General features: G+C 64.2%; 115 protein-coding genes, 3 tRNA genes, 1 other RNA gene and 1 pseudogene (2 of these 120 only partly in view). 55 read left to right on the top strand and 65 right to left on the bottom strand.

Annotation, left to right across the window (positions count from 1 at the left end; translation table 11 throughout):
* The 9 genes from E8Q40_RS04435 to E8Q40_RS04395 all read right to left on the bottom strand — a co-directional run.
* Positions 1 to 42, bottom strand: the 5' end (the start) of a protein-coding gene (locus tag E8Q40_RS04435) for an ABC transporter substrate-binding protein (RefSeq protein WP_137043246.1). It extends 1,089 nt beyond the left edge of the window; the window shows 42 of its 1,131 coding nt (coding positions 1-42); its start codon is at positions 40 to 42; the stop codon falls past the left edge of the window.
* Positions 43 to 114: 72 nt separating this feature from the next.
* Positions 115 to 966, bottom strand: coding sequence for a shikimate dehydrogenase (locus tag E8Q40_RS04430; RefSeq protein ID WP_137043245.1), 852 nt, complete (start codon positions 964 to 966; stop codon positions 115 to 117).
* A gap of 121 nt (positions 967 to 1,087) precedes the next feature.
* Entirely contained in the window at positions 1,088 to 2,029 is a 942-nt protein-coding gene (locus E8Q40_RS04425; RefSeq protein WP_137043244.1) for a LysR family transcriptional regulator, read from the bottom strand.
* A gap of 72 nt (positions 2,030 to 2,101) precedes the next feature.
* Positions 2,102 to 3,334: an iron-containing alcohol dehydrogenase gene (locus E8Q40_RS04420; RefSeq protein WP_137043243.1), complete on the bottom strand. Its 1,233-nt coding sequence runs from the start codon at positions 3,332 to 3,334 to the stop codon at positions 2,102 to 2,104.
* Between the two features lie 19 nt (positions 3,335 to 3,353).
* A complete protein-coding gene (locus E8Q40_RS04415) occupies positions 3,354 to 4,859 on the bottom strand; it encodes a tripartite tricarboxylate transporter permease (protein WP_137043242.1) in 1,506 nt (501 codons plus the stop codon).
* Entirely contained in the window at positions 4,852 to 5,496 is a 645-nt protein-coding gene (locus E8Q40_RS04410; RefSeq protein WP_137043241.1) for a tripartite tricarboxylate transporter TctB family protein, read from the bottom strand. The genes E8Q40_RS04415 and E8Q40_RS04410 overlap by 8 nt, the downstream gene beginning before the upstream one ends.
* A 39-nt stretch (positions 5,497 to 5,535) precedes the next feature.
* Positions 5,536 to 6,522: a tripartite tricarboxylate transporter substrate binding protein gene (locus E8Q40_RS04405; RefSeq protein WP_137043240.1), complete on the bottom strand. Its 987-nt coding sequence runs from the start codon at positions 6,520 to 6,522 to the stop codon at positions 5,536 to 5,538.
* Positions 6,523 to 6,688: 166 nt separating this feature from the next.
* Positions 6,689 to 7,441 (bottom strand): SDR family oxidoreductase, encoded by a 753-nt coding sequence (locus tag E8Q40_RS04400; protein WP_137043239.1) that lies wholly within the window; start codon positions 7,439 to 7,441, stop codon positions 6,689 to 6,691.
* A gap of 59 nt (positions 7,442 to 7,500) precedes the next feature.
* A complete protein-coding gene (locus E8Q40_RS04395; RefSeq protein WP_137043238.1) occupies positions 7,501 to 8,430 on the bottom strand; it encodes a hypothetical protein in 930 nt (309 codons plus the stop codon).
* A 285-nt stretch (positions 8,431 to 8,715) separates the two neighbouring features.
* On the opposite strand from E8Q40_RS04395, the gene E8Q40_RS04390 reads away from it, so the two are divergent.
* Positions 8,716 to 9,657: an IclR family transcriptional regulator C-terminal domain-containing protein gene (locus tag E8Q40_RS04390; RefSeq protein ID WP_137043237.1), complete on the top strand. Its 942-nt coding sequence runs from the start codon at positions 8,716 to 8,718 to the stop codon at positions 9,655 to 9,657.
* Positions 9,658 to 9,745: 88 nt separating this feature from the next.
* Here E8Q40_RS04390 and E8Q40_RS04385 read toward each other — a convergent pair whose 3' ends face one another.
* The 19 genes and pseudogenes from E8Q40_RS04385 to E8Q40_RS04295 all read right to left on the bottom strand — a co-directional run bounded on the left by E8Q40_RS04385 (position 9,746) and on the right by E8Q40_RS04295 (position 27,147).
* Entirely contained in the window at positions 9,746 to 10,201 is a 456-nt protein-coding gene (locus tag E8Q40_RS04385) for a nuclear transport factor 2 family protein (RefSeq protein ID WP_137043236.1), read from the bottom strand.
* Positions 10,202 to 10,343: 142 nt separating this feature from the next.
* Positions 10,344 to 11,033 (bottom strand): response regulator, encoded by a 690-nt coding sequence (locus E8Q40_RS04380; RefSeq protein WP_137043235.1) that lies wholly within the window; start codon positions 11,031 to 11,033, stop codon positions 10,344 to 10,346.
* Positions 11,030 to 13,704, bottom strand: a pseudogene (locus E8Q40_RS04375) (DUF4118 domain-containing protein). The gene E8Q40_RS04380 and the pseudogene E8Q40_RS04375 overlap by 4 nt, the downstream one beginning before the upstream one ends.
* Positions 13,705 to 13,723: 19 nt before the next feature.
* Positions 13,724 to 14,326, bottom strand: coding sequence for a K(+)-transporting ATPase subunit C (locus E8Q40_RS04370; RefSeq protein ID WP_137043234.1), 603 nt, complete (start codon positions 14,324 to 14,326; stop codon positions 13,724 to 13,726).
* Positions 14,327 to 14,338: 12 nt separating this feature from the next.
* Positions 14,339 to 16,411, bottom strand: coding sequence for a potassium-transporting ATPase subunit KdpB (gene kdpB / locus E8Q40_RS04365; RefSeq protein ID WP_137043233.1), 2,073 nt, complete (start codon positions 16,409 to 16,411; stop codon positions 14,339 to 14,341).
* A 17-nt stretch (positions 16,412 to 16,428) separates the two neighbouring features.
* Complete coding sequence (gene kdpA / locus E8Q40_RS04360; RefSeq protein ID WP_137043232.1) at positions 16,429 to 18,132, bottom strand: potassium-transporting ATPase subunit KdpA; 1,704 nt, start codon at positions 18,130 to 18,132, stop codon at positions 16,429 to 16,431.
* Positions 18,133 to 18,141: 9 nt separating this feature from the next.
* Entirely contained in the window at positions 18,142 to 18,231 is a 90-nt protein-coding gene (locus E8Q40_RS04355; protein WP_137043231.1) for a K(+)-transporting ATPase subunit F, read from the bottom strand.
* Positions 18,232 to 18,470: 239 nt separating this feature from the next.
* Positions 18,471 to 18,546, bottom strand: a tRNA-Phe gene (locus E8Q40_RS04350).
* Positions 18,547 to 18,652: 106 nt separating this feature from the next.
* Positions 18,653 to 19,213, bottom strand: a complete 561-nt coding sequence (locus tag E8Q40_RS04345; RefSeq protein ID WP_137046585.1) for a thiamine pyrophosphate-dependent enzyme — start codon at positions 19,211 to 19,213, stop codon at positions 18,653 to 18,655.
* Between the two features lie 50 nt (positions 19,214 to 19,263).
* Positions 19,264 to 19,794, bottom strand: coding sequence for a thiamine pyrophosphate-binding protein (locus E8Q40_RS04340; protein ID WP_137043230.1), 531 nt, complete (start codon positions 19,792 to 19,794; stop codon positions 19,264 to 19,266).
* Positions 19,795 to 19,806: 12 nt separating this feature from the next.
* Complete coding sequence (gene yacG / locus E8Q40_RS04335) at positions 19,807 to 20,016, bottom strand: DNA gyrase inhibitor YacG (RefSeq protein ID WP_205995678.1); 210 nt, start codon at positions 20,014 to 20,016, stop codon at positions 19,807 to 19,809.
* Between the two features lie 13 nt (positions 20,017 to 20,029).
* Positions 20,030 to 21,538: an AMP-binding protein gene (locus E8Q40_RS04330; RefSeq protein ID WP_137043229.1), complete on the bottom strand. Its 1,509-nt coding sequence runs from the start codon at positions 21,536 to 21,538 to the stop codon at positions 20,030 to 20,032.
* Positions 21,539 to 21,691: 153 nt separating this feature from the next.
* Entirely contained in the window at positions 21,692 to 22,321 is a 630-nt protein-coding gene (locus E8Q40_RS04325) for a Maf-like protein (protein ID WP_137043228.1), read from the bottom strand.
* 273 nt (positions 22,322 to 22,594) lie between these two features.
* On the bottom strand, positions 22,595 to 23,050 hold the full coding sequence (locus E8Q40_RS04320) for an arsenate reductase ArsC (protein WP_137043227.1): 456 nt from the start codon (positions 23,048 to 23,050) through the stop codon (positions 22,595 to 22,597).
* A 40-nt stretch (positions 23,051 to 23,090) separates the two neighbouring features.
* Entirely contained in the window at positions 23,091 to 23,582 is a 492-nt protein-coding gene (locus E8Q40_RS04315) for a UPF0262 family protein (protein WP_137043226.1), read from the bottom strand.
* A gap of 1 nt (position 23,583) precedes the next feature.
* Positions 23,584 to 24,885, bottom strand: a complete 1,302-nt coding sequence (gene hisD / locus E8Q40_RS04310) for a histidinol dehydrogenase (RefSeq protein ID WP_137043225.1) — start codon at positions 24,883 to 24,885, stop codon at positions 23,584 to 23,586.
* A gap of 95 nt (positions 24,886 to 24,980) precedes the next feature.
* On the bottom strand, positions 24,981 to 25,436 hold the full coding sequence (locus tag E8Q40_RS04305) for a DUF2948 family protein (protein ID WP_137043224.1): 456 nt from the start codon (positions 25,434 to 25,436) through the stop codon (positions 24,981 to 24,983).
* Positions 25,437 to 25,495: 59 nt separating this feature from the next.
* Positions 25,496 to 26,785, bottom strand: a complete 1,290-nt coding sequence (gene murA / locus E8Q40_RS04300) for a UDP-N-acetylglucosamine 1-carboxyvinyltransferase (RefSeq protein ID WP_137043223.1) — start codon at positions 26,783 to 26,785, stop codon at positions 25,496 to 25,498.
* 182 nt (positions 26,786 to 26,967) lie between these two features.
* Positions 26,968 to 27,147: a hypothetical protein gene (locus E8Q40_RS04295; RefSeq protein ID WP_137043222.1), complete on the bottom strand. Its 180-nt coding sequence runs from the start codon at positions 27,145 to 27,147 to the stop codon at positions 26,968 to 26,970.
* A 146-nt stretch (positions 27,148 to 27,293) separates the two neighbouring features.
* Here E8Q40_RS04295 and E8Q40_RS04290 point away from each other — a divergent pair.
* Positions 27,294 to 27,368, top strand: a tRNA-Thr gene (locus E8Q40_RS04290).
* Positions 27,369 to 27,387: 19 nt separating this feature from the next.
* Here E8Q40_RS04290 and E8Q40_RS04285 read toward each other — a convergent pair.
* A complete protein-coding gene (locus tag E8Q40_RS04285; protein WP_137043221.1) occupies positions 27,388 to 29,523 on the bottom strand; it encodes a hypothetical protein in 2,136 nt (711 codons plus the stop codon).
* 116 nt (positions 29,524 to 29,639) lie between these two features.
* Between E8Q40_RS04285 and E8Q40_RS04280 the strand changes: the two genes are divergently transcribed.
* From E8Q40_RS04280 to hemA, 6 genes are all read left to right on the top strand, one after another.
* Positions 29,640 to 30,389 (top strand): class I SAM-dependent methyltransferase, encoded by a 750-nt coding sequence (locus tag E8Q40_RS04280; protein ID WP_137043220.1) that lies wholly within the window; start codon positions 29,640 to 29,642, stop codon positions 30,387 to 30,389.
* Positions 30,386 to 31,453, top strand: coding sequence for a Gfo/Idh/MocA family protein (locus E8Q40_RS04275; RefSeq protein ID WP_137043219.1), 1,068 nt, complete (start codon positions 30,386 to 30,388; stop codon positions 31,451 to 31,453). The genes E8Q40_RS04280 and E8Q40_RS04275 overlap by 4 nt, the downstream gene beginning before the upstream one ends.
* Positions 31,454 to 31,644: 191 nt before the next feature.
* Positions 31,645 to 32,628 (top strand): NAD(P)-dependent oxidoreductase, encoded by a 984-nt coding sequence (locus tag E8Q40_RS04270; RefSeq protein WP_137043218.1) that lies wholly within the window; start codon positions 31,645 to 31,647, stop codon positions 32,626 to 32,628.
* Positions 32,629 to 32,638: 10 nt separating this feature from the next.
* Positions 32,639 to 33,910, top strand: coding sequence for a class I SAM-dependent methyltransferase (locus tag E8Q40_RS04265; protein ID WP_205995676.1), 1,272 nt, complete (start codon positions 32,639 to 32,641; stop codon positions 33,908 to 33,910).
* A gap of 66 nt (positions 33,911 to 33,976) precedes the next feature.
* The gene (locus E8Q40_RS04260; RefSeq protein WP_137043216.1) at positions 33,977 to 34,534 is read left to right on the top strand and encodes an NUDIX hydrolase; all 558 of its coding nucleotides are present in this window, start codon (positions 33,977 to 33,979) and stop codon (positions 34,532 to 34,534) included.
* Positions 34,535 to 34,664: 130 nt separating this feature from the next.
* Positions 34,665 to 35,894, top strand: coding sequence for a 5-aminolevulinate synthase (gene hemA / locus E8Q40_RS04255; protein ID WP_137043215.1), 1,230 nt, complete (start codon positions 34,665 to 34,667; stop codon positions 35,892 to 35,894).
* Positions 35,895 to 35,897: 3 nt separating this feature from the next.
* Here hemA and E8Q40_RS04250 read toward each other — a convergent pair whose 3' ends face one another.
* On the bottom strand, positions 35,898 to 37,004 hold the full coding sequence (locus E8Q40_RS04250; RefSeq protein WP_137043214.1) for an AbrB family transcriptional regulator: 1,107 nt from the start codon (positions 37,002 to 37,004) through the stop codon (positions 35,898 to 35,900).
* 78 nt (positions 37,005 to 37,082) lie between these two features.
* Positions 37,083 to 39,203 carry a DUF294 nucleotidyltransferase-like domain-containing protein gene (locus E8Q40_RS04245; protein ID WP_137043213.1) on the bottom strand — a complete coding sequence of 707 codons (2,121 nt, stop codon included), beginning with the start codon at positions 39,201 to 39,203 and terminating at the stop codon, positions 37,083 to 37,085.
* A gap of 190 nt (positions 39,204 to 39,393) precedes the next feature.
* Between E8Q40_RS04245 and E8Q40_RS04240 the strand changes: the two genes are divergently transcribed.
* Positions 39,394 to 42,966 carry a PAS domain-containing hybrid sensor histidine kinase/response regulator gene (locus E8Q40_RS04240; protein WP_137043212.1) on the top strand — a complete coding sequence of 1,191 codons (3,573 nt, stop codon included), beginning with the start codon at positions 39,394 to 39,396 and terminating at the stop codon, positions 42,964 to 42,966.
* Between the two features lie 5 nt (positions 42,967 to 42,971).
* Here the strand turns inward: E8Q40_RS04240 and E8Q40_RS04235 are convergent, their stop codons facing one another.
* Together E8Q40_RS04235 and E8Q40_RS04230 are read right to left on the bottom strand one after the other, a co-directional pair.
* Positions 42,972 to 43,649, bottom strand: a complete 678-nt coding sequence (locus E8Q40_RS04235) for a response regulator (protein WP_370455228.1) — start codon at positions 43,647 to 43,649, stop codon at positions 42,972 to 42,974.
* A gap of 244 nt (positions 43,650 to 43,893) precedes the next feature.
* Positions 43,894 to 44,502 carry a hypothetical protein gene (locus E8Q40_RS04230; protein WP_137043210.1) on the bottom strand — a complete coding sequence of 203 codons (609 nt, stop codon included), beginning with the start codon at positions 44,500 to 44,502 and terminating at the stop codon, positions 43,894 to 43,896.
* Between the two features lie 297 nt (positions 44,503 to 44,799).
* Here E8Q40_RS04230 and E8Q40_RS04225 point away from each other — a divergent pair, with 297 nt between their 5' ends.
* The 6 genes from E8Q40_RS04225 to E8Q40_RS04200 all read left to right on the top strand — a co-directional run bounded on the left by E8Q40_RS04225 (position 44,800) and on the right by E8Q40_RS04200 (position 48,828).
* Complete coding sequence (locus tag E8Q40_RS04225; RefSeq protein WP_137043209.1) at positions 44,800 to 45,084, top strand: DUF4212 domain-containing protein; 285 nt, start codon at positions 44,800 to 44,802, stop codon at positions 45,082 to 45,084.
* 61 nt (positions 45,085 to 45,145) lie between these two features.
* Positions 45,146 to 47,068: a sodium:solute symporter family protein gene (locus E8Q40_RS04220; RefSeq protein ID WP_246662996.1), complete on the top strand. Its 1,923-nt coding sequence runs from the start codon at positions 45,146 to 45,148 to the stop codon at positions 47,066 to 47,068.
* Positions 47,069 to 47,181: 113 nt separating this feature from the next.
* The gene (locus E8Q40_RS04215; protein ID WP_137043207.1) at positions 47,182 to 47,493 is read left to right on the top strand and encodes a YggT family protein; all 312 of its coding nucleotides are present in this window, start codon (positions 47,182 to 47,184) and stop codon (positions 47,491 to 47,493) included.
* Positions 47,490 to 47,816 (top strand): hypothetical protein, encoded by a 327-nt coding sequence (locus E8Q40_RS04210; protein WP_137043206.1) that lies wholly within the window; start codon positions 47,490 to 47,492, stop codon positions 47,814 to 47,816. The genes E8Q40_RS04215 and E8Q40_RS04210 overlap by 4 nt, the downstream gene beginning before the upstream one ends.
* 173 nt (positions 47,817 to 47,989) lie before the next feature.
* Positions 47,990 to 48,370, top strand: a complete 381-nt coding sequence (locus tag E8Q40_RS04205; protein ID WP_137043205.1) for a hypothetical protein — start codon at positions 47,990 to 47,992, stop codon at positions 48,368 to 48,370.
* A gap of 98 nt (positions 48,371 to 48,468) precedes the next feature.
* On the top strand, positions 48,469 to 48,828 hold the full coding sequence (locus E8Q40_RS04200) for a hypothetical protein (protein ID WP_137043204.1): 360 nt from the start codon (positions 48,469 to 48,471) through the stop codon (positions 48,826 to 48,828).
* Positions 48,829 to 48,838: 10 nt separating this feature from the next.
* On the opposite strand, the gene E8Q40_RS04195 is transcribed toward E8Q40_RS04200, so the two are convergent.
* Both E8Q40_RS04195 and E8Q40_RS04190 read right to left on the bottom strand, forming a co-directional pair.
* On the bottom strand, positions 48,839 to 49,300 hold the full coding sequence (locus tag E8Q40_RS04195) for a secondary thiamine-phosphate synthase enzyme YjbQ (protein ID WP_137043203.1): 462 nt from the start codon (positions 49,298 to 49,300) through the stop codon (positions 48,839 to 48,841).
* Positions 49,301 to 49,311: 11 nt separating this feature from the next.
* Entirely contained in the window at positions 49,312 to 49,779 is a 468-nt protein-coding gene (locus tag E8Q40_RS04190) for a hypothetical protein (protein WP_137043202.1), read from the bottom strand.
* A gap of 281 nt (positions 49,780 to 50,060) precedes the next feature.
* Between E8Q40_RS04190 and E8Q40_RS04185 the strand changes: the two genes are divergently transcribed.
* The 6 genes from E8Q40_RS04185 to E8Q40_RS04160 all read left to right on the top strand — a co-directional run bounded on the left by E8Q40_RS04185 (position 50,061) and on the right by E8Q40_RS04160 (position 53,447).
* Positions 50,061 to 50,411, top strand: a complete 351-nt coding sequence (locus tag E8Q40_RS04185) for an AtpZ/AtpI family protein (RefSeq protein WP_137043201.1) — start codon at positions 50,061 to 50,063, stop codon at positions 50,409 to 50,411.
* Between the two features lie 9 nt (positions 50,412 to 50,420).
* Positions 50,421 to 51,170 carry a F0F1 ATP synthase subunit A gene (locus E8Q40_RS04180; protein WP_137043200.1) on the top strand — a complete coding sequence of 250 codons (750 nt, stop codon included), beginning with the start codon at positions 50,421 to 50,423 and terminating at the stop codon, positions 51,168 to 51,170.
* 30 nt (positions 51,171 to 51,200) lie between these two features.
* Complete coding sequence (locus tag E8Q40_RS04175; RefSeq protein ID WP_115515662.1) at positions 51,201 to 51,428, top strand: F0F1 ATP synthase subunit C; 228 nt, start codon at positions 51,201 to 51,203, stop codon at positions 51,426 to 51,428.
* Positions 51,429 to 51,475: 47 nt separating this feature from the next.
* The gene (locus E8Q40_RS04170) at positions 51,476 to 52,012 is read left to right on the top strand and encodes a F0F1 ATP synthase subunit B (protein ID WP_137043199.1); all 537 of its coding nucleotides are present in this window, start codon (positions 51,476 to 51,478) and stop codon (positions 52,010 to 52,012) included.
* A 12-nt stretch (positions 52,013 to 52,024) separates the two neighbouring features.
* Positions 52,025 to 52,516: an ATP F0F1 synthase subunit B gene (locus E8Q40_RS04165; RefSeq protein ID WP_137043198.1), complete on the top strand. Its 492-nt coding sequence runs from the start codon at positions 52,025 to 52,027 to the stop codon at positions 52,514 to 52,516.
* Between the two features lie 274 nt (positions 52,517 to 52,790).
* Positions 52,791 to 53,447: an HAD family phosphatase gene (locus E8Q40_RS04160; protein ID WP_137043197.1), complete on the top strand. Its 657-nt coding sequence runs from the start codon at positions 52,791 to 52,793 to the stop codon at positions 53,445 to 53,447.
* 114 nt (positions 53,448 to 53,561) lie between these two features.
* Here the strand turns inward: E8Q40_RS04160 and E8Q40_RS04155 are convergent, their stop codons facing one another.
* The 6 genes from E8Q40_RS04155 to E8Q40_RS04130 all read right to left on the bottom strand — a co-directional run bounded on the left by E8Q40_RS04155 (position 53,562) and on the right by E8Q40_RS04130 (position 59,554).
* On the bottom strand, positions 53,562 to 54,179 hold the full coding sequence (locus E8Q40_RS04155; protein WP_137043196.1) for a hypothetical protein: 618 nt from the start codon (positions 54,177 to 54,179) through the stop codon (positions 53,562 to 53,564).
* Positions 54,180 to 54,369: 190 nt separating this feature from the next.
* Positions 54,370 to 54,951 (bottom strand): GNAT family N-acetyltransferase, encoded by a 582-nt coding sequence (locus E8Q40_RS04150; protein WP_137043195.1) that lies wholly within the window; start codon positions 54,949 to 54,951, stop codon positions 54,370 to 54,372.
* A 31-nt stretch (positions 54,952 to 54,982) separates the two neighbouring features.
* Complete coding sequence (locus tag E8Q40_RS04145) at positions 54,983 to 56,254, bottom strand: pitrilysin family protein (protein WP_137043194.1); 1,272 nt, start codon at positions 56,252 to 56,254, stop codon at positions 54,983 to 54,985.
* Positions 56,251 to 57,666: a threonine synthase gene (gene thrC, locus E8Q40_RS04140; RefSeq protein WP_137043193.1), complete on the bottom strand. Its 1,416-nt coding sequence runs from the start codon at positions 57,664 to 57,666 to the stop codon at positions 56,251 to 56,253. The genes E8Q40_RS04145 and thrC overlap by 4 nt, the downstream gene beginning before the upstream one ends.
* Positions 57,667 to 57,808: 142 nt before the next feature.
* Positions 57,809 to 57,885: transfer RNA gene (locus E8Q40_RS04135), tRNA-Arg, on the bottom strand.
* A 151-nt stretch (positions 57,886 to 58,036) separates the two neighbouring features.
* Positions 58,037 to 59,554: a HAMP domain-containing sensor histidine kinase gene (locus tag E8Q40_RS04130; protein WP_137043192.1), complete on the bottom strand. Its 1,518-nt coding sequence runs from the start codon at positions 59,552 to 59,554 to the stop codon at positions 58,037 to 58,039.
* 325 nt (positions 59,555 to 59,879) lie between these two features.
* Between E8Q40_RS04130 and rpmH the strand changes: the two genes are divergently transcribed.
* The 12 genes from rpmH (at position 59,880) to E8Q40_RS04075 (ending at position 69,054) form a co-directional block, all read left to right on the top strand.
* On the top strand, positions 59,880 to 60,014 hold the full coding sequence (rpmH, locus tag E8Q40_RS04125) for a 50S ribosomal protein L34 (protein WP_137043191.1): 135 nt from the start codon (positions 59,880 to 59,882) through the stop codon (positions 60,012 to 60,014).
* Between the two features lie 34 nt (positions 60,015 to 60,048).
* Positions 60,049 to 60,468 (top strand): ribonuclease P protein component, encoded by a 420-nt coding sequence (gene rnpA / locus E8Q40_RS04120; RefSeq protein WP_137043190.1) that lies wholly within the window; start codon positions 60,049 to 60,051, stop codon positions 60,466 to 60,468.
* Positions 60,465 to 62,318, top strand: coding sequence for a membrane protein insertase YidC (gene yidC, locus E8Q40_RS04115; RefSeq protein ID WP_137043189.1), 1,854 nt, complete (start codon positions 60,465 to 60,467; stop codon positions 62,316 to 62,318). The genes rnpA and yidC overlap by 4 nt, the downstream gene beginning before the upstream one ends.
* Before the next feature lie 237 nt (positions 62,319 to 62,555).
* Positions 62,556 to 62,759 carry a hypothetical protein gene (locus E8Q40_RS04110; protein ID WP_137043188.1) on the top strand — a complete coding sequence of 68 codons (204 nt, stop codon included), beginning with the start codon at positions 62,556 to 62,558 and terminating at the stop codon, positions 62,757 to 62,759.
* Positions 62,760 to 62,762: 3 nt separating this feature from the next.
* On the top strand, positions 62,763 to 62,900 hold the full coding sequence (locus tag E8Q40_RS21885) for a hypothetical protein (protein ID WP_168197734.1): 138 nt from the start codon (positions 62,763 to 62,765) through the stop codon (positions 62,898 to 62,900).
* 39 nt (positions 62,901 to 62,939) lie between these two features.
* Positions 62,940 to 63,089 (top strand): type II toxin-antitoxin system RelE/ParE family toxin, encoded by a 150-nt coding sequence (locus E8Q40_RS04105; protein ID WP_137046583.1) that lies wholly within the window; start codon positions 62,940 to 62,942, stop codon positions 63,087 to 63,089.
* Between the two features lie 414 nt (positions 63,090 to 63,503).
* Positions 63,504 to 64,154, top strand: coding sequence for a ribosome biogenesis GTP-binding protein YihA/YsxC (yihA, locus tag E8Q40_RS04100; RefSeq protein ID WP_137043187.1), 651 nt, complete (start codon positions 63,504 to 63,506; stop codon positions 64,152 to 64,154).
* Positions 64,155 to 64,269: 115 nt separating this feature from the next.
* Positions 64,270 to 64,632, top strand: a complete 363-nt coding sequence (locus E8Q40_RS04095; protein WP_137043186.1) for a DUF423 domain-containing protein — start codon at positions 64,270 to 64,272, stop codon at positions 64,630 to 64,632.
* Positions 64,633 to 64,665: 33 nt separating this feature from the next.
* Entirely contained in the window at positions 64,666 to 65,559 is an 894-nt protein-coding gene (gene argB, locus E8Q40_RS04090; RefSeq protein WP_137043185.1) for an acetylglutamate kinase, read from the top strand.
* Between the two features lie 36 nt (positions 65,560 to 65,595).
* Complete coding sequence (locus tag E8Q40_RS04085; protein WP_137043184.1) at positions 65,596 to 66,591, top strand: DUF1036 domain-containing protein; 996 nt, start codon at positions 65,596 to 65,598, stop codon at positions 66,589 to 66,591.
* A gap of 130 nt (positions 66,592 to 66,721) precedes the next feature.
* A complete protein-coding gene (locus E8Q40_RS04080) occupies positions 66,722 to 68,353 on the top strand; it encodes a B12-binding domain-containing radical SAM protein (protein WP_137043183.1) in 1,632 nt (543 codons plus the stop codon).
* On the top strand, positions 68,353 to 69,054 hold the full coding sequence (locus tag E8Q40_RS04075) for a pyrimidine 5'-nucleotidase (protein WP_137043182.1): 702 nt from the start codon (positions 68,353 to 68,355) through the stop codon (positions 69,052 to 69,054). The genes E8Q40_RS04080 and E8Q40_RS04075 overlap by 1 nt, the downstream gene beginning before the upstream one ends.
* Before the next feature lie 101 nt (positions 69,055 to 69,155).
* On the opposite strand, the gene E8Q40_RS04070 is transcribed toward E8Q40_RS04075, so the two are convergent.
* From E8Q40_RS04070 to E8Q40_RS04055, 4 genes are all read right to left on the bottom strand, one after another.
* Positions 69,156 to 69,884, bottom strand: a complete 729-nt coding sequence (locus E8Q40_RS04070; RefSeq protein ID WP_137043181.1) for an amino acid ABC transporter ATP-binding protein — start codon at positions 69,882 to 69,884, stop codon at positions 69,156 to 69,158.
* A complete protein-coding gene (locus E8Q40_RS04065; RefSeq protein ID WP_137043180.1) occupies positions 69,871 to 70,521 on the bottom strand; it encodes an amino acid ABC transporter permease in 651 nt (216 codons plus the stop codon). Before E8Q40_RS04065 ends, E8Q40_RS04070 begins: the two co-directional genes overlap by 14 nt.
* Before the next feature lie 2 nt (positions 70,522 to 70,523).
* Positions 70,524 to 71,186, bottom strand: coding sequence for an amino acid ABC transporter permease (locus tag E8Q40_RS04060; protein WP_137043179.1), 663 nt, complete (start codon positions 71,184 to 71,186; stop codon positions 70,524 to 70,526).
* A gap of 155 nt (positions 71,187 to 71,341) precedes the next feature.
* Positions 71,342 to 72,136, bottom strand: coding sequence for a transporter substrate-binding domain-containing protein (locus tag E8Q40_RS04055; protein WP_137043178.1), 795 nt, complete (start codon positions 72,134 to 72,136; stop codon positions 71,342 to 71,344).
* 131 nt (positions 72,137 to 72,267) lie between these two features.
* On the opposite strand from E8Q40_RS04055, the gene E8Q40_RS04050 reads away from it, so the two are divergent.
* The gene (locus E8Q40_RS04050; protein ID WP_137043177.1) at positions 72,268 to 73,236 is read left to right on the top strand and encodes a LysR substrate-binding domain-containing protein; all 969 of its coding nucleotides are present in this window, start codon (positions 72,268 to 72,270) and stop codon (positions 73,234 to 73,236) included.
* Here the strand turns inward: E8Q40_RS04050 and E8Q40_RS04045 are convergent.
* Positions 73,178 to 73,831 (bottom strand): DUF1989 domain-containing protein, encoded by a 654-nt coding sequence (locus E8Q40_RS04045; protein ID WP_137043176.1) that lies wholly within the window; start codon positions 73,829 to 73,831, stop codon positions 73,178 to 73,180. The genes E8Q40_RS04050 and E8Q40_RS04045 overlap by 59 nt on opposite strands.
* Positions 73,832 to 73,835: 4 nt before the next feature.
* On the bottom strand, positions 73,836 to 74,459 hold the full coding sequence (locus E8Q40_RS04040) for a HupE/UreJ family protein (protein WP_246662995.1): 624 nt from the start codon (positions 74,457 to 74,459) through the stop codon (positions 73,836 to 73,838).
* Between the two features lie 111 nt (positions 74,460 to 74,570).
* Between E8Q40_RS04040 and dapD the strand changes: the two genes are divergently transcribed.
* Positions 74,571 to 75,428, top strand: coding sequence for a 2,3,4,5-tetrahydropyridine-2,6-dicarboxylate N-succinyltransferase (gene dapD, locus E8Q40_RS04035; protein ID WP_137043175.1), 858 nt, complete (start codon positions 74,571 to 74,573; stop codon positions 75,426 to 75,428).
* A 7-nt stretch (positions 75,429 to 75,435) separates the two neighbouring features.
* Positions 75,436 to 76,596, top strand: coding sequence for a succinyl-diaminopimelate desuccinylase (gene dapE, locus E8Q40_RS04030; RefSeq protein WP_137043174.1), 1,161 nt, complete (start codon positions 75,436 to 75,438; stop codon positions 76,594 to 76,596).
* Between the two features lie 105 nt (positions 76,597 to 76,701).
* Here the strand turns inward: dapE and truA are convergent, their stop codons facing one another.
* Positions 76,702 to 77,448, bottom strand: coding sequence for a tRNA pseudouridine(38-40) synthase TruA (gene truA / locus E8Q40_RS04025; protein ID WP_137043173.1), 747 nt, complete (start codon positions 77,446 to 77,448; stop codon positions 76,702 to 76,704).
* A gap of 207 nt (positions 77,449 to 77,655) precedes the next feature.
* Here truA and E8Q40_RS04020 point away from each other — a divergent pair, with 207 nt between their 5' ends.
* Positions 77,656 to 77,928 (top strand): hypothetical protein, encoded by a 273-nt coding sequence (locus E8Q40_RS04020; RefSeq protein WP_137043172.1) that lies wholly within the window; start codon positions 77,656 to 77,658, stop codon positions 77,926 to 77,928.
* A gap of 176 nt (positions 77,929 to 78,104) precedes the next feature.
* Here the strand turns inward: E8Q40_RS04020 and E8Q40_RS04015 are convergent, their stop codons facing one another.
* From E8Q40_RS04015 to def, 3 genes are read right to left on the bottom strand one after another with little or no spacing between them, the layout of a single operon-like run.
* A complete protein-coding gene (locus E8Q40_RS04015; protein ID WP_205995674.1) occupies positions 78,105 to 78,608 on the bottom strand; it encodes a GNAT family N-acetyltransferase in 504 nt (167 codons plus the stop codon).
* Complete coding sequence (gene fmt / locus E8Q40_RS04010; protein WP_137043171.1) at positions 78,605 to 79,528, bottom strand: methionyl-tRNA formyltransferase; 924 nt, start codon at positions 79,526 to 79,528, stop codon at positions 78,605 to 78,607. Before fmt ends, E8Q40_RS04015 begins: the two co-directional genes overlap by 4 nt.
* A gap of 17 nt (positions 79,529 to 79,545) precedes the next feature.
* A complete protein-coding gene (gene def, locus E8Q40_RS04005) occupies positions 79,546 to 80,103 on the bottom strand; it encodes a peptide deformylase (protein WP_137046580.1) in 558 nt (185 codons plus the stop codon).
* A 128-nt stretch (positions 80,104 to 80,231) separates the two neighbouring features.
* Between def and E8Q40_RS04000 the strand changes: the two genes are divergently transcribed.
* Positions 80,232 to 81,371 (top strand): DNA recombination protein RmuC, encoded by a 1,140-nt coding sequence (locus E8Q40_RS04000; protein ID WP_137043170.1) that lies wholly within the window; start codon positions 80,232 to 80,234, stop codon positions 81,369 to 81,371.
* Positions 81,372 to 81,589: 218 nt separating this feature from the next.
* The gene (locus E8Q40_RS03995) at positions 81,590 to 82,954 is read left to right on the top strand and encodes an MFS transporter (RefSeq protein WP_137043169.1); all 1,365 of its coding nucleotides are present in this window, start codon (positions 81,590 to 81,592) and stop codon (positions 82,952 to 82,954) included.
* Here E8Q40_RS03995 and pobA read toward each other — a convergent pair.
* On the bottom strand, positions 82,951 to 84,123 hold the full coding sequence (pobA, locus tag E8Q40_RS03990; protein ID WP_137043168.1) for a 4-hydroxybenzoate 3-monooxygenase: 1,173 nt from the start codon (positions 84,121 to 84,123) through the stop codon (positions 82,951 to 82,953). The genes E8Q40_RS03995 and pobA overlap by 4 nt on opposite strands.
* Positions 84,124 to 84,187: 64 nt before the next feature.
* Here pobA and E8Q40_RS03985 point away from each other — a divergent pair, with 64 nt between their 5' ends.
* Positions 84,188 to 85,105, top strand: a complete 918-nt coding sequence (locus E8Q40_RS03985; RefSeq protein ID WP_137043167.1) for a helix-turn-helix domain-containing protein — start codon at positions 84,188 to 84,190, stop codon at positions 85,103 to 85,105.
* A gap of 140 nt (positions 85,106 to 85,245) precedes the next feature.
* Here E8Q40_RS03985 and recR read toward each other — a convergent pair whose 3' ends face one another.
* From recR to ffs, 4 genes are all read right to left on the bottom strand, one after another.
* Positions 85,246 to 85,851: a recombination mediator RecR gene (recR, locus tag E8Q40_RS03980; RefSeq protein ID WP_137043166.1), complete on the bottom strand. Its 606-nt coding sequence runs from the start codon at positions 85,849 to 85,851 to the stop codon at positions 85,246 to 85,248.
* Positions 85,852 to 85,969: 118 nt separating this feature from the next.
* The gene (locus E8Q40_RS03975) at positions 85,970 to 86,287 is read right to left on the bottom strand and encodes a YbaB/EbfC family nucleoid-associated protein (RefSeq protein WP_137043165.1); all 318 of its coding nucleotides are present in this window, start codon (positions 86,285 to 86,287) and stop codon (positions 85,970 to 85,972) included.
* A gap of 62 nt (positions 86,288 to 86,349) precedes the next feature.
* Positions 86,350 to 88,161 (bottom strand): DNA polymerase III subunit gamma/tau, encoded by a 1,812-nt coding sequence (locus tag E8Q40_RS03970; RefSeq protein ID WP_137043164.1) that lies wholly within the window; start codon positions 88,159 to 88,161, stop codon positions 86,350 to 86,352.
* Between the two features lie 119 nt (positions 88,162 to 88,280).
* Positions 88,281 to 88,376: signal recognition particle sRNA small type (gene ffs / locus E8Q40_RS03965), an RNA gene on the bottom strand.
* Positions 88,377 to 88,427: 51 nt separating this feature from the next.
* Here ffs and E8Q40_RS03960 point away from each other — a divergent pair.
* From E8Q40_RS03960 to E8Q40_RS03950, 3 genes are all read left to right on the top strand, one after another.
* Entirely contained in the window at positions 88,428 to 88,850 is a 423-nt protein-coding gene (locus E8Q40_RS03960; RefSeq protein WP_137043163.1) for an HIT domain-containing protein, read from the top strand.
* A 47-nt stretch (positions 88,851 to 88,897) separates the two neighbouring features.
* Complete coding sequence (gene nudC / locus E8Q40_RS03955) at positions 88,898 to 89,854, top strand: NAD(+) diphosphatase (RefSeq protein WP_205995673.1); 957 nt, start codon at positions 88,898 to 88,900, stop codon at positions 89,852 to 89,854.
* A 71-nt stretch (positions 89,855 to 89,925) separates the two neighbouring features.
* Positions 89,926 to 90,858 carry a PfkB family carbohydrate kinase gene (locus tag E8Q40_RS03950; protein WP_137043161.1) on the top strand — a complete coding sequence of 311 codons (933 nt, stop codon included), beginning with the start codon at positions 89,926 to 89,928 and terminating at the stop codon, positions 90,856 to 90,858.
* Positions 90,859 to 90,864: 6 nt separating this feature from the next.
* Here the strand turns inward: E8Q40_RS03950 and E8Q40_RS21880 are convergent, their stop codons facing one another.
* The 3 genes from E8Q40_RS21880 to E8Q40_RS03940 all read right to left on the bottom strand — a co-directional run bounded on the left by E8Q40_RS21880 (position 90,865) and on the right by E8Q40_RS03940 (position 93,219).
* Positions 90,865 to 91,017: a hypothetical protein gene (locus tag E8Q40_RS21880; RefSeq protein WP_168197733.1), complete on the bottom strand. Its 153-nt coding sequence runs from the start codon at positions 91,015 to 91,017 to the stop codon at positions 90,865 to 90,867.
* Positions 91,018 to 91,022: 5 nt separating this feature from the next.
* Positions 91,023 to 92,168, bottom strand: a complete 1,146-nt coding sequence (locus E8Q40_RS03945; protein WP_168197732.1) for a YeeE/YedE family protein — start codon at positions 92,166 to 92,168, stop codon at positions 91,023 to 91,025.
* A 76-nt stretch (positions 92,169 to 92,244) separates the two neighbouring features.
* A complete protein-coding gene (locus E8Q40_RS03940; RefSeq protein ID WP_137043159.1) occupies positions 92,245 to 93,219 on the bottom strand; it encodes a sulfurtransferase in 975 nt (324 codons plus the stop codon).
* A 164-nt stretch (positions 93,220 to 93,383) separates the two neighbouring features.
* Between E8Q40_RS03940 and E8Q40_RS03935 the strand changes: the two genes are divergently transcribed.
* Positions 93,384 to 93,857, top strand: coding sequence for an Lrp/AsnC family transcriptional regulator (locus tag E8Q40_RS03935; RefSeq protein ID WP_137043158.1), 474 nt, complete (start codon positions 93,384 to 93,386; stop codon positions 93,855 to 93,857).
* Positions 93,858 to 93,860: 3 nt separating this feature from the next.
* Here the strand turns inward: E8Q40_RS03935 and E8Q40_RS03930 are convergent, their stop codons facing one another.
* The 3 genes from E8Q40_RS03930 to E8Q40_RS03920 form a co-directional block, all read right to left on the bottom strand.
* Entirely contained in the window at positions 93,861 to 94,418 is a 558-nt protein-coding gene (locus E8Q40_RS03930; RefSeq protein WP_137043157.1) for a TadE/TadG family type IV pilus assembly protein, read from the bottom strand.
* Positions 94,412 to 94,996, bottom strand: coding sequence for a TadE/TadG family type IV pilus assembly protein (locus E8Q40_RS03925; protein WP_137043156.1), 585 nt, complete (start codon positions 94,994 to 94,996; stop codon positions 94,412 to 94,414). Before E8Q40_RS03925 ends, E8Q40_RS03930 begins: the two co-directional genes overlap by 7 nt.
* A gap of 141 nt (positions 94,997 to 95,137) precedes the next feature.
* On the bottom strand, positions 95,138 to 95,623 hold the full coding sequence (locus tag E8Q40_RS03920) for a pilus assembly protein N-terminal domain-containing protein (protein ID WP_137043155.1): 486 nt from the start codon (positions 95,621 to 95,623) through the stop codon (positions 95,138 to 95,140).
* Between the two features lie 654 nt (positions 95,624 to 96,277).
* On the opposite strand from E8Q40_RS03920, the gene E8Q40_RS03915 reads away from it, so the two are divergent.
* The 9 genes from E8Q40_RS03915 to E8Q40_RS03875 all read left to right on the top strand — a co-directional run bounded on the left by E8Q40_RS03915 (position 96,278) and on the right by E8Q40_RS03875 (position 105,212).
* A complete protein-coding gene (locus E8Q40_RS03915) occupies positions 96,278 to 96,442 on the top strand; it encodes a Flp family type IVb pilin (protein ID WP_137043154.1) in 165 nt (54 codons plus the stop codon).
* Between the two features lie 184 nt (positions 96,443 to 96,626).
* The gene (locus E8Q40_RS03910; RefSeq protein ID WP_137043153.1) at positions 96,627 to 97,136 is read left to right on the top strand and encodes a prepilin peptidase; all 510 of its coding nucleotides are present in this window, start codon (positions 96,627 to 96,629) and stop codon (positions 97,134 to 97,136) included.
* Positions 97,137 to 97,356: 220 nt separating this feature from the next.
* Positions 97,357 to 98,145, top strand: a complete 789-nt coding sequence (gene cpaB, locus E8Q40_RS03905; protein ID WP_137043152.1) for a Flp pilus assembly protein CpaB — start codon at positions 97,357 to 97,359, stop codon at positions 98,143 to 98,145.
* A gap of 35 nt (positions 98,146 to 98,180) precedes the next feature.
* Positions 98,181 to 99,626 (top strand): type II and III secretion system protein family protein, encoded by a 1,446-nt coding sequence (locus tag E8Q40_RS03900; protein ID WP_246662994.1) that lies wholly within the window; start codon positions 98,181 to 98,183, stop codon positions 99,624 to 99,626.
* A gap of 17 nt (positions 99,627 to 99,643) precedes the next feature.
* Positions 99,644 to 100,390: a CpaD family pilus assembly protein gene (locus tag E8Q40_RS03895; protein WP_205995671.1), complete on the top strand. Its 747-nt coding sequence runs from the start codon at positions 99,644 to 99,646 to the stop codon at positions 100,388 to 100,390.
* Positions 100,387 to 101,664, top strand: coding sequence for an AAA family ATPase (locus E8Q40_RS03890; protein ID WP_137043151.1), 1,278 nt, complete (start codon positions 100,387 to 100,389; stop codon positions 101,662 to 101,664). Before E8Q40_RS03895 ends, E8Q40_RS03890 begins: the two co-directional genes overlap by 4 nt.
* Positions 101,665 to 101,714: 50 nt before the next feature.
* Complete coding sequence (locus tag E8Q40_RS03885; RefSeq protein ID WP_137043150.1) at positions 101,715 to 103,247, top strand: CpaF family protein; 1,533 nt, start codon at positions 101,715 to 101,717, stop codon at positions 103,245 to 103,247.
* Positions 103,248 to 103,249: 2 nt separating this feature from the next.
* Positions 103,250 to 104,227 carry a type II secretion system F family protein gene (locus E8Q40_RS03880; RefSeq protein ID WP_137043149.1) on the top strand — a complete coding sequence of 326 codons (978 nt, stop codon included), beginning with the start codon at positions 103,250 to 103,252 and terminating at the stop codon, positions 104,225 to 104,227.
* 10 nt (positions 104,228 to 104,237) lie between these two features.
* On the top strand, positions 104,238 to 105,212 hold the full coding sequence (locus tag E8Q40_RS03875) for a type II secretion system F family protein (RefSeq protein WP_137043148.1): 975 nt from the start codon (positions 104,238 to 104,240) through the stop codon (positions 105,210 to 105,212).
* 22 nt (positions 105,213 to 105,234) lie between these two features.
* Here E8Q40_RS03875 and E8Q40_RS03870 read toward each other — a convergent pair whose 3' ends face one another.
* The gene (locus E8Q40_RS03870; RefSeq protein WP_246662993.1) at positions 105,235 to 106,002 is read right to left on the bottom strand and encodes a tetratricopeptide repeat protein; all 768 of its coding nucleotides are present in this window, start codon (positions 106,000 to 106,002) and stop codon (positions 105,235 to 105,237) included.
* A 190-nt stretch (positions 106,003 to 106,192) separates the two neighbouring features.
* Between E8Q40_RS03870 and E8Q40_RS03865 the strand changes: the two genes are divergently transcribed.
* Positions 106,193 to 107,563, top strand: a complete 1,371-nt coding sequence (locus E8Q40_RS03865; protein ID WP_137043146.1) for a M17 family metallopeptidase — start codon at positions 106,193 to 106,195, stop codon at positions 107,561 to 107,563.
* A 107-nt stretch (positions 107,564 to 107,670) separates the two neighbouring features.
* The gene (locus tag E8Q40_RS03860; protein WP_137043145.1) at positions 107,671 to 108,504 is read left to right on the top strand and encodes a C40 family peptidase; all 834 of its coding nucleotides are present in this window, start codon (positions 107,671 to 107,673) and stop codon (positions 108,502 to 108,504) included.
* A gap of 1 nt (position 108,505) precedes the next feature.
* On the opposite strand, the gene E8Q40_RS03855 is transcribed toward E8Q40_RS03860, so the two are convergent.
* Positions 108,506 to 109,228 (bottom strand): thioredoxin domain-containing protein, encoded by a 723-nt coding sequence (locus tag E8Q40_RS03855; RefSeq protein WP_137043144.1) that lies wholly within the window; start codon positions 109,226 to 109,228, stop codon positions 108,506 to 108,508.
* A gap of 46 nt (positions 109,229 to 109,274) precedes the next feature.
* Positions 109,275 to 110,892, bottom strand: partial view of an ABC transporter ATP-binding protein gene (locus E8Q40_RS03850; protein WP_137043143.1) — the 3' portion only. 11 nt of this gene lie beyond the right edge of the window; 1,618 of the gene's 1,629 nt are visible here — the last part of the coding sequence; its start codon lies beyond the right edge, outside the window; its stop codon occupies positions 109,275 to 109,277.

Genomic DNA, 110,892 nt, shown 5'->3' with positions numbered 1-110,892 from the left:
CACGAGCAGCGCGGCCGTGACCGCTATGAGACTCTTCTTCATTCGAAACCTCCCTCGATTTTTTGTCAGGCGTTTAAGGCACCGTCTCCGCTGTGCCACCCGATCATGCAAGTATCAGGAGACAAGGTTTTCGGCCAACCCTTCCTCGTTGGCAGAACGCCGTATCGGCGGCGCGGCCGCCAGCAAGAAGTCGGCAAGCTTTTCGGCCTGCGCATCGAACATCTCGGAGCCAGTCATCGTCCGGCAGCCGAGCCGGCGCGCAACCTCTATCAGAGGTGGAATCTCCGGTTTGGTGACGACGCAGGCGACGAATTGCTCCGGACGCAGAGCCGAGGACTCGATCGGCATCGGGTCCCCCGCTTTCATACCCATTGGCGTGGCATTGGCAACCAGATCGAAGCCGGTGGGGTCCGCCCCGCCCGCCGTCACCCGCCCGGAGAAACGTTGTGCGAGCTTGCCGACGACGGCATCGCGCCGCGCAATGTCGAGGTCGTGAATGGCAAGATGGGCCGCGCCACGGTTGAGAATTTCCAGCGCGATGGCCGCGCCGGCGCCGCCGCAACCGGCAAGCAGCGCACGCTTGCCGGCGACATCGAAACCATGACGGGCGATGCCATCCAGGTAACCAACGCCGTCGGTATTATCCCCAGTCCATCCTTTGTCGTTGCGCCGCAGGACATTGACGGCGCCGACGAACTGCGCACGGTCCGTCCACGTCTCACAGCATAGAAATGCCGCTCGCTTGTGCGGCACGGTGACCAATATGCCACCGACATTTTTCACGGCATGGAGTGAGGCCATCAGGCCAGCTAGATCAGCAGGCGACACCTGCATCGGAATGCAGACGGCATTTTCACCACGCGCGGCAAAGATAGCGGTGATGGCCGCCGGCGATTTCACCTGTTCGACCGGATCGCCGACAATCGGAAATATCGCGGTCGCGCCTGTCGGAAAGCCTGCGTCCATTCTGCGTTTCCGGCCGAGACAACCATTCCTCGGCCACTCCCGATTGGATTTTCGGGCCAGAAAGTACCAAATCGGCCTACGTACCGCGATTACTATTTTTTATCGCTTCCGTAACATCATGTTATCGCCGCCTGCGCACGATCTTGCGGGGTCGGCGCGATTTCTGGCGCAGCGAACTGACCGCCATCATCTCGGCCCGGAGGATGCCGATGAATTCTTCGGCGAATGCCGACAGCGGCAGATCGTTACGGTAGGCAGCATAAGTGTGGAATTCGCTGGGCGCGTCGATTTCGAGCGCCTTGAGTCCGGGCACGGCGTTATGCGCCACCGTAAACTCATCAATGATGGCGATGCCGAGACCCGCCGCCACCAGACTGCACACCGTGGTGCCGAAGCGCGCTTTCACGTTCATCCGGTAATCGATCCCCGCATCGACGAACATCGCCGCCATGATGGCGCCGTAAGGATCTTTGGGATTGATACCGATAAGAGGATGCTCCGACATCTGAGCCGGCGTGATTTTCCTGCGCGAGGCAAGCGAACTGTTCTCCGGCACAATGCACAGCAGTCGACCGCTTGCCAGCGGCTCGAACTTGATCAGCGGATGCTCGAAGCGCGATGAGATCGCCACCACCTCGCCCCGGCCGAGCAGAAGAAAGTCGATTGCCTCCTCGATTTTCACGATATTGACGTCGAGCCCGAGATCCGGAAAGCGTCGTCTCAGTCCCGCGATGGCGCGCGGCAGCATCACGTTGGCAATGCTGGGAACCGAAGCAAGGCAGAACTCCTGCGACCGGCCGCGACCAAGATTGTCGACCGCCAGTTGCAGCTCCTCCAGCTTTCGATGGACGGTGTCCAAGAGATCGAAGATGTTGCGCGCCTGCGCCGTAGGCACATATCGCCCGGCGCGGCGATCGAACAGCCGGACGCCGAGCGAGTCCTCCGAGTACTTCATCAAACGGCTGATGCCGGGCGCCGCCACGTTCAGCAGCCGCGCAGCACCGGCGATGCTGCCGGTCACCATGATGGCGCGGATGACTTCGATTTGCCGGAGCGTAAGCATGGAAAGCCATGCTATCCGTTCCCTACGAGGCCATCAACAAACGGCCAAGCGGGCTACAACCCGATTAATCCCTTAGGCACCCGAACGAAGGCTCGCCCGATCGCCTGAGAAGGCTGCCTCCACCAAAGTGGCCATAGTTGCGAGTTCAATCGGACGCGGATTGTTCTTGATGAGCCGCGCGCTGCCCATCGCCTGTTCGGCGACCGTCGGCAGTTGCGCCCTCACCAAGCCGAGATCGGCGATGGTCTTCGGAATGCCGATGGAAGCGAACAGGCTTTCGACCGCGTCGATGGTGGCGCCGGCCGCTTCCCCCACCGTGCGCGCGCCAAGATCGAGGCCCATCGCGCGGCCGATCTCGGCCAGTTCCGGCTCGCAATGGCCGCGATTGAATTCCATCACGTAAGGCATCATCACGGCGACGCCGGAGCCATGTGGCGTGTGCGTCATGGCGCCGACCGGATACTGCACGGCATGCGCCGCCGCGGTACCGGCGGTGCCGAAGGCTAGCCCGGCCATGGTCGCGCCGAGCATCAGGCGCTCGCGTGCCTCCTTGTCGGCGCCATTGTCGACCGCACGCTTGAGACTTCCCGCGATATACGAGATCGCCGTCAGCGCGTAGTTGTCGCTGAGCACGTTCTTGCCGAGGAAGACGTGCTCGTGAACGATGGAGCCAGTCGGCTCGCGGCGCATAGTCGTGAAGGCCTCGATGGCATGCGTAAGCGCATCGGCGCCGGACACGGCAGTGAGGCCCGGTGGGCAGGAGTATGTGAATTCGGGATCGCAGATCGCGGTATTGCTGATGATGTGCGGCGAGGCGATCCCCACCTTCACCGCACGATCGGGATCGGTGACGACCGCGACCGGAGTCACTTCCGAGCCGGTGCCCGATGTCGTCGGCAGCGAGATGAGCGGCAGCACCGGACCCGGCACCTTGAACTCACCGTAGTAGTCGGAAATCCGGCCGCCATGCGCCAGCAGCACTGCGGCGACTTTCGCCGCGTCGATGCAACTGCCACCGCCGATGCCGATAACAAGATCGGCGCCAAGCGCCTTGCCGGCGTCGACGGCGCGCGCGATGCATTCGACCGGCAGCTCAGCGATGGTGCCGTCGAAGACGCGAACCTGCAGGCCAGCCTGTTTCAGCGAACCGATCATCTGAAGAAAGTCGGCGTCGCCGCTCAGGCGCTGGTCGGTGACGACCAGCGCGCGGCTGCCCAGAGCCTTGCCATAGCCGGCGAGCGCCCGACGCTGGCCGGCGCCGAAGACGAGATTGCGCGGTGTGCGCAGTGTTCCGAACAATGACAATTCCAACTCCTGTACCGCTTTAATCTTCGTCGACCAGCAATTCGCGGCCCTTACTGAACGACGGCACCAGCGCCGAGCCCAGCGCGAGAAACGCTGCGGTGAGCAGCGCCAGCGTCAGCGGCTCGCTCAGGAAGGTCCACACATTGCCGTTGCTGAGAATGAGGCCGCGCCGCAGGTTGTCTTCCAGCATTGAACCAAGCACGAGGCCAAGCAGAAGCGGTGCCAGCTCGAACCGGAGCTTGTAGAACAGATAACCGAGCGCGCCGAAGGCAGCGACCTCCAGCACGTCCGACGGCCGCGAGTTCACCGAGTAAATGCCGATGCAGCAGAATAGCACGATGGTCGGGAACAAGAGGTGATACGGCACCTTGAGGAATTTCACCCAGATTCCGATCAGCGGCAGATTGATGACGACCAGCATCAGGTTGCCAACCCACATCGACGACACCACGCCCCAGAACAGGTCAGGATGCTTGGTGATGACCTGCGGGCCGGGCACGACGCCGTGCAATGTCATGGCGCCGCCGACCAGCGCCATCACCGCTGTTGACGGCAGGCCGAGTGTCAGCAACGGAATGAACGTTGTCTGCGCGGCAGCGTTGTTGGCCGACTCTGGCCCGGCGACGCCCTCTATGGCGCCTTTGCCGAAGCGTTCCGGCCGCTTGGAGAGCGCCTTCTCCAACGCATAGGACACGAAAGACGACAAGGTTGCGCCATTGCCGGGAATGATGCCGATGATGGAGCCGAGCACCGAACCGCGCGCGATGGCGCCGGCGGACTGCTTGATATCCTCACGGTCAGGCAGCAAGCCGCCGGTCACTGCGCCGACGAACGGCTTCTGTTCCGGAAATTCGAGATTGCGCAGGATCTCGGCAATGCCGAACAGTCCCATCGACACGATGGCGATGTCGAAGCCGTCGTAAAGGATCTGCAGGCCGAAGGTGAGACGCGGCTCCGCTGTGATCTGGTCGGCACCGATCAGCGCCATGACGATGCCGATGATCAGCGTACAGACAGCCTTGACCACCGAACCGCCGGCCAGAACGATGGCGAGGGCAAGGCCCAGCACCATCAGCGCGAAATAGTTGCCGGCCGTGAAGCTCAGCGCCAGCTTCGACAGCGGGATCGCGGTGCCGGCAATGACGAAGGTGGCAAAGGTGCCGGCGATGAAGGAGCCGATGGCGGCGATGCCCAGCGCCTTGCCGGCCCGGCCTTGCTTCGCCATGGCATGACCGTCGAAGGTCGTCACCAGCGACGAAGTTTCGCCCGGCATGTTGACGAGGATCGCCGTCGTCGAGCCGCCATATTGCGAGCCGTAATAGATGCCGGCGAGCATGATCAGCGAACCGATCGGCTCGGCATTGTAGGTCAGTGGCATCAGGATGGCGATGGTCGCCAGCGGGCCGATGCCGGGGAGAACGCCGATCAGCGTGCCGAGTAGACAGCCGACGAAGCACAGAAAGACGTTCTGCACCGACATGATGGCCGCGAAGCCGACATAGAGATTGTTGAACAGATCAGCCACGCCGCATCTCCGGCAGACCGAAGAAGAAGACGTACAGCACCGCCGCGATCGCCGCATAGGCGACGTAGGCAATCCGCACCAGCGCGTCGATACCGATCGCGAAGGTCAGCGGGTCCTGGATGAACTTCGGAAACACCGGGATGGTGACGCTGAGCAGGTCCATGAAGATCAGCAGCATCGCGGCGGTCAGGCCGAAGGACAACACGATCAGGCTCTTCAAATCCATTTCCGGCGTCGCACTGCCGGCGATGAACACCGTCAGCGGACCGACGATTATCAGACCGAGCTGCGGCGTCGAGAACAGGCCGAAATTGCCGCCACGAATGAAAAGGCCGAACAGCACGATGGCGGCGAGCACGATCGCCGACGGACGAACCGCCAGATAGACGCGCTCGGCCCGGTCGTTGCCCTGCAGCAAGCCCTGAACGAGAACGGCGGCACCGGCCACGAACAGAAGAACGGCCAGGCCCCGCGGCAGTGCGCCGGAACCGATCCGGACCAGCGTGCCGCCGTCGAGGGCGCTCGCGCCGAACCAGATCAAGGCGGCGATGAAGACCATCAGCGCGCCTCCGATCACGTCGACCCGCTCAAAACGCGGGACGACTGTCTGCTGCGGCTTGGTGTGATGCGATGTCACGCTTAAACCCCGATTGCGGACGGCGCCCCGCCGCGCCGCTTACTTCTTGGCGTTGACCTGCTCGATGAGAGTCTTCCAGCTCTTGGTCTGGCGCTCCATGAAGGCCTGCGTTTCGTCGGCACTGTAGTCGAGATACTCGATCGCGACTTCTGCGTAGCGGTCCTGCACGGCCTTGGTCTTGAGCGCCTCGCGCGATCTGGCGTTGAGATACTCGACGATGGCCTTCGGCGTCTTCTTCGGCACGAACATCGCGACCCAGGAATCGATGATGTAGTCGTTGACGCCGAGCTTGTCGATTGTCGGCACGTTCGGCAGCGACGACGACTTTTGCGGCGTGGTGATCGCGATCGGCGTCACGGCACCCGACTTGATGAACGGCATGATCGACCCTGAGTCGGCGATGGTGGCCGAAGCGCGTCCCGCGACGACGTCGTTGATGGCGTCCACCGAACCCTTGTACGGCACGAGCGTCATGGCGAGACCCGAGCGCAGCTCGAGGCCGCGACGCGCAAGATCGCCGACACTGGTCCAGCTCGCATAAGTCAGCTTGCCGGGGTTTTCCTTGCCGTACTTCATCAGCTCCGGAAAGGACTTGATGTTGAGATTGTTCGCCACCACGAGGACGTAGGGCGTGTAGCCGATCATGGCGACGGCCTGAAGATCTTCGAGCGGCTTGTAGTCGGCCGCCTTGTTGCTGAAGGGATTGATGGCGATGGTCGAGGCGACGCCCATCAGCACCGTATAGCCGTCCGGCTCGGCAGCGATGCCCTGCTTGGTGCCGGGGATGCCGGCGGCGGCACCATTGTTCTCGACGATGATACGGTGGCCGATGATCGGCGCGATCGCCGCGCCCCAGATGCGCGTTTGCGTGTCGGCGCCGCCACCGGCAGCAAACGGCACGATCGCGGTGATGTTCTTGGCGGGATATTGCTGGGCCGAGGCGGTGCCACCCGCAACGGTCGCAACGGCGATTACGGCGGCAACGGCCAGGCTCCGCAGCGGACGGGTTTCCGAAGTTCGATTCATCGTCGTCTCTCCCTTTGGGTCTTTCGCACGATCGCGGACTTGTCGTCGCCCGCGTTGGGACTTGCCGAATGCCGGGATGCTAGAGAAATTTCGGTCTCGGCCCACCGGACAGACGCCCAGTTTCGGACAATGAAACAGGGGGCCGGGAGAGCCCGCCCGTCGCCCCTTAGCGCTGGGCACCCATCACATCGAGCACGGCGCCCGTCACGAGCGAGGCCTTGTCCGACAGCAACCAGATGACGGCTTCGGCCACTTCCTCCGGCCGGCCAGCGCGACCGAGCGGGTTCTTGGCGGCGAATTCCGCAACCCGGTCCGCCTGCCCGGCCTTGGCGTGAATCGGCGTGTCAATCATGCCCGGACGGATTGAATTAATGCGGACGCCATCTCGCGCCACCTCGACAGCCAGACCCTTGGTCATGGTGTCGACCGCGGCCTTGGAGCCGGCGTAATGGGTGAAGCGTCCCGGCGAACCGGTGAGCGCGCCGATGGAGGAGATGTTGACGATCGCGCCGCCCTTGCCGCCGAATTTGGTGGACATGCGCTTGATGCCCTCGCGACAGCAGATCAGCACGCCGACCGCGTTGACGGCGAAGATATCCATCGCCTCCTTGAAATCGTAGGTGTCGGCAGTGCGATGCTGCGGGCCGTTGACCCCGGCATTGTTAACGAGGCCGGTCAGCCGCCCGAACGCCTTGTCCGTTTCCTCGAACATCCGGACGATATCGGCCTCAACGCCCATATTGGCCTTGACGGCGATACCCTTGCCGCCGGCCTTGACGATGTCGCCGACGACGCCGTCGGCCAGTTCCTTCGAGCTGTTGTAATTGACGACGACATGGGCGCCGGCGGCGCCCAGCATGCGCGCGGTGGCGGCGCCAATGCCGCTGCTCGCGCCGGTAACGATGACAACCTGCTGCATGAGACCTCTGTCTTTCGAATTCCAATATGGGTGCGCGGCCGTGGGGCCCGATTTCGGGATCAGCCCGGCTTCTGCCAGCTCAGCAGTGTGCCGCCGGTCTTGACCTTCTGCTCGCCCTCGACGACGGGCAGCGGGTATTCGTCTTCGTTGATCACGAAGCCTTTCTTCGACGCGAAGTCCATGCGCGGCGGGCAGAAGATGTCATAGAGCGAACTCGAAGGACCGTCCTTGCCGATGCAGCGGCTGGTGTGGATGGCGAAGGCCGGAATGACCACCAGCGAAGGCGTTGCCATCTCCGCATGATCATCCGGCACCCAGGTGCTCATATCCGCACCCCAGTTGTAACGCAGGTGGTGCACCCAGGTGCCCTCAAAGCAGAGCGAGCCCTGCTCGAAGTCGTCGTGCCAGTGCGGGCTGAGCGAATTGGTCGGCCGGCGCGTGAAGAACTGGCCGAACAAATTGACCATCATATTGGTCGAGCGGAAACAGCGCGGCTGGATACGGTCGCCTTTCGGGTCGAGATATTGCGCCAGCGGATAATGGCGCAGCTTGAAGCCGCCGACCGGCGCCGGCCACAGGTCGGGCTTTGCCAGTTCCGGCGCGCCGTCGGCATAGGTGTCCTTGTTGACGGCGAGCGCCATGATGTCGGCCGAAGCCTTCGAGAAAATCCGCGCCACCTTGCCGGCGCTGCGCGCCACCACCCGGCTCGCGCCGGGCGGAACAATGGTCAGGGACTCCGGTTCCGCCTCCACCTTCTCACCGCCCGCGTCGATGGTGATCGACGCGCCGCCCGGCGGCAGGATGACCATGTACTCTTCCGGATTGTCGTCCCGCGCCAGCACCGCGCCCGGCTTCACCTCCGAGACGCAGACGGCGAAGTTGCCGCCACGGGTGATCCAGGTTCTGGCAAGGCCATCCTTGCCGGTTTCCTGCGGTTCCTGCTCGGAGAACACCGACTTGGAGGCCAATCGCCTCGACAATCCGCTCATCGTCCTTGTCCTTTGATGCGCATGAATGAGCGCCGACGGAGGGCGCGGCCATAGACGGCCCGGCGCGCATGGCTGCGCCGCGCGTGTGCCTGACTATGCGGCAGCGGCCCCCGATCCGGCAGCGCAATCCCGTCGAATTTCGGGTAATGAAATGGGGTCCGCCTCGGACCGATCTGCCGGCGGGCAGGCCTATGTTGCACGGATGGTCCAGGTATAATTCGTCAAAATCCGCCGCAATTCCGCCTGTCGGAACAGTCGCGACACCGCCGATCGAGGGAGCCCAAGGTGAATAAGATCGTTCGCAGCCTCACGGAGGTCGAGCCGGTCGGCAAGGCCATGCCCGCCCTGGTGCCGTCCACCATCCACTGCCGCACCAATTCGCGCCGCGGCCACACCAATCCGCTCGACCGCTCCTATCCGCCGGTCAACGCCGTGTGCCGCGCCCTCAATGTGCTGAAGGTGGCGAACGAGAAGTCGATCGTCACGGTCAATTCGATTTATGCCGCGACCAAAATCCCGCGTCCTACCATCGTGCGCATTCTCGAGACCTTGATGCACGAAGGCTACGTCGTCCGCGACAACATGTGCGGCGGCTATCGCGTCACCCAGAAGGTGCTCGAACTGTCGGCCGGCTATGGCGGCGTTCCGCGCGTCATCGAAATCGCGCGGCCACTGTCGATCGGCCTGACGCGGCAGATCAAATGGCCGATCGGCCTCGGCGTCATCGACGGCGACGCCATCGAGATCGTGTACTGGACCGGCACCATCAGCCCGGTCGTTCACACCAACACGGTGCTCGGCAAGCGACCCGACCTGTTCCGCTTCGCGATGGGCCGCGCCTATATGGCGTTCTGCGGCGACGACGAGCGCGAGCGCCACATCGCACGCCTGCGCAAGCAAATTCCGTGCGAATTCGGCGCCAAGGAAGAAGCCGCGTTCCGCCAGCACCTCAAGCGCGCGCGCAGTGCCGGTTATGCCATGCGCGATCCACGCACCGAGCCAGCGCGCATGACGACCTTCGCCGTGCCGCTGATGGAGAAGGACAAGGTCGCCGCCGTGATGTCGGTGAGCTTCTTCACCTCATCGGTGCCGCAGAAGGACGTCAAAAAGACGATCCTGAAGCCGCTGATCGAGACGCGACTCAATATCGAGCACGCGCTCGCCTTCATCAGCGACCGCCCGCATCTCGACGCCACCGCGCGCCGGGAATACGACGTCAATATTTGAGCGATTTTTGTTTGAGCATGATCTTTTCCGAAAACCTGCTGCCCCCATCAGGTTGGGGAGCAGGCTTTTTCGGGATCATGCTGCCGGATTACTTGAGCACCGGATTGGTCGGCGGCGTGCCGCCTTCGAACAGCGGATCGAACTTGCGGTAGGTCACCTTCCAGCCGTCCGCCGTCTTGATCAGGTGGTCGGTCATGTAGGCGATCTGGATCGGCGGATGCGTCGGCAGCACCGGCTTGCCGTCGGCCGCGTAGAGCATCATGAACCAGTGGCAGGTTGCCTTGTCAGGACCGCCGTCGAAGAACGCCTGAAAATTGATCACGGAGTGCACGACCGTGCGGTCGCCGCGATCCTCGCGCCACTTGTAGAAGGCGCGGATCTTTTCGCGGCCCTCATAGCTGGTGAGAGAGCCGACGAATCTGGCGTCTTCCGTATAGTAGTCCGGCGCGTTGCGGCCCCAGTTGGTATCGACGTCATGCCAGTAGTCGATCAGCAGCGCGTGAAGCAGATGGGTGAGCTTCAGCCGTTCTTCGTCGAAATGCATCGTCGGTCCTTCACGCTGTCTTGCACGCTGCTTTGCACGCGGCTTTGGGCTTACCTGCCTTGGTAGCAAAGCGGCGCCATCGGCCGTGACGTTTCATGTTCTTTTTCGATGCGCGAAACAGCCTTGGCGGCGGCGCTGGGGATCACCCTTCCGCCACACGATACCCAATCCCTGGCTCCGTAAGTATAATGCGCGGATCGTTGGGTTGCGCCTCGACCTTCTGCCGCAACTGGCCGACATAGACACGCAGGTACTGCGTATCTTCCGTATGCGCCGGACCCCATACCGCCGATAAAATCTGTTTGTGCGTGAGCACCCGCCCGGCGTGCCGCGCCAGGAATGACAGGAGCTCGAACTCCTTCGGCGTCAGCTTGAGTTCCGCGCCGGCGCGCGTCACACGATGGCGCACGGCATCGACCTCCAGATCGCCGACGCGCAACACCGGCACTTCCGCCTGGCGCTGCATGCGATGGCGCAGCGCCGCGCGCATGCGCGCCATCAACTCGCCGACGGTGAACGGCTTGTTGACGTAATCGTCGGCGCCGAGATCGAGCGAATCGATCTTCTCCGCCTCACGCTCGCGCGCCGACAAAACGATGATCGGCACGTCCGACCATTCGCGGACCCGGCGGATCACGTCCTTGCCGTCGCCGTCCGGCAGGCCGAGATCGAGCAACACGATGTCCGGCGGCCGCCCGGCGATGCGCTTGACCGCCTCGGCGACCGTCCCGGCGCTGTCCATGTCGTAGTCGTTGGCCTCGAGCGCCGGCTTGAGGAAACGCAGGATCGCCGCCTCGTCATCGACCACCAGTACCGACGTTTTGGCGCTCATGCCGCCTCGCTCTCGCGCGGAAATGTCAAAGTGAAACGCGCGCCGCCGCCTGGCGAATTCTCGGCCGCGATCGAACCGCCATGCGCCTCCATGATGCCTTTGGCAATAGCGAGGCCGAGGCCGGTGCTCTGCCGGCCGTCACCATGCGCCATGCCGTGCTCATCGCCAATCACGAATTTGTCGAAGATGTGCACGAGCGCTTCAGGCGCGATTCCCGGACCGTTGTCGGTGACACGCAACGTCACCGCATCGCCGGTGCCGGCGCCGTCGATCGCGACGTGCGTACCGACAGGCGTATGCACAGTGGCATTGGCAATGACATTGCCGATCGCCTGCTCCACCAGGGTGGCGTCGGCGCGCACCAGCGGCAGGTCAGCCGGGAGGTCGGCAGCTATGGCTTGCGCGGCACCGCGCCGGCGCGCAGCCCCGACGACGCGTTCGACGATCTCGCGCAGGTCGATCCAGTCACGCCGCAATTCCAGCGCGCCCGCATCGATCCGCGTAATAGCGAGCAGGTTGCGCACCATTTCGTCGAGTCCCTCGGCCTCCTGCCTGATGCCCCCAAGCAAATCCTTCTTCGCCGCGTCATCGAGCCTGTCGCCATAGTCAATGAGACTGGTGGCCGAACCGAGTATCGACGACAACGGCGTACGGAAATCGTGCGAGATCGATGCCAGCAGCGTGTTGCGCACCCGTTCGGTTTCGGTCGCCGTCTTCGCACTCACCATCTCGCGTGCCAGCGCGGCACGATCGAGCGCCGCCGCCGTTTGCTCCGACAATGTATTGAGCAATGCTTTCGCCTCGGAGTCCAAAGCCGCCGCGCCCGTCTCCCGCGCCACGCCAATGACGCCCAACTTCCGCTCGCCGATGTGCAGCGGCACGAAGTACCACGGCACGGTCGGCAGCGTCCCGGTGTCGGCGCCAGCCGGCTCGACATGGTTGAACGCCCAGCGCGCCGCCGTCATCGCCGCCGCATCGAGTTCGTCCTCCGGCGGCCACGCCGCGGTCAGCACTAGATCATCATCTTGTGCGAACAACACCACCACCGCCCGCCCGAGCCCGGCGTGGATTTCGCTCGCAGCACCCTCAGCGAGCGCATCCTGCGTCGCCAGACCCGACATCCGCCGGGTGAACTCATAGAGCCGGCGCATGGCCCGCATGCGCGTGGCGGCAATGCGCGCCTGCTCGCGCAATCGCCCGGCCATGGCGGAGGACACCACGGCAACGACCAGGAAGATGACCAGCGCCAGAAGCTCGTAAGGCTCGGCGATGGTGAAAGTGTAGCGCGGCTCGATGAAGAAGAAATTGTAAAAGCCGAAAGACAGCAGCGACGCGAAGATGGCCGGCAGTATGCCGAAATTGATGGCAGAAAACAGAACCGCCAGCATGAAGATCATCGACAGGTTGGGCAGTGGCGTGATTTGCGTGATGATCTTGCCCGCACCGAGCGCCACCATGACGGCCAGCGCGGCATATACGAAATGCAGAGGACGAGGTGGCAGCCAGCGCCAGACACGCTTCGCCCTTACCGGCGCCTCACCCTCTCGCGTCACAAGATGGATGGCTATATCCTGCGCCCGGCGCAGCAGCTCGTGCGGCAGCGACCGACGCAGCAACTCTCCGAGAAAACCGCCATGAGAACGGCCGACGACGATCTGCGTGACGTTCTCGAACTTGGCGAAGCGCAACAACTCGGCCGGCAGATCGGCGCCGGTCAGCGTCTGCGTCTCAGCGCCCAGGCTCTGCGCCAGCGTCATCGCCTCATCAAGGCGCGCCCGCGCCGCATTGTCGAGCACCGATCCCGGCCGTTCCACGGTCACCGCGATCCACGGCGCATCCATGAGGTCGGCGAGGCGCTTGGCCGCACGCACCACAGTCGGCGAATTGGGGTCTGGTCCGATGCAGACCAGAATGCGCTCGCCCGCCGCCCAAGGCCCCTCGATCGCCTGGGCTTGCATGCGCTCGACGAGTGCCGCATCGACGCGCTCGGCGGCGCGCCGCAGCGCCAGTTCGCGTAGTGCCGTCAGGTTTTGCGGCTTGAAGAAGTTCTCGACTGCACGCGCAGCGGTCTCCTGCACATAGACCTTGCCTTCGGCGAGGCGCTTGAGCAGTTCGTCCGGCGGAAAATCGACCAGCACGACTTCGTCGGCCTTGTCGAACACGGTATCCGGCACCGTCTCGCGCACACGGACCTTGCTGATCTTCTGAACGACGTCGTTGAGGCTTTCGAGATGCTGAATGTTCAGCGTCGTCCAGACATCGATGCCGGCATTCAACAGCTCATCGATATCCTGCCAGCGTTTGGGGTGGCGGCTGCCCGGCACATTGGTATGGGCATATTCGTCGACCAGCAGCAAACCCGGCCGTCGTGCCAGCGCCGCATCGAGGTCGAACTCGCGCATCATCTGATTGCGGTAGACGATGGATTTGCGCGGCAGCACGTCGAGGCCTGTGACCAGTTGCTCGGTCTCGCGCCGCCCGTGCGTCTCGACCAGACCGGCGACGACGTCGCGCCCCCCGCCCGCTCGCTGTGCGCGGCGGTGAGCATGGCGAAAGTCTTGCCGACCCCGGGAGCAGCGCCCAGAAATATCTTCAGCCGGCCCCGGCCCTCTTTCTGGGCGAGGGCCAGCAACGCATCGGGTGAAGCTCGTTGTGTCTCGTCGCTCGACATCAGTTCCTCTGAGCCGATCTTAGGACTTCATGGCATCCAGTGCGAGATTGAGCCTGAGCACATTCACACGCGGTTCGCCCAGCACACCCAGTGTTCGTCCCTCGATATAGGATTCGACGACGCCCCGCACGCTGGCTTCCGGCACCCCCCGCGCTTTCGCCACGCGGGGCACCTGGAACAGCGCAGCCTCGGGCGAAATATCCGGATCCAGCCCGCTGGGCGACGTGGTCACCAGATCGACCGGCACGGCCGCGCCGGGGTTTTCCTTCTTCAGCGTCTCGACATCGGCGCCGATTCGCTCGGCAAGCGCCTTGCTGGTCGGACCCAGATTGGAGCCGCCGGAATTGGCCGCATTGTAAGGCACCGACACGCTCTTCGTCGCATCCTTAGGGTCGGGTCCGCTCGTCGCCGAAGGACGACCGTGGAAATACTTGTCCGAGGTGAACGATTGGCCGATCAGCGTCGAGCCAATGACCTTACCGTCTTTCTCGATCAGACTCCCATGCGCCTGGGTCGGGAAAATGGCGCCGGCAATGCCAGTCATAACCAGCGGATAAATGAGGCCCGTGATGATCGTCAGGGAGACCACAAGCACGATAGCCGGGCGAATTTCCTTGAGCATGATTGTGCTTCCTTACGCGAGGTGTAGAGCCGCGACGAGGACATCGATCGCCTTGATACCGATGAACGGCAGGATGATGCCGCCGGCGCCGTAGATCAGCAGGTTCCGGCGCAGCAGCGCCGCGGCGCCGACCGGACGGTAGGTCACGCCCTTCAGCGCCAGCGGGATGAGCGCGATGATGATGAGCGCATTGAAGATGATGGCTGACAGGATCGCGCTCTGCGGCGTCGATAGGCCCATGATGTTGAGCACGCCGAGCTGCGGATAGAAGGCCGCGAACATCGCCGGGATAATGGCGAAATACTTGGCGACATCGTTGGCGATCGAGAACGTCGTCAGCGCACCGCGCGTCATGAGCAGTTGCTTGCCGATCTCGACCACCTCGATGAGCTTGGTCGGGTCGCTGTCGAGATCGACCATGTTGCCGGCTTCGCGCGCAGCCTGTGTACCGCTCTGCATGGCGACGCCGACATCGGCCTGGGCCAGCGCCGGCGCGTCATTGGTGCCGTCGCCGCACATGGCAATCAAGCGGCCATTGGCCTGCTCGCCGCGGATGTAGCGTAGTTTGTCTTCGGGGGTGGCCTGCGCGATGAAATCATCGACGCCGGCTTCGGATGCGATCGAGGCCGCGGTAACCGGATTGTCGCCGGTGATCATCACCGTCTTGATGCCCATGCGGCGCAGCGCGGCAAAGCGATCCTTCACATCCGGCTTCACAACGTCCTTGAGATGGATGACGCCGAGGATACGGCCTCCATCGACAAGGCCGAGCGGCGTGCCGCCGGCCCGCGCGATCCTGTCCACGGCGGCGCGGAAGGCCGGGGGCTCGGCGATGTCGCGACCCGCGTGCTCCCGGGCGAATTTGAGCACCGAGTCGACCGCGCCTTTGCGTAGCTTGCGGTCTCCGATGTCGACGCCCGACAGACGCGTCGTCGCCGAGAACTCAATGAAGCGGGCGTCCGCTGCCCGCGCCCCGCGCTGCACGCCATAGCGCTCCTGCGCCAAAGTCACGATCGACCGGCCTTCCGCGGTTTCATCCGCGTCACTGGCCAGCAGCGCAAGCTCCGCCGCTTCGCGCTCGGAGACTCCCGGCACCGGAATGATTTCGGTCGCCAGGCGGTTGCCGAAGGTGATGGTGCCGGTCTTGTCGAGCAACAGCGTATCGACGTCGCCCGCGGCTTCGACCGCCCGGCCGGACATGGCCAGCACGTTGAAGCGAACCAGGCGGTCCATGCCGGCGATGCCGATGGCCGACAGCAAGGCGCCGATGGTGGTCGGAATCAGCGTTACGAACAGCGCCACCAGAACCAGGACCGAGATCGCGCCGCCGGCATAGGCAGCGTAGCTCGGAATTGTAGCGGTCGCGAAGACGAAGATAATGGTGAGGCCGATCAGCAGGATATTGAGTGCGATCTCGTTCGGCGTCTTCTGCCGCTCGGCGCCTTCGACCAACTTGATCATGCGATCGAGGAACGACGAGCCCGGCGACGACGTGATGCGCACAACGATGCGGTCGGAGATGACGGTGGTGCCGCCGGTCACGGCCGAACGATCGCCGCCGGATTCGCGGATCACCGGCGCGGATTCGCCGGTCACGGCCGCTTCATTGACCGAGGCAATACCTTCAATCACCTCGCCGTCGCCGGGGATGATGTCGCCCGCTTCACACACCACGAGATCGCCGGCTTCCAATTTTTCGGCCGGCACACCCTGATAGACCTCGTAATTGTCGGGCATCAGAATGCGCTTGGCCTGCGTTTCCGAACGCGTCTTGCGCAATGTATCGGCCTGCGCCTTGCCGCGCCCTTCCGCCACCGCCTCGGCAAAGTTGGCGAACAACACCGTGAACCACAGCCAGATGACGATCTGGATTTCGAAGCCGATGCCCTGCGCGCCAGCCATGATGTCGCGGACAAGAAGCACCGTCGTCAGCGCGGTGACAACCTCGAGTACGAACATGACCGGGTTCTTGGCGAGCGTGCGCGGATCGAGCTTGACGAAGGCTTGCCCGATGGCCGGCAGCACGATGGCCGGATCGAGCAGAGACGACGACACCACGCGCTTGCGGACTTTGGAGGTTTCCATGATCGTGAACTCCGGAATTAGAAGAGCTGGCCGGCCTGCATCGCGAGATGCTCGACGATGGGGCCAAGCGCGAGCGCCGGGAAGAATGTGAGACCGCCGACAATGAGGATGACGCCGACCAGCAGGCCGACGAACAGGCCGCCGGTGGTCGGGAAGGTGCCGGCGGACGCCGCGACCATCTTCTTCTGCGCGAGCGAACCGGCAATCGCCATGGCCGGCACGATCATCCAGAAACGGCCGATGAACATCGCAACCGCGCCCGACAGATTGTAGAAGAAGGTGTTGCCGGTGAGCCCCGCGAAGGCCGAGCCGTTATTGCCGGTCTGCGACGAATAGGCGTACAGCACCTCGGTGAAGCCGTGCGGCCCCGCATTGGCCATCGACGCGACCGCCAGCGGATAGACCACGGCAATCGCGGTCCAGCCGAGGATCATCAGCGGCAGGATCAGGATGGCGAGCATCGCCATCTTCACTTCGCGCGCCTCGATCTTCTTGCCGACATATTCGGGCGTGCGACCCACCATCAATCCGGCGACGAACACCGTGAGGATGACGAACAGCAGCATGCCGTAGAGACCGGCGCCGACGCCGCCGATGACGATCTCGCCGAGCTGGATATTGATCAGCGGGATCATGCCGCCGAGCGCGGTGAAGCTATCGTGCATGGCGTTGACCGCGCCGCACGAGGCCGCGGTGGTGATGACGGCGAACAAGGCGGAGCCGACGATGCCGAAGCGGACTTCCTTACCTTCCATATTGCCGCCCGTGATGCCGAGCGCGTTCAACGTGTGCGTGCCATAGGCTTCGGCCCAGTAGCAGAACGCGACACCGGCGATGAACAGAACGCCCATCGCGGCGAGGATCGCCCAGCCCTGCTTCTGGTTGCCGACCATGCGGCCGAACACATTAGTGAGCGCCGCGCCGAGGACGAAGATCGACAGCATCTGCACGAAGTTCGACAGCGCCGTCGGGTTCTCGAAGGGATGCGAAGCATTGGCGTTGAAGAAGCCGCCGCCATTGGTGCCCAGCATCTTGATGGCGACCTGCGAGGCGACCGGGCCGACGGCGATGGTCTGCTTGGCGCCTTCGAGCGTTGTGGCTTCGATATAGGGGCCAAGCGTCTGCGGCATGCCCTGCCAGACCAGGAACAAAGTGAAGACAATGCAGGCCGGCATCAGGATGTAGAGCGTGCAGCGGGTGATGTCAGCCCAGAAATTACCGACCGTTTTCGCCGAGGCCCGGGCAAAGCCGCGGATCAACGCCACCGCGAGAACGATGCCGGTCGCCGCCGACAGGAAATTCTGCGGCGTGAGGCCCAGCATCTGCGTCAGATAGGACAGCGTGCTTTCGCCGCCGTAGTTCTGCCAGTTGGTGTTGGTGATGAACGAAGTCGCCGTGTTGAGGGCGAGGTCGGGCGGCACCGCGCCCTGCCCGGCCGGATTGAACGGGAGCACGTCCTGCAGGCGCAGGATCGCGTAGAGTATGGCGAAGCCACCGACATGGAACAGCAGCATGGCGACCGTGTAGGTCAGCCAGTGCTGCTCGCGGGTCTCGTCGACGCCGCCGAGGCGGTAGATCAGCCCTTCAACAGGCCGCAGCAGCGGCGACAGGAAAGTGCGCTCGCCGGCGAAGACTCGAGTCATATAACCGCCGACTATGGGCGTGAGAGCGACGATGATGGCGCAATACAGCGCGATCTGAATCCAGCCGATAAGTGTCATGACACGGCCTCAGAACCGTTCGGGGCGTATGAGCGCGTAGGTGAGATAGATGAGCACGCCCACGGTCACGAGGGCGGCGAGGCTATAGTCGATGGACATGACGCACCTTCAGAGTCGATCGCAGGCGAAGGCGTAACCGAGCGTCAAAGCAAAAAGGCCGGCCGCCGAAGCGAGCAGAAGCAGATCGAGCATGATGGCTCCCTCCAATTGCTGTGGAGCGAGACTGCAGATACGCCGGCGGGAATAAGGAAACGATGCGGATTGCGATTGCCGCACATCAAGAAGTCATAAATGACGGCAGGGGCCCGGCACGACTGGCGCGCTTAAACAGGGACAAATGGTGCCCAGGGGCGGGATCGAACCACCGACACTGCGATTTTCAATCGCATGCTCTACCAACTGAGCTACCTGGGCCCAAGGACAGAAGGAATGTCCGGCCGTTGGCCGCCGAACCCTGTCGAGCGCCGCGTTATAGAGGGACTGCCAGCCCCTGTCCAGAACCGCGGGTGCGAAAATTCCCCTACGCTTTCAGGCCGATAGCCGCCCGGAAACGGTTCTTGAGGATGACGCCGTCGCGCTCGGGCAGCACCCGGGGCGCCTCGGCCGCGGAAATCGCCAGTCGGGCGAACAGCGGCCCCTCGCCGCGCAGCGTCTTGATCCGTCCGGCCAGCGCCGCCAGCCCGGCCTTGTCGCGCACATCCATGGCCGTCTCGATGCCACAGCCTTTTGCCACCGCCACCAGATCGACGCCGCCGCCATGGGTGTGGCTTGGCTGCATCCCCGTCTCGCCGTAGTGCCCGTTGTCGAACACCACAACGGCGAGATTGGCCGGCTTCTTGATGCCGATGGTGGCGAGCGAACCCATGCCCATCAGCATTTCGCCGTCGCCGGTGACGACCAGCACGCGCCGCTCCGGCTGCGCCAGCGCGAGGCCGAGGCCCACCATCGCTGCGCCGCCCATGGCGCCCCAGAGATAGAAGTTGCGATCGTTGTCGCCGGCCGCGGCGAGATCCCAGCAGGTCGAGCCGAGGCCGGGAATGGCGACGAGATCCTCGCCGCGATCGGCGAGCAAGGCCTTCATGGCGGCGCGGCGGTCGAGCTTGCCGTCCTGGCCGACTGTCAATTGCGCCGTCACTTGGTCCAGACCTTCTTGCCGATCAGTTGCTGCGACAGGATCAGCGCCGCGATGCGCTCGTCGCCGAACACATGCTGCACGGCGCGCTCGGCGAGGCCCTCGACCTCTTCCGGCCTCAATGCGCGATAAATCTCGGCCTCGTTGAGCTTCATCACCGGCTCGACGATGGAGCCCATCGGCTGCTGCCATGGATTGAACTCTTCCCACTCGCCGCGCATGGTGATCATCATCAGCAGCGGAAAGCGGCAGGTGCGCGCCAGCGACAGCATGTTGACGCAATTGCCGACGCCGCTCGACTGCATCAGCAGCACGGCGCGCTGGCCGCCGAGCCAGGCGCCGGCGGCGAGCGCGATGCCCTCCTCCTCGGTCGACAGCACGACGTCGTGAATATCGGGATCGGCGCGGACGCGGTCGATCAGCCGCGCATGCCCGGCGTCCGGCACGTAGCCGACCTGGCGGATATCGGCGCGCTTGAGGGTGGCGTAAAGCTGATCCGGCCAGTCGACGGAGAGGACGGGTGCATTCATTCTTTTCGTTCCTCAGTCCTTCTGCTCTTCAATGCCGTCGGCCGGCCGCATGCCGTCCTCGTCTTCCTCTTCCTTCACCGGAACGGCGTAGACCCCGGTGAGCCAGCGGTTCAGGTCGATATCGGCGCAGCGCTTGGAGCAGAACGGCTTGAAGGCGACATCGGTCGCCTCGCCACAGATCGGGCAGCGCATGATGGCGGTCTTTCGGATCGGTTTGTTCATGAGCCCAATATAGTCACTGCCGCCGCGCGTCGCGCGCGCGCAATTCGGTTTTCAGGATCTTGCCATAATTGTTCTTCGGCAGGGCGTCGACGAAAACATAATCCTTCGGCCGCTTGAAGCGGGCGATATGCGCGAGGCACAGGGCGTCGAGTTCGCCCTTTGGGGCATCGCCGACCACATAGGCCACCACCGCCTCGCCCCAATCGGCGTCGGGGCGGCCGATCACCGAGACCTCGCGCACGGCCGGGTGCGTGAGCAGCACCTCCTCGACCTCGCGTGGATAGATGTTGGAGCCGCCGGAGATGATGAGGTCCTTGGAGCGGTCCTTCAGTGTCAGGTAGCCCTCGGCATCGAAGGCGCCGACATCGCCGGTATGCAGAAAACCGCCGCGCAGCGAGGCCGCGGTGGCTTCCGCGTTGCGCCAATAGCCAGCCATGACGACATCGCCCCCGACCAGAATCTCGCCGGTTTCGCCCGGCGGCAATGGATTGCCGTTGTCGTCCGCGACAATCACATCGACACAGGCATAGGGCTTGCCGGCCGAGGCAAGCCGCTCGCGCCAGCGCGGATGGTCGCGGTTCGCGATATCCTGCTTCGACAACGTGGTGATGGTCATGGGCGACTCGCCCTGCCCGTAGATCTGCGCCAGCTTTGGCCCGAAGCGGTCGAGCGCCTTGAGACAATCCTCGACATACATCGGCGCCCCGCCCCAGATCAAAGTGCGGATGTTGTTGGGGTTGCAGTCGGCGGCGCTGTCGACAAGACGCTTGATCATGGTCGGCGCGGCGAACATCGACACATTCGGCCAACGCTCGAACAGTTTGAAAATCTCGTCCGGCTCGAAGGCGCCCGACTCCGGCACGACCTGAACGCCGAGCCGCGCGACGTGCTGCATGATGTAGAGGCCGGAGCCATGGCTCATCGGCGCGGCGTGCAGGATGGCGTCGCCGGGCGTGACCGGATCGACCTCAGCGCCATAGGCATGGCTCGCCCAGGCGATGTTGCGATGGGTCAGCATCGCGCCCTTCGGCTTGCCGGTCGTGCCCGAGGTGTAGAACAGCCAGGCGAGATCGTCGCCCGCGCAAGGCGCGACAGCGATGGCGTCGGCGTCGAACAGCGCGTTGTACTCAGCGCTGCCGATGGTGATGAGACGTTCCAGCGTCTTCGGCGCATGCGGCGCGATTTCCGCGTCGATGCCTTGCGAGGCGATGCAGACGCGCGCGCCGGAATGGTCGAGGATGTAACCGAGTTCGGCGCCATGCAGCTTGGCATTGGCCGGCACCGCGGCGAGGCCGGCGTGCCAGATGCCGTATAGCAGCGCCAGATAATCGGACGAATTCTTCGCCGCGATGGCGACGCGGTCGCCGGGCTCAAGCTTGAGCTTGTTGCGCAACGCGCCGGCCAGCTTCGCGGCGCGCAAGGCAAGATCGCCATGGGTCATCACCACGCGGGGCCCAAGTGCCGCCGCGGGCATATGAGGATGCGACAGACCAGAGCGGGAGAGCCAGTGTGCGAGGTTCATGAGATATCAGTGGCTGCGGCAACCTGCTCCCCTCCCCCTTGTGGGGAGGGGGTGGGGGTCCGTGATTCAGTGCACGCTCGCAATCACCCCCCTCCCTAACCCTCCCCCACAAGGGGGGAGGGAACAAGAGAGAATGTCGTTCGCTCCTGCGCTCTACGCCACCACCGTGTTCAGCCAGCCGAAGCGGATCGGATAGCCTTCGCCGCCGAGCAAATTCATCGTCTCGTAGAGCGGCAGGCCGACAACGTTGGAATAGGAACCGACCAGCTTGACGATGAACGTGCCGGCAATGCCTTGCGCCGCGTAGCCGCCGGCCTTGCCGCGCCATTCGCCGCAGGCGAGATACGATTCAATGTCTTCCGAAGTCAGGCGCTTGAAGCGCACACGCGTCTCGACCAGACGCTGACGGAACGACTCTTTCGGCGTCACCAGACAGATCGAGGTATAGACGCGGTGGTTGCGGCCCGAGAGCAGACGCAAGCACTGCTGCGCCTCGTCGAGCAACTCCGCCTTGGGCAGAATACGGCGGCCGACGGCGACAACGGTGTCGGCGGCGAGGATGTAGGCGCCGCGCAGTTCGTCGTCGAGGCGCACGTTGTCGAGCGCGACCTGCGCCTTCTCCTTGGCCAGCCGGTTGGCATAGGCGCGCGGAATTTCGCCGCGCTTCGGCGTCTCATCGACGTCGGAGGGCTTGAGCGCATCGGGCTCGATGCCGGCCTGGTTGATGAGCGCCAGGCGGCGCGGCGAGCCGGAGGCGAGAACGAATTTCGGACGGCCGATCATGAGGTTAGAGATACCGTCTGGGGAATGAACAAAGCGTTCGAATGGCCGCGGAAACTAGCGGATGGAGGGTGGGAGTGCAAACGAGGCTACGAGAGCGCGGCCTTCCCTCTTATCTTCCCCTCTCCCCTTGGGGGAGAGGGTGCCCGAGCGAAGCGAGGGCGGGAGAGGGGTATGCTTCGTTTGTCGTAAGTTACCCCTCTCCCGGCTCAGCCCTTCGGGCTTCGCCACCCTCTCCCCCAAGGGGAGAGGGGAAAGCGCGACTACCGCAGTGCCTCACTCATTCCCCTGCCCCGCCGCGCCGAAGCGCTTCCTGATCTGCGCCATCAACTGGTCGCGCACCGCGCGATAGGCGTCGAGCTTCTGCTCGCGCGAGCCTTCAATGCCGGTCGGATCGACCGTCGGCCAGTATTCGACATTGACGGCCGCGGTGCGCGTGAGGTCGAGCGCCTTGTGGTGCGCCGGCGGCGACAGCGTGACGATGAGATCGAAGTTCAGCCCTTCGAGGTCTTCCAGCTCCTCGAAGTCGATGGGCTTGTGCCGCGAAATGTCGATGCCGATTTCGTCCATCACCGCGACGGCGAACGGATCGAGTTCGCCCTTCTGCACGCCGGCCGACTGCACATAGACCGTCTTGCCGTAAAGCTGCTTGAACAGACCCTCGGCCATCGGCGAGCGCACGGCGTTATAGCCGCACGAGAACAGCACGGCCTGCGGCCGCGAGGACGCCATCAGTCGTCATTCCGGCGAACGGAGGCGCAACGCATCAGCGTCACCCCTTCCAGTGCAAGACGCAGATCAGCGTGAACAGGCGGCGCGCGGTGTCCATGTCCACCGTCACCTTGTCCTTGAGCCGCTCGATCAGGATACGCGAACCCTCGTTGTGAATGCCGCGCCGGCCCATATCGATGGCCTCGATCTTGTCCGGCGTCGCGGTGCGGATGGCCTGATAATAGCTGTCGCAGATCATGTAGTAGTCCTTCACGATCCGGCGCAAAGGCGATAGCGAGAACAGATGCGCGACCACCGGCGTGCCGTCCTCGCTGCGAATGTCGAAGACCAGGCGGTTATCGTTGATGCTCAGGTGCAACGTATAGGGCCCGCCGTCATGGCCGACCGGCGCGAACTGGTTGAGCTCAAGCAGATCGTAGATGGCGACCGCCCGCTCATGCTCGACGTCCGGATTGGAGCGGCCAATCGAAGCCTCATCCAAAGTGACGCCGACCAGGCGCTGCTTCATCACGGGCTTCTTCTTGTCGGTCATGTCAGGCCCCGGGCAAGTTCAGTCTGATCGCCACCGAACGCGCATGTGCGTCCAGCCCTTCCGCCTTGCCGAGCGCGATGGCGGCGGGGCCGAGCGCGCGGAGCTGCTCGGGCCCGCATTTCAGGAGCGACGTGCGCTTCATGAAATCAAGGACGCCGAGACCCGACGAAAAGCGCGCCGAACGCGCCGTCGGCAGGACATGGTTGGAGCCGGCGACATAATCGCCAATGGCTTCCGGCGTATGCGCGCCGATGAAGATGGCGCCGGCATTGCGAATGCGCGCGACGAAGCGCTCGGGGTCTTCCGCGGCGATCTCGAGATGCTCGGGCGCAAGCCGGTCGACGAGCGAAATGGAGTCGTCGAGCCTGCCGACCATAATGATGGCGCCGAAGTCGCGCCACGACTGGCTGGCGGTTGCGGCACGCGGCAACGTCTTGAGCTGCGACTCGACCGATTTCTCCACCGCGGCGGCGAGCGAGGCATCGTCAGTGATCAGGATCGACTGCGCGCTGACATCGTGCTCGGCCTGCGCCAAGAGATCGGCGGCGATCCAATCCGGGTTGCCGGTCTTGTCGGCGATGATCAGGACTTCGGACGGGCCGGCAATCATGTCGATGCCGACTTGCCCGAACACGACGCGCTTGGCCGCCGCCACATAGGCATTGCCGGGCCCGACGATCTTCGACACCGGCTTGATGGTGTCGGTACCGTAGGCGAGCGCGGCCACGGCCTGCGCGCCGCCAATGCGATAGATCTCATCAACGCCGGCGATCTTCGCCGCCGCGAGCACCAGAGGCGACAATTTGCCGTCCGGCGCCGGCACCACCATGACGAGGCGCTCGCAGCCGGCGACCTTGGCCGGCACAGCGTTCATCAACACCGACGAGGGATAGGCGGCCGTCCCGCCAGGCACATAGAGACCGGCGGCCTCGATCGCGGTCCAGCGCGTGCCGAGTTCGACCCCCAGCGCGTCGGTGAAGCGGTCGTCCTTCGGCTTCTGCCGCAGGTGATAGGCCTCGATGCGATCGCGCGCGAGCTTTAGCGCGTCGAGGGCCTCGCGATCGCAGGCGGCCAGTGCGGCGTCGATCTCGGCCGCGGAGACGCGGAGGCCGGTTTTCGACAGATCGACTCGATCGAATTTCTTCGTGAGATCAATCAACGCCTCATCGCCGCGCGTCTGCACGTCGGCGATGATGGCGCGCACGGCGACCTCGACATCGGCCGCAGCCTCGCGCTTGGCGCCGAGAAAGGCGCGGAAACGCTCGTTGAAATCGGCATCGCGGGCGTCGAGGCGCAGGGGCATGGGTCAATCCGGCCGGAAGGCGAGGCTTTCAGTGAAGGCCCATGGTCAATGGCGCGCAGCCGCCGATCCGTCAACCGGGCCAGGCGCCGGGGCCGTCAGTCCTTGGCCTCGACGGCATGGACCGGGCGGCCAGTGCAGTTCCAGACCGGGCCGAGATCGACCAGTTCGGCCTCCAGGCATTCGACCTCGAGCCGCATGGCGGCATCACCGGAGAAGATGAGGGTCACGGCGCCGGACGGCGCCTCGGTTTCCTTGAATTCGACGGCCAGCAGGTTGAGGACACCGTCCTTGCCGGCCGGATCGACGCCGCGACATTTAAAGGACTGCACCCGCTCGAAGCGCAGGGCGGCGCGGCGGCGGCAGTTCTGCGGTTTGTCGGCGACCGCCTGCTCCCAGTCGAAGCGGTTGACCCCGAGCACCAGGCGCTTGGCCTGCGGCTGCCAGATGACATCGGCGACCTTGATCACCGCGTCCTGCAGGTGGGTCGAGACGACTTCGAGGTCCTCCTCGTCGAGGACGGTAAATTTCAGAGGTTCGGCTACCCGGTCCATGGCGGCGCTCCCTTGCCGACAAGCTAGGCAGCGCCCGGGCGGGCCGCAAGGGACGTGACCTACCCGCTGATGCGCTCGATCTTGGCGCCGCAGCGCCCTAACTTTTCCTCGAGCTTCTCGAAGCCGCGATCGAGGTGGTAGACGCGGTTGACGATGGTCTCGCCTTCGGCGGCGAGCGCAGCGATGACCAGCGACACCGAGGCGCGCAGATCGGTCGCCATCACCGGCGCGCCCTTGAGGCGCTTGACGCCTTCGATGGTGGCCCGCATGCCGTCGAGCTGGATGCGGGCGCCGAGTCGCGCCAGCTCCTGCACATGCATGAAGCGGTTCTCGAAGATGGTCTCGGTGATGTGCGAGGTGCCCTCGGCGCGCGTCATCAGCGCCATCAGCTGCGCCTGCAGATCGGTCGGGAAGCCGGGGAACGGCGCGGTCGTCACATCGACCGGCTTGATGCCGGCGCCATTGCGGGTGATGCGGATGCCTTCGTTGGTCGTGGTCACGGTGGCGCCGGCCTGAGCGATGACATCGAGCGCCGCCTGCAGCAGTTCGGGCCGCGCGTTCTGCAGCATCACGTCGCCGCCGGTCATGGCGACGGCCATGGCGTAGGTGCCGGTCTCGATACGGTCCGGGAGCACCTGGTGCCGCGCGCCGTTGAGTTTGGCGACTCCCTCGACGACCAGACGCGAGGTGCCGATGCCCGATACCTTGGCACCCATCTTGTTGAGGCAATCGGCGACATCGCCGATTTCCGGCTCGCGCGCGGCATTGTCGATCACCGTGGTGCCGCGGGCGAGCACGGCCGCCATCAGCGCCGTATGCGTGCCGCTCACCGTCACTTTGGGGAAATTGATTTCGCCGCCGCGCAGGCCGTTCGGCGCGCGGGCGATCACATAGCCGCCCTCGATCTCGATCTCGGCGCCCAGCTTCTCCAGCGCCATGATCAAGAGATCGACCGGCCGCGTGCCAATGGCGCAGCCGCCCGGCATCGACACCTTGGCGATGCCCATGCGCGCCACCAGCGGCGCGATGACCCAGAAGCTCGCGCGCATCGTCGAGACCAGCTCATAGGGCGCGGTCGTGTCGGCGATGGTCGCGGCGGAGAGTTCGATGGTGCGGCCGGCATTAGCATCGGCGCCGGCGCGCTTGCCCGCGATCATGACGTCGACGCCGTGATTGCCGAGGATGCGCTGGAGCTGGATGACGTCGGCGAGCCGCGGCACGTTCTCGAGGATGAGCTTGTCCGCGGTCAGGAGGCTCGCGATCATCAGCGGCAAGGTGGCGTTCTTGGCGCCGGAAATCGGAATGGTGCCGTTCAGCTTCTCGCCGCCGACAATACGAATTCGGTCCATCGTCCGTCCCCCGGCCCGCAGGCCCCCGGTTTACGTCAAAAACAATGTGCGGCTGGATATAGGGGCGGTCTAGACCGCCCGCCCGACCCCCGCAAAGCCAAATTTGGCCGAGGGTTACCGCCCCCGCGCCGGCCTTGATCGCCCGGCATTAAGGCGAAAGTCCGATTCGGGTTCCGCCCGCCCTAGCCCTTATCGTCCGATTCGGGTGTCCCGCCGCTGGCTTGCGTCCGCGTCCGCTCCTTGTCGCGGATTTGCGCCTTGCGGCGCTTGAGATTTTCCCGCAAGGCGGCCGCCAGACGCGCCTCACGGGCGGCGTTCTGGGCATTCTTGCGGGATTTCGGCGGGTCGTCTGGACCGGTCATGACGGGTATCTATCGGGCCCGGCTCGACTTTCGCAAGTTCACGTTATCTTCAGGCCTTGCGGCCAAGTTGCCTTGCGTTTAAAGGGGCGCCTGTGGCAGTTTCCGCCGCGTTCGCGAACCGGGCCTTCGGCCCTCGCGTCCCTTCAGCTGCCGTAGCTCAGTGGTAGAGCACGTCATTGGTAATGACGAGGTCGAGTGTTCAATCCACTCCGGCAGCACCATCCTCTTCCCGCCTGACCGTCAGCGCCCTTCCAGCCAAGCCAGCGCCGCCGCCAGCCGCGGCGGCCAAACGACGCGCATGATCCGCGCCATGAGCGCTGGGTAGCAGCGCGCCAGCCAGGGAAAACCGGCCCGCTGCATGAAGGCGGCGGCGACCAGCAGCGTCAGGAACCATGTGAGGAAGTGGTAGCGCGGCGTCGCGATGTAGAACATCGCCACCAGATGCTGCGCCAGCGCCGCCGCACCGATGAGCCGCAGCCACGGATCGAACATGCGCCCGCGCAGGACGACGTAAACGAGCACGGCAACGCCGGCGGCGTTCAGCGGCACTGTCCAATACGACTCGGCCGGACCTGAGAGCCAGTTCGGCACCTGCATCAGCGCACGATGCGCGAGGCCGCCGGCAAAATCGAACGTCGCGACTTCGCGCAGCGCGCCGGCCCAGGCCGACGGCGGCATCACCAGCAGATTGCTGTCCTGGGCGTTCGAACTGAAGAGCACCAAGCGGCCACCGAACGCCCAGTTGTGCCAGGCCATCGAGAAGGTCGGCAGGAAGCCGATGCACATACCGGCGAGCCGGAGCCATTGCCGTCCATAGAGCGCGGCAAGACCGGCGCCGCCGAGAAACATCGCGGCCGCCGGCGCCACCAGCGGCTTCATGCCGATGCCGAGCGCAATCAGCAAGGCGCCGAAGAAAGCCGGCACGAAACGGTCGGCCGGACCGGAGCGCGCCGGCGCAACGAGAACCACGAGCCCGGCCATGAACAGGATGTAGCAGGCCGGATCGGCGAAACCGCGCGCCGCCCATTTCGCGTAATGCACGAACGTCGTGCCGAAGATCTCGCCGAGCGGCACGGCCACGAACAGCAGCGCCAGAATCATAGGCCAAGGCCGGTCGAGGAAACGCCGGAACAGCGCGAGGACAATCAACGGCAGCATCAGAACGAGCGAGAGATAGCCGAGAAACGTGTCGCCGAATACGATGTGCTCCAGCGCACGGAAATAACGCAGCGCCGGGCCCCCGTAATAGAACACGCTCTCGCCGCCTTCGAGGAAGCCGCGCCAGTCCCCGGCCAGCAGCTTCTGCAGCAAGTCGCGGCCGAGGCTGTCGTAGAACATTCCGTCGTCGCCGCCATCGAAAGGACGCACGCCGCCAAGAAAGCTTGCGTCGTCGACGGCGATGACGGCAACAGCCAGCGCGAGCAGAAGCAACGGCGCGGCGGCGCGGCGCGGCCGTATCCGCACCAGCAGCAACACCAACGTGGCAATCGAAAGAATCTTGAAGAGCGGTTGCAGCCATTGCTTGAGCCGCACGTCGAACGGCCCCTCGAGATGCATCGACAAGGTGTCCGGCTTGATGGCGATGCCGAAAACGCGGCGACCCGCGTCTTCCGGCGCAATGGCGCGACAGCCGCCATTCCCCTGCGGCACGAACCGTTCGCCCGCGCCTTCCCAGAGAAGATCGCCGCTCCAGCACAATTGCCCACCGATATAGGCGGCCGGCAGCCGGATCATCGTGAACCACGGCATGGTGAGGTGCCAGCGGTCATAGCCTTTCCAGGCCCGGCCATCGCGGCGCGCGCGTTGCACATCGCTGACCGGATACCAGTTGAAACGCATCTCGTTGATGAAGCCGAGCCGGTGCCAGACCGGATCGGAAAAATCGAGCCGCGTCACCGATCGCGACAGATCGGATTTGTGAAAGATGCCGTCGGCGGCGAAGGCATAGGCCCGGTCCGGCGCGCCGGTGCCACGCCAGCAACCGAATACTTTGGGGTCGCAACGTTTTTCGGCCGGGTATTGCCGGTCGAATTCCGCCGCCATGGTGCGATAGACGTCGGCCGGCAGATCACGCTCCAGTGCGCCGCCGGGCAGGAACACATTGAAGCCTTCGTCGATGCGCGGCGGCGCCAGCGCCACCTGCGCGCCGATCGCCGCGACAACGACCGCGGCAGCGGCCGCCCAGCACTTGAGGTCGCGACGGACGACGCCGGTGAAGATCGCAACCGCCGCCAGCACCAGCACGGCATAGATGGCAATGTCGTTGATCGGCAAACCGGCGGCGGCAACGGCAAGCGCGAAGGCGGCGAGTTTCCCTCCGGTCCGGGGCGGCTGCGGCTCGGCCTCAAGGCTTATATCCTGCATGGCGCCCGCCATAGCATCACGGCGCCGCCGCCGCCACTTCCCGCCGGTTAACGAGCTTGAAAATCAAGACAAATCGCCGTCGGGCGAAACATTGTCGGCGCCGAAAAGCCCGTGCTAGAAGCCGCCTCATGCCGGCCACCCTGTCGCAAAACAAAGAGAGCGAAATCGCGTTCTTCGACAGCCATGGGGCGTCGAACGCCTATGACGTGTTCACGCCGGACACGAATGAACGCATCATCGACATTGCGACGCGGCTCGGCGCGTTTGCGCCCGGCGCCCGCATCGCCGATCTTGGCTGTGGCTCCGGCGTCTTCACCGATCTTCTGCATCGGCGCGGCTTCAATTGCACCGGCATCGATCTGAGCCCGAAGCTGATCCGTATCGCGCGCGAAGCCCATCCGGGCATCGATTTCCAGGAAGGCGACATCGAGCACCTGCCCTTTGCGGATGGAAGCTTCGACGGCGTCCTGCTCGCCGGCGTGCTGCACCACCTTCCCGACTGGACCGCATGCATCGCGGAGGTCAAACGCATCCTCAAGCCGGGTGGCCGCTTTGTCGCCTTCGACCCCAACCGCATGAACCCGGCGATGTATCTCTATCGCGACCGCTCGTCGCCGCTATACTCGTCGATCGGCGTAACGCGCAACGAACGCCTTGTCGTCGCGCGGGATCTTGTCGAGGCGTTCAGCGCTGCCGGCCTCACCACCGGAACGGAATTCCATTCCGGCCTGAAGTATCGCTATCTCGCCGCCGAGAAACTGCGTTGGCTCCTGCCGCTCTACAATTTGACCGACAGCGTGCTGTTTGCGCCCGCGTTCATGGAACGCTTGCGTTCTTTCGTCTTCACGTTCGGCGAGAAGCCGAAGGGGGTCGCGTGACCCAGCAGAATCCGATCAGACTTGGCATTGTCGGCGTGAACTACGGGCGCACCGTGCTGATGCCGGCGTTCCGTGCCGATGAGCGCTGCCACGTCGCCGCGCTCGCCGGCAGCAACGAAGCGCGCACCGCCGAACATGCCCGCGCGGCCGGAGTGCCGAAAGCCTATGGCGACTGGCGTGCGCTCATTGCTGACAAGGACATCGACGCGGTAGCGATCGCCACGGTGCCGAGCCTGCAGACCGAGATCGCGCTCGCCGCGCTCAGCGCCGGCAAGCCGGTGTTTGCCGAGAAGCCGATGGCGTCGACGCTCGTCGAGGCACGCGCCATGTTCGAAGCCGCAAAGACAAGCGGCCTGCCGACCGGTGTCGATTTCAATTTCCATCAGGTCATGGCCTGGCAAAAGGCCAAGGCGATGCTCGACGACGGTGCCATCGGCAAGCTGCGCCATGTCACCGTGCACTGGCATGTCGAGAACTATTCGATCCAGAACCGCATGCGGAACTGGAAAACCTTGCGCGACGATGGCGGCGGCGTGCTCGGCAATTTCGTCTCTCACTGCTTCCATTATCTCGAGTGGTTCATCGGGCCTCTTGCAGGCCTGCAGGCGCGGGTCGGCGGCCTGCCCGGTGACAACGATCTCGATACGACAGTCGCAATGGCCTTGCAGTATGCATCCGGCCCGCTGGCGAGCCTGAGCGTGAGTTGCGCCTCATTCCGCGGCCAGGGCCACCGCATTGAATTCTTCGGCGAGAACGGCACGCTGGTTCTGGACAACCGCACCGCCGACTACATGCGCGGCTTCGTGCTGAGCCACGCCCGGCGGCCCGGCGACCTGACCGTCGTCCCGGTCGACGACACCGAAGACGCCGAACACCCCGACGGCCGCATCGCCCCCGCCTCGCGGCTGGCAGCCAAATTCCTCGATGCCATCGCCGGTGCGCCTCGCTATAAGCCCAACGCCGCGCCGGATTTCGCGGCCGGTTACCGCGTGCAGCAACTGATCGATGCGGCCCAGCGCGCGAACCGTGAAGGGCGGTGGATCGATGTGGCCAAGGATCATTGAATGGCGCAGTAGTGCGCTTTCCCCTCCCCCCGCGCGCCTTGCGCGTGGCGGGGAGGGGTCAGGGGTGTGGGGGGAGCGACACCGCACGACGTCCCCGCCCCCACCCCGGATCGCTTCGCTGACGCGAAGCAATCCGACCCTCCCCACCACTACGCGGGAGGAGGGAAAAGAAAGAAACAGGAAGATATCGAATGAGCGCGCGTAAGGTTCTGGTCACCGGCGGTTCGGGCTTCATCGGCTCGGGGCTCGTGAAGGCGCTGGTGAAATCCGGCGCCAAGGTGCGCGTGCTCGACGACAATTCGCGTGGCCGGCCGCGCCGCCTCGCCCGCGTCGAGGAAGAGATCGAGTTCATCGGCGGCGACATCCGGGACGCCGACACGGTGGCGAAAGCAACGGCCGGCATGGACGAGGTGCATCACCTCGCCTTCGTCAACGGCACCGAGTTTTTCTATACGCAGCCCGACCTCGTGCTCGATGTCGGTGTACGCGGCATGATCAATGTCATCGACGCCTGCCGCAAGCATAACGTCGGCAATCTCATCCTCGCCTCGTCGTCCGAAGTCTATCAGACGCCGCCGGTGATCCCGACCGACGAGACCGCGCCACTGTCGGTGCCGGACGTGCTCAATCCGCGCTATTCCTATGGCGGCGGCAAGCTGATCAGCGAGCTGATGGCGATCAACTACGGCCGCAAGTATTTCGAGCGCGTGCTGATCTTCCGGCCGCACAATGTCTACGGCCCCGACATGGGCTTCGAGCACGTCGTGCCGCAGTTCGCGCTGCGCCTGAAGAAACTCGCCGATGCGCAACCCACCGGCGTTCTGCCCTTTGAGATGCAGGGCACCGGCATCGAGACCCGCTCGTTCTGCTACATCGACGATCTCGTTGCCGGCGTCATGGTGATGCGCGACAAGGGCGAGCACCTCGGCATCTATCATGTCGGCACCACGGAAGAGCTGTCGATCACGGACGTCGCGCGCCTCGTCGCCGCGCAAGCCGGCCGCGAGATCGAGATCGTGCCCGGCAAGCTGCAGGCCGGCGGCGCGCCGCGCCGCTGCCCGGATATTTCCAAGCTCGGTGCCCTCGGCTACAAGCCCGCCGTGCCGCTCAAGGATGGCCTCAAGCCGACTTTGGACTGGTACTGGAAGAACGCCGATCTGGCGCCGAAGGTCTAGGAGAATTCACTTGGTAGGTCCCACCAAAATCGCGCGCGGCGCGGGCACCGGCGCCAGCGTTCCGGTCGAGCAGTGCCAGATCTGCGGCTCCGAGAAGCTCGATTACGTGCTGTCGCTCGGCTACATGCCGCCGGTGAACCAGATGGTGCCGATCGGCCAGGTGCCGCGGCAGCAGCCGTGGTTTCCGACCGATCTCCTGCACTGCCGGCAGTGCGACCTGGTGCAGCTCGGTCTTGCCGTCGATCCGGTCATCATTTTCCCGCCGGAATATCCCTACACCTCGGGCACGACCAAGCTGTTGCGCGACAACTTCGCCGACCTGCAGCGCGAGAGCGCGGCGATGCTCGGCCTCACCGACAAAGACCTCGTCGTCGATATCGGCTCCAACGACGGCACCCTGATCTCGAACTTCCAGAAGGCCGGCAACCGCATCCTCGGCATCGAGCCGACCGATGTCGGCGACATCGCCAATTCGCGCGGCATCCCGACCATCAAGCGCTATTTCGGCAAGGCGGCGGCGGCCGAAGTCGTCGCTTCGCGTGGCAAAGCCAAGGTGATCACCGCGGCGAACTGCTTCGCCCATATCGAGGACGTCCATGCGATCGTCGAGGGCATTCTCGAAATGCTCGACGACGACGGCGCCTTCATCTCGGAATCGCACTATCTCATTCCGCTGCTCGACACGCTGCAATACGACACGGTCTATCACGAGCACCTGCGTTACTATTCGCTGCACAGCCTGAAATACCTACTGGAGATGCACGGCCTCGAAGTCTTCCATGCGCGGCCGATCCCAAGCCATGGCGGCTCGATCCGTGTTTATGCCGGCCGCAAGGGCAAGCGCCCGGTGCAGGCAAGCGTGCAGCAGATGCTGGCCGCCGAGCCGCAGGGCGAGGCGATGGCGCAGCGCCTCAAGCAATTCAAACACGACGTGCTGCTAACCAAGCTGCGGCTGTTGTCGATGCTGCGCGATCTCAAGGAACAGAATGCCCGCGTTGTCGGCATCAGCGCACCGTCGCGCGCCTCGACCCTCTTTAATTATGTCGGGCTCGACGACGGCATCATCGACTATGTCTGCGAGATCAAGGGCTCCCTGAAAATCGGCAAGTGCATGCCGGGTACGTCGATCCCGGTCGTGGACGAGGAGCGCCTGTTCGCCGACCAGCCGGAAGCCGCCGTCATCTTCTCCTGGCACATCGCCGACGAACTGGCGCCGAAGCTGCGCGCCAAGGGCTACAAGGGTAAGCTGATCTCGCCGCTGCCGGAGCCACGGTATCTCTGACGGTATCGGTCCCCGCTTTCGCGGGGACACTTCCATGCTAGGCTCCGCACCTCAGTGGAGCCGACCATGGGCGAATACCCGAAGATCAAGTCGCGCCGCGAGATCGACATCTCGCCGTGGATGAAGGTGATCGAGCGCGAGGTCGAATATAAGAACGGCACGACCGAGCTGTACCACGCCGTCGGCCAGCAGGATTACATCGCCATCGTCGCGCTGACGCCGGATGGTCGCATCCCCATCGTGCAGCAGTATCGCCCCGCCGTGGAGCGCAAGACCTGGGAACTGCCGGCCGGCATGACCGAGCCTGGCGAGGATCCTGCCAAAAGCTGCGAGCGCGAACTGTTCGAGGAGACCGGCTATCCGGCCAAGGCGGTGCATGCGCTCGGCACATTCGCGCCATGCACGGCGCGCCTGTCGAACAAGGTGCATTCCTTTTTCGTCGAGACGGCGCCGCGCCCACCGGGTGCGGGCGTCGAGGCCGGAATCGAGCTCAACCTCGTCAGCCCGACGGAACTCGGCGCCATGATCTATACCGGCGAATTCACGCTCCAGCTGCACATCGGGGCGCTGATGCTAGCCGGCATGCGCGGCTTCCTCGACCTGTCGTCCTTCACCTCGCGCTGACGACGCAAAACGGCCTCCGATTGACCTCGGTCAATACCGCCTCCTTGGAATTATACGATTCTTGCCTCGACAAGCGGGCTGGAACCCCTCTAAAAAGGGGTGACGACCGGGGCGAGAGAGTAGAAAATCAATGGATTACAACACCTTCTTCGTGTCCGCCCTGGATCAGTTGCGCCACGAACGCCGCTACCGCGTCTTTGCCGACCTCGAACGCATCGCCGGCCGCTTTCCCCACGCCTACTGGCATGCCCCGGACGGCAAGCGCGAGGTCGTGATCTGGTGCTCCAACGACTATCTCGGCATGGCCCAGCATCCGCAGGTGATCGGCGCCATGGTCGACGTCGCGGCGCGCATGGGCACCGGCGCCGGCGGCACCCGCAACATCGCCGGCACCAATCATCCGCTGGTCGAGCTGGAGCGCGAGCTCGCCGACCTGCACGGCAAGGAAGCCGCGCTCGTTTTCACGTCCGGCTATGTCTCGAACCAGACCGGCATCCCGACCATCGCCAGGCTGCTGCCGAACTGCCTCATCCTATCGGACGCGCTGAACCACAATTCGATGATCGAGGGCGTGCGCCAGTCCGGCTGCGAGAAAGTGATCTGGCGCCATAACGACCTCGGCCATCTCGAGGAACTGCTCAAGGCCGCCGACCCGGATCGCCCGAAGATCATCCTGTTCGAAAGCCTCTATTCGATGGATGGCGACGTCGCGCCGCTGCATGCGATCTGCGATCTCGCCGACAAGTACAATGCCATGACCTATGTCGACGAGGTCCACGCCGTCGGCATGTACGGCCCGCGTGGCGGCGGCGTCACCGAACGCGACGAGGCCGCGCATCGCATCGACGTCATCGAGGGCACGTTGGCCAAGGCGTTCGGCTGCCTCGGCGGTTACATCGCCGGTTCCGCGGCGATGATCGACGCCGTGCGTTCCTATGCGCCGGGCTTCATCTTCACCACCGCGCTGCCGCCGGCGATCTGCGCCGCCGCGACCGCGGCGATCCGTCATCTCAAGACGTCGCAGTGGGAGCGCGAGCGCCATCAGGACCGCGCCGCACGCGTCAAGGCCGTGCTCAACGCCGCCGGCCTGCCGGTGATGCCGTCGGATACGCACATCGTGCCGGTGCTCGTTGCCGACCCGGAGAAGGTCAAGATCGCCACCGACATGCTGCTCGAGGATCACGGCATCTACATCCAGCCGATCAACTATCCGACCGTGCCGCGCGGTCTGGAACGCCTGCGCATCACGCCGTCGCCCTATCACGACGACACGCTGATCGACCGCCTCGCCGAAGCTTTGGTCGATGTCTGGGAACGGCTGCAACTGCCGAAGAACCGCCAGCAGCTCGCGGCGGAGTAATCGCTAGTCGTCCACCGCATCCGGCGACGGCTTGACCGGTGGGCCTTTGTCGATGCCGCGGGCACGCAGCCGCACCAGAATCGGCGTGGTCCCCATCACGAAAATAATGCGCACCAGATGGTGCGTGCCGACATAGACCGGGTCGAAGCTGAGCGCGAGCGCCAGCAGCAGCATGGCATCGACGGCGCCTGGCGCGTAGGCGACCATCACCTCGGCCACCGGAATGTCGAGAAACAGCAGCAGCAGGCCGGCGAACCCGGCGGTGACCGCCGTGGCGACGGCGAAAACGCCGAACGCCGCCCCGGTGTAACGCAGCAGCAGCCACACCGGCGTATCGGCAAAGCGTGCGCCGCTCACGGCGCCGAAGGCGATCATCGCCGTGTAGGACAGCCACCACGGCATGACGACGCGCAGCGTGTCGGTGCCGTGCAGCACCGCCGAGGTGATCATGGCGCCGAACAACAGGCCGCCGGGAAGTCGCAACCGATGCGCCAGGATCGCGGCGGCCGATGACAGAGCGACAAGGATGGCGAGTTCGTCCGCTTGCGACGGATCGAACGACGCTTGCGACGGCGCGCTCACACGTTCGACGAGCCCGAGCGCCACGAACAAGGCCGGCAGGCCGACGGAAAGAATGATGACCCGCACGGTCTGCACGATGGCGACGCCGCGGACATCGACCTTGAACTCGATGGCCAATGCCATCACCTGCGACAGCCCGCCCGGCACGGCACCAAGATAGGCCGTCATTCCGTCCCAGCGATGAACCAGGCGCAAATACACGGTGCCCGCGACGGTGATCGCCACCGTCGTAGCCAGCAGCACGGCGATGCTGACCGGATAGGTGGCGATGCCGCGCAATGTCTCCGGCGTCACCACGGCGCCAAGCGAAATGCCGATCAGCACGACAAGGACCCGCACCAGCGGTTGCGGCACGCCCATGGGCCGGCCGGCAAGCGCCGCGCAGGCGACGACAAGAATAGAGCCGGACAGATATCCGGCGGGAATGCCGAGCAAGCCGAAAGCCAATCCGCCGATGGCGGCGAACACCATCGTTTCCGCAATGTTGCGGAACAGCGTGATCCGGTCGTGTTTCGGCGAGGCAGTCAACGGCGAGACTTCCAGAACGCGCCGCAACGCACAGCGCACTCTGTCAATGCTCCACTCCCGCGGCGCGGTCAAACCGCTTCAGTACAAAAGGTCCTGCGTCAGCGTTGACAGATGCTGCACGGCGACGAGCGCGGCTTTCAGATTGCCGCGCTGCTCGGCGTTGAGCGCCTTGACCTCGACCTTGTTGCCCGGCGGTTGCCCGGCATGCATATCAGCCAGTTGCTGCGCCAGAATCAAGTCCAGGAAAAGCGCCTGAGCACGGCCGAGCGCCTCGAGATCGGCGGCACCTCGCCCTAGGGCCGCCGCGGCCGCCAGACGCGCCGGCGTCGATCTCTCGACGAGATGATAGCGGACCGCAAGCACCCGAGCGAGCGTAACGATGCCGAACAGGCCAGCACGTTTGAGATCGATGCGGCCATTGTCGGTGCGGATGCCGCCGAGCATGGTCAGGCTGGGCGTCACCTCGCCACCGGCTTCGGCCAGCAGCTTGGCGAACATGACATTGCCCTCGGCCTCGTCGAAACCGCTGCGCCAGATTTCATTCGCCAACCGCGCATCGCCATGAACTGCGAGCAGGTCGAAGAAGATATCGACTGCTAACAGATCGGCCGGCGACGACCGCGTCAGCCACGAGGCGAGCCGCGCCCGCCATGTCGCCAGCGAGCCGCGCCAGCTTTCGTTTTTGGCCATAACGCCGCCGGTGCAATAGGGCACGCCGACCTCGTGCAGAATGTCGGCGACGATGGTGGCGAACTCCGTGAACCAGAGATCCTCGGTGCCGCCCGGCTCGCCTTCGGCAAAGACAATGGCGTTGTCCTGGTCCATCGCCAGCAGACTTTCGCCGCGACCGGCGGACCCGAGCACGCAGAGTGCATAAGGGCAAGGCGGTCCGCCTTTGCCGCCCTCCAGCATGCGCCGCTCGGCCAGCACGCCGGCGCGGCGTGTCAACGCTCCGAGCTCGCGCGAAATCACGGCCGCGATATCGCGCGCGCCAACGCCTTCGTCGAGCAGGCCTTCCGCCGCGTGCGGTAGCCGCGCCCAGGCGGCGCCGAGATCGTGAACGTCCTCGGCCGTATCGACCGCATCGCCGAGGATGGTCAGTTCCTGCGCGCGTAGCTTCAACAAATCGCGCGCACTGACGATTCCGCACACTTCACCGTCCTCGTTCTCGACGACGAGATGGCGCAGCCGGTGCCGGCTCATGCGGCCAAGCGCGCGATACACAAAGGCCGCGCGCGGCAAGGCGATCACCGGCCGGCTGGCGACTTTTCCGACCGGAGTCTGGAGCGCGTCCACGCCGCGTTCGCCGAGCACGCGCATGACGTCACGCTCGGTAACGATGGCGGCATCGGCGATCCGCAACGGCGTGTCGCTTGCGGCGGGCGCGACCAGCAGCGACGATATTTTCTCCCGCACCATCATGTCGAGCGCCTCAGACAACGGCGCCGTCGCGACAATGGTCTTCACCACCGGCGTCATGACATCGGCGACGCGGTGGCGATATGGATAGGTATCAATGCGATCGAGCGAGCCCCGTACGCGGCCACGCGGCTGCGCCACAGCCTGCTCCCAGCCGGCGCGATGCTGATCATCGAGCACCTCGCTGAGCGCAAGACACGCCTTCTCGGCTTCTGCCAGCGTGCGGATATTGCCCTCACGCAACTTCGGCAGCAGCGCGAGGAAAATGCGCGCGGTGAGAACGGCGTCGCCGACCGCCGAATGCCGGTCGGCAATGGTAACATTGAGCCAACTGGCGAGATGCTCCAGCGTGAAGCCGCCGAGGCGCGGCTCAACAACCTGCGCCAGCAGCCGCGTGTCGAGCGTGCGCGGCGCCCGCCACGGCAGACCGGCGCGCTCGCATTCGCGCTTGAGCACGGCCAGATCAAAGCCGAGCGTGTGCCCGATCCAGACGGAATCGCCGAGCCGCTGGGAAATCTCCGGCCAGGCCGCGGCGAACTGAGGCGCATCGGCGACCGCCGCATCGTCGATGTGGTGGATTTTCGTGGTCGCCGGCGGGATCGGTTCGCCAGGATTGACCAGCCGCCGCAGCGCGCCGGTTTCGTTGAGCTTGCCGCCGTTGAGCGGCACCAGCCCGATCTCGACGATGCGGGCCTTGGCGGGGTCGAGCCCGGTGGTTTCGGTGTCGACGACCACGGCATTGAGCGAAATCAGCGGTGTCGCATTGCCGGTAATCGCCATAAAGAGCCCCTCCCCGAGCGATTCTGGTTGAATGCAGAGTAGACCGGCGGCTTGCGGCAGTTAAATGATCCAGATCATTCCAGACTGTCGCAGGACGTCCCGGGCCGAAATCGGCGGCTACCCTTCCGCATCTAGGAAGGATAAAATAGCCTGTTAACGAGGGAGCTTAGCTCCCTGTCCGGAGCGTTGAATGCTGCAAGGCTGGGTCGTTATAGCAGTCGCGCTGGGCTATATCGGCCTTCTGTTCCTGATCGCGAGCTACGGCGACCGCCTGCGCGGGCGCAGCCGTGTGCTGGGCGGTGCGCAGGGCGCGCCGAGCCAGGGCCAAAGCCAGGGACTTGGCGCGGCCGGACGCACGCGGCTGATGATCTACCCGCTGTCGTTGGCGATCTACTGTACATCGTGGACCTTCTTCGGCTCGGTCGGCTCGGCCTCACGCACCGGCTATGAGTTCCTGACGATTTATATCGGCCCGGTGCTGATGATCGGCCTGTTCTCGCCGCTGCTGGTCCGCATCGTGCGGCTGGCGAAAGCGCAGAACATCACCTCGATCGCCGACTTCATCGCCGCGCGTTACGGCAAGGGTCAGGCGGTGGCGGCGACCGTCGCGCTGATCGCCATCATCGGCACTATTCCCTATATCGCGCTGCAGCTCAAAGCCGTCTCGGCGTCGCTTGAAACTATCCTGGCGCACGTCACGCCCGCCGACGACCTGTCGCGACCGCTGCTCGGCGATATCGCGCTGTTCGTGGCGCTGTCGATGGCGACCTTCGCCGTCCTGTTCGGCACCCGCCATATCGACGCGACCGAGCATCAGGACGGCTTGATGCTGGCGATCGCAACCGAGTCGATCGTCAAGCTGTTCGCCTTTCTCGCGGTCGGCATCTTCGTCACGTTCTGGATGTTCGACGGGCCGGGTGCCCTGTTCGAAGCGGCGCGGCAGCACGCCCAGACCGCGGGGCTGCTGACGCGGGAGCCAGCCTTCGATGTATTCATCGCCACCACCTTCCTGTCGTTCATGGCGATTATTCTGCTGCCGCGCCAGTTCCATGTGGCGGTCGTGGAGAACAACAATGAAGGCGAAATCCGCCGCGCCGCATGGCTGTTCCCGCTCTATCTGGTGCTGATCAACATCTTCGTAGTGCCGATCGCCATTGCCGGCCTTCTCGTCTTCAAGGGCAGCGCCGTCGACAGCGACATGTTCGTGCTGGCGCTGCCGCTGCAGACCGGTTCCTACATTCTGACGATTGCCGCCTTTGTCGGCGGCCTGTCGGCCGCAACCGCGATGGTGATTGTCGAATCGGTAGCTCTATCGATCATGATCTCCAACGACCTGATCATGCCGCTGGTGCTGCAACGGCGTAGCACCCTGCTGGCCGGCCGCGAGAATGTCGGCTCGCTGCTGCTGACGGTGCGGCGGCTGTCGATCTTCGCGATTCTGATCCTCGCCTATTTCTACTATCGGGCTGCCGGCCCGGCGCAGCTCGCGTCCATCGGCCTTCTGTCCTTCGCAGCGGTGGCGCAATTGGCGCCGGCGTTTTTCGGCGGCCTGTTCTGGCGGCGCGCGACCGCGGCCGGCGCCATGGCCGGCATGGTCGCCGGCACGCTGATGTGGGGTTACACGCTGCTGTTGCCGACATTCGCCGACATCGGCGTCATCGGCCAGCGCATCCTCACCGAAGGGCCGTGGGGCATCGCCATGCTGCGACCACAGCACTTCCTCGGCCTCGACCTGTCGCCACTGGTGCATGGCGTGGTGTGGAGCCTCGCCCTCAATGTCCTGTTCTACATCGGCTTCTCGCTGCGCCGCGAACCGACGCCGATCGAACGGTTGCAGGCCAACACCTTCGTGCCGTCGGCACTGACGCCGATCACGCCGAGCTTCCGGCTGTGGCGCTCCGCGGTAACGGTCGAAGAACTCACCGGTACCGTGGCACGCTATCTGGGCGAGGAACGCACGCGCGCCTCGTTCGAGGAGTTCGCCAATACGCACCGCATCAGCCTCGACCCGAAGGACGAGGCCGACTTCCGGCTGGTGCGCCATGCCGAGCACATCCTGTCGTCGGCGATCGGCGGCGCATCGTCGCGCCTGGTGCTATCGCTGTTGCTGCGCAAGCGCACGGTGTCGACCAAAGCGGCGCTCAAGCTGCTCGACGATGCCTCGGCGGCGATCCAGTACAACCGCGAAATCCTGCAGACGGCGCTCGACCACGTGCGCCAGGGCATCGCCGTGTTCGACCGCGACCTGCAACTGATCTGCTGGAACCGCCAGTTCGGCGAAATTCTCGATTTGCCGCCGAGCCTGATCCGCGTCGGCAACAGCCTTGCCGACATCCTTCGCTTCAACGCGCAACGCGGCGACGTCGCCCCCGACCGCGTCGAAGGCATCGTGCGCGCGCAGATCGAGCGCTACATCTCCGGCAACGACGTATTCATGGAGCGCTCCGCCAACGGGGATCTGGTGATCGAGGTGCGCGCCAACCACATGCCGGACGGCGGCATCGTCACCACCTTCACCGACATCACCGCCAGCGTCGAGGCCGCCGAAGCGCTGGAGCGTTCCAACGAGACGCTGGAGCGCCGCGTGCGCGAGCGCACCGAGGAACTCGAACTGCTCAACGCCGAGCTCGCCCACGCCAAGGGCGAAGCCGACGCCGCCAACATCTCGAAAACCAAGTTCCTCGCCGCCGCCAGCCACGACATCCTGCAGCCGCTCAATGCCGCGCGGCTTTACGTCACCAGCCTGGTCGAGCGCGGCAGCCGCGACGACCGCAAGCTCGTCGACAATATCGATGCCTCGCTCGAGGCGGTGGAGGAAATCTTCGGCGCGCTGCTCGACATGTCGCGGCTCGACACCGGCGCCATGCGGCCGGAGCTGTCGTCGTTCCGCATCGACGACATCATGCGGCAGATCGAACTCGAATTCGCGCCGCTCGCCGCCGCCAAGGGGCTCGAACTCAAATACGTGCCGTGCTCGCTGGTGGTGCGTTCCGACCGCCGGCTGCTGCGCCGCCTGGTGCAGAACCTCGTCTCCAACGCCATCAAGTACACGCCGACCGGCAAGGTGCTGATCGGCTGCCGGCGCAACGCCCGCGACCTGCGCATCGACGTCTACGACACCGGCGTCGGCATCCCCGAGTCAAAGCGCCGCGACATCTTCATCGAATTCCATCGTCTCGATCAGGGCGCGCGCATCGCCCGCGGCCTCGGTCTCGGCCTGTCGATCGTCGAACGTATCGCCCGCGTGCTGTCGCTCGACGTCAGCGTCGACGGCACGCGCCGCGGCGGCTCGCATTTCGCGGTGACCGTGCCACGTTCCAATGCCAAGCCGGTCGAACTTGCCGCCCGCAACGAAAGCCGGGTCGATCCGAGCCAGCTCGCCGGCACCACCGCAGTGTGCATCGACAACGAGCCGGCCGTGCTCGACGGCATGGCGGTGCTGCTGCGCGGCTGGGGCTGCGAGGTGATCAAGGCTGGCGATCTGGAGACGGCGTTGGAAGCGGTCGACGAGAGCGCGACGCCGCCGAACGGACTGCTGGTCGACTATCATCTCGACCATGGCAACGGCATCGACGCCGTCATCGCGCTGCGTGAAAAACTAGGCCCGCTGCCGGCGATCCTGATCACCGCCGACCGCACGCCGGCGGTGCGCGACCGCGCCCGCGCCGAAGACATTCAGCTCCTGAACAAGCCGGTGAAGCCGGCGGCCCTGCGCGCCCTGCTGGCGCAATGGCGCATGATGCGCGTCGCCGCGGCGGAGTAGAGGTTCTACCCCTCGACGCTTGCGCCTTGCGGGAAGTGGCCGGCTTCGATCTTGGCGGCGGCGATCACCGCCTGCGTGCGGCTTTCGACGCCGAGCTTCTGCAGGATCGCGGAGACATGCGCCTTGACCGTCGCTTCCGACACGCCGAGCTGGTAGGCGATCTGTTTATTCAGAAGCCCCTCCGACAGCATCATCAGCACGCGCACCTGCTGCGGTGTCAGCGTCGCCATGCGCGCCATCAGCGCCGCGGTTTCGGCGTCGGAGCCGGCGGACAGATCGACATCGCCCGGCGTCCAGACGCCGCCTTTGAGAATGTCGGAAATCGCCGTGCGGATATCCTCGACCGGCAAGGTCTTCGGAATGAAGCCGGAGGCGCCGAATTCCATGCAGCGGCGGATCGCCGCGGGATCGTCATTGGCCGACACCACGATCACCGGCACCACGGGATATTCGGCGCGGATATACATCAGACCGGAAAAACCGCGCGCGCCGGGCATGCTGAGATCGAGCAGCACCAGATCGGTGTCGCCGCCGCGGTCGAGCAGCGACACGACTTCATCGAACGTGCCCGCTTCCTGGATGTCGGCGGGATCGAGCAGACCGGACACGGCTTCGCGCAGGGCGCCGCGGAACAGCGGATGGTCGTCGGCGATGACCAGTCTGTAGGTTTCGGTTTTCTCCACAATCCGCTCTTTCTCTCGCGCGGCCGGTCGATCCGACGGCCACCGCCACTAGGGCTCCAGCCGGCGGCCAAGCCGCAACCGCAGGCTCAATGCCGATCCCGCCCCAACTGGCCCTGTTAAATAGCCACCTCGGCCCCCGCAAGGGCCTTCGCTCCGTTGGCCGGGCGGTCGGCGCCGTAGCACCGCAACTTAACGGAAATGGGGTTTAGCATCAACGCGATACGGCCGACCGGGCGGCGCCGGATCAGCTCGCGGCGGCCAGCGTCGGAAAGGTCAGCCCGCCCGAGGCCTTGGTCAGTTCGTCGTGGATGTTGCACAACGTGACCTTGAGATAATTGCGCGTCGTTTCCAGATCCCGCCCGCGCAGCTTTTCGTGGATCGGCATCAGTTCGAAATACGGCTGGGCAAATGGCTCGGGAATATCCATGGCCCGCTTCGGCGGATGCAGCGCGATCTGCTTGAGCCGCTGCTCGAGGTCGGCGCGCAGGACCTGCCAGTCGTCCCGGCCGATGGCTTCCGGCACCGGATAGCGATCGAACACGGACAGGACCAGCGACGTCAGCGCGTCGAAGTCCTCCTGCGTTGGCGGCTGGTCCTCGCGGGCGAGAACCGCATAGACGACTTCCGCCACCATCGCGAGGCCGAGCGGATAAGCGCGCCAGCGCGACACCTCGACCGCCGCGTGAAAACCCGGCTCCTTGAACAGCACCTTCGCGTAATGGCCGGCGCGCGCGCGTGAATATTCGTAGATGGCCTTCTGAATCAGAAAGGCGGCGTTGCGATCGATGAAGTCGGCGAGCGCATCGCGGTCGCGGACCGCGGGGCGACGACGGAAAATATCCGAGAGAGCCATCTGTTTGTTTTTCTATGTCGCCGTTGAAACTGTTTCTTTCGCAGTTGCGAAATGAATTCTATCAAAAAACATCAGTTGAATCATAGGCAAAATCCCATTGGATAGTCCTAAAGTAGTATAAAGACTCGCTAAGTCGCGGTGTTACCTTTCCTTTACGACAAGTCCGCCGAAAGAGCGGAGCGTGAGCGGCAGCTTGGGGGGATGCCGCACCATTTTTTTCGTCGGCTCCCCTCAGAACTTCAACAATGCCCGATCCGCCGCCTGGCGGACGGCCTTTCGAGGGAGAGGCAGCGACCCATGAGTTCACCAACAAACTCGACAACAAGCGATAACGACAAGGCACACTGGGACAAGACGACACGCCTGATGCTTACGCATCTCGGCCTGTGGTTCTTCTTCGGTTACGTGGTCCACATGTTCGTGGTCCCGCTGAACAAGATCACCATCCCGATCCTCAACTTCCCGCTCGGCTTCTATATGGCTGCGCAGGGCTCGCTGATCGCCTTCGTGGTCATGCTGTTCATGTTTGCCAGACAGCAGAACGCCATCGATCGCGAACACGGCGTCGCCGAAGACGAATAAGGGGGCCAACATGACAACAGCAACGGGCGGAAGCTCGGATTTCATCAAAAACCTGGGCCGAATGTACGCCACGTACACTGGCGGCTTCCTGGCCTTCATCATTCTGCTCGCCATCCTCGAACAGGTTGGCGTGCCGAACAAAATCCTCGGCTACCTTTTCGTCGCCTTCACGATCATCGTTTACGCCGTCATCGGCGTGATGTCGCGCACCGCCGAAGTGTCGGAATATTACGTCGCAGGCCGCCGCGTTCCGGCGCTCTACAACGGCATGGCGACCGGCGCCGACTGGATGTCGGCGGCATCGTTCGTCGGCATGGCCGGCACCCTCTTCCTGCTCGGCTATGACGGCCTGGCCTGGGTGCTCGGCTGGACCGGCGGCTTCGTGCTGGTGTCGATCCTCATCGGCCCCTATCTGCGCAAGTTCGGCGCCTACACGGTTCCGGACTTCATGGCGTTCCGCTTCGGCGGCAATACGGCACGCATGGTGGCCGTGATCGTGCTGGTGTGCTGCTCGTTCACTTATGTGACCGCGCAGATCTTCGGCACGGGCATCATCGCCTCGCGCTTCCTCGGCATGCCGTTCGAAGTCGCGGTGTTCGCGGGTCTCGCCGGCATCCTGCTCTGCTCGATGCTCGGCGGCATGCGCGCGGTGACCTGGACGCAGATCGCCCAGTACATCGTGCTCATCATCGCCTATCTAACGCCGATCATCATCCTGTCGACCAAGAAGTACGGCATTCCGATCCCGGAACTGACGTATGGCAACGCTATCGCCGACATCACTGCCCGCGAACAGCAGATGATCGCCTCCGGTCTGGCCACCGCGGCCAACCTCAAACCGCACATCGCGCCGTTCCTCAACTACACGCCGCTGAACTTCTTCGCCATCATCCTCTGCATGATGGTCGGCACGGCGTCGCTGCCGCACATTCTGATGCGTTACTTCACCACGCCCACCGTGCGTGAGGCGCGTCAGTCGGTCGCTTGGTCGTTGCTGTTCATCTTCCTGCTTTACTTCTCGGCGCCTGCTTACGCCGCGTTCTCGAAGCTGGAGGTGTACACCAACATCATCGGCCGTGATCTGACACAGGTCCGCCCCTGGATGTTCACCTGGGGCGAACTCGGTCTGATCAAGATCTGCGGACAAAACGCCGCCTCGATCGATGCCATCGTCGCCGCCTGTAAGGCGATCGCCGGGCATCCGGGCGTCGTCCGTCTGCAGGACTTCGTGATCAACACGGACGTGATCGTGCTCTCCACGCCGGAGATCGCGGGCCTGCCGTACGTGATCTCGGGTCTGGTCGCCGCCGGCGGTCTCGCCGCCGCGCTGTCGACCGCCGACGGCCTGCTGCTGGCCATCGCCAACGCGCTCTCGCACGACGTCTACTACAAGATGGTCGACCCGAGCGCGCCGACGGTGCGCCGTCTGCTCGTCGCCCGCATCCTGCTGCTGGTCGTCGCCGTGGCTGCCGCCTGGACCGCTTCGACGCGGCCGGGTGACATCCTCGCGATGGTCGGCTGGGCGTTCTCGCTTGCAATGGCCGGCAACTTCCCGGCGCTCATCATGGGCGTCTGGTGGAAGCGGACCACGGCAGCAGGCGCGGTGGCTGGCATGATCGCAGGTTTCGGCCTGTGCATCTTCTACCTCGTCGTGACCCGTTACTTCCCGGGAGCCGGCGTGGCGTACTTCGGTATGTCGTCGCTCGCCAACCCGGCCACGGGTCTGCCGCTGGTTGATCTTGCCAAGGCGATGGCTGCTCCTGGCGCCATGGACAGCTGGGTGCTCGTCTCGCATCCGCTCGCGAACAAGGTCGGCTGGTTCGGCCTGACCAACATCGCCTGCGGTCTGCTCGGCATGCCGGTCGGCTTCCTGGTCATCTACGTGGTCAGCCTGATGGGCAAGGAGCCGTCCAAGGAAATGCAGGCCTATGTCGACGAGATCCGCAAGCCCCGTGGGCGTACGGTTCTCCAGGAAAAGACCTGATCGAAGCTACGATCCCAACTGGAGCGGGGCCCTTCGGGGCCCCGCTTTTTTATGGGTTGCGGCAGCGCGTGTCGCTTGCCATTGTCGAATAACACCGAAGGGAAAGCCGGCCCGTGGATTTCAGCAACCCGTCCTTCTGGATCTATCAACTGCCGAACTTCGCGCTCGCGGTGGTGATGTACACCATGCTCGGCCGTGTGCTGCTCGGCCTGTTCGTCGATGCGGACTCGACGAATTACATCTGGCGTTTCTTCTGCCGCCTGACCGATCCGTTCGTGGCGTTGTTCGCTTATGTAACACCGAAGGCGGCGCCGCCGGTGATCGTATGGCTGTTCGGCTTTGTCTGGCTGTTCTGGCTGCGCGTCGGGCTGCTCTATTTGTTCCTGCTCATGGGCGCGGTTCCGAAGTCGGGGCTGGCACAATGAGCAAGAACGCTTTCTATATCGGCATTGCCTTCTTCGGCATGATCAACGGCATCTTCAATCAGCTCGCGCTGTTGTTCGCGCTGATCCATGTGCAAATCCTGGCGCCCGCGCTTCTGTTCGGTTCGACAGGGCTGACCCTGATGTTTTCCTCGCTGATGGTGTCGACCGGCACGATCATCCTCGCCGGCATCCCGGCCGCGATCTACGAGCGCTTTTCCAGCGCCAAAGACGACTCGACGCCCACATCCTTGTGGATCTGGCTCGCAGGCACGGCGCTACTGACGCTGCCGGCGATGGGGAATTTCCTCGAATACGGCCTGTAAGCCGCGGGCGCCGGAGTGCCGCGATCGGGCGCCCGGCCCGCGGAACGGACGACCGATCACGGTGTTGTGCTTGCCGAAGCCCGGGCAGACCGCTTGTTGGCTGGCATATAAATTGCAGAAATCTGGGCCGGGAGAAAATCGCCGGGGGTGGGCTCTTCGACAGGAGACACGCCATGAACCCATGCGAACGTTATGCCCGTTTTACCCTTCTCCGCGACGCCGGTTTTTTCGCCGTGGCCGCGGTCACCCTGATGATCGGCTTCAGTTTCGAGCCGGCGCTGGCGCTCGATATCGGCGCCTCGGTTGCCCTGCTTTTTGCCGTGGTCCAGTTGGTCCGGGCCTCGCGCCTGACCGAGGACCGTTTCCGCCACTGCGAGGTCTGGCAGGCGCTTGAGCCGGACGAACGCCCGGCCGGCGCCCACGGCATTCGTTTCGCGCTCACGTCGCTGCAGGACCAGATGCTGCGCTTTGCCAAATCCGCCGCGGGAACGGCGGTTACGCTCTATGGGTCGGGCCTTGCGGTTTCCCTGACCTTCGGCTTTTCCGGGGTCTGACCGAGGCCAGCACACCCGTTTGTGAGGACGATTTCCCCGGAACCCGCGCTATGCTTAGGGGCCGGAACCGGATTAAGACGAGCACGACCATGGAGCCGATGCGGCGAGTCGCCTATGAGGTGGTGCAACGCGCCTGCCTCTTCGGTTCGCTGGCCATCTTCTGCGTCATGATCGGGATGTCGTTCGACGCGCGGCTTGCCTTCCAGACCGGCGGCACAATGACCGCGGTCATGGCCCTCACGCTGATCTACAAGGCGCGCGAGGCGCTGACCAAGCCCTACCAAAAGACCGAGCTGTGGCTGTACCTGCCGGAGGATAAGCGCCCGCCGGCCGCGCAGGCGCAATGGGCAAGCGCCACCGTGCTGCGCGAGACCTACCTCACCTTCGCACTGTGGACCTCGGCCATTTCCATCGGCATGTGGGCGCTGGCGCTGATATTCCGACTCACCGGCTTCTGAGCAGCGAATGCTATTTCCGGCTGCCGACGAACTGAAAAATGATTTCGCGCGAATGCGGCGCACGCCGGTGCTCGACCAGATAAATCCCCTGCCAGGTGCCGAGCGCGAGCTGGCCATTCGTAACCGGCACATGCAGCGACACGCCGTTGAGCATGGCCTTCACATGCGCCGGCATGTCATCCGGGCCTTCGGCATCGTGAATCCACGGCGCAGCTTCGAGTGCCAACCGGTCGAGCGCGGTGGTCAGATCGGTCTGCACATCGGGATCGGCGTTCTCCTGGATGGTCAGCGACGCCGAGGTATGACGCAGAAACGCGAACAGAGTGCCCTCGCCGGCGCCGGCCTGCGCGATGAAGTCGCGGGCGGCATTTGAGATGTCGGTAAACCCGCTCCCGCGCGTATCGACGCGCAAGGTTGCGCTGAAGACCACCTGCACCGTGGCTTCGCTAATGGGTGAGAGGCGGCCTGCCATGCGAGGAACCGCTAGTCCTTCTTCGTCACGTCTTTCTGGAAATCGTAGATCATCTCGACCATGCGCCGCCACGCCCGCTCGACCGCGGCACGGGCTCTTTCCATTTCCTCGCGGGTGGGGAAACGCAGCGCGCTGTCTCCGTTACCGGCGCGCGGTGTCAGTTCGGCCTGCGGTCGCGGCGGCGCTGCCCGGGCCGTCTCCGCTTTCAGTTTGCTGATCTCGTCTTGCAGCCGCGCGATCTCGGCATCGAGCGCGGCGCGATCGTCCGGCACGAGCTGGCAGGCCCAGCCGGCAGTGCGCTGACTGCAGAAGCTGACCTGCCCGGTCGTGCTGTCCAGCCGGAGATAGCCGCCCTCAGTGGGCGCAAAACTGAAACGGCCGTTGGCTGCCGGTACGGCATCTTTCGGCAGCTCCTGCGCATTAGCGGCAATCGGCCCGAAAAGCAGACCAGCGATAAGGACGGCGAATGCTGATCGCATGAGAATCCTCAGAGCTCGACGTGAAACGCCTACGTACATTCCAATGCTACCACCACAACAAGGCAGGCTCACGTCGCCGGTTCGCAGGTTGTCCAAGGGCGCCTTCCGCATCGCACCCAACGGCCCTGTTGACGCCGCCTCGAAACGCGACTTTCCGACGCAATATCAGACGTTTACGGCAATGCCCCCATTCCTTGACTCGGGGTGGGTCGATCAGTATGGTCCGCGCGGCTTTAAGGGCGGCGGTACACAAAAATCCCACGAAATCGCGGGTCAGAAGCATGTCTGATGGCACGCGGAATCAGGGCCTACCTCCGGACGACGAAGCCGCTCTCTCCGCGAGACTCCAGCGTCTCGGCGACCGCTTGGCGCAAGCCGACCGGCCTTCCGAACAAGAAGCTGGTGCTCGGCAGACCGCGAACAACGCCGCCGGGTTCGCCCGCGGTTTCAGGCTGTCTTCCGAACTGGTCGCTGGCGTACTTGTGGGGGCGATGATCGGCTGGCTCATCGACCGCTGGCTCGGCATTTCGCCCTGGGGGCTGATCGTGTTTCTGCTGCTCGGCTTCGCCGCCGGCGTCCTCAACGTGATGCGGGCTGCGGGCGTTGTCCGCGATCCAAACCGGAACGACTAGAAGACAGATATGGCCGACCCCATCCATCAATTCCAGATCGTGAACCTGTTCCCCGTCGCCAAGGTCGGCGACACCCAGATCATGTTCACCAACTCGGCCGCCTTCATGGTCGCCGCGGTCGCCGTCATCACGATCTTCCTGCTCGCCGGCGCCGCCAGCCGCAGCCTGGTGCCGGGCCGGCTGCAGTCGATGGCGGAACTGAGCTACGAATTTGTCGCGGACTCCATAAGAAGCACAGCGGGCTCCGCCGGCATGCGCTTCTTTCCCTTCGTATTTACGCTGTTCATGTTCATCCTCACGGTGAACCTGATCGGCCTCATTCCCTACACCTTCACCGTCACCTCGCACATCATCGTCACCGTGACTTTGGCGATGTCGGTGTTCCTGACGGTGTTGATCTATGGCTTCTACAAGAACGGCCTGCACTTCTTCAATCTGTTCGTACCGAAGGGCATTCCGGTCTACATCCTGCCGCTGATCGTCGTGATCGAGGTCATCTCGTTCCTCTCGCGTCCGATCTCGCACAGTGTGCGTCTGTTCGCGAACATGCTGGCCGGCCACATCACGCTGAAGGTGTTCGCCGGCTTCGTGACCATGCTCGGTAGCGCCGGCATCGTCGGCATCGCCGGCGCGGTTCTGCCGCTGTCGCTGGTCGTTGCGCTGACCGCGCTCGAGCTGCTGGTCGCGTTCCTGCAGGCTTACGTGTTCGCCATCCTCACTTGCATCTATCTCAACGATGCTATTCACCCGGGCCACTAAGGCCCGAACACCTCGAAAGGGAGTCTTCCTATGGATCCAGTCGCAGCAAAGTACATCGGTGCCGGCATCGCTTGCATCGGCATGGCGGGCGCCGGTCTCGGCCTCGGCAACATCTTCGGCAGCTTCCTGCAGGGCGCGCTGCGTAACCCGTCGGCCGCGCAGAGCCAGTTCGGCAACCTGATTTTCGGCTTCGCCGTGACCGAAGCGCTCGGCATCTTCTCGCTGCTGGTCGCCCTCATCCTGCTGTTCGCCGTCTAAGCGACTAGCAGCCGGCCTTTTAAGGGCAGCCTTTTTAAGAGAGCGTCATGGCAACCTCGACACACACCGAAGTGCCGTCATCGCATGCCAAGGGCGCGTTTCCGCCCTTCGATCCGACGACGTTTCCTTCGCAGTTGGTGTGGCTCGTCCTGACCTTCGCCATCCTCTATGCGTTGATGGCGAAGGTGGCGCTGCCGCGTCTTGGCGGCATCATCGACGACCGGCAGAACCGCATCTCCGGCGATATCGCCGAGGCGGGCAAGCTGAAGGCGGAATCGGAAGCGGCTGTCGCCGCCTACGAGAAGGCGCTGGCGGAAGCCCGTGCCCGCGCGCAGGTGATCGCGGCGGAAACCCGCGACAAGCAGGCGGCGGAAGCCGAGACCACCCGCAAGGTGCTTGAAGATCAGCTCAACGCCAAGCTGGCCGAGGCCGAAAAGACCATCGCCGGCACCAAACAGAAGGCGATGGCCGAGGTTCGCGGCATCGCCACCGACGCGGCCAAGACCATCGTCGAGCGTCTGATCGGCAAGGCTCCGGCCGACGCCGCGGTCGCTTCGGCCGTCGACAGCGCGCTCAAGAGCTAAAGGACGGCGCTCATGCATCTTCTCGCCGAAGCCGAAACCTGGGTTGCCGTCGCTTTCGTGATCTTCCTCGGCGTGCTCGCCTATGTCGGCGTGCCGAAGCTGATCGCCAAGGCGCTCGACGACCGCGCCGCCCGCATCAAGGCGGAACTCGACGATGCCCGCAAGCTCAAGGAAGAGGCTGCCGCCCTGCTCGCCGAATATCAGCGCAAGCGTGCCGCCGCCGAAGCCGAGGCCGAGAGCATCATCGCCGGCGCCAAGGACGAAGCCGCCCGCATGGCGACCGAGGCCAAGGCCAAGATCGAGGAGTTCGTTGCGCGCCGCACCAAGATGGCGGAGGCCAAGATCGCCCAGGCCGAAGCCCAGGCCGCGGCCGACGTTCGCGCCGCTGCAGCCGAAGCTGCCGTTGCTGCCGCCGAGAAAATCCTTTCGGCCGAGGCGAAGGGCGCTCTGGCCGGCGAACTCATCGCCAAGGGCATCGAGGACGTGCGCAAGAAGCTGAACTAACAGGCTTTCCGACCGGAATTGAAAACGGCGCCCCTCCGGGCGCCGTTTTTTGCTTCCGGACGCGGCCGCTAATTGTCCCCTGTTAGTCCAATCCGGCGACATTGCGTTCGCGCGATTACCTCTCCTTGCATACCGATTCGGCCGGATTAAGCTTCCCCCAAGCGATTCGTTTGTGGCGTCCCGCGTTGCGGTCCTTTTACGGCCGCCTTTGTAAGCGTCAGCATCAGCACAATTCGAGCCTTGCCGGAGAGTCCGGCCACGTTTCGGGGGACCCGTGGTCATCTTCGATTGCAACGGCGTGCTTGTGGACAGCGAGCCGCTCGCCACCGCCGTCGTATCGCAGGAATTCATGCGCGCCGGCTTCGCGCTGACGCCCGACCTTGTCGCGCGCTACTTCGCCGGCCGACGGCAATCCGACATGTTCGCCGAAGTGGAAATCGCCGCCGGCCGCAAGCTGCCGCCTGGCTTCGCCGACGCCGTGACCGCCGCCACCTTGCAGAAATTCCGCAACGAGCTGCGCGCCACCGCACATGCGGCCCATGCGCTGTCCTGGCTACGCGGACCGAAGTGCGTCGCCTCGTCATCGCCGCTCGAGCGCATTCGCACCAGCCTCGAAACAGCCGACCTGCTGCGCTTTTTCGAGCCGAACCTGTTCTCGGCCAGCGACGTGCCGCACGGCAAGCCCGCGCCGGACCTGTTCCTGCACGTTGCGGGCCAGATGCGCGTCAACGCCGGCGACTGTCTGGTCGTCGAGGATTCACCGGCCGGCGTCACCGCGGCGGTCACGGCCGGAATGAGGGTGATTGGCTTTGTCGGCGGCAGCCACGCCGGATTGCGGCTTGAGCAACAGTTGCGCGAGGCTGGCGCCCGCGTCGTCATCTCCGACATGCGCGCGCTCAAGAGCACAGTCATCGACCTCAGAGGGTGGTGATTTTCCCGTCATGGCCGGGCATAGCCCGTCAAAGACGGGCGTGGCCGCCCTTATGTCCCGGCCATCCACGTCTTAAGACGCGAAGAAAGTCGTGGATGCCCGGCAGTACTTTGCCTACCGCCGCTTTCTCGGCGCCGGCTTCTTCTGCTGCGCCGCCAGCGTATCGAAGCCGATATAGACCACATAAGCATCGAGCAGGCCCGGTGGCGACGGCAACGGGAAGCTCAGGCCTTCCTCGATGTGGGTGAAGGTGACGCGGTCGACCGCCGAGGTGATCTCGACCGGAATCATCGCGAACTTCGACACGATCGGCTTTGGCGTCGCACCTTCCTGGACCACCGCCATGCGCAAAGGCACATCGACTTTACCGGGACCGCCGGCCGGGCCGGTGATGACACGGCCTTCGACGCCGACCTTCATGGTCATGACGCCGGCGGCGACGTGGCATTCACGAGCGAAACGGATGATCGAGCCCTGATAGCGCAGATTGAGCGCGCCAGGTTCGCCGTCGGCGGTCGCCTTGGTCTCGTTGCCGATCGATAGAACGGCGGCGCCGGTGCGTACCTGCACCGAGGGACACTCATATTCGGTGTTGGCGGCTGCGGCATCGGCCGGGGCGCCATCGAGGGCCTTTTCGGTCGTCGCCTTGTTGGAATCGAAAATGTTGAGCGACGACAGGCTGGCGCCACAGCCTCCGACCAGCAGCGTCAGTACGGCAGCGGCTGGAAGCATAGCGAGCCGCTGCGTCCTACCCTGCCCTCGTTCGTTCATGTTCCCGGCCATTATTGTGCTCGCATCTTGTTCAGGAAAATTGTTCGGCGACCAACCGGCCACCCGCTCGATGGGCTAACGCCCTGCGCTCTATAGCAAATCAAGCGTGGCAAGCCCAAGGCGGCAATAATGCGGGTGAAGCGCTCTGGCCTCAAGTGTCGTCGGCCAGCCGGGCATAGAGCAGGTGGTCGTGCCAGATCCCATTAATGCAGAGATAGCGCCGCGCATAGCCTTCACGGGTGAATCCACACTTCTCCAGGAGTCCGATCGACGGCTGGTTGGTCGGGATGCAGGCGGCCTCGACCCGGTGCAGGCGCAGTGCACCGAACGAATAGGTCAGCAGGCTGCGAACTGCGGCGCTCATATAGCCGCGATGGGCAAACGGCGCGCCGATCCAGTAGCCAAGGCTGCCGGCCTGGGCGACGCCGCGGCGGATATTGGCCAAAGTCACGCCACCGACCAGCGCGTTGTCGCCACTGCGGAACACCAGAAAGGCGTAGGCCAGATCGTTACGCTGATCGTCCTGATATCGGCGCAGCCGGCGGCGGAACGAACCGCGGGTCAAATCGTCCGACGGCCAGATCGGCTCCCAAGGCGTAAGGAAGTCGCGGCTCTGCTCACGCAACGCCGCCCAGGCGGCGAAATCGCCGAGCTGCGGCGCCCGCAAAGTAACGCCCTCGCCGGTGATGGCCGGCGCCATATCGGCAAAACCGACGGTACGAAAAAAGGCCATAGCGTTCTTCCGCCTGGCCGTCCTGAACGGCTCAGGCCGCCGGGCGAACCAGACTTTCGGCAATCGCCGCAGTGCTTTCAAGCCCGTTTCCGGGGCCAAGGGCGGCAATCGCCGGACGGCCACGGCCGATCAGTGCCCTGCCGGCGGCGCGGGCACTTTCGACGGTTACGGCTTCGACCTTCGCCACGATCTCGTCGAGCGGCACCGGCCGGCCATAGGCGAGCATCTGACGGGCGAGCTGGCCGAGGCGAGCTTCCGAACTTTCCAGCGTCATCAGGAGCCCGGCCTTCATTTGCGCCTTGGCGCGGGCGACCTCGGCCTCATTGAGCGTTTCAGTCGCGTTCTCGATCTGGTCGATGACGACGCGCATCAATTCCGGCGCATCGGCTTCATCGGTCCCGGCGTAGAGCCCGAACAGCCCGGTGTCCGAATAGGGCATATGGAAGGCCTGGATGGTGTAGCAAAGGCCGCGGATCTCACGCACTTCCTGGAACAGACGCGAGGACATGCCGCCGCCAAGCACGCTGGTGAACACCTGCAGGCTGTAAAGCTGCGGGTCCTTCACCTGAACACCTTCGAGCGCCAGAGCGATGTGCACCTGCTCGAGATCACGCGACTCGACCCTGGTGCCGCCGCCAAAACGCGCGGCCTGATGCTCCGGTGCCTCCGGTCCGGCGAAGCTCTCGAAGCGCTTCACCACGTCATCGACGATCTTCTGATGATCGACGGCGCCCGCCGCCGCGACTAGCATGTTGGGCGAACGGTAGTTGCGGTTGAGATAGGCGCGCAGGCTCTTGGCGCTGAAGCCGCGCACGGTTTCCGGCGTGCCGAGAATGGAGCGGCCGATCGGCTGGTTCGGAAACGCCGTTTCCTGCAGGCGGTCGAACACCAGATCATCCGGCGCGTCTTCAGTGGCGCCGATTTCCTGGGTGATGACATTCTGCTCGCGGCGCAGCTCTTCCGGATCGAAGGTCGGCTCCGACAGGATGTCCGACAACACGTCGAGCGCCAGCGGCACGTCGGCCTTCAGCACGCGGGCGAAATAACCGGTATTCTCGATCGACGTCGCGGCATTGAGATCGCCGCCAACCGCTTCGATGGTCTCGGCGATCTGGCGCGCGGTGCGACGCTTGGTGCCCTTGAAGGCCATGTGCTCGAGAAGGTGCGAAATACCGTGCTCATCCGCCTGTTCGTCGCGGCTGCCGGCGCCGACCCAGACGCCGAGGGACGCCGACTCCAGATGCGGCATGCGGTCGGTCACGACAGCCAGGCCGGACGGCAATTTGGTGACTTCGACAGTCATACGGCGGCTCCTTCACGCGCGGCGCGCGAGGCGCCGGCGACGAATTCCTCGATTTTGGCCTGATCGGCCGGCAGCACGGTAAAGCGCTCGGCCTTTTTGGGCAGGTCAGACAGCCAATCTGGGAGGCCGGGGTCGACACCGCAAGCCGCCTTCACGGCGTCCGGGAACTTGGCCGGATGCGCGGTCGACAGGACGACCATGGGCACCTTGGGATCCCGCGTTTCCTTTTCGGCCACGGCCAGCGCCACTGCGGTGTGCGGGTCGGCGCAATAGGACGCCTCTTTCATCCAGGCACGAATTTCGGCGTCGACCTCCTGCTCGTCGGCCCGGTCGGCCGAGAACAGCGCGCGCATCTCCTTGAGCGCTTCGCCGGGCACCGTGAAGCGGCCGGACTGCGCCAGCGAACCCATCAGCGCATTGACCTTGGCGGCGTCGCGGCCGCAGGTCTCGTACAGCAAACGCTCGAAGTTCGACGACACCTGGATGTCCATCGACGGCGCCGACGTGGCCACCACCTGACGTGTCTCGTAGTCGCCGGTAGCGAAGGTGCGCGCCAGGATGTCGTTGACGTTGGTGGCAACGACCAGTCGATCGACCGGCAGGCCCATTTTGCTGGCGACATAGCCGGCATAGACGTCGCCGAAATTACCGGTCGGCACTGTGAAGGCGATTTTCCGATGCGGCGCACCGAGCGCGACGGCGGAAGTGAAGTAATAAACCGCCTGCGACACCAGACGCGCCCAGTTGATCGAATTGACGCCGGACAGGCGCACGCGGTCGCGGAAGGCATGATGATTGAACATCGCCTTCACCAGCGCCTGGCAATCGTCGAAGGTGCCCTCCACCGCGATGCAGTGGACATTCTCATCCGTCGGCGTCGTCATCATCCAACGCTGCACGTCGGAGATGCGGCCGTGCGGATAAAGCGCGACGACATCGACCTGATCGCGGCCGCGAAAAGCTTCGACCGCGGCGCCGCCGGTGTCGCCCGATGTCGCAACCACGATAGTGGTGCGTTCGCCGCGTTGCTTCAGCACATGATCCATGAGCCGCGCCACGAACTGCATGGCGAGGTCCTTGAAGGCGAGCGTCGGACCATGAAACAGCTCGAGTACGAACAGGTTGTCGCCGAGCTGGACCAGCGGCGCGACCGCTGGGTGGCGGAAGGTGCCATAGGCCTCGTGCGCGATACGGGCGAGATCGGCCTCGGCGATGGCATTACCGACGAAGGGTTTGACCACTTCGACCGCGACCTCGGCATAGGGGCGCCCCGCAAAGCCGGCGATGGTCGAAGGCGACAGCCGCGGCCATGAGTACGGGACATAAAGCCCGCCGTCCCGCGCCAGCCCGGCAAGCATCGCCTCGACGAAATCCAGTCGGGCAGACGCGCCCCGGGTTGAGATGTAATGCATTGATTTTGTTGACTGTCTCGGGGGAGTAAGGATTGCCAGCGGCACCCTAGCCTTGGCCCACGGCCGGCACAAGCAAGCCCATCAGCAGCCACATGCGGGCCCGACGCTTGTCTGGGCAACAATGCAAAATAATCGAAAAGAGTGGCGCGCCCGAAAGGATTCGAACCTCTGACCCCCAGATTCGTAGTCTGGTGCTCTATCCAGCTGAGCTACGGGCGCTGATGCCGCCGGAAACATGACCTTCGGTCATGAAGCGGCGGGGGATAGCTATCGCCTTGCACCCCCCTTGGCAAGTCTAGAAAATCCTCTTTAAGGCGCTGGCTGTTAACGAAATTCGACCCCGGCGAAGCCGCCAGCGGCCGTTCCGGGCTCAGGAGGCACGGCTGCGCAGGCTCCCGCGCGTGGACACGTCGATCTCTCCATCCGGAATGGTGATGCGGAAGGTCGCGCCCATGGTCCCCTCCACCAGCATGATCTCGCCACCATGGGCCCGCACCAGCTCGGCCGCGATGGCGAGCCCAAGCCCCGATCCGCCCGGCCGGGTCGACCCCTGGAAGGCCTGATAGAGATTCTTGCGGGCCTTCTCCGGGATGCCGGGTCCGGTGTCGGAAATCTCGATCGCCACCATGTCGCCGTCGCGGCGACCGGTGATGCGAATTTGGTCGCGCGCGGGATCGCGAGCACCGTGGGTCTCCAGCGCCTGCACGGCGTTGCGCGCCAGATTGACGACGACGCGGAACATCTGGTCGGCATCCGCTTCCATAGTCAGCCCGCGCTCCACCGAAACGATCCAGCGGATAGGTACTTCGATGGTCAGGCCGAGGGACTCGCGGACGTCTTCCAGCAGCGGTTCGACTGCGATTGTGCGACGGTCCGGCGCCGCTTCCTGGGCGCGGCCATATGACAAGGTCGACTGACATAACGCGATGGCGCGCTGAAGCGCATTCATCAGTTTCGGCGCAAAGCGCTGCACCTTCGGGTCGGGCAGGCTCGAGAGCTGATCGGAGAACAGTTGCGCCGAGGCGAGCAGATTGCGCAGGTCGTGATTGATCTTCGCGACCGCGAGGCCGAGCGAGGCCAAACGGCTTTTCTGATGCAGCATCGAGGCGAGCTCGGTCTGCATCGCCGCGAGTTCTTCCTCGGCGGTACCAATCTCGTCGTTGCGGCGAGAACGGCGAATGATGCGCGTCGGGTTTTCCGGATCGGCGCGGAACGCCACCATATTCGCGGTGAGGCGCCCCATCGGCTGCACCAGCAGATAATGCAGCGCGAAGAACACCAGCATCGCCGTGAAAGCCGAGATCGCCAGCGACACCACGAGAATCGTGACCGAGAACTTCAGCATCGCCTTGTAGAGCGGCGCCTCGTCGAGGACGATTTCGATAAACTGCCCTTTGGCCATCGGCGCCGGCCCGATGACACGCATAACGTCGCTGGCGTGGCAGAACAGGAGAACTTCGAAAGCCTCCTTGATCGAGCGCCACCAAGTCAGGTCGCGCATGTCGATATCGTCAGTGACCGACGACGGCAATTCGGCCGACGCGAGCAGACGGCGCTGGTCGCCCATCTTGGCCGCCACGGCGCGGGCGCCGATGGAATCCAGAATCTGCTTGGCGAGGCTTTCCGGCACCATGCCGCTCGGCGCGGCATCGAGCACAAGCGCCGCGGTGTGCGCGGCAGCCAGCCGGTCGTTCAGCCAGTTGATCCGGAAGTTGGCTATCAGCGGGACGTAAATAAGGACTTCGGCCACCAGAACGAAGACGATGGTCAGCATCAGGAGCTTGCCGGACAGTCCGACGCGCAGTCGCGTCCGCCATGGCGCAGCCCGGCCTGCCGCCTCAGGCGACGGCTCGGAGCCGGTGATCCCAGATGTTTCTTGTGACTGCATTGCAAGTGACTATAGAGGCCAGAGCGTGCCTCGATGAGACCAAACACCCGCGGCGGCGAGCTATTCCCCGATTTCGGGCAGACTTTCCAACCTTGCCCCCAAGGGTGGCAAATATGTGGGGTAGCGCGGCCCCTGCCGGCTGACATGGCTAGACGGCCTGCTTGCCGAAAAAGGCCGATTTAACGCCCTCCGGTCGCATTGACGGGCTGGAATGGCTGCCTTATAAGCCGCCCCACACGAGTGCTGACCCCGGCAAAGCTCGGGTTTTTGGCGGATTCTGGGGCTATTGCCCCGTCCCCACGGCGCGATTATCGGAGATTTTAACGTGAAGCGGACCTACCAACCGAGCAAGCTTGTGCGCAAGCGCCGTCACGGTTTCCGCGCGCGCATGAAGACCACGGGCGGCCGCAAGGTGGTCCAGGCCCGGCGTGCCCGCGGACGCAAGCGGCTCAGCGCCTAAACAGCGGCTTTTTCTCGCCGCGACGCTGCTTTAAATGCAAAAATTGAAGCAACGGGCGGATTTTCTCAAAGCGGCGACCGGGACCAAAGTTCCGGCCGCCGCTTTTGTCCTGCAGGCTCGCGAACGCGACCAGCCCGGCCCGGCCCGGGTCGGATTTACCGTTTCGCGCAAGGTCGGCAACGCCGTCGAGCGCAACCGGGTGCGCCGCCGCCTGCGCGAAATGGTCCGCCTTTTCGGCGAAGGCCGCATGCACGCCGGCACCGATTATGTGCTAGTCGGGCGCCAGGCGGCGCTCAGCCTGCCCTTCGAGCGCATGACACAGGACTTCGAGCGGGCCTTGCGGCGTGCCCATGATGGATCACGAAAAGACGGTTCGCCTAAACACGGAACGCGACAAGCGCGGGGCGCGCAAAAGACCACACCGGCAGGAAAGCCCGAGACGGAATCCCGATGACCGATAACAAGAACACCATCATCGCCATCGTGCTGTCGGCCCTCGTGCTGATCGCGTGGCAATATTTCTACGCCGTGCCGCAGGCCGAGAAGCAGAAGGCCGCCCAGCAGGCGCAATCGCAGCAGACGCAAACGCCCGCCGCGCCCGGCCAGACTGCCGCTCCGGGCGTCACCCCGGCGCCCGGCACGACCGCCCCCGGCGCTCCCCCTGTCCCCGGCGCTCAGCCTGCTCCGGCCACGGCCGCCGCACCGGCCGCGACCCGCGCCTCGGCGCTGGCCGCCTCGCCGCGCCTGCCGATCGAAACCGCCGACCTGCGCGGCTCGATCGCACTCAAGGGCGGCCGCATCGACGATCTGGCCCTCCTGAAATTCCGCGAGACGGTCGATCCGAAATCGCCGCCGGTGATCCTCCTGTCGCCCTCGGGCGCGCCGGACCCGTTCTACGCCGAATTCGGCTGGAGCCCCGCGACGCCGGACATCAAGGTGCCGGACGCCAACACGGTGTGGACACAGGTCGGCTCCGGCAAGCTCGACGTCGGCAAGCCGGTGACGCTCGCCTTCGACAACGGCGCCGGCCTCGAATTCCGCCGCACCATCTCGGTGGACGACAAGTACCTGTTCACCGCCAAGGATGAAGTGATCAACAAGACCGACAAGCCGGTCACGCTTTATCCCTACGCGCTGATCTCGCGCCACAACACGCCGCACACCGCCGGCTTCTACATCCTGCACGAAGGCCCGGTCGGCGTGCTCGGCGACAACGGCCTGATCGAGAAGAGCTACAAGGACCTCGAGGAGAAAAAGGAATTCTCCTACGCGGCCACCAAGGGATGGCTCGGCTTCACCGACAAATACTGGGCCGCTGTGCTGGTGCCCGACCCGGCGACGAGCCTTTTGAAGGCGCGCTTCAGCGGCGGCATGCTCGGCAACGTCAAGACCTACCAGTCCGACTATGTGCTCGACGCGCAGACCATCGCGCCGGGCGCGACCGGCACGGCGCAGGCGCGGCTATTCGCCGGCGCCAAGGAAGTGCGCGTCATCAACGCCTATGAAGAGAGCCTCAAGCTCGACCGCTTCGACCGCCTGATCGACTGGGGCTGGTTCTACTTCATCACCAAGCCGCTGTTCCTGGTCATCGACTGGCTGTTCCATCTGGTCGGCAATTTCGGCTTCGCCATTCTGATCGTGACGCTGCTGATCAAGCTGATCTTCTTCCCGCTGGCCTCGAAATCCTACGCCTCGATGGCGAAGATGAAGGCGGTGCAGCCGCAGATGACGCAGCTGCGCGAGCGCTACAAGGACGACAAGGCCAAGCAGCAGCAGGAGCTGATGGAGCTCTACAAGAAAGAGAAGATCAACCCGCTGGCCGGCTGTCTGCCGATCCTGATCCAGATCCCGGTGTTCTTCTCGCTGTACAAGGTGCTGTTCGTCACCATCGAAATGCGGCACGCGCCGTTCGTCGGCTGGATCAAGGACCTGTCGGCGCCGGACCCGACCAACCTGTTCACTCTGTTCGGGCTGATCCCTTACGACCCGACGCATATTCCGGTGCTGGGCCCGTTCCTGCATCTCGGCATCTGGGCGATCATCATGGGCATCACGATGTGGGTGCAGATGAAGCTCAACCCGACGCCGCCGGACCCGACGCAGGCGATGATCTTCAACTGGATGCCGCTGATCTTCACCTTCATGCTGGCGAGCTTCCCGGCCGGCCTCGTCATCTACTGGGCCTGGAACAACACTTTGTCGGTGGCGCAGCAGGCCTACATCATGAAGAAGAACGGCGCGAAGATCGAACTGTGGGACAATCTCAAGGGCACCTTCGGGCTCGGCAAGAAGAAGGAAGCGTAGCGGGACCGAGTGTGGCGCGAGCGCTGGAAGAAAAGAAAAGGCCGGGCGAAAGCCCGGCTTTTTTGTTGGGGGAATGGATGCCCAGCTTTTTTTGCAGTGCTGGATGACTGTAGCCCGGCTGGAGCGCAGCGAAAGCCGGGATGGGCGGCCTGCAAGCCCCGGATTTCGCTGCGCTCATCCGGGCTACGAGTCTGCCTCGCCCCTGTTTTGCCGCGCGCGTTCTGATAGAATGCCGGCATGGTCAAATCGCTCGAGCAAGCCATTGCCGAATTGGAGCGCCTGCCCGCCGAGGATCAGGAAGCCATCGGACGTTCGCTGCTCTCCCACGTCGAAAAGCTGCGCGCCCTGCGCGGCGAGATCGACAAAGGTATCCGTTCCATGGATGCGGGACTGGGCAAAGAGTCGAGCGTCGAGGATTTTCTGCGGCAGAAGAGCCGGTGAAAGATGGCTCTGCGGCGAACCGCTCTGTGGTCGCCGGAAGCGCTCGATGATCGCGAAAATATCTGGAATCACTATGTCGCGCTCGCCGGCACGCGCACGGCTGAGAATATCATCGCGAACTGGGCCGGGTCGTCTCTCTGATCGAGGAACACCCCCCTCGCCGGCCGCGCCCGGGACGAAATCCGGCCGGGGCTGCGGTCATTCGCCGCCACGCCTCACGTCGTCTTCTATCGTGTTGTCAGAGACACGCCGGAAATCCTGCGTGTGCTGGATGGACGGCAGGATATCGAAGAGAAGTTTGCGGGCGGTGAGGCGGATGGTGGTCCGTAGGCCGCCTCCCTCGCGAACGACAGATGGCGGATACACTTCGTTCATCTGGTTTACGGGCACTCATCCAACGCCGAGCGCTGCACTTCTGGGTCCCCGCTTTCGCGGGGACGAGCGGAGTGAGGACGTCCCCGGATTTCGCTGCGCTCATCCGGGCTACAGGCGGGCTTCACTTCACCCCACCCCACCCGTTTTCGCTGACGCTCAAACGGTCGACCATCCCCCTCCAGGGGAGGGTGGGCCAAGCAGGCGGAAACGTGGTAGAGGCGCGGCACCGTATCCAACGCCGTCATCACCGGGCTTGACCCGGTGATCCCGCTTAGGCGGGCACCGTGCGTCCCCTAAGCGGGATGGCCGGGTCAAGCCCGGCCATGACGGAAGTATTCTCGTCCGACCGTGACGAACAGCAGAGGACTAATGGCGAGCAACGACTTCACCCGCGACGAGATCGAGACCGGCCGCAAGCTGTTCAACGTGGACTGGCAGTTTGCCGCCGCCGCGGCGACGCTCGAGTCGCTGCCGAAGATGCGCGGCGTCGAGATCGCGTTTGCCGGGCGCTCCAATGTCGGCAAATCCAGCCTGATCAACGCGCTCACATCGCGAAAGGCGCTGGCGCGCACCTCGCGCACGCCGGGACGCACGCAGGAGCTGATCTTCTTCAACGGCGGCGGCGAACTGACGCTCGTCGACATGCCGGGCTACGGCTATGCCGCGGCGGCCAAATCGAAGATCGCGCAGTGGACCGACCTGATCGAGCGCTATTTGCTCGGCCGCGCCAATCTCTTGCGCGTCTATGTGCTGATCGACGCGCGCCACGGCATCAAGGACACCGACGTACCGACCTTCAAGGTGCTCGGCAGCGCCGCGGTGAGCTATCAGGTGGTGCTGACCAAGACCGACGAGGTCAAGGCCGCCGACCTGCCGAAGCGCATCGCCGAGGTCGAGGCCGGTATGGCGAAATATCCGTCCGCCTTTCCCACCGTGCTGGCGACGTCGAGCGAGACCGGCGCCGGCCTGCAGGATATGCGATCGGCGGTGGCAAGGTTGCTGGCAGAACGCAAAGGCTAACTCCGTTCGTCCCCGCGAAAGCGGGGACCCAGATTGGACCGAAGTTGTGGCCTCTGGATCCCCGCTTGCGCGGGGATGAACGGAGGTTGGGGCAACCGCTGGAGACAAAAGAGCCATGAACACCCTCTTCATCGTTCTCGCCGGCCTGATGGGCGCATCGGGCGTCGTGCTGGCCGCGGCGGGCGCGCATGGCGCCAAAGCCGGTATGGGCCTCGACAGCGCGGCTTACCTGCTGCTGATCCATGCCTGCGCGGTGATCACCGTCACGGTGGCGACACGGAACGGCCTGACCATGCGGCCGCTTGGGATCGCGGCGAGCGCCGGCTTCGTCATCGGCGCGGCCTTGTTCGCCGGCGACCTGTCGCTGCGTGCCTTCGCCGGGCACCGGCTGTTCCCCATGGCGGCGCCGACCGGCGGCACCATCATGATCCTGGCGTGGCTCGCGGTCGCCATTGCCGCGCTGCTTGCGCGCCGCTAAAACGGCCCCACCACAGACGAACCAAGGTCGGCCATGAGCCAGTCGAAAGTCGATCCGCAGGAACAGGCCCGCGTGCTCTCCGAGGCGCTGCCGCACATGCAGCGCTACGACGAGGAGATCGTCGTGGTGAAATACGGCGGCCACGCCATGGGCGACGAGACGCTGGCCCAGGATTTCGCGCGCGACATCGTGCTGCTCGAGCAGGCCGCCATCAATCCGGTGGTGGTGCATGGCGGGGGCCCACAGATCGCCGCCATGCTCAAGAAGCTCGGCATCAAGTCGGAATTCGCCGCCGGCCTGCGCGTGACCGACGCCGCGACCGTCGAGATCGTCGAGATGGTGCTGGCCGGCTCGATCAACAAGCAGATCGTCGGCTACATCAATGCCGCCGGCGGCAAGGCCATCGGCCTGTGCGGCAAGGACGGCAACATGGTGCAGGCCAAGAAGGTCACGCGCACCGTGGTCGATCCCGACAGCAATATCGAGAAGGTTGTCGATCTCGGCTTCGTCGGCGAGCCCGACAAGGTCGATCTCACCGTGCTCAACCATGTGCTCGGCAAGGAGATGATCCCGGTGCTGGCGCCGGTCGCAGCCTCGGCCGATGGCGGCACCTTCAACGTCAACGCCGACACCTTCGCCGGCGCCATTGCCGGCGCGCTCAAGGCCAAGCGGCTGCTGCTGCTCACCGACGTGCCGGGCGTGCTCGACAAGAACAAGAAGTTGATCACCGACCTGTCGGTCGCCGAGGCGCGCAAGCTGATCGCCGACGGCACGATTTCCGGCGGCATGATCCCCAAGGTCGAGACCTGCATCTACGCGCTCGACCAGGGCGTCGAGGGCGTCGTCATCATGGACGGCAAGGTGCCGCATGCGGTGCTGCTCGAGCTGCTGACCGATCACGGCGCCGGCACCTTGATGCACAAGTAGATTGGGGCGGCGCGGCGGGCGCATTAGCATGCGCCCATGATTCGCCGCCTCATCGCTGGATGCCTCGCCTTCGCCGCGGTTTGCATCGCCACCGCTGCGCATGCGGAACTCACGCTCTGCAACCGCACCAGCTACCGCATGGATGTCGCGCTCGGACTGGAGCGCCGCGCCATGGTGGAGACGCGCGGCTGGTTCACGGTCGATCCCGGCCAGTGCAGACAGGTGCTCGACGGCGCCTACGACGCCGACATGAGCTATATCCATGCGAAGACGCCGGCGGTGTACGGCTCTTCGCCGCTGCCGCAGAACGGCAATGCCGATCTGTGCGTGCGCGAGACGACGTTCCAGATCGCCGACGGCCGCGGCTGCCCGGTGAGCCAGCAGGTGAAGTTCACGGCGGCGCGGCCGTCCGATTCGCCGAAGGGGCCGGTGATCAACCTCGCCGAGGAAGCCGATTACGACGATGCGCAGGCTCGCCTCGCCGGCATCCAGCGGCTGCTCGTCATTGCCGGTTACGACGCCAACCCGATCGACGGCATCCAGGGCGGCAAGACGCAAGCCGCGATCGCCAAGTTCCTAGCCGACCGCAAGCTGCCGGCGGACGCGGTCAATGGCGCAGATTTCTTCGCGACGCTGCTGACCGCGGCGCAGAGCCCGGAGGGCCATGGCTTTGCCTGGTGCAACGACACGACCTATCCGGTGATGGCGGCGATCGGCACCACAGAGGCCGGCGCCATCGTGACGCGCGGCTGGTACCGCGTCGAGGCCGGGCAATGCGTGCGGCCGGACATGCGCGGCGAGCAGAAGAAGATCTACAGCTATGCCGAGGCGGTCGACGACAAGGGCGCGGCACTGAAGAAGAACGGCGTGGCGCTGGCCTGGGGCGGCGAGGTGCCGCTATGCACCCGCGACGGCCGCTTCGAACTCGCCGACAACAAGGACTGCGCCGCGCGCGGGCTGAATTCGGCCAATTACGCCGAAGTGGATCTGACAAAAGAGCCGGCATCGACAGTCAGATTCAAGGAACCCTAGTTCCGCAGGAAATCGTGCCGAAATAACAAATAATACTACCGATCACGCTGATCGTTATGTCGCATTGCGTCCATTTTCCTTGAGCCCGCGCGAATACTCGTGCGATACAAGCAGCGGGAGGATGCAACGAATGCCAAATCGTTCGTGCAGGGTCCTGTTAATTTATCCGAAGTTCGTTCCCAACTCGTTTTGGAACTATACGGACACCTGCAAGCTCCTCGACGCGCACTACCCCGCCGCGCCGCTCGGTCTGATTACCGTCGCCGCATTGCTACCGCAGCACTGGCAGTTCAAGCTCGTCAACCGAAACACCGAGGAACTGAGCCCCGACGACATCGCCTGGGCCGATCTGGTCATGACCGGCGGCATGCTGAATCAACAGCCTGACTGCATGCATCTGATCAAACTCGTGCAGGCTAGCGGCAAACCGGTGGTCGTCGGCGGCCCGGATGTCACCTCCAGTCCGCATCTTTACACGGCGGCCGATTTCCAAGTCCTGGGCGAAGCGGAAACCGTCATCGACGACTTCGTGGCGGCCTGGGAGCGCGGCGAGCGCTCCGGCATCTTCGAGGCAGATAAGTTCACAGCCGACGTCACCAAGACGCCGGTCCCGCGCTTCGACCTGCTCAATTTCGACCACTATCTTTATATCTGCGTGCAGCATTCGCGCGGTTGCCCGTTCACCTGCGAATTCTGCGACATTATTGAGCTGTACGGGCGCAAACCGCGCATCAAAGCCAACAAGCAGATGCTGGCGGAACTCAGTCAGCTCTACGCGCTCGGCTACCGCGGCCATGTCGATTTCGTCGACGACAACCTGATCGGCAACAAGAAGGCGATCAAAGGCTTCCTGCCCGAACTGAAGGCCTGGCAGCAGGCGCACAATTATCCGTTCGAATTCTCGACCGAAGCATCGATAAATCTCGCGGATGACGACGACCTGCTCAACATGATGAAACAGGCGAACTTCTTCGCCGTGTTCATCGGCATCGAGAGCCCCGATCCCGAGACGTTGCGGCAGACCAGCAAGAAGCAGAACGCCCGCCGCAACATGGCGGAGAACGTCCACAAACTTTACAGCTATGGCCTGTTCGTCACCGCCGGTTTCATCGTCGGCTTCGACAACGAAAAAGGTTCGATTGCCGACGCCATGGCGGACTTCATTGAAGAGTGCGCGATCCCGGTCAGCATGGTCGGCCTGCTTTACGCCTTGCCGAACACGCAGCTGACCCGCCGCCTCGCCAAGGAAGGCCGGCTGAAAGATGGCCATGACGTCATGGACGCCGAGCGCTCGGGCGACCAATGCTCACTCGGGATCAATTTCGAGCCGATGCGGCCGCTGCGCGACGTCCTTTCGGACTACAAGAGAATTCTCGAGCGCGTGTTCGAGCCTGCCGCCTATGCGCGTCGCCTCGATCGGCTCACCACGTTGCTGAATCGAAGTGGGCGGCCGGAGCCGCACAAAGACGATCGGCGCCGCCGCCTCGCTTCCCTGCGGACCGTAAACCGCATCCTTGATGCGATGCCCGGCGAGCGCAGCAGATTCTGGGACACTTTCATCCATTGCGCGCGGACAAATCCGGGCGCTCTGCCAGCCATTGTCTCGCTGATGGCGATGTACGCGCATCTCGGCCCCTTCTCACGCCAGGTGATCGCCGAGATCGACCGGCGCATCGCCGCCGATACCGCGTGCAAAAATCCGCCGGCTGTGCCATATGTGCGCAATGAAGCAATTGCTATGGCGGAATCGCGTCTGAACTAATGGCCACAAAGAAGTCCGCGCCGCGCGCATTCGACCAGGTCGAAACCTGGGTATTCGACCTCGACAACACGCTCTATCCGCATCACCTGCTCTGGCAGCAGGTCGACGACCGCATCCGCGCCTATGTCGCCGAGTTTCTGAAGGTGACCGCCGACGAGGCCTTCCGCGTGCAGAAGGATTATTACAAGCGTTACGGCACCACGATGCGCGGGCTGATGACCGAGCACGGCCTGGATCCCGACCACTATCTCGACTTCGTGCATCAGATCGACCACTCGCCGCTCGAGCCGAACCCGGCGCTCGGCGATGCGCTGGAAAAGCTGCCCGGACGCAAGCTCATTCTCACAAACGGCACGGTGGCGCATGCCGATGCCGTCCTGAGGCGGCTCGACATCGACAAACATTTCGAGGACGTGTTCGATATCGTCGCCGCCGAACTCGAACCCAAGCCCAAGGCCATCGTCTACGAACGCTTCCTCGAGCGCCACGGCGTCGATCCGATGAAGGCGGCGATGTTCGAGGACCTGTCGCGTAACCTCGAAGTGCCGCACACGCTGGGCATGACCACGGTGCTGGTGGTGCCGTCAGGCCAGCGCGAAGTGTTCCGCGAGGAATGGGAACTCGAAGGCCGCGACGCGCCGCATGTCGATCATGTGACGGACGATCTGGCGGGGTTTCTTGGGCAAGTGCGCGGCGTTTAGTTCTTCGTCATGGCCGGGCTTGACCCGGCCATCCCGCTCAGGTGAGCACCGTGCGTCCCTAAGCGAGATGGCCGGGTCAAGCCCGGCCATGACAGAAAGAATCACCCGATCCCACCCACGAACTGCTGCAGTTCCGGCGTCTGCGGCGCGGCGAAGACGGCCTTCGGTGCGCCCGACTCATGCACCTTGCCGTGATGCATGAACACGAGATGCGTGCCGACGTCGCGGGCGAAGCGCATTTCGTGCGTGACCAGGATGAGGGTCATGCCTTCCTTGGCCAGTTGCTCGACAACGCGCAGCACTTCGTTGACCAGTTCGGGATCGAGCGCCGAGGTGATTTCATCGCACAGCAGCACCTTCGGCCGCATAGCGAGCGAACGTGCAATGGCGACGCGCTGCTGCTGGCCGCCGGATAGCTGGCTCGGATACGAATCCATCTTTTCCGACAGACCGACCTTGGCCAGCACCTCGGCGGCGATGTCGCGAGCTTCCTTCTTCGGCGTCTTGTTAACCACCGTCGGCGCCAGCATCACGTTCTCGGCGGCGGTGAGATGCGGGAACAGATTGAACTGCTGGAACACCATGCCGACATGGCGGCGTAATTCGCGCAAGTTGGCATGGATGCCGCCGACCTCGATACCGTCGGCGAGAATGACACCGGACTGGTAGGTCTCAAGCCCGTTGATGCAGCGGAGCAGCGTCGATTTGCCGGAACCGGAGCGGCCGATGATGGCGACGACATCGCCCTTTTCGACCTCGAGCGACACGCCCTTGAGAACCTCGACCGAGCCGTAACTCTTGCGGACGTCGCGGATGCTAACGAGCGACATTGAGTTTTCCTTCAAGCCGTTTGGCGTACCAGGACAGCGGGAAACACAGGCAGAAATAGATCAGCGCCACCAGCGAATAGACCAGGAAGGGCCGGAAGGTGGCGTTGTTGATCATGGTTCCGGCCTTGGTCAGCTCGACAAAGCCGATGATGGAGGCGAGCGCCGTGCCCTTGATGACCTGCACCGAGAAGCCGACGGTCGGCGCGATCGCGATGCGCATGGCCTGCGGCAGGATCACGTAGCGCATCTGCTCGACATAGTTCATGGCGACGCTGGCCGAGGCTTCCCACTGGCCTTTCGGGATCGCCTCGACGCAGCCGCGCCAGATCTCGGTGAGAAAGGCACTGGTCCAGAGCGTCAGCGCCAGCCCCGCCGCCATCCACGGCGACACCTCGAGGCCGAACAGCGCGACGCCGAAGAAGAACAGGAAGAGCTGCATCAGGAGCGGCGTGCCCTGGAAGAACTCGATATAGAGCTTGGTCGGCACTTCCAGCCATTTGATCTGCGAGGTGCGCAGGAACAGCAGGATCAGGCCGACGATGCCGCCGCCGACAAAGGCGATGAGCGACAGAAACACCGTCCACTGCGTCGCCCAGATGAGGTTCTTGACGATGATCCAGAGGCTGAAATCCGACATCGTCACCCCACCTTCACGAAGCGATCGCCGATGACGCGCAGCACGTAGCGCAGCACAATGGCAAGCACGAGGTAGATGAGCGCGACGACGAAATAGACCTCGAAGGCGCGGAAATTGCGCGACTGAATAAAGTTAGCCGCATAGGTCAGATCGGGCGCGGAAATCTGCGACACCACCGCCGAGCCGAGCATCACGATGATGATCTGCGACGACAAAGCGGGATAGATCTTGGCGAATGCCTGGCGCAGCACAATGTGGCGCAGCACTTCGAGCCGCGTCATGGCGAGCGAAACGCCGGCCTCGATATGGCCCTTCGGCACCGCCTCGATGCCGGCACGGATGATCTCGGTCGAATAGGCGCCGAGATTGATGACCATGGCGAGGAAGGCCGCTGTCGTCTCGGTCAGCTTCACGCCCAAAGCCGGCAGGCCGAAGAAGATGAAGAACAACTGGACGATGAATGGCGTGTTGCGGATCAGCTCGACATAAACGCGGACAATGCCGCCGAGCCATTTGGGTCCGAAGGTGCGCGCCGACGCGCCGAGCGTGCCGACCGCGATGCCCGCGGCGGTGGACACCACGGTGAGCACAATGGTGAACCACAGCCCCCAGGCCAGATCCTCCCAGTAGGGCAGCAGCGCGGAGAATTCGAGTTTGTAGGTCATGGCAATGCCAATGGGCCAGTAAGCAAATCCGAGCGCCGCCACATTCGCTCGTCATGGCCGGGCTTGTCCCGGCCATCCACGTCTTCCTTAGAAAGTAAGGCGTGGATGCCCGGCACAAGGCCGGGCATGACGGAGTGGAGGATTATGCCAGTGGCTCAGAACCCCGCCGGCAGCGGGTTCTTCAGCCACTTCTCCGAGAGCTTGTTCAGCGTGCCATCGGCTTTCGCCTTGGCGATGATCTCGTCGATCTTGGCCTTCAGCGCCGGCTCGTCCTTGTTGAGGCCGACATAGCAAGGGCTGTCCTTCATGATGAACTTGGTCACGGCCGGGCGCGCCGGGTTCTTTTCGGTGATCGCCGCGGCCACGACGTTGCCGGTGGCGATCAGATCGACCTGGCCGGAGACATAAGCGGCGATGGTCGCGTTATTGTCTTCGAAGCGCTTGATGATGGTGTCCTTCGGCGCATCCTTGGTGATTTCCTGCTCCTCGATGGCGCCGCGCGTGGCGCCGATGGTCTTGCCGGCGAGGTCGGCGATCTTCGATACGGCGATGGCCTTGGTGCCGAACACACCCGAGAAGAACGGCGCATAGGGCATGGAGAAGTCGATCACCTTCTCGCGCTCGGCATTCTTGCCGAGCGAGGAAATAACGAGATCGGCCTTCTTGGTCTGGAGATAGGGAATGCGGTTGGCCGACGTCACCGGAATAATCTCGGCCTTCACGCCGAGTTGAGCGGCGATGTAGTTGGCCATGTCGACATCGAGGCCCTGCGGCTTCAGATCAGGACCGGCCGAGCCGAACGGCGCGAAATCCTGCGGCACCGCTACCTTGATGACTTTGGCCTTGGTGATATCGGCCAGAGCATCGGCCTTGGCCGGGCCAGCGGATAGTCCCAGCGTGGTGGCAAGCAGGAGGGCGGCAAAGCCGGACGTCATCATGCGCGTGAGCATGCGTAGAATCCTTTTTGAGAGTCGCGATCGGGCCGGATGACACCCCCGGCAAGAGTCATCCTTGCACATCTATTGCAGCGCGGCATACACGGGTCCAATATATTGTTAGTCGCGATCGATAGGATTTTCGTATGGATTTCCGACAACTGCGCTACTTTGCGATGGTCGCGGAAGAACTGAGCTTCACCCGGGCGGCCGCCCGGCTGCGCATTTCGCAACCGCCTTTGAGTCAGCAAATCAAGGAATTAGAGGCTTCCCTCGGTACCCCTTTGTTTCGCCGGACCAGCCGGCGGGTGGAGTTGACGGAAGCGGGGCAGATCCTCGCGGTCCACGGCCGCAACATCCTCGCCCAGATCGAGGCGACGCGGCGCAAGGTCAGGGCTATCGGCCAGGGGCAGGTCGGCCAGCTGTCGATCGGAGCCACCGGGTCGATCATGCGCGGCGGGCTGGCCGACCTTCTGGCGGCTCACCGCCATGAATATCCCAGCGTCGTCACCAAGCTGGTCGAGCAGGCGCCCGAATTGCAGACCCAGGCGCTGCTGGAGCACCGCACCGACGCCTGCTTCATTCGCTGCCCGCCGCCGAGCGAGGGACTGACGCAAGAGCTGGCGTGGCGGGAGGACGTGGTCGTCGCCATGTCGTCGATCCACCGGCTGGCGAAACGAAAGCGCATCGACATCAAGGAATTGCGCAAGGAGGAATATATCGTCCTTGCGCCGGACTCGTCCGACTTCGCCCGCTCGATCATGGATTGGTGCGTCAATGCCGGTTTTCTGCCGCGTATCGCGCATGAGGTGATCGACTCGCAATCGATCCTCGGCCTCATCGCGGCAGGGTTCGGCGTCGCGCTGCTGCCGGCTTCGATCGCGCGCCTGACCGGCGACCAGATCATCTTTCACACATTGGGACCTTCGGCGCCGGCGGCCGACGTGTTTCTGGTCTATCGCGATAATGACCCTTCGCCGGTGCTGCGCACCTTCATCGAATTTGCGCGGCGCTTCATGCACGGTTCGGCCGCGGTGGCGAAGCGTCAGGCCGGCGTTACGGCACCCAGGCCGGCCGCGGCGGCGGCGAGGCAAAGCCGTCGTCCAGCACGGTGAAATGCGCCGACAGCGGCACGCCCGCCTCGCCCTGGATTTTCACGATGTCCTGCGGACAGGCGGAAAAGGCGACGTAACAATCCATGTCGGCGCGCAGAGTGATGTAGTCGCCGGCCTTGGTCACCACCGGGCCGGTGTGGAGCGAACGACCGTCGCCCTGCACCGCGATGTTCATGAACACGTTGAACGAAGCGAGGATCGGCATCGGCGGTGTGAGGCCCAGTTCGCGCATGCCTTCGAACATGTTGTCGAGGCAGTTGCGGTGGTAGTCCTTGACGCCGAGACGCTCATAGCGATGGCGGTCACAGGCGGCCATAAAAGTGTCGTGCACGCCGGGCGACGTATCCTCGACCAGAGTGAGGATCGGATTGCGCTTGGTGGTGACGAAAGTGTCGCCGACCAGCGGATTGAGACGCTGCAGCCAGACCCGCGTCGCCTCCATGCTCATATGATCGGTGAGATCGGCGGCGTTCCAGGCCCAGCAGTCGACCACCTGGGTGCCGTGGGTATTGATGAGGCGGACCGCCTGGCCTTTCTTGAGCTTGAGTGCCTTGCCGTGGCGCGCCGGAATTTCGATTAGTTCACCGCTCTGCATTCCATTACACCGCCGGCACGATCTGTTGCACAAGAATAGCAAACCCGATACCGGCAATACCGGCGCCGATCAACCGCAGCGGCGCGATCTCTGGCATGCGGCGCGCGATGAGGCGCGCAACGCTCATCGCGGCGAGCGCGATAACGCTCTGGATGATGGCGAGACCCGCGAGGTAGGCGATGAGCGGCGTCTGCTCGGCGCCGTAAATCGATTCGCCGAGCGCATAGCCGTGCAGCAGACCGACCACGGCGAATACAGCGAAGGCGGCAAGAGTGCCGAGATCGCGACGGCTGGCGAGGACGAGACCAAGCGCGATCACCGACGCGGCAACCCACAGTTCGGCGCCGGGCAGACCCGCACCCATCAGCTGCACGGCAACGCCGGCCATCATCGTCACCACATAGCCGACGACCAGCCGGGCGCCGGCGCCATGCAGCGAGGCGATGCAGCCGACCGCCACCACGGCGGCAAAATGATCAAGGCCGATGATCGGATGACCGAGGCCCGACAAAAGGCCCTGCGCCAAAGTCACCGGCATGGCACCGTCCATGACATGATGGGCAAAGGCAGGCTGGGCCGCAGCGAGGGCGGCAAGAAGGGTAGTAAGGGAAAAGACTGGGCGGCGCACGGCTCGGACTCCTGTTCAAGGCGGCCGAGAGTAACGGCTCCGGCGCCGACTTGACATCCCCCGCCCCGCCCCCGACAAACCGGGCCGTCCTATAAAGCCGGGGTTCGCGCAATGGCCGCCAAAATCAATCTCCAGAGCCTGGAAAAAACCATCAACGAGGCCTTCGAGGGCCGCGACAAGGTCACGCCCAAGACCAAGGGCGCGGTGCGCAAGGCGGTCGATACGGCGCTGGGCCTGCTCGATTCCGGCGCGGCGCGCGCGGCCGAAAAGCAGGCCGATGGCTCGTGGAAGGTGAATCAGTGGCTCAAGAAGGCCGTGCTGCTGTCGTTCCGCCTCAACGACATGAGCACCATTCCCGGCGGCCCCGGTGGCGCCAAGTGGTGGGACAAGGTCGATTCCAAGTTCAAGGGCTGGACCGCCGCACGCTTCAAGAAAGAGGGCTTCCGCGCCGTGCCGGGTTCGGTGGTGCGCAAGTCGGCCTATATCGCACCGGGCGTGATCCTGATGCCGTCCTTCGTCAATCTCGGCGCCCATGTCGGCTCGGGCACGATGGTCGACACCTGGGCCGCCGTCGGCTCCTGCGCGCAGATCGGCAAGAACGTGCACCTGTCGGGCGGCGTCGGCATCGGCGGCGTGCTTGAGCCGCTGCAGGCCGGGCCGGTGATCATCGAGGACAATTGCTTCATCGGCGCGCGCTCGGAAGTGGTCGAGGGCGTGATCGTGCGCGAGGGCGCGGTGCTCGGCATGGGCGTCTATCTCGGCCAGTCGACCAAGATCGTCGATCGCGAGACCGGCAAGATCTATATGGGCGAAGTGCCGCCCTACTCCGTCGTCGTCTCCGGCACCATGCCGGGCAAGCCGCTGCCCGAGGGCGAGCCGGGCCCGAGCCTGTACTGCGCGGTGATCGTCAAGCGCGTCGACGAGAAGACGCGCAGCAAGACGAGCATCAACGAACTGTTGAGAGACTAGGGCGCGAATGTCCGCCGATCCCGTTGCCATTACCCGTGAGCTGTTGCGCTGTCCGTCGGTGACGCCGGCGGAAGGCGGCGCGCTGAGCTATCTTGAGACGACGCTGAAGGCCGCCGGCTTCACCGTACACCGCAAGGTGTTCTCAGAAGCCGGCACCGACGACGTCGAGAACTTCTATGCCCGCATCGGCACCGAGGCGCCGCATTTGACCTTCGCCGGCCATACCGACGTGGTGCCGACCGGCGATGAAAAAGCCTGGACCCATCCGCCATTCGGCGGCGACATCGCCAATGGCGAACTCTACGGCCGCGGCGCCGTCGACATGAAGGGCGGCATCGGCTGCGCGGTCGCCGCCGTGCTCGATCACCTCTCCGCCAATGGCGGCAAGCCAAAGAAGGGCTCGATCTCGTTCCTGATCACCGGCGATGAAGAGAGCATCGCGGTCAACGGCACGCCGAAGCTGCTGCAATGGGTCGCCGGCATGGGCGAGAAATTCGACCACTGTATCCTCGGCGAACCGAGCAACCAGGACGAGATGGGCGACACCATCAAGATCGGCCGCCGCGGCTCGCTCAACGGCCATCTCATCGTCACCGGCAAGCAGGGTCACGTCGCCTATCCGCAACGCGCCGACAACCCGGTGCGCGGCATCGTCAAGCTGATCGACGCCCTGTTGTCCGAGCCACTCGACAACGGCAACGCCAACTTCCAGCCGTCGAACCTCGAATTCGTCTCGGTCGATGTCGGCAACAAGACCGTCAACCTCATTCCCGGCGAGGCGCGCGCGCAGTTCAACATCCGCTTCAACGACTGCCACACGCTGGAGTCGCTGAAGGCGCTGCTGCAGGCCCGCGCCGAGAAGGCCTCCGCCGGCAGGATCAAGTTCGAATTCAGGTTCCAGCCGTCCAATGCGGGCGTGTTCGTGACGAAGCCGGGGCCGTTCACCGAGTTGGTGTCCAACGCGGTCAAGGAAACCACCGGCCGCACGCCGACGCTCTCAACCACCGGCGGCACCTCGGATGCGCGCTTCATCACGCATTATTGTCCGGTGGTGGAATTCGGCCTGGTCGGCCAGACCATGCATGCCATCGACGAGCGCGTGCCGGTCGCGGACCTGCGCGCGCTGACGTCAATCTACCGGAAGATTGTCGATCGGTATTTTGGCTAGGCTAGCTGTCGTCCCGGCCAAGCGAAGCGCGAGCCGGGACCCATACGCCGTGCCCTATCGATAGGGCACAGGTTATGGGTCCCCGCTTTCGCGGGGACGACAAGCTCAATAATCCACCTTCATCAAATAAAGCCCGTCCGGCGGAGCCACCTGGCCGCAGGCGGTGCGGTCGCGCGCTTCCAGCGCCGCCGACAGATCGTCGGCGGTCCATGCGCCAGGACCGCTGAGACCCGTATTCATCAGCGAACCGACCATCGAACGCACCTGATTGTGCAGGAACGAACGCGCCGAAGCGAAGACGTGAATCTCTTCACCGTGCCGCATGACGTCGAGGCGGTCGAGCGTCTTGGCCGGTGACTTGGCCTGACATTCGGTGGAGCGGAATGTGGTGAAGTCGTGCTTGCCAACAAGGCGCTGCGCCGCCTCGTGCATGGCATCGGCATCGAGCGGCCGCGCCACGCGCCACGCGTAATTGCGATCGAAGGTCAGATCAGGCCGGCGATTGACGATGCGATAGAAGTAATGGCGCTTGATTGCCGAGGTGCGGGCATTGAATTCGTCGCCAACGCGCTCGGCGCTGAGCACCGCCACCGGATGCGGCCGCAAATGCGCATTGAGCGCGTCGCGCACGGTGTCCGTGCGCCATTCGCGCGCCAGATCGACATGGGCCACCTGCCCGCGTGCATGCACGCCGGCATCGGTGCGGCCGGCGCCCTGCACCAGCACGTCCTCGCCGGTCAGTGCCTTGACGGCAGACGTCAGCACACCCTGCACCGTCACCTGGTCGGCCTGATACTGCCAGCCGCAGAACGGCGCGCCGTCATATTCGATGATGAGCTTGTAGCGGGGCATGGCCTGCCTGGGTGGCGTCCTGGTGCGCTCCAGTAACCGCGATTTCACCGCAAGTCACGCCCTCGCGGCCGCAGCGGAAGGCGGCGGGTTCACCCCCAAATAATTTGAGCCGGGCGTGAACCGGGAGGACGCCCCGGCACACTCATGGTGAGAGGGGACGGGCACCGCCGCCCGGCCCACGGCAAATCGATCAACAGGAGAGACGTTATGAAGAAAATCGCCATTTTGGCCGCCATGATCGCCATGACCGCCGCCACAGCCGCCAACGCCTCGACCGGCCCGCGGACCAACTCGCTGGGCGGACCGGTCAAGCAAGGCGCCTATTGCTGGGTCAACACCACCCTGACCGGCGCCGGTTACTGGCACTTGTGCGGTGAAAGTTCTTCCAAATACGGCGTGCGGCAGCCGGGCAGCAACGACATCGACCATGGCGCCCTTGCCGGCGGCGGTGGCGGCGGCGGCGGCGGCGGCAATCGCTAATAACAGGCTCAGTCGATCCGGGTGCCGGCTCGCACCGGTGTTCACGCAGAAACTCATCTGCCAGCATCGGATGCTTGCCGGCACGCCGGACTTGAACGAGCCCGACGAGGCCTTCATGGCGCCTAAGTCAGCAAACCCTGCGACGTCATATTCGATGATACGCTAGTAGAGGAAATTCAAGATAAGGCCGCAAAAGCGCGTGCGTAACGGACGGCACCGGACGACGGCGCGCGCTCCGACAGCATCAACGATTGGAAATAAGGCCCGGCATAGGGCGAGGCGAAATGCGCGGCAGGTCCCGTGCTGAAGCCGAAGCGGCCGTAATACTCAGGCTCGCCCAGAACGAAGACCAAAGTCTCGCCGCGCTCGGTAAGCTGCTCTAGTCCGCTTTGCACCAGTGCGCGGCCGACGCCCTTGCGCCGATGCTCAGGCCGCACGGCAACCGGCGCGAGGGCAACAGCCGGATCGGCGCCGCCCTCATGTTCAACATGCGTGCGCGAGAACGCGACATGACCGATGATGCCGCCGCCAATCTCGGCCACCAGCGACAGCAACAAGTCGCCATCGTCGCGCAAAGCATCAATCAGCGCCGCTTCCTGCGCGCCGCCGAAAGCCGCCGTATTGACCGCGCGGATCGCCTCGATGTCGGCCGGCGTTTCTGTGCGAATAGCCTGGCTCACGACAGGGCCGTTCCCTTTCGCAGCGCATTGCCGCGCAGGAATTCCTCGGCGCTCATGGCCTTCTTGCCTTCACGCTGCACCTGGACGAGTCGCACCGCGCCGTCGCCGCAGGCGATGGTGAGATTGTCGTCCAATGCGGTGCCGGGCGCACCGGACCCCGACCCAAGTGTCGAGCGCAGCACTTTCACGCGCGCGCCGTCGAACTCGAACCAGGCGCCGGGAAACGGCGACAGACCGCGGATGTGATTGTGCACGTCGCGCGCCGGTCGCGACCAGTCGATGCGCGCTTCGCTTTTGGCAATCTTCTCGGCGTAGGTGACGCCCTCGGCCGGCTGCGGCGTCGGCTTGAGCGAACCGCGATCGGCCGCGGCCAGCGCTACCGGCATCAGCCGCGCGCCCATCGCGGCTAGCGCATCGTGCAATTCACCGGTCGTGGCGTCGGCGGCGATCGGCATTGCCTCGCGCATCATCATGGCGCCGGTGTCGAGGCCCTCGTCCATCTGCATGATGGTGACGCCGGTCTCGGCATCGCCGGCCATAATGGCGCGGTGAATGGGCGCAGCGCCGCGCCAGCGCGGCAGCAGCGAGGCATGGACATTGAAGCAGCCGAGCCGCGGCGCTTCCAGCACAGGTTTCGGCAGGATAAGGCCGTAAGCGACGACGATGGCGGCATCGGCGTTGAGAGCGACGAATTCGGCCTGCGCCTCGTCGTTGCGCAGGGATTTCGGCGTCAGCACCTTGAGCCCGAGTTTGGTCGCTTCACGCTCAACCGGCGTCGGCACCAGATCGAGGCCGCGCCGCCCGCCGGGCTTGGCCGCGCGCGTATAGACCGCGGCGATCTCATGCCCGGCCGCATGCAGCGCCAGCAAGGTCGGCACCGCGAAGTCGGGCGTGCCCATGAAGATGAGGCGGAGCGACATGAGCCTATCCTTCGGCCTCAGCCGATATGATGCGACGGCTCTTTATCCTTGGCGAGCGCGGGCGAGACGCCGTGCTTGGCGGCCTTGGTAAACTTCTTGATCACGCGATCGCGCTTCAGTTTGGAAATGTGATCGATGAACAGCACACCGTTGAGGTGGTCGATCTCGTGCTGCAGGCAGGTCGCTAGCAGACCGTCGGCTTCCAGTTCTTGCGGCTTGCCGTCGGCGTCGAAGAACTTGACCCGCACCTTCGCCGGCCGCTCGACCTCCTCGTAATATTCCGGAATCGACAGGCAGCCTTCCTCGTAGACCGAGTGCTCCTCCGAGGACCAAACGATCTCCGGATTGATAAAGACCTGCGGCGCCTTCGGGTCGTCCTTCTTGGCGACGTCAATGGTGACGACGCGGACCGGCTCGCCGATCTGGATGGCGGCGAGCCCAATGCCCGGCGCCTCGTACATGGTCTCGAACATGTCGTCGACCAAAGTGCGCAGCGGCTTGTCGAACGCCTTGATCGGCTCGGAAACCAGCCGGAGCTTCTTTTCGGGGATGATGAGGATGTCGCGGATCGCCATGGTCGGCGATGTAAGGGGTGCGAGCTGGAAGGTCAACGGAATCGCCCAAAAGGCGCTGATTTCGGCTCGTCTGAAAGCCCGTTCGCTCTTCGTTCCCTCCCGCGCCGAATCGGGTTAAAACCCACGCCATGAACCCTCCCCTGACCGATCAGCTTCGCGAATTCCTGCAATCGTCGGCTGCCCTGCCCGTCGGGCTGGCCATCGCGGCGCTCGCCGTCATCTGCCTCATCGCCATCCTGGTCATTCTGCTGCGGCCGAAGAAGCCGGAGGTCGACGCGGAGCAGGACCAGCGGCTGCGCGAACTCAACGCACGGCTCGACGCCATGGGCGCGTGGCTGCAGAACGCGCACGGCCAACTGGCCCAGACGGTCAACACCCGGCTCGACGCGGTGAGCCAGAACCTCGGCGAGTCGATGAAGACCACCGCCAAGCACACCTCCGATCATTTGCAGGCGCTGCATTCGCGGCTGGCGGTGATCGATTCGGCGCAGAAGAACATCACTGAACTCTCGTCGACCGTGACCTCGTTGCAGAACGTGCTGAGCAACAAGCAGTCGCGCGGCGCCTTCGGACAGGGCCAGCTCGAGGCCATCATCATGGATGTGCTGCCGAAGGGCGCCTACGAATTCCAGTACAGCCTGTCGAACCGCACCAAGCCGGACTGCGTGGTGTTCATGCCCGACTCCGGGCCTTTGGTAATCGACGCCAAGTTTCCGCTCGAGGCGCTGACTGCGCTGCGCGCCGCCGAGAGCGACGAGGAACGCAAGTTCGCCGCCGCCCGCGTGCGCACCGACATCACCAAACATGTCTCCGATATTGCCGGCAAATATCTCCTGCCCGGCGAGACACAGGACATCGCGCTGATGTTCATCCCGTCGGAATCGGTCTATGCCGATCTGCACGAACAGTTCGACGATCTGGTGCAGAAGGCGCAGCGCGCCCGCGTCATGATCGTGTCGCCGACTTTGATGGTCATGGCGATTCAGGTCATCAAGCAGGTGCGCAAGGATGCCGAGATGCGCGAGGCCGCCGACCAGATCCGCACCGAGGTCGGCATGATGATGAAGGACGTCACCTTGCTGTCCGAGCGCGTGCGCAAGCTGCAATCGCACTTCAACCAGGCCAATGCCGACATTGACAGCATCCTGATCTCGACCGGCAAGATCGAGAAGCGCGCCGGCAAGATCGAGGGCCTCGATTTCGACGCCGACACGCCCGCCAGCGCCGACGTGATCGCCGCGCCGGTGCGCAAGATCGCGGGGGAGTAGGCTCTGCCGCGCCCAGCACTTGGCGCGCCCCCCTCTCTCCTGTGGGGAGAGGGTTGGGGAGAGGGGTTTGCAAGTCTCCCGGTGCTATAACCCCCTCTCCCGACGCGCTTCGCGCGTCGACCTCTCCAACCCAACCCGGATATATCCGGGTTAGGCATTCAAAATGCCAAAGTCGGATAAATCCGACTTTGGATGGGGAGAGGTGAAGAAAGAGCGCCATGACCGCCACGCCCGAAGCCGACGCCGCGACCCGCCGCTCCTTCGCCGAGGCGCTCGCCGTCTATCTCAAGCCGCGCGTACTCATCGTGCTGCTGCTCGGCTTCTCGTCCGGCCTGCCGCTGGCGCTGTCGGGTTCAACGCTGGCGGTATGGCTGACCGAAAGCCATATTGACCTCGCCACCATCGGCCTGTTCTCGCTGGTCGGCCTGCCCTACACCTTCAAGTTCCTGTGGGCGCCGCTGATCGACGCGCTCGATATTCCGGTGCTGTCGCGCCTGCTCGGCCGCCGCCGCGGCTGGCTGATGTTCACGCAGCTTCTGCTGTTCGTCACCATTGTCATCCTCGGCTTCTGCGATCCCCTGAAATCGCTGCCACTGATCATCGTCGGCGCGGTGCTGGTCGCCACCGCCTCGGCAACGCAGGACATCGTGGTCGATGCCTTCCGCGTCGAAAGTCTCGACACCAGCGAACAGGGCGCCGGGATGGCCGGCTATGTCGCCGCCTATCGCATCGGCATGCTCGCCTCCGGCGCGGGCGTGCTGTTCCTCGTCGCCTGGCTGGAATACAAGGGCGTGCCGCGCGCCAATGTATGGATGTGGGGCTATATCGGCGCCGCCTTCGGCATGGCGATCGGCATCGGCGCGACCTTGTTCGCCACCGAGCCCGACGCGCCCGCGACGGCCGTCGACCGCTCGCATAATCCGCTGCAACGCCTGTATGAGACCGCGACCGGCGCCTTCGGCGAGTTCCTGGCGCGCGACGCCGCCATTATCGTGCTGCTGTTCGTCGTGCTGTACAAATTCTGCGACGCTTTCGCCGGCGCGCTCACCGCCGCTTTCGTCATCGATATCGGCTTCGACAAGGCGACCTATGCGGCGGTGGTGAAAGGCGTCGGGCTCGCCGCCGCGCTGATCGGCGGCTTTGCCGGCGGCGCCATTGTGCGCGCGCTGCCGCTTGCCACGAGCCTGTGGATCGGCGGCATCGTGCAGATGGCGTCCAACCTCACCTTCTCATGGCTGGCGCTGGTCGGCGTCAGCGTACCGGCGCTGACGGTGACCATCATCGTCGAGAACTTCACCGGCGCCATCGGCACCGTGATCTTCGTCGCCTACCTGTCGGCTTTGTGCGGCGACCGCGCCCACACGGCGACGCAATATGCGCTGCTCACCGCGCTCGCCGCCGTCGGCCGCACCACGCTCGCCTCGGGCGGCGGCTTCATCGCCGAATATTCCGGCTGGGTGACGTTCTTCATCATCACCGCTGTGGCGGCCATTCCATCGCTGGCCTTGCTGTGGTGGCTGCAGACGCGCGGCCATTTCGCCGCGCTCGACAAGCCGAAGGGGCCGCTGCCGACCGACAATTAGAACGGCAGGCCGACATAGTTCTCCGCCATCGCGCTTTTGGCGGCGTCGGACGACAAGAGATATTCCAGCTCGGTGTCCTGCAGTTTCTTGTCGTAGGGGATGTTGTCCGGGAAGCGGTGTAGCATCGTCGTCATCCACCACGAGAACCGCTGCGCCTTCCACACCCGTGCCAGCGCCTTCGCCGAATAGCCTTTCAGGCCAGCGTCGTCGCCTTTCTGATAGTGGTCGAGCATAGCGTGGTAGAGATAATAGATATCCGAGGCAGCGCTGTTGAGGCCGCGCGCGCCGGTCGGCGGCACGATATGCGCGGCGTCGCCGGCCAGATACAGCCGGCCATAGCTCATCGGCTCGGCGACGAAGCTGCGCAGCGGCGCAATACTCTTTTCGATCGACGGCCCGGTGATCAGGCGAGCGGCGACGTCGGCCGGCAGGCGGCGCTTGAGTTCGGCCCAGAAAGCGTCGTCAGACCAATCCTCGGCCGTGTCGGTCAGCGGCACCTGGATGTAATATCGGCTGAGCACCTGTGAACGCAGCGAGCACAGCGCGAAGCCGCGCTCATGCTTGGTATAGATCAGTTCCGGCGACACCGGTTTGGTCTGCGACAGGACGCCGAGCCAGCCGAACGGATAGACCTTCTCATACTCGCGCAACACGTCCTTTGGAATCGACTTGCGGCTAACACCGTGGAAGCCATCGGCACCGACGATGTAATCGCAGTCGATGCGGACGGTTTTGTCGCCGCCGCGATAAGTGACGTAAGGCGCGGCACTGTCGAGATCATGCAATGTCACATCCTCGACGTTGTGGATGACGTTGCCCTTCATCTTCTCGCGCGCCTCGTAGAGATCGCGCGTCAGTTCGGTCTGGCCATAGACGATGACCGACGAGCCGCCGGAATATTTGTGCAGGTCGATGCGGTCCATACCCCTGGGGTGCGAGATGAAGATGCCCTCATGGATCTCGCCCTCGCGGTCCATACGCTCGCCACACTGGGCCTCGCGCATCAGGTCGGCAAAGCCGTGTTCCAGAACGCCGGCGCGGATGCGGCTGAGCACGTATTCGCGGGTGTGCCGCTCGAGCAGCACCGTATCGATGCCCTTGAGGTGCAGAAGCTGCGACAGCAAGAGACCGGACGGTCCGCCGCCGATGATACAAACCTGGGTCTTCATGGACGATTCCTCCGGATGGCGCTCTGTTTGACCGCACTATCGCCCAAAAGACGCGCGGCGGGGAATGGATCGAGCCGACGATATCTTGTACAAATCGAACATGCCGCGCGCTCCGCTCAAACTTTCGACCTTGCCAGCGATCCTGACCTACAACCTGTTCGGCGAGGATCGCGCCCTCCCCGACGTGGTGCACTGCGAGACGATCGCCGCCCGTTCGGTGCTGCACGACTGGCAGTTCCCGCCGCACCGACACGGCCGGCTGCATCAGGTGCTGCTGATCGCCAAGGGCGGCGGCCGCGCCAATATCGAGGGCCGCGAGTTCCGGCTTCGGCCGATGGTCGCCATCAACATGCCGGCCGGACACGTCCACGGCTATCAGTTCACGCGCGGCACCCAAGGCTGGGTGGTGACCATCGCCACGGAGATTCTCGACGAAGCGATCGCGCCGTCGGAAGGCCTGTCGCGTGTGCTGTCGGACGCGGCGCTGCTGCGCGCAACGCCCGCCCTGCGCCGGCTGATGCAGGACATCTTCGCCGAATATGACGGCCGCAACTTTGCGCGCGCCCATGTGCTCAAGGCTCTGTCGGCAGCGCTGCTTGGCCTGGTCGCACGCCAACTCGCCGCGCAGACGGCGCAGGGCACTGTCACGGCCGGCGACCGGCTGGTCGACCGCTTCGAGGCGTTGATCGACGAGCACTTTCGCGAGCACTGGGCGGTGGCGCGCTACGCTGCGGCGCTGAAGATAACGCCAACGCATCTGTCGCGACTGACCCGCGAGGCATTCGGCTGTCCGGCCTCACACCTGATCCGTGACCGGCTGGTGCGCGAGGCGCGCCGTCAACTCGTCTATACCAACATGCCGGTGTCGAAGGTCGCCTACGCGCTCGGCTTCAACGATCCGGCCTATTTCACCCGCACCTTCACGGTGGCGACAGGGCTCGCGCCGAGCGAATTTCGCGAACGGGTGCTGGCGGGGAAGTAATTTGCATCGAAGACGAAAACCAAATCCGTTCGCCCCCGCGAAAGCGGGGGCCCAGAAGCGAAACGGCAATGCCTGGGGTGCGAAGAGCTGGGTCCCCGCTTTCGCGGGGACGAACGGAGACTAGGGTCCGGTGCCCAAGGCTAAAACAGCGTCCGCTGCTTCATCGCCGCCGACAAAGTGCCTTCGTCGAGATAATCGAGTTCGCCGCCGACCGGCACGCCGTGGGCGAGGCGCGTGACCTTCACATTGGCGTCAGCGAGCAGTTCGGTGATGTAGTGCGCCGTGGTCTGGCCATCGACCGTGGCATTGAGCGCGAGGATGACCTCGCTGACTTCCGGCTCATGGGCGCGCTTGACCAAAGCCTCGATCGACAGGTCCTGCGGACCGACACCGTCGAGCGGCGACAAAGTGCCGCCGAGGACATGATAACGGCCGTTGACGGCATGGGCGCGCTCCAGCGCCCACAGATCGGCAACGTCGGCGACGACGACCAGGATCGATCGATCGCGCCGCGTGTCGGTGCACACAGTGCACGGGTCATGGGTATCGATGTTGCCGCAGGTCTTGCAAACGACGATCTTCTCGAGCGCGGTCTGCAGCGCATTGGTGAGCGGCGTCATCACCTGCTCGCGCTTCTTGATCAGGAACAGCGCCGCGCGGCGCGCCGAGCGTGGACCGAGGCCCGGCAGGCGCGCGAGCAACTGAATCAGACGCTCGATTTCAGGTCCGGCAACGGCGGTGGGCATTTCCTACTCCGTCGTGGCCGGGCTTGTCCCGGCCATCCACGTCTTCAATGCGACGCTCAAGACGTGGATGCCCGGCACAAGGCCGGGCATGACGAACGAGAGGTCGTCGCCAGTCATCCTACCCCAACAGCCCCGGCGGCAGCGGCAGACCGCCGGTCATCGCCTTCATCTTCTCGGCGAGCACGGTCTCGGCCTTGCGGCGCGCATCGGCATGCGCGGTGACCAGCAGGTCCTCGACGATTTCCTTCTCGGACGGCTGCAACAGCGAATCGTCGATCTTCACACCCTTGAGCGCGCCCTTCGCGGTCAGCGTGACCTTGACCATGCCGCCGCCAGCCGTGCCTTCCACCTCGATGGTGTCGAGCTCGGCCTGCATCTCCTGCATCTTCGACTGCAGCTGCGCGGCCTGCTTCATCATGCCCATGAAATCGCGCATACTTATTCTCCTTTGCGCATGATCTGATCCGAAAACCGGTGACCCCTTTTCGGGATCATGCGCTAGTCTTCCTCTTCCATGTCCAGCGGCGGCAGGCCACTTTCGTCGAGCGGCGGCTCCTCGCCCTGCTGGGTGATTTCGCCGACCTTGGCGCCGGGAAACTTTTTCAGCACCGCCTGCACCAGCGGATCCTGCATCACTTCCTGACGCAGCTCAGCCTGACGATCATTGGCCTGCTCACGCAAGGTCGGCGCGCCCTGCTCTTTCGAAACTGCGACCATCCAGATGCGGCCGGTCCACGCCGACAGCTTGCGTTGCAACTCATTGCTCAGGCCCTTCGGGGCGCTGGGCAAGAGCGCGATTTCAAGCTTGCCGTCCTCAAAACGAACGAGGCGCACATCGCGTTCCAGCGCCATCTTGGTATTGATGTCGCGCTTGTCGGCGACGAAGGCGATCAGTTCGGCGAATGAATTGATGACGATGGCGGGCTGCGCTTCCGGCAGATCGCGGCGCGCCACCGGATCGCCCGAGGGCATTGCCGCGACCGATGCTTGCGCGCGCGGCGCACCGCGCGGCGCGTCGAAACGCGGCGCGAAACTCTGCGCGGCGGCCGTTACGCCACCGCCGCCGCCATTGCTTCCACCGCGCACGGGCGCGGCGCCCGCGCCGCCGTTCTCGCTCAACGAGCGCACGACCTCGTCCGGAGTCGGCAGGTCGGCGGCATAGGCGATGCGCACCAGCACCATCTCGGCGGCGGCCAAGGGCCGGCCAGAGGCCTGCACTTCGCCGACGCCCTTGAGCAACATCTGCCACGTGCGCGACAGGACGCGCAGTGACAATTGGGTCGCGAAATCGCGGCCGCGCACCCGCTCGGCTTCCGACAGCGAAGCGTCGTCACCGACGCTCGGCACCACTTTCATACGGGTGACGAAATGCGTGAACTCGGCAAGATCGCCGAGCACCACCGCTGGATCGGCGCCGATGTCGTATTGCGCGCGCAATTCGGTAAGCGCGGCGGCAATGTCGCCTTTCATCAAGGCTTCGAAAAGATCGACGATGCGCACGCGATCGGCGAGGCCGAGCATCTGCCGCACGTCCTCGGCGCGCACCGCGCCCGCGGCGTGGGCGATGGCCTGATCGAACAGCGACAGGCTATCGCGCACCGAGCCTTCAGCAGCACGCGCGATCAACGCCAGCGCGCCCGGCTCGGCCTCGATGTTTTCCTTGGCCGCGATACCGGAAAGATGCGCGACCAGCACATCGGCATCGACGCGGCGCAGGTCGAAGCGCTGGCAGCGCGACAACACCGTCACCGGGACTTTACGGATTTCAGTTGTGGCGAAGATGAATTTGACGTGCGGCGGCGGCTCCTCGAGCGTCTTCAGCAGCGCGTTGAACGCCGCCGTCGACAGCATGTGAACTTCGTCGAGGATGTAGACCTTGTAGCGCGCCGACACCGGCGCGTAGCGAGCGGCATCGTTGATCTGGCGCACGTCGTCGACGCCGTTATGCGAGGCGGCGTCCATCTCCAGCACGTCGATGTGGCGGCTGTCGATAATGGCCTGGTCGTGAATGCCCATCGCCGGCATATGGATGGTCGGGCCCTTCACCGAGCCGTCGGGCAATTCGTAGTTCAGGGCGCGGGCGAGAATGCGCGCGGTCGTGGTCTTGCCGACACCGCGCACGCCGGTGAGGATCCAGGCCTGCGGGATGCGCCCGGTCTCGAAGGCATTCGAGACGGTGCGGACCATGGCCTCCTGGCCGATCAGGTCATCGAAACTCGCCGGGCGATATTTGCGCGCGAGAACGCGATAGCCGCCGGCCGGTTCGGCCGGGGCGGAACCGGCACCTGTCGCGCTGTCGAGTTCGTTCATGGGCCTATTCTGGCAAGCCCGGGACGCGGGGGCCACCCGCCCGGGCTTGCCCGAAGGGCACATCCACAAGGCGGCACGTCCAAGGGAAGCTCTAAACCAAGAAAATCTTGGAAAAATGGGTGGGAGGCTGACGAGCGACCCGATCCGTGCTCGTTAGGGCTGCTTCCTTCCGGACCTGACCCGGTTGGCGAGTGGTTCGTCCACCGCCAACCTCCCGGGGCCCTATATCGGGCCATTAGAGGGAGAAAGCAAGCCGAGGAACCGCCATGCCGGACACGTCCTTCTCCCTCCACCCGCAACTCACCGCCGACACGGTTCCCATCGGCGACCTGCCACTCTGCCGGGTATTACTGGCGAACGACGCCAATTATCCTTGGCTGATCCTGGTGCCGCGGCGGCCGAACATCGTCGAACTGATCGACCTTGATCCCGCGGACCGCGCGGTTCTCACGGCCGAAATCGACGCCGTCTCCCGCGCGCTCAAGGCCATCACCGAGTGCGAGAAGCTCAATGTCGCGGCTCTGGGCAATGTCGTGCCGCAGCTTCATGTCCATGTCATCGGCCGACGGCATTCCGATGCCGCCTGGCCGAAGCCGGTCTGGGGCGCGGCACCGGCGACGGCTTACGATCCCGCGATCCGTGACGGTTTCGTGATGGTGCTGCGGCGCGCGTTGGATCTGGCCGGCTGACCGCGGCTCATTGCACTCCCCTGGCCACCATGCGAATTTCCGCGCCGATGTCCCCTCCTCCGATTCTCGCCGCCCTCGGGCCCAAACCCCTCCTCGGCTATACCGACAGCCGCCTTGAGCGCGCGGCCGAACTGCGCATTGATCGCGCGGCGCAGGAGAGGATGACCGCCGACGCGCGCGCCGCCGCTTACGTGGTCGGCGGTGAACTGATCGTGCTGCGCAAGGGCGAGCCGAACCAGCCCTTGTTCACGCTCGATGAAGCGCGCGCGCTCGGTGCCGACGAAGAGATCGTGTTTCTCGGCCATCTTGACGGCGCGCCGCGCTACGGCCGCGGCATGCCGCAAGCCGCCGCCGAGGCATTGAAAACACGCGACGATCTTCTGGTCACCGACCTGCGATCGATCGCCGTGCAAGGCCTGGTCGCGCCCGAGCATCTGCCGCCGATCGCCGAGACCAAGGCGATCCTGCACTGGCACCAGCGGCACCGCTTCTGCTCCAATTGCGGCCAGGCCACCGATGCCGTCGATGCCGGCTGGAAGCGGCTGTGCCCGGCCTGCAAGGCCGAGCACTTCCCGCGCACCGATCCGGTCGTCATCATGCTTATCGTCGATGGCGAACAATGCCTGCTCGGCCGTTCGCCGCGCTTTATCCCCGGCATGTGGTCGTGTCTCGCCGGCTTCATCGAGCCGGGCGAATCGATCGAGGACGCGGTGCGGCGCGAGACCCGCGAGGAAGCGGGCATCCTGTGCGGCCGCATCAAGTATTACCAGTCGCAGCCCTGGCCATTTCCCAGTTCGCTGATGATTGGCACCCATGCCGAAGCGAAAAGCCGCGACATCGTCATCGACACGACGGAACTCGAGGCCGCCCGGTGGTTTACCAAGGAAGAGATAGTTGCGATGCTGACGCGGACCCACCGCGACGGCCTGACCACGCCGCCACCGATGGCGATCGCGCACCACATCATCCGGGCCTGGGTAGAGGACGAAGTCCGGTTTACCTAGTAAAAGGACGAAGTCCGTCTTATTAAAAGCGGACGAAGTCCGTCTTGCCCGAAGAGAGGACGACGTAAGTTTTGACTGGGACCAGCCAACCTGTCCGCATCGTCTGCGCCGGCGGCGCCGTGCAGGACAATGTGATGCGGGTGGAGAAATTTCCCGCGCCCGGCGAGAAGGTCTCGGCGACCGACTTCGTCATCACCAGCGGCGGCCAGGCCGGCAACGCCGCAGTGGCCATGGCGCGGTTAGGGGCGCAAGTCACCTATATCGGCGCCGTCGGCGACGAGACCGATGACGTCGCCAACACCATCCTCAAGACCTTCGCCAAGGAAAACATCGACGTTTCGCATGCCATTCGCGTGCCGGGCGCGCGCTCGGCAGCTTCGCTGATCCTGCTCGACGCCGAAGGCGAGAAGATGATTGCCACCATGCGCCCCACCGGCCTGCACGCCGCGACGCCTGCCGACCCCGACGGCATCGTCGCCAATGCCGATGCCGCCATGCTCGACAACCGTTACAGCAATATCAGCCTGCCGATCTGCCTTGCCGCCAAAAAGCGTGGCATTCCGCGCGTGCTCGACTTCGACAAGCCGACGCCGGCGGACGATCCGCTGTTCCAGGCTTGCTCGCATGTCATCTGCTCGGCCGACGCCATCCGGGAGTCGACCGGCGTCAAGGACCTGCCGGGCGCGTTGAAGAAGCTTGGCGAGAGCTTCGGCGAATTCCTCGCCGTCACCGACGGACCCGATGGCGTCTATTGGCTCGACAGGGACCAAGGCTCGGGCGAAGTCCGGCACATGGATGCGTTCAAGGTGAAGTCGGTCGATACCTTGGGTGCGGGAGACACCTTCCACGGTGCCTTCGCCGTGCATTTCGTCGAAACGCGCGATGTCGTGAAGGCGATGCGTTTTGCCGCCGCGGCGGCCGCGATCAAGTGCACGCGCTTCGGCGGCCTGATGGGCGCCGCGACGCGCGACGAGGTCGATGCGTTCCTCAAGGAACGCGGCTGACGCCGTTCACTTCTTCGACGGACAGGGCGCACCGCAAGGCGCGCAGGCGCCGGCGAAATCTTCCGGCGACACGGCGCGTCCGGTCGACGGGCTCATCAGGTGATTGCCGACAATGGCGAAGATCGCGACCAGCGTCACAACGATGTAAACCTTTCTCATAAGGTCTACTCCCGCGACAGGCCGAAGACCGGCCGCAGGCGGATGCCGACAAGGCTGCCGGCGAGTGCCATCGCGAACCACACCCAGCCGTGCAGCGAGCCCGAAGCAACGCCGCCGACAAAGGCGCCGATGTTGCAGCCGAAGCCGAGGCGCGCGCCCCAGCCCATCAGGATGCCGCCGACCACCGCGGCCAGCAGCGAGCCAAGCGGCGGCCACGGCGTATTGGCGAAACGCTTGGTCGCCGCGGCGGCGGCCATGGCGCCGAAGATCATGCCGAAGTCCGTGAGGCTCGACGTGTCGGACAACACCGATTGCGCCAGCGCATGCTTCGGACCCGGCCACTGCCAGAACGCGGCATTCGAGAAGTCGAAGCCGAGGCCCTGGAAAATCTTGGCGCCCCATACCGTGTAGCCGAAGGTGACGCTCCAGGGATGCCCGCCGGCGAAGAATACGCCGATGCACAGCGCGCCGATAACGATGCCGCCGATGATGTAGTTGCGCGACGGCTTGAAATTGGCGCCGCGCTTTTTGGCGACATAAGCCAAGGCCGCCGCGGCGACCGCGAGGCTCGCCAAAGTCGCGGCGAGCCCGCCCCATGGGCCGAGATAGTTCGCCGCCAGGATCGGATCGATGCCGCCGAGCGCCAGGAAGGACGGCAGCGACAACGAGCCGAGCACGCTGCCGATGACGAAGAAGGCCAGCGTCACCAGCATGCGGCCGGAGCCGCCACCGACGGTGTAGAGCGTGCCGGAGCCGCAGCCATTGCCGAGCTGCATGCCGACGCCGAACACGAAGGCGCCAATAATCAGCGACGGCCCGAGCGGCGCGATGGCGCCGCCATAGCCCGGCCAGAGCGACGCAACGGGCACCACGGCGAGCGCCGCGATGGCAATCACGATGAGACCGCCGATCAGGCCGCCGGCCTCGCCGCGCGTGAGAAAACGCCGCCACGATGCGGCGTAGCTGAACTCCGCCTTGAGGAAGGCAACGCCGAGGCCGAAGCCGCCGAGCAGCAGCACGGCAGAGGCCGGCTGGCCGTCGAGCAGCACGAGCGCGACCAGGATCGCGGTGGCGAGGACGGCGATGGAAACGAAGAGATAGTCGGCACGCGGTGCCGCGGCCGATGGAGCGGAAATGGTTGCTGTGGACATATCTGGCCTTCTCATCGCGAGAGGCGCGCTTTAAAGCGCGCCCCCGCAAATGTCGAGATCGAGCAGTGCGAGTATATCAGGAACCGAGGCCGAGCACTTTCAGCACATCGTCCCACTTGGTGCGCGAGGACGCGATCGGGAGCGTTGCCTTCGCGCTCCATTCGACCATGGAACCGTCGTAAAGGCTGACATCCTTACGGCCAAGCAATTCGTGCAGCACGAACCAGTCGGTCGCGGCCCAGTGGCCGGTGTTGCAATAGGCGATGACGGGCCCTTGCGCCGGCAATTGCGCCGCCAGTGCCGCCAGTTCGGCGTGCGGCTTCAATTTATTCGTGGCGGCATCGTAGAAGCTGGCGCTGTCGAGATTGACCGCACCGGGAATGTGGCCATAGGCCTTGGCGGCAGGCGCCTTTTCCTTGCCGTTGAAGAACGAGGCCGGACGCGCATCGAGCAGCGTGGCGTTCTTCACCGTCTCGGAGGTGGTGACGTCCTCAAGCCGCGACAACAGCTTCTCATTGAGCGTCGCCGAGAAGATCGTCGGCGATGGCTTCTTGATACCCTTTTCGAGCGGCAGGCCGGCCGCCTTCCAGGCAGCGACGCCGCCGTCGAGGATAGAGACGTTGGGGACGCCGACCACCTTGAGCGTCCAGTAGGTGCGCGCGGCGGAACCGAAATCGGTGAAATTGACGCCGGCCGGGACGACAACGACATGTGTCGTCTCGTCGATGCCGATATCACCAACCAGCTTCTCGAGCTCGGCGACGGTCGGCAGCATGAAGGGCACGTCATTGCGCGTGACGCGCCAGCCGGCTTTGTCGTAATCGCTGTGGATCGCACCCGGGATATGCGCTTCCTCGTAAGCCTTGGCGCCGCCACCGTCGATAGCCGAGCGGATATCGAGGACGAGCAGGTTCTTGTCGTCGAGGTGTTGCTTCAGCCACGACACACTGACCAGCGGCTGCGGCTCGGCTGCCGAAGCGGTGAACGTCGCGCCGAGCGACACCAAGGCGCTGAGGCCGGCAGCGAGGAACGGGGCGAAGAATTTTCTCATGGGGCGGTCCATTCAGAACAAGGCGCCCTATCGGCGCCATCACATGCCCCTTGAAATAGAATATTTTTCTATGTAAAGACAGTACCAGCGCTAAAATAAGAAAAATCTTCCGTAAAAGACCCCTCCGAAAGTTGGAAGATTCTTCTTTTGCAAGGAATTAGAGAATGGATGCCATCGACCGCAAGATCCTCGCCGTAGTGCAGGACGACGCTTCCCTGTCAGTTGCCGAAATCGGCCAGCGGGTCGGCTTGTCATCGACGCCGTGCTGGAAACGGCTGCAGCGACTTGAAGCCGATGGGGTCATCACCAAGCGCGTCGCGCTGATCGACCCGGAGAAGATCGGGCTCGGTATCACCGTGTTCGTATCGGTAGAGACCGGTGACCATTCGCAGGAATGGCTCGGCCGTTTCGCCGAGGTCGTCAACGCCATGCCGGAGGTGATGGAGTTCTACCGCATGGCCGGCGACGTCGACTACGTGCTGCGCGTCGTGGTGCCGGACATGCAGAGCTACGACTTATTCTACAAGAAGCTGATCGCCACCGTGCCGCTGAAGAACGTCACTTCGCGCTTCGCCATGGAACGCATCAAGTCGACGACGGCGCTACCCATCGGCGAAAACAAGACTGCCGCGCGTTGACCATCAAGTGCAGGTTTGGCTGCCGTATGTCGGCGCCGTCTGGCGCGGCGTCATATACATCTTGTCGGCCAGATTGAGCGTGCCGGTAATGGTATAACCGACCACCGGTTGATAGGCGTAGCTGGCTTCGGCAAGAATGATCTGCGAGTTGGCGACCTTCAGCGCATCCGGCAGCGTCACGTTTCCTGAGTTGGCAGTGCCATTGCGCGTTGCGCTCCATTTCACCGTCGCATTCTTGTTGGCGTCGATATTGATGCAGGTGATGGTCATCTTCATCTTGTTGACGTCATAGGGCGCGGCGATCGCACCGGTGGCGTCGAAGATATTGATCATGTCGTCGGCCGAGATCGTCGTCACCTGAGACGACAGATTGGCGAGCGCGGCGGCGGCCAGACTCACCTTGCGATCGACGCTGACACCGTCGGAAATCTCGACGCAGCCGAAATAAAGCGCGATCATCACCGGTGCGACCAGGGCGAACTCCACGGCCGAAACGCCGCGTTCGTCGCCGGCGAAGCCTATCCTGCGCCGATCGGATTTTTCCATTGCTCGGGTCAGCATCCGCCCGTTCCTCCGTAAGGCTCAGTGCGGAATACCGACGTCGCCACCAGCAGCCTCTTGTTGCCATCGAGGGTCGCCAGGTTATTTCCGAGCAGCGACACATAGATTGGCCACTGATAATAGACCGCGACCTTGACGATGCAGCCCGGTCCGCCGGGGGTGTAGGTCATATTCGAGGTGTCGAGTTTGCCGTTGGTAACGGGTGACGTGGTGCTGACCGAGCTGAAATTCGTATAGGTCTTCACATCGACATAGACGCCGCCATTGCAGTCGAACAGGCTGGCGACGCGGTTACAGACCTGGGTCTTGAAGTCGGAAGCGCTGTAGCCGCCGGTCTGGGCCTGGCCGGTCAGAATCAGCCGGGCCGCGGAGGCGGTTGCCGCCTCGAGGCTCTGACCGGCGAAAAATACCATGGCGGATTCGATGATCGCGAAAGTGAGCGCCAGAAACGGCGTCGCGATCAGCGCGAATTCGACGGCGGCGGCGCCGTCCTGCTGCTTGATAAAGCGACGGCCGACGCCGCCGCACTTCCCAGCGCCGCAGCGATCGACAACGATGCTCCTGAACCTATTGAACATGACCGTGTCCCCGCCGAAACCGCATCGCCCAACCAAGCTATTTATAGCGAAGTCGCGTTTTTGATTTCTTGCGGGCATTCATGAAAAAGACGGCGATCGCGTTAAGTCCGCGCTAACCGTGAACGGTGCCGGACAGAGCGATCAGCGGTTGCCTGCCGCGCTGCCGCCGCTGCCCGCGCCGCCTATGCGGGCGCCGGATTGTGACAGGATGCTGGTGAAGTACGCCGTTGAATCGCCGAGCGTCAGGCGCTTCTCGCATTCCGGCGCGCAGCTATACGACTCGCGCTCGACCCCTTTGTACACGACGACGAGATCCGATTTGGTCGGGCCGACCACCTGCACCGTGGTATTGAGGACGGTCTTACCGGCACGATTGAGCGCCAGCATGTTGGTGGAGCCGAACCCTTTGCCGGTGAGCACGAGAACGCCGCCGGCCTGAAGCGTCGCGTCGGCGATCAGCGGGTTACCGATGACAATGGTAGCGACATTATCCGGGAGCTTCATGAGGCGGGCCTCGTCGACCGAGACCGAGATCGTCTCCGCGTGCGCCGATGTCAGCGAAGCGACGATCATCAAACCAGCCAGGACGGCCAGCAGCCGCTCAGGACGGGGGAACGCGGCCCACATCGCTCTCTCCAACGCTACGCAACACACTAGACCGCGCGGTTCAAAACACCGGCGGATACGGGCCAGTTGACTTGAAATTGGTGAACGAAGTGCAAAGGCCGATGACGCGCTTGCTCTCAAGAGCAGCTCGCGCCTCGCGCCATGGCGCGCGTAAGGTTCCTCGGCGGCGCGGGAAAATGGAAACATCCGTTCAGCATGTCTCCCAAACGCCTGCGGGGTTCCGCATTCGTAAAAGCGATGCACCAGTCCAATGGTGACAACGGAGCCGCATTCGACGGCGCGCCGGATGCCGGCGCCGTAATCATGAGACAGCGGTTCGGACCGTTCCCAGTATTGAGTTGATGCCGCAATGCAACGCCTCTTCGTATTATTTGCAAATTTATCAAATAAAGCTCTCAAAAGTACCATATAGATGAAAGAGGCAATCCAATATCTATCGTATATATTCGATTTAAGGCTGCTTAACCATAATGTTCATTAAGTTACTACTCATTAACTACACTCAGATTACGGCAGATGTACCTGTGTTTATTCAATCACATTAAGACGACCGCAAGGACCTCACGCGTAGTGTCATCCCACGATCGGAACAGCCGGACGCCAAACCGGCGACCCGATCAGCTCAGACAGCCACGTGGATTAATGGAGCTACAGATGAAGACCCTGTTCGTGCGTTTCATGAAGGACGACTCGGGCGCCACCGCCATCGAGTACGGCCTCATCGCCGCCGGCATTTCCGTCGCGATCATCGCGGTCGTCAACGGCCTCGGCACCAAGCTGAACACCTCGTTCAACAGCATTTCGAGCCAGCTCAAGTAAGCGGGCTCGACGCGTTGCGACGAAGGGCTCCGGTCAAACCCGGAGCCCTTTGTCTTTATTGAACCGCAAACTGAATGCTTTGCGCTAACCGAACTTCAAGCAAACCGGGCTTAACGTTTGTTGGTGGTCCCAGCGGTGCACGATCTGCGGGGCGATTGCCGGACCACGATCGAAGGATAATCCGATGACGGCGCTCGATACGGTCAGGCTCGTTGTATTTCCGGCGCTGATGGCCTTTGCCGCTTCCAGCGACCTCCTGACCATGACGATCTCCAATCGACTGTCGCTTGCGCTCAGCGCAGCGTTCCTGGCCATGGCGTTGTTCACCGGCATGCCGCTGCAGACCATCGGCATGCATGTGCTGGCAGCAGCGGCCGTTCTCGCCGTCGGCTTCGTCTTTTTCGCTCAGGGATGGATCGGCGGCGGCGACGCCAAGCTGGTGGCCGCCACCGCATTGTGGTTCGGCTTCGATCATCTGCTCGACTATATGATCTACGCTTCGATCTTCGGCGGCGCGCTGACGCTCCTCCTGATCCAGTTCCGCAAGCTGCCATTACCGGCGCCACTCGCACGCCAGGGCTGGATCATGCGTCTGCACGAAGCCGGCGCCGGGGTGCCCTATGGCATCGCGCTGGCCGCGGCTGCGTTGATCGTTTACCCGAAGACCGGCTGGATGCCCGGCGGGTTCAACTAACAGCTCGTCGCCGTTTCGATCCGCCGCATGCAGCCGCTCCGGTGCGGAAGAACATTCGCTGTCGCCGGAACTCGCGCGGAAAGTGTTTATTAACTCGACTTACTCACCTCTCCTTAACCATGCCTTGACCTTTAGCTGGTCAAATCCATGCGGGCGACCGCTTCGGCCGCCATGTGGATTTTGACGGCGTCTTGTCGTCGGTATCGGTGAGAGTCAGCGTATGAAAGCCGCGCGCCTTGTTGTCTTGACGGTCGCTATCGCCGCCGGCGGCGTGGCGGCCATGCTGGCTGGCCGCAGCGAAAAGCCGCCTGAGGCGCCGGCGCCCGTCGTCGCCAAACCCGAAACCGTCGACGTCCTCATCGCCAAGAACAATATCGGCATGGGCCAGACCCTCGGCGCCGGTGAAATGAGCTGGCAGGCCTGGCCCAAGGAAGCCGCGACCGGCAACTTCATCCGTAAGAGCGATCGGCCGGGCGCGCTCGAGGACCTGTCGGGTCAGATCGCGCGTTATCCCTTCGTCGCCGGCGAACCGATCCGCGAAGCCAAGCTGGTGAACGCCAAGGGGTCCGGCTTCATGGCCGCGATCCTGCCGCCGGGCATGCGCGCGGTGTCGACCCAAATATCGCCGGAAACGTCGGCCGGCGGCTTCATCCTGCCGAATGACCGCGTCGACGTGCTCCTGACGCGTCGCGATCTCGAGGCCGAGAAGGCCACCGGCGTCGAGTCGCACACCAGCGAAGTTGTGCTCAGCAATATCCGCGTGCTCGCCATCGATCAGAATGTCGAGGAGAAAGGCGGCCAGAAAGTCGTCATGGGCAAGACCGCGACGCTCGAACTTTCGCCCGCGCAGACCGAAACTCTGGCGCTTTCGCAGAAGCGCGGAACCCTGTCGCTGGCGTTACGCAGCATCACCGATGCCGAGAAGACGGATGCACCGGTCGAAGCTCCGCGCAACACCGGCATCAACATCGTCCGCTTCGGCATATCAACCGTGAGCACGCCGCGATGAGCCGCTCCTATGCAAAAGGTCTTGGGGACTTCGGGATGCTGAGACACAAGCCGATGCGCACCGGCCTCATGGCCCTTCTGCTGGCTACCGCGGCGCTGACCGGCCCGGCGCCGCTGCGCGCCGCCGACGGCGCGGGCGTGCCGGTGATCCAGGTGGCGGCGAGCGAAGCAACCTCGCGCTTCATTCCGCTCGGCATCGGCAAGTCGGTCGCCATCGACCTGCCCGCCGACATCAAGGATGTGCTGGTCGCCGACCCGACCATCGCCAATGCGGTGGTGCGGACCTCGCGCCGGGTCTACATGATCGGCGTCAAGATCGGCCAGACCAACATCTTCTTCTTCGACGCCGCCGGCAAGCAGATCGCCGGCTTCGACATCGCGGTGACGCGCGACCTCAACGGCCTGCGCGCCGCGCTCAAGCAGACCATGCCCGAGGCCGATATCCGCATCGAGGGCGTCGGCGAAGGCGTCATGCTGTCGGGCTCGGCCTCGAGCGCCGCTGAATCGCAGCAGGCCTACGACCTCGCTTCACGCCTCGTCGGCGACGGCGCCCGGGTTGTCAACGGCATCACCGTGCGCGGCCGCGACCAGGTCATGCTCAAGGTCACGGTTGCCGAGGTGCGCCGCGACATCATCAAGCAACTCGGCATCGACCTGTCCGGCAGCTTCAACTACGGCAGCGCCGTCGTGGACTTCAACACGCAGAATCCGTTCTCGGCGTCCGGCCAGACGCTGAGCAACACCTCGTTGGGCGCCACCGCCAAGAGCGTCACCGCGACGTTACGCGCCATGGATCGCGCCGGCGTGCTGCGCACGCTTGCCGAACCGAACCTGACCGCCATTTCCGGAGAAACCGCCAGTTTCGTCGCCGGCGGCGAATTCCCGATTCCGTCCGGCCTGTCCTGCGACACCACCAAGTCGCCGCCGACCTGTCAGCCGGAGATCGAATTCAAGAAGTTCGGCGTCGGTCTCGTCTTCACGCCGGTGGTGCTGTCGGAAGGCCGCATCAGCCTCAAGGTCATGACGGAAGTGTCCGATCTGTCTACCGACAACTCGATGACGCTGACCGTGTCGGGGTCGAATTCATCGCTCACTGTGCCATCGATCTCGACCCGCCGCGCTGAAACCACCGTCGAAATCCCGTCGGGCGGCTCGCTGGCGCTGGCCGGCATGATCCAGGAAAAGACCAAGCAGCAGATCAACGGCGTTCCCGGCCTCATGCAGTTGCCGATCCTCGGTACGCTGTTCAAGAGCCGGGACTACGTCAACAACCAGACCGAGCTGGTGGTCATCGTCACGCCTTACGTGGTGCGCGCGGTCGCGCAGAAGCAGTTGTCACGGCCGGATGACGGATTTGCCGACCCGAGCGACCCGTCGACCATATTGCTCGGCAAACTCAACCGTATTTACGGCAATACGAACCAACCGGCCCCAGCCCCGGCCGGTGCTTCCCGGAGCAAATACGGGTTCATCCTCGATTGAGCGGCGGAGACGATGCCATGACGAATTCGCGAGACACTAAGGCTCGGCGCCGCCACGCGATGCTGCGGCTGTTCGCCGCCGCCGCGCTGACCAGCGTGCTCGGGGCCTGCAACCAGACCCAGACGGCCAAGAACGATTACCCGTTCGACTATCGTGATCGCCACCCGATCACGGTGCGCGAAGGTTCACGGCAGGTCGACGTGTTTCTCGGCCGCAATCGAGGCGGCCTGACGCCGGCGCAGCGCGCCGACGTACTGGCCTTTGCCCAGTGGTGGAAGCGCGAAGCCAACAGCGGCATCGTCGTGCTGGTGCCGCGCGGCGGTCCGACCGATCGCGCAGCAGCCGATTCCATGCGCGAGATTCATTCGATTTTCGCGGCGTCCGGCGTGCCGGGCAAAGCCGTCTATGTCCGTCAATACCGCCCGGAGGCGGCGTCGCTGGCCTCGATCAAGATCGAGTACTCCAAGATGGTCGCCGAAGCCGGTCCGTGCGGTCAGTGGCCCGAAGATATCGGGCCGAGCATGGAGAAGGGCTACAATCAAAACCGGCCGTTCTGGAATTTCGGCTGCTCATCACAGCGCAATCTCGCCTCGATGGTCGACAACCCGGCCGATCTCGTGCAGCCGCGCGGCGAACAGCCGGCCTATGCGGCCCGCCGCTCGGTCGCGCTCGACAAGTATCGTAAAGGCGAGAATCCGAGCGGCAGCTATCAGAACTCCTCCAGCGGTTTCGACAGCGGCAAAATCAGCGACATCGGAAAATGATCAAGAACGCCAGTCTCCTTTCGACAGTCCAGGACGACGGCCAGCCGCCGGCGGCGGCATTGCCATCTGACGAACACATCGCGCCGGCGCCGCGCGTTTCTGTGCAAGCCTTCTGCGACACCGTCGAAACGGCGGCCGCCGTGCAGTCGGCCGGGGAAGACCGTCGTCTGGCCAAAGCGCATGTGAAGATACAGATGGGTGGCGCCGCGGCCGCGGTCGAAGCCTATCGGATGTCGCCGACACCGAACGTCATCATCATTGAAGCCGACGGCCGTGGCGACTCCATCTTGGCCCGCCTCGATCAGCTCGCCGAGGTGTGCGACGCCGGCACGCGCGTGATTGTCGTCGGCCGCATCAACGATGTGACGCTCTATCGCGAACTCACCCGCCGCGGTGTCAGCGATTACCTGATCGCGCCGGTCTCGACGCTGGACGTCGTCCGTTCCGTCTGCGGCCTGTTCCATTCTCCGGAAGCCAAACCCGTCGGCCGCATCATCGCCGTTGTCGGCGCCAAAGGCGGCGTCGGTGCCTCCACCGTGGCCCACAATATCGGCTGGGCGATCGCGCGCGACCTCAGCCTTGATAGCGTGGTCACCGACCTCGATCTTGCTTTCGGCACCGCCGGCCTCGATTACAACCAGGACCCCCCGCAGGGTATCGCCGATGCGGTGTTCTCACCGGACCGCATCGACACCGCTTTCGTCGACCGCCTGCTGTCGAAATGCACCGACCACCTCAGCCTGCTGGCAGCGCCGGCGACGCTCGATCGTGTCTATGATTTCGGCGCCGAAGCGTTCGACGCCATTCTCGACTCGATGCGCGCCTCGATCCCCTGCGTCGTCCTCGACGTACCGCACCTGTGGTCCGGCTGGACCCGCCGATTGCTGATCAGCGCCGACGAGATCCTCATCGTCGCCGGCCCCGATCTCGCCAATCTGCGCAATGCCAAGAACATGGTCGATCTGTTGCGCGCGGCGCGGCCGAACGACCATCCGCCGCACTACTGCCTGAATCAGATCGGCGTGCCGAAACGGCCGGAGATCGCGCCGGCCGATTTCGCCAAGGCGCTGGAAGATCAACCACTGACCGTGATTCCCTTCGAGCCGCAATTGTTCGGCACTGCCGCCAATAACGGCCAGATGATCGCGGAAGTCGCGGCCAATCACAAAACGGCTGACCTGTTCCGCCAGATGGCCCAGGTCCTGACCGGTCGCGCCGAAGCCAAGCGCGGCCGCCAAAGTCTGCTCGGCAAATTGCTCAAGCGCGCGGGCTAGTGCCTGCGCGGCTACCACAAGTCTGCTGGAAGTGTTTGGAGTAAGTCGACGTGTTCGGTAAGCGTGGCGCCACCGCCGAAATTCGCAGCCCTGCCCCGGCGATGCAGCCGGCGCCGGCGCAGCATGCGCCTGCCGCACCCACTCCCGCCGCGCCGGCGCCGGCGCCGCCCGTCGATACCGGCCGCACCCCGTTTCCATCAGAGGGGCTTGGCGCACCGCTGGTGCCGGCGCCAACGCCGGAACGTCGGCAGGCGGCCGTCAACATGCCGGCGATCGATTCCCGCCGCTCGGAGGCTTATTACACCACCAAGGGCACGATCTTCGGCGCGCTGATCGAAGCCATCGACCTCGCGCAGCTTGCCCGCCTCGACGCCGAATCCGCGCGCGAGGAAATCCGCGATATCGTCAACGAGATCATCTCGATCAAAAACATTGTGATGTCGATCTCCGAGCAGGAAGAGCTGCTCGACGACATCTGCAACGACGTACTCGGCTTCGGACCGCTCGAGCCCCTGCTTGCGCGCGACGATATCGCCGACATCATGGTGAACGGCTCCGGCACGGTCTACATCGAAGTCAAAGGCAAGATTCAGCGCACCGGCATCCGCTTCCGCGACAACCAGCAGCTCCTGAACATCTGTCAGCGTATCGTCAGCCAGGTCGGTCGCCGCGTCGACGAAGCTTCGCCGATCTGCGACGCGCGCTTGCCCGATGGCTCCCGCGTCAACGCCATCGTACCGCCGCTGGCGATCGACGGCCCCGCGCTGACAATTCGTAAGTTCAAGAAGGACAAGCTGACGCTCGATCAGCTCGTCAAGTTCGGGACCGTCACCGAACAGGGCGCGGAAATTCTGCGGATTCTTGGCCGCTGCCGGGTCAATACGCTGGTGTCCGGCGGCACCGGCTCCGGCAAGACAACGCTGCTCAACTGTCTGACGCAGTTCATCGACTCCGACGAGCGTATCATCACCTGCGAAGACGCCGCCGAACTTCAGTTACAGCAGCCGCACGTGGTGCGCCTGGAAACCCGTCCGCCGAACCTCGAGGGCGAAGGCCAGGTGACCATGCGCGACCTGGTCCGCAACTGTCTGCGTATGCGCCCGGAACGCATCATCGTCGGCGAAGTCCGCGGCTCGGAAGCCTTCGACCTGCTGCAGGCCATGAATACCGGCCATGACGGCTCGATGGGCACGCTGCACGCCAACAACCCGCGCGAAGCCCTGTCGCGACTTGAATCGATGATCACCATGGGCGGCTTCTCGCTGCCGTCGAGGACCATCCGCGAAATGATCGTCGCCTCCGTCGACGTCGTGGTCCAGGCCGCGCGCCTGCGCGACGGTTCACGTCGCATCACCCACATCACCGAAGTGATGGGCCTGGAAGGCGACGTCATCATCACACAGGATCTGTTCCTTTACGACATGGTCGGCGAAGACGCCGACGGCAACATTATCGGCCGCCACCGCTCGACCGGTATCGGCCGGCCGCGCTTCTGGGATCGCGCTCGCTATTACGGCGAGGAGAAGCGTCTCGCTCAGGCACTCGATGCCGCCGAGGACGCTAGCCAAGGGATGCGAGGCTGACCGTGCCGGAAATCAACGCGCTGGCCATCTCCTTCTTAGCCGCCGTCGCCATCGGCGGCGTTGCCTATGTCTTCCTCTATCCGATCCTGTCGGGCGAGAAGAAGGCCGAGCAGCGCGTCGCCAGCGTGGCGCGTGCCGAGCCCATCGCGCGCAAAACGCGCGGGCCGCAGAAGAGCCGGCGCGATACCATCGAGAATACGCTCAAGGAAGTCGAGGAACGCAACCGCAAGCATAAGTCGCCGCCGCTGGCTGTCCGCATCACGCAGGCGGGCCTGAGCTGGTCCAAGCAAACCTTCTTCATCGTCTCCGGCGGCATCGGTGTCGTCATGTTCCTTCTCGGCATGCTCGCCAATGCCGGACCGTTGCCAGCGGTCGGCCTTGGCTTCGCCGGCGCCTTCGGCATTCCGCGCTGGCTTCTGGGCTATCTGAAGAAGCGGCGCGAACAGAAGTTCCTCAACGGTTTCCCGGACGCCGTCGATGTCATCGTGCGCGGCGTCAAAGCCGGCCTGCCCCTGCTCGACTGCATCAGAATGATCACGATTGACGCGCCCGAGCCGGTGCGCTCGGAATTCCGCGCCATCCTCGAGACCCAGGCCATCGGTCTGCCGCTCGGTGAGGCCTGTGGCAAGCTGTACGAACGCATGCCTGTGCCGGAAGCGAATTTCTTCGGCATCGTCATCGCCATCCAGCAGAAGGCCGGCGGCAACCTGTCGGAAGCGCTGGGTAACCTGTCGCGTGTGCTGCGCGACCGCAAGAAGATGAAAGCCAAGATCCAGGCCATGTCGCAGGAGGCGAAGGCCTCTGCCGGCATCATCGGCGCATTGCCGCTCGCTGTGATGACTCTCGTCTGGATTACCAGCCCGTCCTACATCAATCTTCTTTTCACGGAACAGCTCGGCCACATCATGCTCGCCGCTTCGGCGGTGTGGATGGCGATGGGCGTTCTGGTGATGAAGAAGATGATCAATTTCGACTTCTGATGGTTGGACGATGCTCGATCTGATCGCCAGTGCGCTTAACGCCCAGTCCCTGATGGTGATCTTCGCCGCCATCGCCGCGATGGCGACGGTGCTGACCATTGCCATGCCGATCGTCTTCGCCGACCCGCTCGGCAAGCGCATGAAGGCGGTGGCCATCGAGCGCGAGAAGATTCGTGCCCGCGAACGCGAGCGTCTTGCCAAGGAGCATGAGAAGGTCTCGCTGCGGCAGTCGCCGAAGCAATATATCCAGCGGATCGTCGACGGCTTCAACCTCAACAAGTGGTTCGGCCAGGAAGAAGCCCGACTGAAGCTGGTGCAGGCCGGTTACCGCGGCCAGGCGCCTTACGTCACTTTCTTGTTCTTCCGCATGGTGACGCCGATCGCCGCCGCCCTGTTTACGGCTTTCTATCTGTTCGTCGTTACCCACTTCGATCAGCCGGCAACTGTCAAGCTCGGCCTCTGCATCGGCGCGGCCTATCTCGGCATGCACATGCCGCTGATGCTGCTCAAGAACAAGATTCAAAAGCGCCAAATCTCGATCAAGCGCGCCTTTCCCGACACGCTCGATCTTCTCCTGATCTGCGTCGAGTCCGGCATGTCGATCGAAGCGGCACTCAAGAAGGTCAGCGAGGAAATCGGCACCCAGTCGGTCCCGCTGGCCGAAGAACTGACGCTGACGACCGCGGAGCTGTCCTACCTGCCGGATCGCCGCCAGGCCTATGACAACCTGGCCAAGCGCACCGATCTCGAAGGCGTCAAGTCGGTCTGCATGGCGCTGACGCAGGCCGAGAAGTACGGCACGCCGCTCGCCAGCATGCTGCGCGTGATGGCGCAGGAGAACCGCGACATGCGCATGTCGGAAGCTGAGAAGAAGGCCGCCGGTCTGCCGCCCAAGCTCACCGTGCCGATGATCCTGTTCTTCCTGCCGGTGCTGTTCATCGTGATTCTCGGCCCGGCCGTCATCAAGGTGCTGGCGATCAACTAGACCGGGAAGAACAGCGGGGGGGCTAACCGCCGGCGTTCGGCGGTGGCACGTAAGGCCGGCCGCTCTTCTGCTGCTGCGACAGCACCTCACGCAGATTGGCGACATTGGCCGCGGCCTGGTCGGGCGGCAGACCTTCGCCTGCAATCCGCTCGGCTTCGGCGTACTTGCCGCGCAGGCCGAGGACCAGCGCGAGATTCTGCCGAACCTTCGGATCAGCACCGGGCTGCGCCAGCGCACGCCGCAGGGTGATCTCGGCGCGCTTTAGGTCCTTGGTGAGGACGTAGGACAGACCGAGATTCGACAGCACCGACGGTTCGTCCGGCACAATCTTGAGCGCAGCCGAATAGTGCCGCTGCGCCTCGGCATTACGGCCCATCTGATCGAGTACTGCGCCCTGGGCGTTGAGAATGCTCCAGTCCGGATTGTCGGGCGTATGCGCCCGGCTTAGCGCATCGAACGCCTGCTGATAGTTGCCGACCGCCGCCAGGGCCCGGCCATAGGCGCCGAGCAGCGCCATGTTGTTGGGATTACGGATGGCCGCCTGCTCCAGCACCGCGACGGCTTGGGCGCGCTGGTCGGTGGCGCGCAGCGCGCGGGCATAATTTATCGCCGCCTCGGCATTGGAGGGATCAGCCTTGTAGCGCTCGCTCCAGGTCTCCAGTGCATCGCGCCAGTCGCGTTCGGTGACCGGCTCGGCGCCGCGGCCGCCGATCGACCCGGTGATGTCATTTGTGGTCTTGCAGCCGCCGAGGCCGAGCGTCAGCGCGGCCGTCAGCACAGCCGCAGCCAAAAAACGAGCCCGGCGGGGAGGAGCGGCACGCAAGGAGAGGCGCATGGACATCCCGGCTGTGCAAAGGGAAGTTTCCGGCGGCATATCCGAGCAATAAAACGTTAACCCTAACGAGTGGTTAACTGCACGAATTCGGCTAGTCTCGCGTGGACTGCCACGACCGAAGAACCCTCAGAGAGACGACCAGACGATGCACCCTATCTTTGCGGCAACCAACGAGCGCAGCACACCAATCTGGTTCGTTCATTCCGGCAATGCCGAGGCGGTGCTGGCCGGCTTCGGCGAGCGCGAGCGCAATTTCGCCAAGGCCGCCGGCTTCGAAGCCAAGCCGAGCCGGCTGCTATTGATCCCGGCGCAGGACGGCAAGCTCGCCGGTATACTCTTCGGCCTCGAGCGGCCGGGCGATTCGATCGATACGTTCCGCCCCGGCGCGCTGGTTAACCTGCTGCCTGCGGGCACCTATCGCTTCGCCAACGCGCCCCACGACACGCGACTCGCGGCGCTGGCCTTCGCCACTGGTGCCTATCAGTTCACGCGCTATCGCAAGGCCGACGCCCGCAAGGTGAAGCTGGTCCTGCCCAAGGGTGTCGACGGCGACGAGGTCAGCCGCATTGCCGAGGGCGTGGCGCTGGCGCGCGACCTTATCAACACGCCGGCCAACGACCTTGGGCCAGAGGAGCTTGAGGCCGCCGCGCGCAAACTGGCGCAGGAGCACGGCGCCAAAATTCAAGTCACGAGCGGGGACAAACTCGCCAAGGAGTTCCCACTGATCCATGCCGTCGGCATGGGCTCGCCGCGGGCGCCGCGACTGATCGATATCAGCTGGGGCAAGGACAAGGACCCGAAGGTCACCTTGGTCGGCAAGGGCGTGTGCTTCGACACCGGCGGCCTCGACATCAAGCCGTCGAGCGGCATGCTCAACATGAAGAAGGATATGGGCGGCGCGGCGACCGTGCTCGGCCTCGCTCACATGATCATGGCCGGCAAGATGAAGCTGCGCCTGCGCGTCCTCATCCCGGCGGTCGAGAATTCGGTGTCGGGCAGGAGCTTCCGGCCGCGCGACATCTTCAACTCGCGCAAGGGCCTCACCGTCGAGATCGGCAACACCGATGCCGAAGGCCGCCTCATCCTCGCCGATGCCCTGACGCTGGCGAGCGAAGACAGACCGGCGCTGCTCGCCGATTTCGCCACGCTCACCGGCGCGGCGCGCGTTGCCCTCGGCACGCAGTTGCCGGCATTGTTCAGCAATGACGACAAGCTCGCCGCCGACATGGGCAAGGCCGGATTGGCCGAGAACGATCCGGTGTGGCGGCTGCCGCTATGGCAGCCTTACGAGGCACAGCTCGATTCCAAGGTATCGGACATCAACAACGTCGGCAGCGACGGCATGGCCGGCGCTATCACCGCGGCTTTGTTCCTGAAGAAGTTCGTCGACGTGCCGTCGTGGATGCATCTCGACATCTTCGCCTGGACGCCGTCGGCACGGCCCGGACGCCCCGAGGGCGCCGAACTGATGGCGGCACGGGCGCTCTATGCAGTGCTCGTTGAGCGTTATGGCTGAAATCCAACATCCGTTCGTTCCCGCGAAAGCGGGAACCCAATCACTTCTTCTGCCACTCGCTTAATCGCTCCTGGGTCCCCGCTTTCGCGGGGACGAACGGATAGGCAATGCTTGATCCTCGTTTGAACCCCTACCGCCGTGACATCGCTGCCGTGCATCTGCGCGGCCAGGTCGAAGCGGCGCACTTTGTCGAGGGTACGGTCTATGAAGTGGTCGAGCCCATCGCCGATCTGCGCCGCGCGCCAGCGCATGAGGCTGCGCTCGATACCCAGGCGCTGAAAGGCGAGCGCGTCACGGTGTACGAAACCAGCGAGGAAGGCTGGGCCTGGGGCCAGTTGGAGAGCGATGGCTATGTCGGTTATCTGTCGGCCAATGCGCTCGGACCGCTCGGCCCTGAGCCGACGCATCGCGTGAGCGTACCGCGCACTTTTGGCTTTCCCGCAGCCGACATCAAGCTGCCGCCGATGATCGCGCTACCGATGGGTGCCCGGCTCGCCGTGACCCACACGATCGACACCTTCGCCGTCGATAGCTACGGCTGGCATTATCCGCTCGGCCATATCGCGCCGGTCGACGCGACGCATGGCGATTTTGTCGCCATCGCCGAGATGTTCGCGAGCGTGCCCTATCTGTGGGGCGGGAAGTCGTCCCTCGGCATCGACTGCTCCGGCCTCGTGCAACTGTCGCTGCAGACCGCCGGCCAGACCAGCCCGCGCGATTCTTACATGCAGGAGCGGCTACTCGGCTCAGCCGTTACCCTCGCCGACCTGCGGCGCGGTGATCTCGTGTTCTGGAAGGGCCATGTCGCCATCGCCCGCGATGCGCAGACGCTGATCCACGCCAATGCGCATCACATGATGGTTGTGATCGAATCCGCCGCCGAAGCCATCTCCCGCATCAGCGCGGCGGGCAGCGAGATCACGTCGATCAGGCGGCTGTAAACTACCGCGGGCACATCACCGTGCCGCATTTCGCCACAGCGTTGACGGCCGCGGTCAATGCCTTCTTGCCGGGATAGCCGACGATGACGACGCCGCCGAGCACCAGCCCCGGCGTCGCCTGAATGCCGAGCGCATCGCCGACGCGCAGATGCTCCTTCATCACCGTGCCGAACGTATCCTCGTTGGCGATCTTGCGCAGCTCGACGCTTTCCAGACCCAGCGACTGTGCTGCCGCGAAAGCGCGCTTGTCGTCGACGGTACCGCGGCCCTGATAGACCGTGCGGTGAAACTTGTAGGCATTCTCCGAACTCGCCATGCGGTTCACCGCATATTCGACCCGCGCCGCCAGGATCGACGGAATACCGAGCACCGGGAATGGCACCAGAACCAGGCGAAGCATCGGATTGCTCTGCAGCAACTCGTCGATGTCGTCGGAGGCGCGGCGGCAATAAGGGCAATTCAGATCGTAGAATTCGTACAAGGTCACTTTGCCGGCCGGATTGCCGGCGACGACGATGTTCTTGAGATGCTCGATGCGGACAACGAGGTCCTGCGAGACGCTGTGGTTCGCGATAATGTTGCCGTCGTCGGCGATGATCGGAAATTGCGCGGCGTCGTCGGCCCACGCCATCGGCGGCGCGGCGAGCGCGAACAGCAAGGCAACGGTGAAGCCAAGGCGCGGCAGGTTCACGATCAATATCTCCTGGAACGATGCCATGCTCATGCCCGATCCGCGCCCTCAAGTCCGAATCAAGAAAGCGTGAGACGCTCTACGGCACCGGCGCGGGGACGGCCGCCGTTTCGATGCGGAACGCAGCGGCGAATAGCGCGCGGGTGTAATCGCTCTTCGGATTCTTGAACAATTCGGCGGCGGCGCCCTCTTCCACCATCTTGCCGTCGCGCATCACCAGCAGCCGCGAGGCAAGCGCCGCGACCACGCGCAGATCGTGCGAGATGAACATGTAGGTGAGGTCGCGCTTCTTCTGCAGGTCGCGCAACAGGTCGACCATCTGCGCCTGGATCAGCATATCGAGCGCCGACGTCGGCTCGTCGAGGACGATGAAGGTCGGCTCCAGCACCAGCGCACGGGCAATGGCGATGCGCTGGCGCTGGCCGCCGGAGAACTCGTGCGGATACCGGTGGCGCGTCGCCGGATCGAGACCGACGTCTTCCAGCGCAGCGACCACGCGGCGCTCGCGCTCCGCGTCGTCCATGCCCGCGTGATGCACCCACAGCCCTTCCTCGATGATGTCGGACACCGACATCCGTGGGCTGAGCGACCCGTAAGGGTCCTGGAACACGATCTGCATCTGGCGGCGGTGCGGCCGCATCTCCTTGAACCTCAGGCCCTGCAACTGCTCGCCCATGAAGACGATCGGCCCGTCCGACGAGATCAGGCGCAGAATGGCGAGGCCGAGCGTGGTCTTGCCGGACCCGCTCTCGCCGACGACGCCGAGCGTCTCGCCCTTGCGCAGTTCCACTGAAACGCCGTCCACCGCCTTGATGTGGCCGACCACCTTACGCAGCACGCCGCGCTTGATCGGGAACCACACCTTGAGGTCGTCGGTCTTAACCACCACCGGCGCATCCGGCTTCGGCGGCGCCGGATCGGGTTTCGGCTCGGCGGCGAGCAGCGCCTGGGTGTAAGGATGCTGCGGTCTGGTGAACACCTCCTCCACCGGCCCCTGCTCGACAATCTCGCCGCGCTGCATGACGCAGACCCGGTCGGCGAGCTTGCGCACGATGCCGAGGTCGTGGGTGATGAACAGCATCGACATGCCGAGCCGCGTCTGAATGTCCTTTAGCAGCTTCAATATTTGCGCCTGCACGGTGACGTCGAGCGCGGTGGTCGGCTCATCGGCGATCAGCAGGTCCGGCTCGTTCGCCAGCGCCATGGCGATCATGACGCGCTGGCGCTGCCCGCCGGACATCTGGTGCGGATAGCTCTCCAGGCGCCCCTCCGGGTCGGGAATGCCGACCTGGGTCAAAAGCTCGATGATGCGCGACCGCGCCGCCTGCCCGGTCAGGCCCTTGTGCAGGAGCAACACCTCGGCAATCTGCTTCTCGATGGTGTGCAGCGGATTGAGCGAAGTCATCGGCTCCTGGAAGATGATGGTGATGTCGTTGCCGCGGACTTTGCGGATCTCGTGCTCCGGCATCGCCAGCAGTTCCTGGCCCTTGAACGTGATCGTGCCCGAGGGATGGCGCGCCGACGGATAAGGCAGCAGCTTCATCACACTCAGCGCCGTGACCGACTTGCCCGAGCCCGACTCGCCGACCAACGCGACGGTCTCGCCCTTGCCGATCTCGAACGACACACCCTTGACCGCGTGCACTTCGTGCGTGCCGAGGCCGAAGGCGACTGACAGATTATCGACCTTGAGAAGA

This window comes from Pseudolabrys sp. FHR47 (assembly GCF_005153485.1).
Classification (GTDB): domain Bacteria; phylum Pseudomonadota; class Alphaproteobacteria; order Rhizobiales; family Xanthobacteraceae; genus Pseudolabrys.
Note: the sequence above shows the minus strand (reverse complement) of the source record. Positions and strands in the feature narration are given on the sequence as shown.

What these genes read in the sequence shown, in the direction of transcription:
- E8Q40_RS04430 (WP_137043245.1), bottom strand. Translation starts at nt 966, where the DNA reads ATGGACGCAGGCTTTCCGACAGGCGCGACCGCGATATTTCCGATTGTC.
- E8Q40_RS04425 (WP_137043244.1), bottom strand. Translation starts at nt 2,029, where the DNA reads ATGCTTACGCTCCGGCAAATCGAAGTCATCCGCGCCATCATGGTGACC.
- E8Q40_RS03995 (WP_137043169.1), top strand. Translation starts at nt 81,590, where the DNA reads ATGACCGCCACGCCCGAAGCCGACGCCGCGACCCGCCGCTCCTTCGCC.
- E8Q40_RS04210 (WP_137043206.1), top strand. Translation starts at nt 47,490, where the DNA reads ATGAGCAAGAACGCTTTCTATATCGGCATTGCCTTCTTCGGCATGATC.
- E8Q40_RS03925 (WP_137043156.1), bottom strand. Translation starts at nt 94,996, where the DNA reads ATGTTCAATAGGTTCAGGAGCATCGTTGTCGATCGCTGCGGCGCTGGG.
- E8Q40_RS04400 (WP_137043239.1), bottom strand. Translation starts at nt 7,441, where the DNA reads ATGCAGCAGGTTGTCATCGTTACCGGCGCGAGCAGCGGCATTGGCGCC.
- E8Q40_RS03960 (WP_137043163.1), top strand. Translation starts at nt 88,428, where the DNA reads ATGCCGGACACGTCCTTCTCCCTCCACCCGCAACTCACCGCCGACACG.
- kdpA (WP_137043232.1), bottom strand. Translation starts at nt 18,132, where the DNA reads ATGACACTTATCGGCTGGATTCAGATCGCGCTGTATTGCGCCATCATC.
- E8Q40_RS04405 (WP_137043240.1), bottom strand. Translation starts at nt 6,522, where the DNA reads ATGAATCGAACTTCGGAAACCCGTCCGCTGCGGAGCCTGGCCGTTGCC.
- E8Q40_RS04385 (WP_137043236.1), bottom strand. Translation starts at nt 10,201, where the DNA reads ATGCATTTCGACGAAGAACGGCTGAAGCTCACCCATCTGCTTCACGCG.
- E8Q40_RS04075 (WP_137043182.1), top strand. Translation starts at nt 68,353, where the DNA reads ATGGCCACAAAGAAGTCCGCGCCGCGCGCATTCGACCAGGTCGAAACC.
- E8Q40_RS04315 (WP_137043226.1), bottom strand. Translation starts at nt 23,582, where the DNA reads ATGACCGACAAGAAGAAGCCCGTGATGAAGCAGCGCCTGGTCGGCGTC.
- E8Q40_RS03970 (WP_137043164.1), bottom strand. Translation starts at nt 88,161, where the DNA reads ATGAACGAACTCGACAGCGCGACAGGTGCCGGTTCCGCCCCGGCCGAA.
- E8Q40_RS03945 (WP_168197732.1), bottom strand. Translation starts at nt 92,168, where the DNA reads ATGTCCACAGCAACCATTTCCGCTCCATCGGCCGCGGCACCGCGTGCC.
- E8Q40_RS04280 (WP_137043220.1), top strand. Translation starts at nt 29,640, where the DNA reads ATGCCGGCCACCCTGTCGCAAAACAAAGAGAGCGAAATCGCGTTCTTC.
- E8Q40_RS04285 (WP_137043221.1), bottom strand. Translation starts at nt 29,523, where the DNA reads ATGGCGGGCGCCATGCAGGATATAAGCCTTGAGGCCGAGCCGCAGCCG.
- E8Q40_RS03930 (WP_137043157.1), bottom strand. Translation starts at nt 94,418, where the DNA reads ATGCTGACCCGAGCAATGGAAAAATCCGATCGGCGCAGGATAGGCTTC.
- E8Q40_RS04370 (WP_137043234.1), bottom strand. Translation starts at nt 14,326, where the DNA reads ATGCTCAAGGAAATTCGCCCGGCTATCGTGCTTGTGGTCTCCCTGACG.
- E8Q40_RS04225 (WP_137043209.1), top strand. Translation starts at nt 44,800, where the DNA reads ATGAGTTCACCAACAAACTCGACAACAAGCGATAACGACAAGGCACAC.
- E8Q40_RS04305 (WP_137043224.1), bottom strand. Translation starts at nt 25,436, where the DNA reads ATGGACCGGGTAGCCGAACCTCTGAAATTTACCGTCCTCGACGAGGAG.
- murA (WP_137043223.1), bottom strand. Translation starts at nt 26,785, where the DNA reads ATGGACCGAATTCGTATTGTCGGCGGCGAGAAGCTGAACGGCACCATT.
- kdpB (WP_137043233.1), bottom strand. Translation starts at nt 16,411, where the DNA reads ATGGAAACCTCCAAAGTCCGCAAGCGCGTGGTGTCGTCGTCTCTGCTC.
- E8Q40_RS04380 (WP_137043235.1), bottom strand. Translation starts at nt 11,033, where the DNA reads ATGAGCGCCAAAACGTCGGTACTGGTGGTCGATGACGAGGCGGCGATC.
- hemA (WP_137043215.1), top strand. Translation starts at nt 34,665, where the DNA reads ATGGATTACAACACCTTCTTCGTGTCCGCCCTGGATCAGTTGCGCCAC.
- E8Q40_RS04045 (WP_137043176.1), bottom strand. Translation starts at nt 73,831, where the DNA reads ATGCAGAGCGGTGAACTAATCGAAATTCCGGCGCGCCACGGCAAGGCA.
- cpaB (WP_137043152.1), top strand. Translation starts at nt 97,357, where the DNA reads ATGAAAGCCGCGCGCCTTGTTGTCTTGACGGTCGCTATCGCCGCCGGC.
- E8Q40_RS04070 (WP_137043181.1), bottom strand. Translation starts at nt 69,884, where the DNA reads ATGTCGCTCGTTAGCATCCGCGACGTCCGCAAGAGTTACGGCTCGGTC.
- E8Q40_RS03940 (WP_137043159.1), bottom strand. Translation starts at nt 93,219, where the DNA reads ATGAGAAAATTCTTCGCCCCGTTCCTCGCTGCCGGCCTCAGCGCCTTG.
- E8Q40_RS03890 (WP_137043151.1), top strand. Translation starts at nt 100,387, where the DNA reads ATGATCAAGAACGCCAGTCTCCTTTCGACAGTCCAGGACGACGGCCAG.
- E8Q40_RS04205 (WP_137043205.1), top strand. Translation starts at nt 47,990, where the DNA reads ATGAACCCATGCGAACGTTATGCCCGTTTTACCCTTCTCCGCGACGCC.
- E8Q40_RS21880 (WP_168197733.1), bottom strand. Translation starts at nt 91,017, where the DNA reads ATGAGAAAGGTTTACATCGTTGTGACGCTGGTCGCGATCTTCGCCATT.
- pobA (WP_137043168.1), bottom strand. Translation starts at nt 84,123, where the DNA reads ATGAAGACCCAGGTTTGTATCATCGGCGGCGGACCGTCCGGTCTCTTG.
- E8Q40_RS04230 (WP_137043210.1), bottom strand. Translation starts at nt 44,502, where the DNA reads ATGGCTCTCTCGGATATTTTCCGTCGTCGCCCCGCGGTCCGCGACCGC.
- E8Q40_RS03975 (WP_137043165.1), bottom strand. Translation starts at nt 86,287, where the DNA reads ATGCGCGATTTCATGGGCATGATGAAGCAGGCCGCGCAGCTGCAGTCG.
- E8Q40_RS03915 (WP_137043154.1), top strand. Translation starts at nt 96,278, where the DNA reads ATGAAGACCCTGTTCGTGCGTTTCATGAAGGACGACTCGGGCGCCACC.
- E8Q40_RS04170 (WP_137043199.1), top strand. Translation starts at nt 51,476, where the DNA reads ATGGCAACCTCGACACACACCGAAGTGCCGTCATCGCATGCCAAGGGC.
- E8Q40_RS04325 (WP_137043228.1), bottom strand. Translation starts at nt 22,321, where the DNA reads ATGATCGGCCGTCCGAAATTCGTTCTCGCCTCCGGCTCGCCGCGCCGC.
- E8Q40_RS03900 (WP_246662994.1), top strand. Translation starts at nt 98,181, where the DNA reads ATGCTGAGACACAAGCCGATGCGCACCGGCCTCATGGCCCTTCTGCTG.
- recR (WP_137043166.1), bottom strand. Translation starts at nt 85,851, where the DNA reads ATGCCCACCGCCGTTGCCGGACCTGAAATCGAGCGTCTGATTCAGTTG.
- E8Q40_RS04295 (WP_137043222.1), bottom strand. Translation starts at nt 27,147, where the DNA reads ATGACCGGTCCAGACGACCCGCCGAAATCCCGCAAGAATGCCCAGAAC.
- dapE (WP_137043174.1), top strand. Translation starts at nt 75,436, where the DNA reads ATGTCCGCCGATCCCGTTGCCATTACCCGTGAGCTGTTGCGCTGTCCG.
- E8Q40_RS04155 (WP_137043196.1), bottom strand. Translation starts at nt 54,179, where the DNA reads ATGCTTCCAGCCGCTGCCGTACTGACGCTGCTGGTCGGAGGCTGTGGC.
- E8Q40_RS04180 (WP_137043200.1), top strand. Translation starts at nt 50,421, where the DNA reads ATGGCCGACCCCATCCATCAATTCCAGATCGTGAACCTGTTCCCCGTC.
- E8Q40_RS04050 (WP_137043177.1), top strand. Translation starts at nt 72,268, where the DNA reads ATGGATTTCCGACAACTGCGCTACTTTGCGATGGTCGCGGAAGAACTG.
- E8Q40_RS04185 (WP_137043201.1), top strand. Translation starts at nt 50,061, where the DNA reads ATGTCTGATGGCACGCGGAATCAGGGCCTACCTCCGGACGACGAAGCC.
- E8Q40_RS04200 (WP_137043204.1), top strand. Translation starts at nt 48,469, where the DNA reads ATGCGGCGAGTCGCCTATGAGGTGGTGCAACGCGCCTGCCTCTTCGGT.
- yihA (WP_137043187.1), top strand. Translation starts at nt 63,504, where the DNA reads ATGGCGAGCAACGACTTCACCCGCGACGAGATCGAGACCGGCCGCAAG.
- E8Q40_RS04130 (WP_137043192.1), bottom strand. Translation starts at nt 59,554, where the DNA reads ATGCAGTCACAAGAAACATCTGGGATCACCGGCTCCGAGCCGTCGCCT.
- E8Q40_RS04065 (WP_137043180.1), bottom strand. Translation starts at nt 70,521, where the DNA reads ATGTCGGATTTCAGCCTCTGGATCATCGTCAAGAACCTCATCTGGGCG.
- E8Q40_RS04345 (WP_137046585.1), bottom strand. Translation starts at nt 19,213, where the DNA reads ATGAAGGCCTTGCTCGCCGATCGCGGCGAGGATCTCGTCGCCATTCCC.
- E8Q40_RS04145 (WP_137043194.1), bottom strand. Translation starts at nt 56,254, where the DNA reads ATGACTGTCGAAGTCACCAAATTGCCGTCCGGCCTGGCTGTCGTGACC.
- E8Q40_RS04260 (WP_137043216.1), top strand. Translation starts at nt 33,977, where the DNA reads ATGGGCGAATACCCGAAGATCAAGTCGCGCCGCGAGATCGACATCTCG.
- E8Q40_RS04060 (WP_137043179.1), bottom strand. Translation starts at nt 71,186, where the DNA reads ATGACCTACAAACTCGAATTCTCCGCGCTGCTGCCCTACTGGGAGGAT.
- thrC (WP_137043193.1), bottom strand. Translation starts at nt 57,666, where the DNA reads ATGCATTACATCTCAACCCGGGGCGCGTCTGCCCGACTGGATTTCGTC.
- E8Q40_RS03935 (WP_137043158.1), top strand. Translation starts at nt 93,384, where the DNA reads ATGGATGCCATCGACCGCAAGATCCTCGCCGTAGTGCAGGACGACGCT.
- E8Q40_RS21885 (WP_168197734.1), top strand. Translation starts at nt 62,763, where the DNA reads ATGGCTCTGCGGCGAACCGCTCTGTGGTCGCCGGAAGCGCTCGATGAT.
- E8Q40_RS03895 (WP_205995671.1), top strand. Translation starts at nt 99,644, where the DNA reads ATGACGAATTCGCGAGACACTAAGGCTCGGCGCCGCCACGCGATGCTG.
- E8Q40_RS03865 (WP_137043146.1), top strand. Translation starts at nt 106,193, where the DNA reads ATGCACCCTATCTTTGCGGCAACCAACGAGCGCAGCACACCAATCTGG.
- E8Q40_RS04150 (WP_137043195.1), bottom strand. Translation starts at nt 54,951, where the DNA reads ATGGCCTTTTTTCGTACCGTCGGTTTTGCCGATATGGCGCCGGCCATC.
- rnpA (WP_137043190.1), top strand. Translation starts at nt 60,049, where the DNA reads ATGCAAAAATTGAAGCAACGGGCGGATTTTCTCAAAGCGGCGACCGGG.
- E8Q40_RS03910 (WP_137043153.1), top strand. Translation starts at nt 96,627, where the DNA reads ATGACGGCGCTCGATACGGTCAGGCTCGTTGTATTTCCGGCGCTGATG.
- E8Q40_RS04355 (WP_137043231.1), bottom strand. Translation starts at nt 18,231, where the DNA reads ATGTCCATCGACTATAGCCTCGCCGCCCTCGTGACCGTGGGCGTGCTC.
- fmt (WP_137043171.1), bottom strand. Translation starts at nt 79,528, where the DNA reads ATGTCGCTCCGCCTCATCTTCATGGGCACGCCCGACTTCGCGGTGCCG.
- hisD (WP_137043225.1), bottom strand. Translation starts at nt 24,885, where the DNA reads ATGCCCCTGCGCCTCGACGCCCGCGATGCCGATTTCAACGAGCGTTTC.
- E8Q40_RS04165 (WP_137043198.1), top strand. Translation starts at nt 52,025, where the DNA reads ATGCATCTTCTCGCCGAAGCCGAAACCTGGGTTGCCGTCGCTTTCGTG.
- E8Q40_RS04270 (WP_137043218.1), top strand. Translation starts at nt 31,645, where the DNA reads ATGAGCGCGCGTAAGGTTCTGGTCACCGGCGGTTCGGGCTTCATCGGC.
- E8Q40_RS04395 (WP_137043238.1), bottom strand. Translation starts at nt 8,430, where the DNA reads ATGAGCGGATTGTCGAGGCGATTGGCCTCCAAGTCGGTGTTCTCCGAG.
- E8Q40_RS03860 (WP_137043145.1), top strand. Translation starts at nt 107,671, where the DNA reads ATGCTTGATCCTCGTTTGAACCCCTACCGCCGTGACATCGCTGCCGTG.
- nudC (WP_205995673.1), top strand. Translation starts at nt 88,898, where the DNA reads ATGTCCCCTCCTCCGATTCTCGCCGCCCTCGGGCCCAAACCCCTCCTC.
- E8Q40_RS04245 (WP_137043213.1), bottom strand. Translation starts at nt 39,203, where the DNA reads ATGGCGATTACCGGCAATGCGACACCGCTGATTTCGCTCAATGCCGTG.
- E8Q40_RS03920 (WP_137043155.1), bottom strand. Translation starts at nt 95,623, where the DNA reads ATGTGGGCCGCGTTCCCCCGTCCTGAGCGGCTGCTGGCCGTCCTGGCT.
- E8Q40_RS04330 (WP_137043229.1), bottom strand. Translation starts at nt 21,538, where the DNA reads ATGAACCTCGCACACTGGCTCTCCCGCTCTGGTCTGTCGCATCCTCAT.
- yacG (WP_205995678.1), bottom strand. Translation starts at nt 20,016, where the DNA reads ATGAACAAACCGATCCGAAAGACCGCCATCATGCGCTGCCCGATCTGT.
- E8Q40_RS04190 (WP_137043202.1), bottom strand. Translation starts at nt 49,779, where the DNA reads ATGCGATCAGCATTCGCCGTCCTTATCGCTGGTCTGCTTTTCGGGCCG.
- E8Q40_RS03855 (WP_137043144.1), bottom strand. Translation starts at nt 109,228, where the DNA reads ATGAGCATGGCATCGTTCCAGGAGATATTGATCGTGAACCTGCCGCGC.
- dapD (WP_137043175.1), top strand. Translation starts at nt 74,571, where the DNA reads ATGGCCGCCAAAATCAATCTCCAGAGCCTGGAAAAAACCATCAACGAG.
- E8Q40_RS04175 (WP_115515662.1), top strand. Translation starts at nt 51,201, where the DNA reads ATGGATCCAGTCGCAGCAAAGTACATCGGTGCCGGCATCGCTTGCATC.
- E8Q40_RS04095 (WP_137043186.1), top strand. Translation starts at nt 64,270, where the DNA reads ATGAACACCCTCTTCATCGTTCTCGCCGGCCTGATGGGCGCATCGGGC.
- E8Q40_RS04340 (WP_137043230.1), bottom strand. Translation starts at nt 19,794, where the DNA reads ATGAATGCACCCGTCCTCTCCGTCGACTGGCCGGATCAGCTTTACGCC.
- E8Q40_RS04195 (WP_137043203.1), bottom strand. Translation starts at nt 49,300, where the DNA reads ATGGCAGGCCGCCTCTCACCCATTAGCGAAGCCACGGTGCAGGTGGTC.
- E8Q40_RS04240 (WP_137043212.1), top strand. Translation starts at nt 39,394, where the DNA reads ATGCTGCAAGGCTGGGTCGTTATAGCAGTCGCGCTGGGCTATATCGGC.
- E8Q40_RS04220 (WP_246662996.1), top strand. Translation starts at nt 45,146, where the DNA reads ATGTACGCCACGTACACTGGCGGCTTCCTGGCCTTCATCATTCTGCTC.
- E8Q40_RS04080 (WP_137043183.1), top strand. Translation starts at nt 66,722, where the DNA reads ATGCCAAATCGTTCGTGCAGGGTCCTGTTAATTTATCCGAAGTTCGTT.
- E8Q40_RS04085 (WP_137043184.1), top strand. Translation starts at nt 65,596, where the DNA reads ATGATTCGCCGCCTCATCGCTGGATGCCTCGCCTTCGCCGCGGTTTGC.
- E8Q40_RS04055 (WP_137043178.1), bottom strand. Translation starts at nt 72,136, where the DNA reads ATGCTCACGCGCATGATGACGTCCGGCTTTGCCGCCCTCCTGCTTGCC.
- argB (WP_137043185.1), top strand. Translation starts at nt 64,666, where the DNA reads ATGAGCCAGTCGAAAGTCGATCCGCAGGAACAGGCCCGCGTGCTCTCC.
- def (WP_137046580.1), bottom strand. Translation starts at nt 80,103, where the DNA reads ATGGCGATCCGCGACATCCTCATCATCCCCGAAAAGAAGCTCCGGCTG.
- E8Q40_RS04020 (WP_137043172.1), top strand. Translation starts at nt 77,656, where the DNA reads ATGAAGAAAATCGCCATTTTGGCCGCCATGATCGCCATGACCGCCGCC.
- E8Q40_RS03985 (WP_137043167.1), top strand. Translation starts at nt 84,188, where the DNA reads ATGGATCGAGCCGACGATATCTTGTACAAATCGAACATGCCGCGCGCT.
- E8Q40_RS04110 (WP_137043188.1), top strand. Translation starts at nt 62,556, where the DNA reads ATGGTCAAATCGCTCGAGCAAGCCATTGCCGAATTGGAGCGCCTGCCC.
- truA (WP_137043173.1), bottom strand. Translation starts at nt 77,448, where the DNA reads ATGCCCCGCTACAAGCTCATCATCGAATATGACGGCGCGCCGTTCTGC.
- E8Q40_RS04000 (WP_137043170.1), top strand. Translation starts at nt 80,232, where the DNA reads ATGAACCCTCCCCTGACCGATCAGCTTCGCGAATTCCTGCAATCGTCG.
- yidC (WP_137043189.1), top strand. Translation starts at nt 60,465, where the DNA reads ATGACCGATAACAAGAACACCATCATCGCCATCGTGCTGTCGGCCCTC.
- E8Q40_RS04320 (WP_137043227.1), bottom strand. Translation starts at nt 23,050, where the DNA reads ATGGCGTCCTCGCGGCCGCAGGCCGTGCTGTTCTCGTGCGGCTATAAC.
- E8Q40_RS03875 (WP_137043148.1), top strand. Translation starts at nt 104,238, where the DNA reads ATGCTCGATCTGATCGCCAGTGCGCTTAACGCCCAGTCCCTGATGGTG.